Annotated in this window: 98 protein-coding genes and 3 tRNA genes (2 of these 101 cut by a window edge); 53 read left to right on the top strand and 48 right to left on the bottom strand. The window is 34.0% G+C overall.

From position 1 onward, the window contains the following. Positions 1 to 643, top strand: partial view of an SDR family NAD(P)-dependent oxidoreductase gene (locus DR980_RS06115; protein ID WP_113634367.1) — the 3' portion only. The gene continues 905 nt to the left of window position 1, outside the view; the window shows 643 of its 1548 coding nt (coding positions 906-1548); its start codon lies off the left edge, out of view; it ends in the stop codon at positions 641 to 643. A 170-nt stretch (positions 644 to 813) separates the two neighbouring features. On the opposite strand, the gene DR980_RS06110 is transcribed toward DR980_RS06115, so the two are convergent. From DR980_RS06110 to DR980_RS06095, 4 genes are all read right to left on the bottom strand, one after another. Further along, the gene (locus tag DR980_RS06110; RefSeq protein WP_167400542.1) at positions 814 to 1266 is read right to left on the bottom strand and encodes a Gmad2 immunoglobulin-like domain-containing protein; all 453 of its coding nucleotides are present in this window, start codon (positions 1264 to 1266) and stop codon (positions 814 to 816) included. Between the two features lie 125 nt (positions 1267 to 1391). Then, positions 1392 to 1682 carry a hypothetical protein gene (locus DR980_RS06105; RefSeq protein WP_113634365.1) on the bottom strand — a complete coding sequence of 97 codons (291 nt, stop codon included), beginning with the start codon at positions 1680 to 1682 and terminating at the stop codon, positions 1392 to 1394. Between the two features lie 172 nt (positions 1683 to 1854). Beyond that, positions 1855 to 3717: an ABC-F family ATP-binding cassette domain-containing protein gene (locus tag DR980_RS06100; protein ID WP_113634364.1), complete on the bottom strand. Its 1863-nt coding sequence runs from the start codon at positions 3715 to 3717 to the stop codon at positions 1855 to 1857. Between the two features lie 83 nt (positions 3718 to 3800). Beyond that, complete coding sequence (locus DR980_RS06095; protein WP_244199262.1) at positions 3801 to 4766, bottom strand: T9SS C-terminal target domain-containing protein; 966 nt, start codon at positions 4764 to 4766, stop codon at positions 3801 to 3803. Positions 4767 to 5060: 294 nt separating this feature from the next. Between DR980_RS06095 and DR980_RS06090 the strand changes: the two genes are divergently transcribed. From DR980_RS06090 to ftsY, 12 genes are all read left to right on the top strand, one after another. Next, positions 5061 to 5306: a hypothetical protein gene (locus DR980_RS06090; protein WP_113634363.1), complete on the top strand. Its 246-nt coding sequence runs from the start codon at positions 5061 to 5063 to the stop codon at positions 5304 to 5306. Continuing rightward, positions 5303 to 5593: a type II toxin-antitoxin system RelE/ParE family toxin gene (locus DR980_RS06085; protein WP_113634362.1), complete on the top strand. Its 291-nt coding sequence runs from the start codon at positions 5303 to 5305 to the stop codon at positions 5591 to 5593. Before DR980_RS06090 ends, DR980_RS06085 begins: the two co-directional genes overlap by 4 nt. A gap of 3 nt (positions 5594 to 5596) precedes the next feature. Then, complete coding sequence (locus tag DR980_RS06080; protein ID WP_113634361.1) at positions 5597 to 6760, top strand: glycosyltransferase family 2 protein; 1164 nt, start codon at positions 5597 to 5599, stop codon at positions 6758 to 6760. 84 nt (positions 6761 to 6844) lie between these two features. Further along, positions 6845 to 8146, top strand: a complete 1302-nt coding sequence (locus DR980_RS06075) for a dihydrolipoamide acetyltransferase family protein (RefSeq protein WP_113634360.1) — start codon at positions 6845 to 6847, stop codon at positions 8144 to 8146. Between the two features lie 145 nt (positions 8147 to 8291). Beyond that, positions 8292 to 9068, top strand: coding sequence for a 3'-5' exonuclease (locus DR980_RS06070; RefSeq protein ID WP_113634359.1), 777 nt, complete (start codon positions 8292 to 8294; stop codon positions 9066 to 9068). 43 nt (positions 9069 to 9111) lie between these two features. Continuing rightward, positions 9112 to 9723, top strand: coding sequence for a fumarylacetoacetate hydrolase family protein (locus DR980_RS06065; protein ID WP_113634358.1), 612 nt, complete (start codon positions 9112 to 9114; stop codon positions 9721 to 9723). Beyond that, the gene (locus DR980_RS06060) at positions 9723 to 10067 is read left to right on the top strand and encodes an Hpt domain-containing protein (protein ID WP_113634357.1); all 345 of its coding nucleotides are present in this window, start codon (positions 9723 to 9725) and stop codon (positions 10065 to 10067) included. The genes DR980_RS06065 and DR980_RS06060 overlap by 1 nt, the downstream gene beginning before the upstream one ends. 217 nt (positions 10068 to 10284) lie before the next feature. Beyond that, positions 10285 to 11538, top strand: coding sequence for a CinA family nicotinamide mononucleotide deamidase-related protein (locus tag DR980_RS06055; RefSeq protein ID WP_113634356.1), 1254 nt, complete (start codon positions 10285 to 10287; stop codon positions 11536 to 11538). 72 nt (positions 11539 to 11610) lie between these two features. Next, positions 11611 to 11847, top strand: coding sequence for a 50S ribosomal protein L28 (gene rpmB / locus DR980_RS06050; RefSeq protein WP_024980263.1), 237 nt, complete (start codon positions 11611 to 11613; stop codon positions 11845 to 11847). A 27-nt stretch (positions 11848 to 11874) separates the two neighbouring features. Continuing rightward, positions 11875 to 12057 (top strand): 50S ribosomal protein L33, encoded by a 183-nt coding sequence (gene rpmG / locus DR980_RS06045; protein ID WP_007805817.1) that lies wholly within the window; start codon positions 11875 to 11877, stop codon positions 12055 to 12057. 76 nt (positions 12058 to 12133) lie between these two features. Continuing rightward, positions 12134 to 12286, top strand: a complete 153-nt coding sequence (locus DR980_RS06040; protein ID WP_072987107.1) for a DUF4295 domain-containing protein — start codon at positions 12134 to 12136, stop codon at positions 12284 to 12286. Positions 12287 to 12413: 127 nt separating this feature from the next. Beyond that, the gene (gene ftsY / locus DR980_RS06035; protein WP_113634355.1) at positions 12414 to 13367 is read left to right on the top strand and encodes a signal recognition particle-docking protein FtsY; all 954 of its coding nucleotides are present in this window, start codon (positions 12414 to 12416) and stop codon (positions 13365 to 13367) included. 187 nt (positions 13368 to 13554) lie between these two features. Here the strand turns inward: ftsY and DR980_RS06030 are convergent, their stop codons facing one another. Beyond that, positions 13555 to 14631 (bottom strand): serine hydrolase domain-containing protein, encoded by a 1077-nt coding sequence (locus DR980_RS06030; RefSeq protein WP_113634354.1) that lies wholly within the window; start codon positions 14629 to 14631, stop codon positions 13555 to 13557. 238 nt (positions 14632 to 14869) lie between these two features. Here DR980_RS06030 and DR980_RS06025 point away from each other — a divergent pair, with 238 nt between their 5' ends. Both DR980_RS06025 and DR980_RS06020 read left to right on the top strand, forming a co-directional pair. Continuing rightward, positions 14870 to 15310 carry a hypothetical protein gene (locus tag DR980_RS06025; RefSeq protein ID WP_113634353.1) on the top strand — a complete coding sequence of 147 codons (441 nt, stop codon included), beginning with the start codon at positions 14870 to 14872 and terminating at the stop codon, positions 15308 to 15310. Beyond that, complete coding sequence (locus DR980_RS06020) at positions 15291 to 15587, top strand: DUF721 domain-containing protein (protein WP_073355171.1); 297 nt, start codon at positions 15291 to 15293, stop codon at positions 15585 to 15587. Before DR980_RS06025 ends, DR980_RS06020 begins: the two co-directional genes overlap by 20 nt. Before the next feature lie 190 nt (positions 15588 to 15777). On the opposite strand, the gene DR980_RS06015 is transcribed toward DR980_RS06020, so the two are convergent. Next, complete coding sequence (locus DR980_RS06015; protein ID WP_113634352.1) at positions 15778 to 16197, bottom strand: nucleoside-diphosphate kinase; 420 nt, start codon at positions 16195 to 16197, stop codon at positions 15778 to 15780. 85 nt (positions 16198 to 16282) lie between these two features. Further along, positions 16283 to 17881, bottom strand: coding sequence for a bacillithiol biosynthesis cysteine-adding enzyme BshC (bshC, locus tag DR980_RS06010; RefSeq protein ID WP_113634351.1), 1599 nt, complete (start codon positions 17879 to 17881; stop codon positions 16283 to 16285). 103 nt (positions 17882 to 17984) lie between these two features. Between bshC and DR980_RS06005 the strand changes: the two genes are divergently transcribed. Continuing rightward, entirely contained in the window at positions 17985 to 19268 is a 1284-nt protein-coding gene (locus tag DR980_RS06005; RefSeq protein WP_113634350.1) for an MFS transporter, read from the top strand. A gap of 7 nt (positions 19269 to 19275) precedes the next feature. Here the strand turns inward: DR980_RS06005 and DR980_RS06000 are convergent, their stop codons facing one another. Both DR980_RS06000 and DR980_RS05995 read right to left on the bottom strand, forming a co-directional pair. Beyond that, positions 19276 to 23322 carry a DUF7948 domain-containing protein gene (locus tag DR980_RS06000; protein ID WP_113634349.1) on the bottom strand — a complete coding sequence of 1349 codons (4047 nt, stop codon included), beginning with the start codon at positions 23320 to 23322 and terminating at the stop codon, positions 19276 to 19278. Positions 23323 to 23359: 37 nt separating this feature from the next. Next, complete coding sequence (locus tag DR980_RS05995; protein WP_113634348.1) at positions 23360 to 29215, bottom strand: T9SS type B sorting domain-containing protein; 5856 nt, start codon at positions 29213 to 29215, stop codon at positions 23360 to 23362. A gap of 167 nt (positions 29216 to 29382) precedes the next feature. Here DR980_RS05995 and DR980_RS05990 point away from each other — a divergent pair, with 167 nt between their 5' ends. The 6 genes from DR980_RS05990 to DR980_RS05965 all read left to right on the top strand — a co-directional run bounded on the left by DR980_RS05990 (position 29383) and on the right by DR980_RS05965 (position 39331). Beyond that, the gene (locus tag DR980_RS05990) at positions 29383 to 31584 is read left to right on the top strand and encodes a B12-binding domain-containing radical SAM protein (protein ID WP_113634347.1); all 2202 of its coding nucleotides are present in this window, start codon (positions 29383 to 29385) and stop codon (positions 31582 to 31584) included. Between the two features lie 101 nt (positions 31585 to 31685). Then, on the top strand, positions 31686 to 32171 hold the full coding sequence (locus DR980_RS05985) for an acetyl-CoA carboxylase biotin carboxyl carrier protein subunit (protein ID WP_113634346.1): 486 nt from the start codon (positions 31686 to 31688) through the stop codon (positions 32169 to 32171). A 90-nt stretch (positions 32172 to 32261) separates the two neighbouring features. Continuing rightward, entirely contained in the window at positions 32262 to 33701 is a 1440-nt protein-coding gene (gene accC, locus DR980_RS05980) for an acetyl-CoA carboxylase biotin carboxylase subunit (protein WP_113634345.1), read from the top strand. A 50-nt stretch (positions 33702 to 33751) separates the two neighbouring features. After that, positions 33752 to 35293, top strand: coding sequence for an acyl-CoA carboxylase subunit beta (locus tag DR980_RS05975; protein ID WP_113634344.1), 1542 nt, complete (start codon positions 33752 to 33754; stop codon positions 35291 to 35293). A 426-nt stretch (positions 35294 to 35719) separates the two neighbouring features. Next, positions 35720 to 37831 carry a response regulator gene (locus DR980_RS05970; RefSeq protein WP_113634343.1) on the top strand — a complete coding sequence of 704 codons (2112 nt, stop codon included), beginning with the start codon at positions 35720 to 35722 and terminating at the stop codon, positions 37829 to 37831. A 147-nt stretch (positions 37832 to 37978) separates the two neighbouring features. Then, positions 37979 to 39331, top strand: a complete 1353-nt coding sequence (locus DR980_RS05965) for an NAD-dependent succinate-semialdehyde dehydrogenase (protein ID WP_113634342.1) — start codon at positions 37979 to 37981, stop codon at positions 39329 to 39331. Between the two features lie 183 nt (positions 39332 to 39514). On the opposite strand, the gene DR980_RS05960 is transcribed toward DR980_RS05965, so the two are convergent. Both DR980_RS05960 and DR980_RS05955 read right to left on the bottom strand, forming a co-directional pair. After that, positions 39515 to 40042, bottom strand: a complete 528-nt coding sequence (locus DR980_RS05960) for a hypothetical protein (RefSeq protein ID WP_113634341.1) — start codon at positions 40040 to 40042, stop codon at positions 39515 to 39517. A 33-nt stretch (positions 40043 to 40075) separates the two neighbouring features. Further along, positions 40076 to 40381 carry a hypothetical protein gene (locus DR980_RS05955; protein WP_146779220.1) on the bottom strand — a complete coding sequence of 102 codons (306 nt, stop codon included), beginning with the start codon at positions 40379 to 40381 and terminating at the stop codon, positions 40076 to 40078. Positions 40382 to 40992: 611 nt separating this feature from the next. Here DR980_RS05955 and DR980_RS05950 point away from each other — a divergent pair. Continuing rightward, entirely contained in the window at positions 40993 to 42042 is a 1050-nt protein-coding gene (locus DR980_RS05950) for an outer membrane beta-barrel protein (RefSeq protein WP_113634339.1), read from the top strand. Positions 42043 to 42240: 198 nt separating this feature from the next. On the opposite strand, the gene DR980_RS05945 is transcribed toward DR980_RS05950, so the two are convergent. The 5 genes from DR980_RS05945 to DR980_RS05925 all read right to left on the bottom strand — a co-directional run bounded on the left by DR980_RS05945 (position 42241) and on the right by DR980_RS05925 (position 47922). Continuing rightward, positions 42241 to 43143: an N-acetylmuramoyl-L-alanine amidase gene (locus tag DR980_RS05945; RefSeq protein ID WP_113634338.1), complete on the bottom strand. Its 903-nt coding sequence runs from the start codon at positions 43141 to 43143 to the stop codon at positions 42241 to 42243. A 33-nt stretch (positions 43144 to 43176) separates the two neighbouring features. Then, positions 43177 to 43641 (bottom strand): hypothetical protein, encoded by a 465-nt coding sequence (locus DR980_RS05940; RefSeq protein ID WP_113634337.1) that lies wholly within the window; start codon positions 43639 to 43641, stop codon positions 43177 to 43179. Between the two features lie 40 nt (positions 43642 to 43681). Continuing rightward, complete coding sequence (gene rimO / locus DR980_RS05935; protein WP_113634336.1) at positions 43682 to 44995, bottom strand: 30S ribosomal protein S12 methylthiotransferase RimO; 1314 nt, start codon at positions 44993 to 44995, stop codon at positions 43682 to 43684. A gap of 278 nt (positions 44996 to 45273) precedes the next feature. Further along, entirely contained in the window at positions 45274 to 46854 is a 1581-nt protein-coding gene (locus tag DR980_RS05930; RefSeq protein WP_113634335.1) for an OmpP1/FadL family transporter, read from the bottom strand. 45 nt (positions 46855 to 46899) lie between these two features. Continuing rightward, the gene (locus tag DR980_RS05925) at positions 46900 to 47922 is read right to left on the bottom strand and encodes a hypothetical protein (protein WP_113634334.1); all 1023 of its coding nucleotides are present in this window, start codon (positions 47920 to 47922) and stop codon (positions 46900 to 46902) included. 100 nt (positions 47923 to 48022) lie between these two features. Between DR980_RS05925 and proS the strand changes: the two genes are divergently transcribed. The 5 genes from proS to rpsT all read left to right on the top strand — a co-directional run bounded on the left by proS (position 48023) and on the right by rpsT (position 50293). Then, positions 48023 to 49501: a proline--tRNA ligase gene (gene proS / locus DR980_RS05920; protein ID WP_113634333.1), complete on the top strand. Its 1479-nt coding sequence runs from the start codon at positions 48023 to 48025 to the stop codon at positions 49499 to 49501. Between the two features lie 78 nt (positions 49502 to 49579). Continuing rightward, a tRNA-Glu gene (locus tag DR980_RS05915) sits at positions 49580 to 49651 on the top strand. A gap of 47 nt (positions 49652 to 49698) precedes the next feature. Then, a tRNA-Glu gene (locus DR980_RS05910) sits at positions 49699 to 49770 on the top strand. A gap of 41 nt (positions 49771 to 49811) precedes the next feature. Next, positions 49812 to 49883: transfer RNA gene (locus DR980_RS05905), tRNA-Glu, on the top strand. 158 nt (positions 49884 to 50041) lie between these two features. Then, positions 50042 to 50293, top strand: coding sequence for a 30S ribosomal protein S20 (gene rpsT / locus DR980_RS05900; protein ID WP_113634332.1), 252 nt, complete (start codon positions 50042 to 50044; stop codon positions 50291 to 50293). 68 nt (positions 50294 to 50361) lie between these two features. On the opposite strand, the gene DR980_RS05895 is transcribed toward rpsT, so the two are convergent. Together DR980_RS05895 and DR980_RS05890 are read right to left on the bottom strand one after the other, a co-directional pair. After that, entirely contained in the window at positions 50362 to 50775 is a 414-nt protein-coding gene (locus DR980_RS05895; protein ID WP_317047921.1) for a response regulator, read from the bottom strand. Next, on the bottom strand, positions 50772 to 52487 hold the full coding sequence (locus tag DR980_RS05890) for a PAS domain-containing sensor histidine kinase (RefSeq protein ID WP_113634330.1): 1716 nt from the start codon (positions 52485 to 52487) through the stop codon (positions 50772 to 50774). Before DR980_RS05890 ends, DR980_RS05895 begins: the two co-directional genes overlap by 4 nt. A 172-nt stretch (positions 52488 to 52659) precedes the next feature. On the opposite strand from DR980_RS05890, the gene typA reads away from it, so the two are divergent. Further along, positions 52660 to 54456: a translational GTPase TypA gene (gene typA, locus DR980_RS05885; protein ID WP_113634329.1), complete on the top strand. Its 1797-nt coding sequence runs from the start codon at positions 52660 to 52662 to the stop codon at positions 54454 to 54456. Positions 54457 to 54685: 229 nt separating this feature from the next. Here the strand turns inward: typA and DR980_RS05880 are convergent, their stop codons facing one another. The 6 genes from DR980_RS05880 to DR980_RS05855 all read right to left on the bottom strand — a co-directional run bounded on the left by DR980_RS05880 (position 54686) and on the right by DR980_RS05855 (position 65581). Beyond that, entirely contained in the window at positions 54686 to 59146 is a 4461-nt protein-coding gene (locus DR980_RS05880; protein WP_113634328.1) for a T9SS type B sorting domain-containing protein, read from the bottom strand. A 24-nt stretch (positions 59147 to 59170) separates the two neighbouring features. Then, positions 59171 to 61495 (bottom strand): T9SS type B sorting domain-containing protein, encoded by a 2325-nt coding sequence (locus DR980_RS05875; RefSeq protein ID WP_113634327.1) that lies wholly within the window; start codon positions 61493 to 61495, stop codon positions 59171 to 59173. A gap of 15 nt (positions 61496 to 61510) precedes the next feature. Continuing rightward, positions 61511 to 62347, bottom strand: coding sequence for an ABC transporter permease (locus DR980_RS05870; protein ID WP_113634326.1), 837 nt, complete (start codon positions 62345 to 62347; stop codon positions 61511 to 61513). A 50-nt stretch (positions 62348 to 62397) separates the two neighbouring features. Continuing rightward, positions 62398 to 63294: an ABC transporter ATP-binding protein gene (locus DR980_RS05865; protein ID WP_113634430.1), complete on the bottom strand. Its 897-nt coding sequence runs from the start codon at positions 63292 to 63294 to the stop codon at positions 62398 to 62400. Between the two features lie 66 nt (positions 63295 to 63360). Beyond that, entirely contained in the window at positions 63361 to 63762 is a 402-nt protein-coding gene (locus DR980_RS05860) for a response regulator (protein WP_113634325.1), read from the bottom strand. Beyond that, positions 63752 to 65581 carry a sensor histidine kinase gene (locus DR980_RS05855; RefSeq protein WP_113634324.1) on the bottom strand — a complete coding sequence of 610 codons (1830 nt, stop codon included), beginning with the start codon at positions 65579 to 65581 and terminating at the stop codon, positions 63752 to 63754. Before DR980_RS05855 ends, DR980_RS05860 begins: the two co-directional genes overlap by 11 nt. A 394-nt stretch (positions 65582 to 65975) precedes the next feature. Between DR980_RS05855 and DR980_RS05850 the strand changes: the two genes are divergently transcribed. Both DR980_RS05850 and DR980_RS05845 read left to right on the top strand, forming a co-directional pair. Beyond that, on the top strand, positions 65976 to 67040 hold the full coding sequence (locus DR980_RS05850) for a hypothetical protein (RefSeq protein WP_113634323.1): 1065 nt from the start codon (positions 65976 to 65978) through the stop codon (positions 67038 to 67040). 51 nt (positions 67041 to 67091) lie between these two features. Continuing rightward, complete coding sequence (locus tag DR980_RS05845) at positions 67092 to 67967, top strand: SdiA-regulated domain-containing protein (RefSeq protein WP_113634322.1); 876 nt, start codon at positions 67092 to 67094, stop codon at positions 67965 to 67967. Here DR980_RS05845 and DR980_RS05840 read toward each other — a convergent pair. After that, complete coding sequence (locus DR980_RS05840; protein WP_113634321.1) at positions 67950 to 71684, bottom strand: metallophosphoesterase; 3735 nt, start codon at positions 71682 to 71684, stop codon at positions 67950 to 67952. The two genes, DR980_RS05845 and DR980_RS05840, sit on opposite strands and share 18 nt — an antisense overlap. A 25-nt stretch (positions 71685 to 71709) precedes the next feature. On the opposite strand from DR980_RS05840, the gene DR980_RS05835 reads away from it, so the two are divergent. Continuing rightward, positions 71710 to 72888: a Pycsar system effector family protein gene (locus tag DR980_RS05835; RefSeq protein ID WP_113634429.1), complete on the top strand. Its 1179-nt coding sequence runs from the start codon at positions 71710 to 71712 to the stop codon at positions 72886 to 72888. Between the two features lie 2 nt (positions 72889 to 72890). On the opposite strand, the gene DR980_RS05830 is transcribed toward DR980_RS05835, so the two are convergent. The 10 genes from DR980_RS05830 to DR980_RS05785 all read right to left on the bottom strand — a co-directional run bounded on the left by DR980_RS05830 (position 72891) and on the right by DR980_RS05785 (position 81611). After that, the gene (locus DR980_RS05830; RefSeq protein WP_113634320.1) at positions 72891 to 75254 is read right to left on the bottom strand and encodes a GAF domain-containing protein; all 2364 of its coding nucleotides are present in this window, start codon (positions 75252 to 75254) and stop codon (positions 72891 to 72893) included. A gap of 165 nt (positions 75255 to 75419) precedes the next feature. Next, on the bottom strand, positions 75420 to 76478 hold the full coding sequence (locus DR980_RS05825) for a nucleoid-associated protein (protein ID WP_091166825.1): 1059 nt from the start codon (positions 76476 to 76478) through the stop codon (positions 75420 to 75422). A gap of 39 nt (positions 76479 to 76517) precedes the next feature. Beyond that, complete coding sequence (locus DR980_RS05820; protein WP_113634319.1) at positions 76518 to 76877, bottom strand: four helix bundle protein; 360 nt, start codon at positions 76875 to 76877, stop codon at positions 76518 to 76520. Between the two features lie 58 nt (positions 76878 to 76935). Next, positions 76936 to 77475: an IS1096 element passenger TnpR family protein gene (locus DR980_RS05815; protein ID WP_113634318.1), complete on the bottom strand. Its 540-nt coding sequence runs from the start codon at positions 77473 to 77475 to the stop codon at positions 76936 to 76938. A gap of 189 nt (positions 77476 to 77664) precedes the next feature. After that, the gene (locus tag DR980_RS05810; protein WP_113634317.1) at positions 77665 to 78273 is read right to left on the bottom strand and encodes an HPP family protein; all 609 of its coding nucleotides are present in this window, start codon (positions 78271 to 78273) and stop codon (positions 77665 to 77667) included. A 6-nt stretch (positions 78274 to 78279) separates the two neighbouring features. Beyond that, the gene (locus tag DR980_RS05805) at positions 78280 to 79560 is read right to left on the bottom strand and encodes a chloride channel protein (protein ID WP_113634316.1); all 1281 of its coding nucleotides are present in this window, start codon (positions 79558 to 79560) and stop codon (positions 78280 to 78282) included. Between the two features lie 128 nt (positions 79561 to 79688). Next, positions 79689 to 80078 (bottom strand): SMU1112c/YaeR family gloxylase I-like metalloprotein, encoded by a 390-nt coding sequence (gene gloA2, locus DR980_RS05800; RefSeq protein ID WP_113634315.1) that lies wholly within the window; start codon positions 80076 to 80078, stop codon positions 79689 to 79691. Between the two features lie 48 nt (positions 80079 to 80126). Then, entirely contained in the window at positions 80127 to 80522 is a 396-nt protein-coding gene (locus DR980_RS05795) for a hypothetical protein (protein ID WP_113634314.1), read from the bottom strand. A gap of 71 nt (positions 80523 to 80593) precedes the next feature. Beyond that, positions 80594 to 81151: a sugar O-acetyltransferase gene (locus tag DR980_RS05790; protein ID WP_113634313.1), complete on the bottom strand. Its 558-nt coding sequence runs from the start codon at positions 81149 to 81151 to the stop codon at positions 80594 to 80596. Position 81152: 1 nt separating this feature from the next. After that, positions 81153 to 81611, bottom strand: a complete 459-nt coding sequence (locus DR980_RS05785; protein WP_113634312.1) for a YciI family protein — start codon at positions 81609 to 81611, stop codon at positions 81153 to 81155. A gap of 180 nt (positions 81612 to 81791) precedes the next feature. Between DR980_RS05785 and DR980_RS05780 the strand changes: the two genes are divergently transcribed. The 6 genes from DR980_RS05780 to DR980_RS05755 all read left to right on the top strand — a co-directional run bounded on the left by DR980_RS05780 (position 81792) and on the right by DR980_RS05755 (position 87831). Further along, positions 81792 to 83996: a TonB-dependent receptor gene (locus DR980_RS05780; RefSeq protein ID WP_113634311.1), complete on the top strand. Its 2205-nt coding sequence runs from the start codon at positions 81792 to 81794 to the stop codon at positions 83994 to 83996. A 229-nt stretch (positions 83997 to 84225) separates the two neighbouring features. Beyond that, positions 84226 to 84846 (top strand): hypothetical protein, encoded by a 621-nt coding sequence (locus tag DR980_RS05775; protein WP_113634310.1) that lies wholly within the window; start codon positions 84226 to 84228, stop codon positions 84844 to 84846. A gap of 64 nt (positions 84847 to 84910) precedes the next feature. Continuing rightward, on the top strand, positions 84911 to 86245 hold the full coding sequence (locus DR980_RS05770) for a histidine kinase (protein WP_113634309.1): 1335 nt from the start codon (positions 84911 to 84913) through the stop codon (positions 86243 to 86245). Positions 86246 to 86287: 42 nt separating this feature from the next. After that, positions 86288 to 86593, top strand: coding sequence for a 2TM domain-containing protein (locus DR980_RS05765; RefSeq protein ID WP_113634308.1), 306 nt, complete (start codon positions 86288 to 86290; stop codon positions 86591 to 86593). 66 nt (positions 86594 to 86659) lie between these two features. After that, complete coding sequence (locus tag DR980_RS05760; protein ID WP_113634428.1) at positions 86660 to 86995, top strand: 2TM domain-containing protein; 336 nt, start codon at positions 86660 to 86662, stop codon at positions 86993 to 86995. Positions 86996 to 87063: 68 nt separating this feature from the next. Further along, positions 87064 to 87831 carry a LytR/AlgR family response regulator transcription factor gene (locus tag DR980_RS05755; RefSeq protein ID WP_113634307.1) on the top strand — a complete coding sequence of 256 codons (768 nt, stop codon included), beginning with the start codon at positions 87064 to 87066 and terminating at the stop codon, positions 87829 to 87831. Between the two features lie 106 nt (positions 87832 to 87937). Here DR980_RS05755 and DR980_RS05750 read toward each other — a convergent pair whose 3' ends face one another. From DR980_RS05750 to DR980_RS05720, 7 genes are all read right to left on the bottom strand, one after another. Further along, the gene (locus DR980_RS05750) at positions 87938 to 88120 is read right to left on the bottom strand and encodes a CsbD family protein (protein WP_091258074.1); all 183 of its coding nucleotides are present in this window, start codon (positions 88118 to 88120) and stop codon (positions 87938 to 87940) included. A gap of 237 nt (positions 88121 to 88357) precedes the next feature. Beyond that, on the bottom strand, positions 88358 to 89131 hold the full coding sequence (locus DR980_RS05745) for a CDP-alcohol phosphatidyltransferase family protein (protein ID WP_113634306.1): 774 nt from the start codon (positions 89129 to 89131) through the stop codon (positions 88358 to 88360). A gap of 63 nt (positions 89132 to 89194) precedes the next feature. Continuing rightward, the gene (locus DR980_RS05740; protein WP_113634305.1) at positions 89195 to 90217 is read right to left on the bottom strand and encodes a COX15/CtaA family protein; all 1023 of its coding nucleotides are present in this window, start codon (positions 90215 to 90217) and stop codon (positions 89195 to 89197) included. A 51-nt stretch (positions 90218 to 90268) separates the two neighbouring features. After that, the gene (locus DR980_RS05735; protein ID WP_113634304.1) at positions 90269 to 91690 is read right to left on the bottom strand and encodes a CCA tRNA nucleotidyltransferase; all 1422 of its coding nucleotides are present in this window, start codon (positions 91688 to 91690) and stop codon (positions 90269 to 90271) included. A gap of 24 nt (positions 91691 to 91714) precedes the next feature. Further along, positions 91715 to 92098 carry a GxxExxY protein gene (locus tag DR980_RS05730; RefSeq protein WP_113634303.1) on the bottom strand — a complete coding sequence of 128 codons (384 nt, stop codon included), beginning with the start codon at positions 92096 to 92098 and terminating at the stop codon, positions 91715 to 91717. A 37-nt stretch (positions 92099 to 92135) separates the two neighbouring features. Then, on the bottom strand, positions 92136 to 92705 hold the full coding sequence (locus tag DR980_RS05725) for an L-threonylcarbamoyladenylate synthase (protein ID WP_113634302.1): 570 nt from the start codon (positions 92703 to 92705) through the stop codon (positions 92136 to 92138). Then, entirely contained in the window at positions 92692 to 93804 is a 1113-nt protein-coding gene (locus DR980_RS05720) for a glycosyltransferase family 4 protein (RefSeq protein ID WP_113634301.1), read from the bottom strand. The genes DR980_RS05725 and DR980_RS05720 overlap by 14 nt, the downstream gene beginning before the upstream one ends. Before the next feature lie 222 nt (positions 93805 to 94026). On the opposite strand from DR980_RS05720, the gene DR980_RS05715 reads away from it, so the two are divergent. Continuing rightward, entirely contained in the window at positions 94027 to 94788 is a 762-nt protein-coding gene (locus DR980_RS05715) for a lipopolysaccharide kinase InaA family protein (RefSeq protein ID WP_113634300.1), read from the top strand. Here the strand turns inward: DR980_RS05715 and DR980_RS05710 are convergent. The 4 genes from DR980_RS05710 to DR980_RS05695 all read right to left on the bottom strand — a co-directional run bounded on the left by DR980_RS05710 (position 94771) and on the right by DR980_RS05695 (position 98544). Continuing rightward, entirely contained in the window at positions 94771 to 95562 is a 792-nt protein-coding gene (locus DR980_RS05710; protein ID WP_113634299.1) for a glycosyltransferase family 2 protein, read from the bottom strand. The genes DR980_RS05715 and DR980_RS05710 overlap by 18 nt on opposite strands. Before the next feature lie 64 nt (positions 95563 to 95626). After that, complete coding sequence (locus DR980_RS05705; RefSeq protein ID WP_244199261.1) at positions 95627 to 96691, bottom strand: glycosyltransferase family 9 protein; 1065 nt, start codon at positions 96689 to 96691, stop codon at positions 95627 to 95629. 19 nt (positions 96692 to 96710) lie between these two features. Further along, a complete protein-coding gene (locus DR980_RS05700; protein ID WP_113634298.1) occupies positions 96711 to 97691 on the bottom strand; it encodes a glycosyltransferase family 2 protein in 981 nt (326 codons plus the stop codon). A 37-nt stretch (positions 97692 to 97728) separates the two neighbouring features. Further along, complete coding sequence (locus tag DR980_RS05695; protein WP_113634297.1) at positions 97729 to 98544, bottom strand: 2,3,4,5-tetrahydropyridine-2,6-dicarboxylate N-succinyltransferase; 816 nt, start codon at positions 98542 to 98544, stop codon at positions 97729 to 97731. A gap of 168 nt (positions 98545 to 98712) precedes the next feature. On the opposite strand from DR980_RS05695, the gene DR980_RS05690 reads away from it, so the two are divergent. The 4 genes from DR980_RS05690 (at position 98713) to DR980_RS05675 (ending at position 101290) form a co-directional block, all read left to right on the top strand. Next, positions 98713 to 98946: a hypothetical protein gene (locus DR980_RS05690; RefSeq protein ID WP_113634296.1), complete on the top strand. Its 234-nt coding sequence runs from the start codon at positions 98713 to 98715 to the stop codon at positions 98944 to 98946. After that, on the top strand, positions 98936 to 99217 hold the full coding sequence (locus tag DR980_RS05685) for a type II toxin-antitoxin system RelE/ParE family toxin (protein WP_113634295.1): 282 nt from the start codon (positions 98936 to 98938) through the stop codon (positions 99215 to 99217). The genes DR980_RS05690 and DR980_RS05685 overlap by 11 nt, the downstream gene beginning before the upstream one ends. A gap of 41 nt (positions 99218 to 99258) precedes the next feature. Beyond that, positions 99259 to 99675, top strand: coding sequence for a Holliday junction resolvase RuvX (gene ruvX, locus DR980_RS05680; RefSeq protein WP_113634294.1), 417 nt, complete (start codon positions 99259 to 99261; stop codon positions 99673 to 99675). 118 nt (positions 99676 to 99793) lie between these two features. Next, positions 99794 to 101290 (top strand): malate:quinone oxidoreductase, encoded by a 1497-nt coding sequence (locus DR980_RS05675; protein WP_113634293.1) that lies wholly within the window; start codon positions 99794 to 99796, stop codon positions 101288 to 101290. A gap of 63 nt (positions 101291 to 101353) precedes the next feature. Here DR980_RS05675 and DR980_RS05670 read toward each other — a convergent pair whose 3' ends face one another. Then, positions 101354 to 103567: an FUSC family protein gene (locus tag DR980_RS05670; RefSeq protein WP_113634292.1), complete on the bottom strand. Its 2214-nt coding sequence runs from the start codon at positions 103565 to 103567 to the stop codon at positions 101354 to 101356. Between the two features lie 193 nt (positions 103568 to 103760). Here DR980_RS05670 and def point away from each other — a divergent pair, with 193 nt between their 5' ends. From def to DR980_RS05650, 4 genes are all read left to right on the top strand, one after another. Further along, complete coding sequence (gene def, locus DR980_RS05665) at positions 103761 to 104348, top strand: peptide deformylase (RefSeq protein ID WP_113634291.1); 588 nt, start codon at positions 103761 to 103763, stop codon at positions 104346 to 104348. Positions 104349 to 104434: 86 nt separating this feature from the next. After that, positions 104435 to 104923 (top strand): DUF5606 family protein, encoded by a 489-nt coding sequence (locus DR980_RS05660; protein ID WP_113634290.1) that lies wholly within the window; start codon positions 104435 to 104437, stop codon positions 104921 to 104923. 80 nt (positions 104924 to 105003) lie between these two features. Next, on the top strand, positions 105004 to 105777 hold the full coding sequence (mazG, locus tag DR980_RS05655; RefSeq protein ID WP_113634289.1) for a nucleoside triphosphate pyrophosphohydrolase: 774 nt from the start codon (positions 105004 to 105006) through the stop codon (positions 105775 to 105777). A gap of 84 nt (positions 105778 to 105861) precedes the next feature. Beyond that, complete coding sequence (locus DR980_RS05650) at positions 105862 to 107310, top strand: APC family permease (protein ID WP_113634288.1); 1449 nt, start codon at positions 105862 to 105864, stop codon at positions 107308 to 107310. 11 nt (positions 107311 to 107321) lie between these two features. Here the strand turns inward: DR980_RS05650 and DR980_RS05645 are convergent, their stop codons facing one another. Further along, positions 107322 to 108002, bottom strand: coding sequence for a Crp/Fnr family transcriptional regulator (locus DR980_RS05645; RefSeq protein ID WP_113634287.1), 681 nt, complete (start codon positions 108000 to 108002; stop codon positions 107322 to 107324). 109 nt (positions 108003 to 108111) lie between these two features. Here DR980_RS05645 and DR980_RS05640 point away from each other — a divergent pair, with 109 nt between their 5' ends. From DR980_RS05640 to ccoG, 6 genes are all read left to right on the top strand, one after another. Continuing rightward, entirely contained in the window at positions 108112 to 110517 is a 2406-nt protein-coding gene (locus DR980_RS05640) for a heavy metal translocating P-type ATPase (RefSeq protein WP_113634426.1), read from the top strand. A 114-nt stretch (positions 110518 to 110631) separates the two neighbouring features. After that, entirely contained in the window at positions 110632 to 110823 is a 192-nt protein-coding gene (gene ccoS, locus DR980_RS05635; RefSeq protein ID WP_113634286.1) for a cbb3-type cytochrome oxidase assembly protein CcoS, read from the top strand. A gap of 49 nt (positions 110824 to 110872) precedes the next feature. Then, complete coding sequence (ccoN, locus tag DR980_RS05630; RefSeq protein ID WP_113634285.1) at positions 110873 to 113062, top strand: cytochrome-c oxidase, cbb3-type subunit I; 2190 nt, start codon at positions 110873 to 110875, stop codon at positions 113060 to 113062. A gap of 5 nt (positions 113063 to 113067) precedes the next feature. Beyond that, positions 113068 to 113238 carry a CcoQ/FixQ family Cbb3-type cytochrome c oxidase assembly chaperone gene (locus DR980_RS05625; protein ID WP_113634284.1) on the top strand — a complete coding sequence of 57 codons (171 nt, stop codon included), beginning with the start codon at positions 113068 to 113070 and terminating at the stop codon, positions 113236 to 113238. Positions 113239 to 113265: 27 nt separating this feature from the next. Then, positions 113266 to 114165 (top strand): cbb3-type cytochrome c oxidase N-terminal domain-containing protein, encoded by a 900-nt coding sequence (locus DR980_RS05620; RefSeq protein ID WP_113634283.1) that lies wholly within the window; start codon positions 113266 to 113268, stop codon positions 114163 to 114165. Positions 114166 to 114231: 66 nt separating this feature from the next. Further along, positions 114232 to 115343, top strand: partial view of a cytochrome c oxidase accessory protein CcoG gene (ccoG, locus tag DR980_RS05615; protein ID WP_113634282.1) — the 5' portion only. 307 nt of this gene lie beyond the right edge of the window; only the first 1112 of its 1419 coding nucleotides appear in the window; it begins with the start codon at positions 114232 to 114234; its stop codon lies beyond the right edge, outside the window.

Raw genomic sequence — 115343 nt, 5'->3', positions numbered from 1 at the left:
GCCGGTGACTTGGCACGGACCAGAACCTGGAATTGGGTTGCGGGCTTCCGCCAAATTATCCCAGATTCCGTATTCGTTTGATAATGCTTTGGTGGCGAATGAAGTTTTCCCAGAAGGAGAACTTGATGCCGATTTGCAACAAGTTGATTTGCGAAAAACCAACAGCTGGCGTTTGCGATTGGGACAAATTGAAACCACAGAAATGATTGAAGTGCAGTTGGTGAATTCCGTAGCACCTTTTGTATTGTGCAACCGCCTTTCGGAAGTGATGAAGAAAGACAACACCGGAAAAAAACACATCATCAATGTATCAGCAATGGAAGGGAAATTTCATCGCTTTTTCAAAGAAGACCGTCATCCGCATACCAATATGGCCAAAGCTGCCTTGAATATGCTAACGCACACATCCTCTGGAACCTTGGCAAAAGACGGCATTTTTATGAATGCTGTTGATACGGGTTGGGTAACCGACGAAGATCCTGCAGAATTAGCTAAAAGAAAACAGGAAGAAGAAGATTTTCAGCCGCCATTAGATATTGTGGATGGAGCAGCACGAGTGATGGATCCGTTGTTTGACGGAATCAATACAGGAAAGCATTGGTGCGGAAAGTTTTTAAAAGATTACAATCCGATTCCTTGGTAGAAATCCCCCTAACCCCCGAAGGTGGAATTAAAAATAGTCACAGAATAAAACAACCACAACAGAATTGGATTTTGTTGTGGTTTTTTATCACTACTATTGCGGGCACATAGTCAAAGACATTTACTTAGCTCAACCAAGAACTATTGCAAGCTTTTAAGAGCGGGCTAAACTTAAAATAGAACAATTGGTAGTTCATGTTGACGGCTACCATCTTTAGCGCTTGATTCAAATAAAACAAGGGTTAATTTAGAATTCTCTCTTTTTTTCTCAACAGTAATTGTAAAGTCAAAGTTGCCCCAGTCGGGCGCTCCCGCATCAGTTGTCTGAAAGCCCGTCTTTAATTCGTCGTGTCCGTCTTCAATAATCCAGTTGAAATTTGCCTCAAAGATTTGCCCTTTTCCGCGTACTCGAAATTTATTTTCGTCTATACGTTCCACAGTTACTTCTTTGAAACGTGTATTAGAATATTGCTTAGGCAAAAGAATTTCTGGCTTTTCAGCCTTTACTATTTTGGTCGCTTCAGGAATCGTTACTAAAGTGTCATTCACAATAGTAGTGCGCTGATTTTCCTTCTTATTGCATGCGAATAATAATATTATCGATAATAAAATTGTCCATTTCATAATTATATTTTTTATTTTTTTGCTCATTGTTATGGGCGCAAAGTCAGAGAAGTTTGAGTAGCATATCAAGAATTATTGTATACTTCGAAGAGCGGGATTATAAATGCGCAATCACGGTTTAGAGTCTACAATCCGGCGAACTCTGTCCCGAAAAGGCCGACTGCAAGTTCTATCCAAATAAGGAGAAGCGCTACCATAATAACTCCACAAAGAATTATTCGATGATTGGTTTTTTTTATCTTTCTCATGACAAACTCACAGACAAGGCCAGTGCCGAGCAATAAGACAGCAGCAACCACAAAATCGGACAGGGTCCAGTTTACTTCATTTGTGAACTGTATTGCTACTAAAGGGATTAGCAATAAAAAAACTACTGTGAGAATGATGCCAATACCTCTTTTGTTTTCCATAATCATAATTTGCAGTTTTATATATTAATTTGGTTGTGCATAATCCGAAAGTGAAACTTTCAATCGTTTAAGTTACAAAAATAAACCCACAACAAAATCAAAATTTTGTTGTGGGTCTAATCCTGAATATTATTAATGTTTGTTACTGCAAACTGCGACTGAACACTGAATACTAATTCTATCCTTCTATCTTTGCTGAAAGCTCAAACCAGCGTTCTTCTTTCTCTTCAATTTTATTGATGATGTTTCTCAGTTCGTTAGCTTTCTTTTCAATGTCAGCCTCTGCAATTTTCCCATCTGAGAATAATTGCTCAATAGCTACTTTCTGAATCTCTAAATCCTTGATTTCTCGTTCTGTTTTCTGGAATTCTTTTTGCTCGTTGAACGTCAGGTTTCCAGTTGGATTGTTTTGTTTCCAGTCTTTCTTTTCCGCTTTGTTTTCTTCTTTTTGAGCCACATCAGTACTGTCTTCGTAAGCTCTAAAATCAGAATAGTTTCCAGGGAAATCTTCCACCACACCATCACCTCTAAAAATAAATAAGTGATCCACAATTTTATCCATAAAATACCTGTCGTGAGAAACCACTAAAAGGCAACCCGGATAATCCAAAAGGAAGCTTTCTAAAACATTAAGCGTTACAATATCTAAATCATTGGTTGGCTCATCCAGAATCAAGAAATTCGGATTCTGAATCAAAACGGTACACAAGTACAAACGTTTCAATTCTCCACCACTCAATCGGTCCACAAAATCATATTGTTTTTTAGAATCAAATAAGAAACGCTCTAACAATTGCGAAGCCGAAATCAATTTTCCTTTCATCAACGGAATGAATTCTCCGTATTCCTTAATTACATCAATTACGCGCTGACCCGGTTTTGGGTTGATTCCGCTTTGTGTGTAGTAACCCACTTTTATTGTTTCACCAATCACTACTTTTCCACCATCAAGTGGCAAAGTTCCGGTCAATAAATTCAAGAAAGTCGATTTTCCTGTTCCGTTTTTTCCAATGATTCCAATACGTTCACCACGTTGAAAATCAAAACTGAAATTATCCATGATCACATGATCCTTGAATTTCTTGGAAATTTTGTGAAGCTCGATAATCTTGCTTCCCATGCGTTCCATATTAATTTCAAGCTCTACTTTATTTTCGCGACGGCGACTTTGTGCTTTTTCCTTGATTTCATAAAAATCATCCTGACGCGATTTCGATTTGGTCGTTCTAGCTTTCGGCTGACGGCGCATCCATTCCAGTTCTTTCACAAAAAGATTCTGTGCTTTATCCACACTCGAATTTTCGGATGCGATGCGTTCCTCTTTTTTCTCTAAATAATAGGAGTAATTTCCTTTGTATTGGTATAATTTTCCGTTGTCCAGTTCGATGATTTCATTACAAACACGCTCCAAGAAGAAACGGTCGTGCGTCACCATAAACAACGTAATATTTTCTTTAGCAAAATAGCTTTCCAGCCATTCAATCATCTCTAAATCCAAATGATTCGTAGGTTCATCCAGAATTAATAAATCAGGACGATTAATCAAAATGATAGCAAGTGACAATCTTTTTTTCTGTCCACCTGAAAGATTTTTCACTTTCAATTTGAAATTTTCCAATTTCAGTTTGAATAAAATTTGCTTATACTGCGTTTCAAAATCCCATGCATTGTGCTGATCCATTCCGTCAAAAGCTTTTTGGTAGGCTTCTTCGTCTTCCGGATTTTCTAATGCTTTTTCATAGGCTTCAATCACTTTCAGCGTTTCATTATCCGACGCGAAAATGCTTTCTTCAATCGTTAACTCCTCCTTCAAGTTATTATTTTGCGAAAGGAAAGCCATTTTGATGCCTTTTCTCAATACAACTTGTCCGGTATCCGATTCTTCAAGACCATTAATGATACTCATAATAGTCGTTTTTCCAGAACCATTTTTGGCTATGAAGGCAATTTTTTGATCTTTATTAATTCCAAACGAGATGTCTTTAAACAACGTACGTTCACCAAAAGATTTCGAGATATTTTCTACAGAAAGGTAATTCACAAGGCTAAATTTTTTGCAAAAGTAAGCTATTAAATACCGATTTGCCAATAGTTTAGTTGAATCTAAGGTATCATTAACAATTTTTATTTCAGATAATTACCTAGAAACGCACTTAAATCAAAGTGATGCAACTTTTGGGAGACCGTAATAATTGGTTTTCTGGAGAAATTTTCATTGGTTAAATAATAGTGAAGTCCATCCTGAGTAGTGATGCCTTCCACCTGATGCAAAGGCATGGAAATATTGATTTTTCTCTTATTTCCAGAAAAGAAAACGGAACCACTATAATCGTAAAACAGATACATAAAAGGTGATAAAAACCTGCTGTAGGCAGCCAAAACTAGCAGCTTTTTTCCGGGTAGAAACGTTGCTGAGGTTACTAATCCATCCACGTTGTAGGATTCTTTGAGTTGAGCAATATGTTTTCCGGGGATCTTCGGAATTTGATATACGCTGGTTTTTCTCTCTTTCCATTGTTTTGTAAACAAGTAAATATTTTCTCCCGAAACAATAAATGCCTCACAATCAAAATTCGTTGCATTCACTTTATTGTTCTTGAAATCCTTTTGATTGGAATACGAAAACGAAAGGGTATCAATTTTTTGTTTCTCTGTGTTAAGCGATTTTTTTTCAATTCTTAAAATCTGCAAATCTTTCCTGTTTCCAGTACGATTGTTTCCAAAATCGCCAATATAAAAATAGTCGTTGTCTTGCGAAATTTCCTCCCAGTCGGTATTGGTGACATTTTTTAGCTGGATTTTATTTTGAATGACACCTTTTGCATTCATGCCATAAAGAACCGTTTCCGTATTGTCATTACTAGTCCATAACAGCGAATCACTATGTATTAAGCTGGACGTTTCTTTTAAAAGCGCATTCAGCTTAACGGAATATTTTGGTTTTATTTTTACCGAAACATACGCACAACTTCCGTCATTAATAGTTGCGGCAGGATTGTAATTTTTAGAAAGTGGATCGGTGCAACCTGAAATTTGAGCTTGTGAAGTACAAATGGTAAACAAGAGGACTAATAAGAATATCTTTTTCAATGAATTATTTCTTGGGATTCGTGATTAGTCGGCAAAAGTACTGAATTCTTAACGTAAAAATCAGAATTTAAATTGTTATGAGAGTTCGAGTTACCTTTATTTGCCGATTGCGTTTGCGCTTTCGTTTGTGATCTTTGTTAGTTCTTCTCAAAGTATTTTTACGGTAAACTAAGTTGACTCAGCACGCATGAAAACATAAGTTTACTGAGGTAATTGAGGCTAAGGTGTAGGAAGTGTTTGTGTTTTTAATATTCTGAAAAAAACGTATATTTGAGTGGTTGAAAAATTTGTATTATGAAAACGGAGACTTTAAAAATCAATATCACACAAAGAATCTTAAATATTAATGACAATAAGATTCTTAGCAAAATAGCAAAACTTCTTGATGAAGAGAACGTTATTGGTTATGACGCAGAAGGAAATCCTATTTCTGAAAAAGAATATGCTAAAGATATTCATGAGGCTCTGCATCAATTGAGCGAAGGGAATTTAGAAACCTACTCAAGTGAAGAAGTCAGAAAAAAAATTCTAGGTCAATGAAGGTTCTTTGGAATAAAAAAGCATCAAATGAATTAGAAGCTATTTATAAGTACATTAAAAAAGAAAGTCCTCAAAATGCTATTTTAGTATTTAATGAAATTTATGATTTGGCAAATTCTCTGCCGAATTTTCCCTATAAATTTCCGGTTGAACCAATAATTAATATAGAAAAAGTTAGATTTGCAGCCATTTGGAGTTTTAAAATTGTTTACTCAATAGAGAAAGAAAGTATTGTGATTTTAAGAGTTTTCAATACGAAACAAAATCCCAAAAAATTAAAAAAATAAGCTTTGCAATTATCTGTCATCATTCTCAATTACAACGTTCGCTATTTTCTGGAGCAATGTGTTTTAAGTGTTGAAAACGCTTTAAAAACCATTGACGGAGAAATAATTGTAATTGATAATAATTCTTCTGACTACAGTTGTGCCATGATGAAGCAACGTTTTCCAAACGTCAAACTCATTCAAAACAATGAAAATTTAGGTTTCCCAAAAGGGAATAACATTGGCGTAGCCCAAGCGCAAGGAGAATATATTTGCATTCTGAATCCAGATACGGTTGTCGCCGAAGATACGTTTACAAAAGTATTGGCTTTCGCCCAAAAACAATCGGATTTAGGGGTCTTGGGTTGTAAACTCATTGATGGAGCCGGGAATTTTCTACCAGAAAGCAAACGTGGTATTCCAACGCCTTGGGTCGCATTTACAAAGGTTACGGGTTTGTATAAAATAGTTCCAAAATTTAGAATATTCGGTAAATATTATGCGCAGCATTTAAACGAAAATCAAACTGGAAAAGTAGACATTCTCGTTGGTGCTTTTATGTTCTTAAAAAGGGATTTGTATCTTGAAGTTGGCGGATTTGACGAAGATTGTTTCATGTATTCCGATGATATCGATTTGTCATATCGCATTTTGCAAAAAGGAAAATCCAATTTTTATTTCCATGAAACGACCGTAATTCACTATAAAGGAGAAAGTACCGTTAAGGACGAAACGTATATGAAGCGGTTTCAGGAAGCAATGAATTTCTTTTACAAAAAGCATTTTCGTGTTTCCGCGTTATTCTCGATTTTTATGAAGGCTGGAATCGTGTTTTTTTCTTTGGTAAAAATGTTTCAAGGGAAATCTGTAATAAAAACAGTTCCAAAATCATATCTGCTGTACTCGACGAACGAAAAATTAGCAGAAAAACTGCGTCTTGTTTTGCAAAATAAAGTCCGGTTTCACGATTTAAAAACAGAAAAAATGGTAATTTCGTCTTCTGTTAAAAACAAAAAAGCAGTGGAAATTATTTTAGATAACGAATTCATTTCTTTTCAAGAATGTATCGCAATTCTCGAATCGTCAAGGAATAAAGGGATTACCTTTAAAATTATACCTAAAACCGCTAATTTTTTAATAGGAAGTAACAATAGTAACGAGAGAGGTGAGATTATAAAAATAGAGTAAAAAATTACATTTAATGTAATTTATATTTGAAATATTTAGTAATTTCGCAAACTGAAAATCAATATCACCTTTTAGGTTAACAATATGGCAAGATTTGAATTAAAACTTCCAAAAATGGGAGAAAGCGTTGCGGAAGCAACCATTACAAACTGGTTAAAAGAAGTTGGAGACAAAATTGAAGCGGACGAAGCCGTACTTGAAATTGCTACTGATAAAGTAGACAGTGAAGTGCCAAGTGAAGTTTCGGGGATTTTAGTGGAACAATTGTTCAGTAAAGATGATTTGGTTCAGGTTGGTCAGACCATCGCAATTATTGAAACTGAAGGTGGAGAATTGGTGTCAATTGTAAAAGAAGCAGTTGCTCCTGAGGTTATTGCTGAAGTGGTAAAAACAGTGGATGCTGCCAAAGAAAGTGTTGCGGCTCCGGTAGATTTCTCTGATTCTGAAAAATTTTTATCGCCTTTAGTTAAAAATATTGCTAAAGAAGAAGGAGTTTCTGTAGCTGAATTAGCATCAATTTCAGGAACAGGAAAAGAAGGAAGAGTAACTAAAAATGATATTTTAGACTACGTAAAAAATAGAGCAAGCCAACCTGTAGTTGCGGCTCCGGTGGCAGCAGTTCAAAAACCAGTGGCAGCTCCAGTTGTACAAAAAGCGGCTCCGGTATCTGTAAGTGGTGGTGATGAAATTATTGAAATGGATAGAATGCGCAAGCTAATTGCGGGTTACATGGTCGCTTCAGTACAAACTTCGGCTCACGTACAATCATTTATTGAAGTCGATGTGACGAATATTGTGAAATGGAGAGAGAAAAATAAAAATACTTTCGAAAAAAGAGAAGGTGAAAAATTGACGTATACGCCAATTTTCATGGAAGCGGTTGCGAAAGCGCTGAAAGATTATCCTGGAATGAACATTTCTGTTGATGGGGATTATATAATCAAAAAGAAAAATATCAACCTTGGAATGGCGGCTTCGTTACCAAATGGAAATTTGATTGTTCCCGTTATTAAAAACGCGGATCAATTGAATTTAGTAGGAATGGCCAAAGCGGTAAACGATTTAGGTGGTCGCGCAAAAGCGGGGAAACTAAAACCGGATGACACGCAAGGCGGAACCTATACGGTTACCAATGTAGGGACTTTTGGAAGTGTTTTTGGTACGCCAATTTTAAATCAGCCGCAAGTGGGAATTTTAGCCCTTGGAGCAATCCGTAAAATGCCGGCCGTAATTGAAACTCCAGAAGGAGATTTTATTGGGATTCGTCAGAAAATGTTCTTGTCGCACAGCTATGACCATAGAGTTGTTGATGGCGCGTTAGGAGGCAGTTTTGTAAAAAGAGTCGCTGAATACTTAGAAGCTTTTGATGTAAACAGAGATGTTTAAAATTATATAATTACAATATAAACCCGATTGATTTTCAAAAATCAATCGGGTTTTCTTTTTTTGAGGTTTTATGGAACTTTAAACGTTGAACTTTAAACGAAATTAAACCCAAATTTCTATATTTGTATCCACACAAAATATAAAAATGGAACTTAAACTCAATAAACCAATTTGCTTTTTCGATCTTGAAACCACAGGAATTGACATCGGTAAAGATAGAATTGTAGAAATCTCAATATTCAAAGTTTTTCCAAACGGAAACAAAGAAAGCAAAACCTGGTTGGTGAATCCTACGATTCCAATTCCCGCTCAAACTACTGCTGTTCATGGCATAACCGATGAAAAAGTAGCAAATGAACCTACTTTTAATGAATTAGCGACGCAAGTTTACAATATGATTAAGGACAGTGATTTGGCTGGATTTAATTCGGATCGTTTTGATATTCCGTTATTGGCCGAAGAAATGTTACGTGCCGGCGTAGATTTTGATATGAAAAACAGAGTTTCAGTTGATGTGCAAACTGTTTTTCATAAAATGGAAGAGCGAACTTTAAGCGCGGCACATAAGTTTTACTGCGGAAAAACGCTTGAAAATGCACATTCTGCAGAAGCTGATACGATGGCGACTTATGAAATTTTGAAAGCGCAACTGGACCGTTATCCGGAACTGGAAAACGACATGAAATCATTATCAGAGTTTACAACTCGAAAAAAAATAGCTGATTTTGCAGGAATGATTGCTTTTGACAAAGACAATGAAGAAATTTTTACTTTTGGAAAGCATAAAGGAGTGAAGGTGGACAAAATTCTGGAAACAGAACCTGGTTATTTCAGTTGGATTCAAAACGCTGATTTTCCGTTGTATACCAAGAAAGTTTTGACGGCCATTAAACTTCGAAAGCTGAATAATAAATTAAGCTAATTTTTGAATCTTTCAATCATTAAATTTTTGAATTAATTAAGAAATGAAAATAATCTGCATCGGTAGAAATTATACCAATCACATAGAGGAATTGCATAACGAAAGACCAACGGAACCTGTGGTTTTCATGAAACCGGATTCGGCTGTATTGTTGAAACAACATCCGTTTGTAATCCCGGAATTCTCGGAAGATGTACACCACGAAATTGAGATTATTGTCAAGATAAGCAAAGTGGGTAAATACATTGAGCCTAAATTTGCGCATAAATATTATGACGAAATTAGTGTCGGAATCGATTTTACCGCTCGTGATTTACAAGATAAATTAAAAGCAAAAGGGCTGCCTTGGGAAAAAGCAAAAGCATTTGACGGCTCGGCGGTTATAGGTGAATTTTTGCCAAAAAATCAATTTAGTTCACTAGAAAATATTACTTTTGAATTAACCAACAATAATAAGACGGTTCAAATAAGTAATTCTAGTTTTATGCTGTGGAAAATTGACGAGCTTATTTCGTATGTTTCTCAGTTTTTTACGTTAAAAATTGGCGATATTATTTTTACCGGAACCCCAGAAGGTGTCGCTGCGGTAAAGCCGGATGACGTTTTAGAAGGATTTTTAGAAGGACAACAACTATTTAGAATACAAGTAAAATAATGGCTATAAATTACAACCTTTCAAAAGTGTACGCACTTTCAGACAACGATCCGGAATTTGTAAATGAAATTCTGACTTTATTCGTTACCGAAGTTCCAGATGATTTGCTGCAAATCAAAGAAGGAATAAAAAAGAAAGACCACAAGCATGCTTATGCTTATGCACATAAGATAAAACCAACGCTTGATTTAATGGGATTAAATGTGGCTTTTGAAGAGATTCTTCAAGTCGAAGCATGGACCAAAGCCGAAGGTAAAAAGAAAGACATCAAAGAAACTTTTAAGAGCGTAAAAAACCAAGTTAACGACGCTATCAAAGAAATCAAAAAAGATTTCGATTTGTAATATTGTGGCGTGACCCGCTGAAAAAGTGGGTCGGGCTATCCGTTACAAACGAAGTTCACTGAACTCCTATGAAAATAATTGTTAGGTGAAGTAATCTCTCTCGTTAAAAAACGAGAGAGGATTTTCACTACTATCCCTCACGCAAAAAAAAACTGAATGTGCTATTTTACACACTTCTCTTTTAAAATTGCAATCCCATAAAAAATATCGCAAAAAAATGAAAGCAACCATAGTTACCATTGGTGACGAAATTTTAATAGGTCAAATTGTCGATACGAATTCTGGTTTTATTGCCAAATCATTAGATAAAATTGGTGTTGAAATCAACGAAATGATTTCGATTAGTGATGATAAAAAACACATTTTAGATACGTTTGCATCGCTTCAAAACAAAGTCGATTTGGTTATTATAACAGGTGGTTTAGGACCAACTAAAGATGATGTTACCAAGAAGACGTTCTGCGATTATTTTGAAGACGAGTTAGTGATTGATGAAGCAGTCGAAAAGCACGTAATTGAGCTTATAGAGCGCGTGATGAATAGAACGGCATCCCAAATTAATAAAGATCAGGCACTGGTTCCTTCAAAATGTACGGTACTTCACAATCAGGTGGGTACGGCGCCAGGAATGTGGATGAAAAAGGAAAATACTGTTTATATTTCACTTCCGGGAGTTCCTTATGAAATGAAATATTTGGTAGAAAATGAAATCATTCCAAAAGTTGTTCGAGAATACAAACGCCCTTACATTATCCATAAAACAATTCTGACGTATGGACAGGGCGAAAGTCTGGTGGCGGAACGAATTGAAGATTGGGAAAACAATCTTCCTGAATTCATAAAATTAGCTTATTTACCAAGTCCCGGGAGAGTTCGTTTACGGCTTTCAGCACGAGGTACCGATAAGGAAAAATTAGAAGCGGCTATTGATGAAAATGTAGCTTCTCTTGATGTACTTATTCATGACATAATTGTTGGTTTTGATGATGACGAAACGATTGAAGTAGTAGTTGGAAAAATGCTTACAAAGCAAAATAAAACCATTTCCACTGCCGAGAGTTGTACGGGAGGAAAGATTGCAGAAGTTTTAACATCCGTATCAGGAGCTTCGGGATATTTTAAAGGCAGTGTAGTTTCGTACGGAACCGAAGTAAAAATTAATGTTTTAGGAGTTCCCAAAAGTCTTATAGACGAATATTCTGTGGTGAGTAGAGAGGTAGTTTCGGCAATGGCTTTGAGCGTGCAAAAGATGATGAAAACGGATTATGCAATTGCGACAACGGGAAATGCCGGACCGACAAAAGGAGACTCAAACGCGGAAATAGGGACTGTTTTTATCGCATTGGCTACGCCAAATGAAATAATTGTTGAAGAATTTAATTTTGGGCAACCCCGTGAAAAAGTGATAGATAGAGCGGTAATTAAAAGTTTAGAACTATTACAGAAAGAAATTTTAAAAAATGTACGATAATATTGTTGGTTAATAGGTTTATTTTTCTTTTCTTTGCACCCTGATTTTGAATAACGATAAAAGATAAGTATAATGTCAAGAGTTTGTGACCTTACAGGTAAAAGAGCGATGGTAGGAAATAACGTTTCTCACGCTATGAACAAAACTAAGAGAAAATTTTCTGTAAACTTAGTTAAAAAGCGTTTTTATCTTCCAGAAGAAGATAGATGGATTACTCTAAGAGTAGCTGCATCTACGATAAAAACAATTAATAAAAATGGAATCGCTGCAGTTTTGAAAAAAGCGCAGTCAGAAGGATTTATTAAATAATCCCTTCCAAAATAAAAAAATAGCAAGATGGCAAAGAAAGGTAATAGAATCCAGGTAATTTTAGAATGTACTGAGCACAAGACTACTGGTGTTGCAGGAACTTCAAGATACATTACAACAAAGAACAAAAAAAATACACCAGACAGATTAGAGATTAAAAAATTTAATCCAATCTTGAAACGTGTAACTGTTCACAAAGAAATTAAGTAATAATTAGAGATTTTGATAAAAATCTCAAATGTTCTACATTTGAAAATTTTATTTAAATTTTAATAACATTTGAATCATGGCAAAGAAAACCGTAGCATCGTTACAAACAGCTTCTAAGAGATTGTCAAAAGCCATCAAAATGGTGAAATCTCCAAAAACAGGTGCATATACATTCGTAGAATCTATTATGACACCGGAATCAGTTGACGAATTCTTGAAAAAGAAATAATCAACATTCATATTATATAGAAAAGCTACTTTCATTCGGAAGTAGCTTTTTTATTTTCTATATTTACCGTTAGAAAACGTATTGGTTCTTTGGACTTAAATACTTCATTCTTAATACTATTTATACAATGAGTTTTTTCAAAAGAATATTTTCATCAGAGAAAAAAGAAACATTAGACAAAGGTCTTGAAAAATCAAAAACAAATTTCTTTTCGAAGTTAACCAAAGCAGTTGCCGGAAAGTCAAAAGTGGATGATGAGGTTTTAGATAATTTAGAGGAAATCCTAGTTGCCTCAGATGTTGGTGTAAATACAACATTAAAAATAATCACCAGAATCGAAAATCGTGTTGCTTCAGATAAATACTTAGGTATAGAGGAGCTTAATCAAATTCTTAGAGAAGAGATTGCTGCTTTATTATCAGAGACAAATACTGGAGAAGCCAGTGAATTTGTAATTCCAATTCAGACCAAACCTTATGTTTTGATGGTCGTTGGGGTAAACGGTGTCGGAAAAACTACTACCATTGGTAAATTAGCGTATCAATTTAAAAAACAAGGCTATAATGTGGTTCTTGGTGCAGCCGATACTTTTCGTGCCGCAGCCATAGATCAGTTGCAAATATGGGCGGATAGAGTAGGCGTTCCTATTGTTCGTCAAGAAATGGGAAGTGATCCGGCTTCGGTGGCTTTTGATACCTTGCAATCAGCTGTGGCGCAAAATGCCGATATTGTTATTATTGATACGGCAGGTCGTTTGCATAATAAGATTAATTTAATGAATGAATTGACCAAAGTAAAACGAGTAATGCAAAAAGTCGTTGGTGATGCACCACATGATGTATTATTAGTTTTGGACGGCTCAACCGGTCAGAATGCTTTTGAACAAGCGAAACAATTTACAGCGGCTACTGAAGTTACTTGTTTGGCTGTTACTAAGCTTGACGGAACTGCAAAAGGTGGTGTTGTCATTGGAATCTCCGATCAATTTCAAATTCCTGTAAAATATATAGGTGTAGGCGAAGGAATTGAAGATCTTCAGGTTTTTAATAAATATGAGTTTGTAGATAGTTTTTTTAAATAATAATTAGAATGGATTTCTCTTCATTAAAAAATACACCTCCGATGTATCTTTATTTAGTAAGCATCATTTCATTTATATTGGCAAATCTTGTCCGAGATAAAAGTCTTGGTTTTTATTATTTTTTATTGATAATGGGTTTGGTTTCCTTTGTTTTGGGTTTTATGAAAAGTTTGAAAAGCAAGTAGATTTATTGATATAATGCACTGATTTTTTGCCATAAAACTTCATCAAAATCGGATAAGGCAAACGTTGGATTGTCTGGATTTGCAACATCGCCCATTCGGATAACGACCATTTTTTTGCTTGGAATAATATAAATTTTTTGATCGTTTTTCCCTAATGCCATATACATATCGGCTGGTGCTGTTGGTATTAAACTACCGTTAAACAGGAGTTGGCTTTGTGGCAAATGATAATTTGATTTTCCGTTTAGCCACCATAAATAGCCGTATCCCAGATTTATATTTTGTGAAGTATTTGTAGCTTCATTTAAATAATTCTCATTCACTATCGTGTTACTTTCCCATTTTCCTTTGTTGTAGATTAACAAACCAAAGCGTGCCATGGAGCGAGTATTACTTCCATAAACAGAATTATTGCCTAATTGAAACCACGCGCCATCCATTCCTATTTTATCTTTCAATTTGGTATTGAAATAGGAATTCCAGGTTTGACCGCTGGCTTGCGCAATCACATCCTGTAATTTTACATATACATTATGATACGCCCAACGCGTTCCTGCATCGGCTTTGAATTTTAGGCTTGCTGGATCAACACCATCTGTACTGTCATCTAATCCGGAAGTCATGTTGAGTAGGTGTTTGTTTGTAATCAAGTTTTCTTTGGCTAAAGGCAAACTTGTCCAGCCGGTTCCTATGTATTGCGAAACTTTATTGTTGATGTTGATTAGGTTTTCTTGTTGTGCAATTCCTATTACAGTTGAAGTTAGCGTTTTTCCGGCACTTGCCCAATACCAAAAAGCATTAGCGTCATGACCATTGAAATAATTTTCCATTACGATTCTGCCGTTAACAAGAATGATGAAGGATTTTGAATTTTTGAGTTCTAAATAATCTAATAGCGGTTGAACAGCGGTTTGTTTCCAACCTAAACTTGCTATAGATTTTGTTTCCCAAGTTGTACCAGTTAAAGGTGGAAAATAGAGTGTTTCAGTTGTGGGATTAGGAGTTGGCTCAGGAGTGTCGGAACTGCAGCTACTACAAAATAATAATAAGATGAGCAGACTACAGATTATTTTTGACATTTTACTACTGATTTATTTCTAATTCCTTTAAGACCAAAAATATAGAAAATAGTTTAATGTGTTTCCACTATTTTTGTTTTCTTTGAATTTAATAAGAGTAACTTTGTAATTAGAGCAAACTTGATTTAACTCAAATTCCCTAGCCCTGATTGCAGCGTAAATCCTTTTTAGACGCTTTTTCAGCGGATAAAAAGATTGAAGCGAAAAGCAGGAAACAGCTCCTAAAAATAATAATTATATGAAAAAGACAGTTAGCATTCTATTTTTTGCATTCCTTTTTGTGGGGTGTCAGCAAAAGGTAAAGCCAGAAGACATTTCTAAAATAAATGGATATTGGGAAGTGGAGAAGGTTGTTTTTGATTCCATAAAGGATAAGGAATACGGGATGAATGAAGTGTATGATTATTTTGAAATAAAGAATAATAAAGGGATTCGGAAGAAAGTGATGCCGCAATTAGACGGAACTTTTTTAGTGAATGATACGTATGAAAACGTAACGGTTCGATTTGCGGATGACAAAGTTTTTTTAGACTATTCTACGCCTTACATGAAGTGGAGTGAGGAGTTAATTGCTGTGTCAGCGGAAGAATTAGTGCTGTTGAACAAGGAAAAAACAGAATATCATTACAAGAAAGCAACACCAATAAATTTACTGGGCGATGGCAAAACGACTAAATAATCAAAGTACGATAGGGGATGTTTTGAAACAGATTATCCAAGTGAATAAACTGCAACCCGGAATGGATCAAATTGACGTGAAAGATGCGTGGAAAAACCTAATGGGTAATGGCGTGAACAGCTATACGAATAATGTAGTTTTGAAAGGAAGTACGTTGTATGTAGAGTTGACTTCGTCTGTTTTGCGTGAAGAATTAAGTCACGGAAAGTCTAAAATTGTGGCTATGATTAATGAGGAATTAAGACGTGATGTGGTGAAAGATGTGGTTTTGCGTTAGACTTCTTAGATAGTTAGATTTTTAGAATAGATTAGATATTTTCGATTGTTAGATATTAAGATTTAAAAAAAAAAATGATATTTTAAAAGAGCTAAAAATTACATTAAAAGTAAAACCCGCTTCATTGAAGCGGGTTTTACTTTTAAAGAATCTAAGTAGTCTAAAAATCTGACTATCTAAGAAACTATAATTAGAACTGCTCTCTTCCAGCAAAATGGAAAGCACCTTCGATAGCTGCATTTTCATCGCTATCAGAACCATGAACTGCATTTTCTCCAATAGAAGTTGCGTATGCTTTGCGGATCGTTCCTTCAGCAGCTTCAGCTGGGTTTGTAGCACCAATTAAAGTTCTGAAATCTTCAACAGCATTATCTTTTTCTAAAATAGCAGCAACAATTGGTCCTCTTGACATGAATTCAACTAATTCACCGTAGAAAGGTCTTGCAGCGTGAACTTCGTAAAAAGCTTGTGCATCAGCAACAGTTAATTGTGTTAATTTCAAAGAAACGATTTTGAAACCTGCATTTGTAATCATTGCAAGTATGTTTCCGATGTGTCCGTTAGCAACAGCATCAGGCTTAATCATTGTAAATGTTCTATTAGTAGCCATCTTTTATTTTTTAAATTTTGTGCAAAAATAGTTTTTTTTTATTGATTATTTTTACAAATTAGGCATTCAAATAACGGTTATCTGATTAAAGTACAATAATATCAAATTTATTGTCCAATGGTTTGAGTTGTTTAACCAATGTTGGAATCAGATTTTCGCCGTATTCCAAATAAAATTCCGAAAAATTAGTTTGTCGTTCCTGTAAACTTTGGTTGGGGAATAACTCATTTTGTAACTCAGTGATGCGCTGTAAAATATCGCTTAACTTTCTTTTTTGTGCTTTCAGTAAGCGTTTCTCTAGATTTTCTAATCCTTTGGTTTGTTTTGCTTCCTGCGCTTTTACAGCTCCAATGAAGGCTTCATCTGTTTTATTTGCTACTTCATAAAGTGCACTAAATTGTTTTTGCAATTGGATTCTAAGATGCCTTAAATCGACTGGGAAATCTGATAATTCTTTGGTTTTAGTAGTTATTAAATGGGCTTGTTTTGAAAATAAATCGGCCCAATTCAAGTCTAATTTGTCTGCTTTTTTAACTTGCTTTTCAGTGGCTAATAGCACAGAGTTTCTAAGTAAAAGTATTGGAAAAGTTACTTTTGCAGCAGCAAAAAAGGATTTTAGCTCCAACCAATAGGCAATTTCTCCACCTCCGCCAATGTAGCAAAGATTAGGCAAAATCACTTCCTGATATAATGGACGCATAATCACGTTTGGACTGAATTTCTCTGGATGATTTTCTAATAATGTTAGAATTTCTGTTTCAGAAAACTCAATTTTAGTGTGATTTACTTTGTAGGTATCGTTTTCAAAGATGATACGTTCTCGTAAATCATCTTCGATATAAAATAAATTGATTTCACGAGGATTCACCTGAACTGTATACTCTTTTAATTTTTCAGCAGTTTCCAAAACTAATTTATGGGAGGATTGTTGTAGCAATTCTTCTTTTACAAAAGGGATAAAGTTGCGTTTTAAGTCAGCATTATCCGCATCCAAAATAACCAAACCATACGCGCCAAAAAGCGCATTAGCCAGAAATCTAGTAGCATCGGCTAAATTATTGTGATTGAGATAGGAATCTTCAAACAGTTTTTTTAGCGTATCTGCATTTGTACTGGAGCCTAATTCCAAAGTATATACTTCAAGAAATTCATATAAACCTTCAGTAGACAAGCGGCCAACAGGACCTGTACTTTCTTTGTTCCAACGGAATTTTTTGCCTTTAAAGTTGAAATAATTGATTTCTTCAAAATCATGATCTTCAGTCGCCATCCAGTAAATGGGTACAAAATTATAGGTTGGATATTTCGCTTTTAATTCGGTTGTCAAATTAATAGTTGAAATGATTTTATACAAAAAATATAAAGGTCCGCTGAACAAATTTAACTGATGTCCTGTTGTAACAGTAAATGTATTTGGGTTATTTAAAGCGGCAATATTTTGTTTGGTCAAAACCGATGTTTCAACTTTTGAATATTGTTTTTCTAATGTGGAAACTAATATTTGTCTTTTATGAGTACCGTTCTCATTGAAGTTTGCTTGCTTTTCTTGGATTTGTGCCTCAAAGTTCTCAAGTGTTGGAAATCGGTTGTATAAGGATTGTAAGTTTGTTTTTTTTTCTAAATAATCATTCATCAAAGAAGAGAAATATCCTGAATTCTGATAGCTGATACAGTCGGTTGGCATAATAAAGTTTTATATGTTGCTAAATTACCAATAATAATTGGAACTATAATATTTGTTACTTTCGAAAAATAGTGTCATTTTTATCAAAAAAATTAACAATTTTATGAAAGATAATTTAAAGCATTCAAATAAAAACTCCTTAAAACATGTTCTTTTTGGCAGTTTAATTGGCACAACTATAGAATTTTTTGATTTTTATATTTATGCAAATGCTGCAGTTTTAGTTTTTCCTCAATTGTTTTTTCCTTCAAATGATAGTACTAATTCCGTTTTGTTATCCTTAGCGACATTTTCAATAGCTTTTCTTTCCAGACCTTTAGGTTCTGCGGTCTTTGGTCATTATGGTGATAAAATTGGACGTAAAACCACTTTAGTAATTGCGTTATTAACAATGGGGATTTCAACAGTTTGTATTGGTTTTTTACCAAGTTATGCCAGTATTGGAATTACAGCTCCTTTATTATTAATGTTATGTCGCTTTGGTCAAGGAGTTGGTTTAGGTGGCGAATGGGGAGGAGCGGTATTACTGGCTATCGAAAATGCTCCACCTAATAAGCGAGCTTGGTACGGAATGTTTCCGCAACTGGGAGCACCAATAGGTTTATTGCTTTCGGGTGGTACTTTCTTGATTTTGACAGATACAATGACTTCCGAAGATTTTCTTGATTATGGATGGAGGATTCCTTTTATAGCGAGTTCATTATTGGTTGTTGTAGGTTTTTATATCCGATTAAAGATTACCGAAACTCCTGCTTTCGAAAACGCTAAAAAAGAGAAAGAAGAAGTTAATATCCCATTTTTTACTTTACTGAAATTTTATAAAAACCAACTAATTTTTGGCACATTTGCAGCGATTACTACTTTCTTGGTTTTTTATCTCATGACGGTTTTTACACTTAGCTGGGCAACTTCTGATTTGGGTTATTCCAAAAGAGATTTTCTATTGATGCAATTGTTTTCGGTATTGTTTTTTGCACTTTTCATTCCTGTTTCAGCTTTAATTGCGGATCGTATTGGCAGAAGAAAAATGCTTATTTACGCAACAATTGCTATTGCTATTTTTGGTTTTACATTTTCTTTTTTCTTGAATTCCGGCAATACAGTTCTTGTGACTTTATTTTTATGTGTTGGAATGGCTTTGATGGGATTCACATACGGTCCTTTAGGAACTTTTTTATCTGAACTGTTTCCTACAACGGTTCGTTATTCAGGAACTTCTTTAGCATTTAACTTGGCAGGAATCATTGGAGCTGCTTTTGCTCCTATGATTGCAATTTGGTTAGCAACTCAGTATAGTTTGACTTATGTTGGGTTTTATTTGAGTACGGCAGCCTGTATTTCTCTATTTTCATTGTTGATGGTCAGCAAAAAAGAACATAAATTTTGATAATTTTTTATCGTTTCAAACTAAAATGTCCTTTGTATTCATTTCCATCTGTTCTTGTTGCGATAAACCAATAATCATCTGCTGGAAGGGCATATCCATTCATGGTTCCGTTCCAATTGTTATTTTGGATTAATTCTTTGATTAATTTTCCATAACGATCAAATATTTTTACAGTCAAGTTAGTTTCTAGTTCTGAAAATTTAATATTCCAATTGTCATTATAACCGTCTCCATTTGGCGTGAAATATTTAGGATACATTAATAAAAAGACTTCATCTGTGGCGGTTCCGCAACCATTTTTGTCTCTGACATGTACGGTATATTCGCCACTAAACAATGCCGAAAATTGATTGCTGTCCTGAAAATGCGTACCATCAATTGAATATTCGAAATCACCTTCACCTGATGCAAAAACGGTGATTATATTCTCATTATCAGTCCAGTCTTTAGTTTCAATAGCTGTAATTGTTGCAATGTTTGATTTTCGTACTTCAAAATTCTTAGTACTCGAACATGAAATTGTACTGTAATTAGTAGTAACGGTAACAGAATAAATTCCTGGATTTGCAACAACTATCGTAGATGTCGCTGCACCTGTTGACCATAAATAAGAATCGAAACCTGAACCGGCACTAATCGTGATTGTATTGTTTTCACAAATGGGAACAACATCTGGAATTGTTATTTTTGGTTTTGATAAAAGGGTTAGTTTTAATTCAACAATGGCATAACAAGGCGTATTTGAGTTGATGCGAACGTAAATTTTGTTCTCACCTAAAGCTAATTTGTAATTTGAAAAATTAGTTATTTGATTACCTGTCAATTGATTTTCTGCACCTAAAAAAGTCGAATAATAAGAAAAACTATATCCTGAAGTATTTGAAATCAGCTTCGAATTATAGTCTGATAAATTCACTTTCTCGGTGCCGTCATTCAAATCGTCACAAAATAATTCTTCATAATTATTTGCAGGCAAAGTGTTTATAAGTGAAATGGTAATAGCAAGTTTATTAAGACTTTCGCAGTTGTTTTCTGTTTGCGAAGCATAATAAGTCACGCCGTCTTGTAAAGGAGTTGAATTGGACAAAAGAATTCCGGCTGAATTATAACATTTTATCTGATTACCCGAAATTACAATGTTTTCTAGAGTTGGATTTTGACTGGAACACAACGTTTGATTTGTATTTCCTGTTGGAGCAGGAGTATTTTGGATATTTATTAGGACAGGAATTCTTTCACTTTCGCAGCCACTAATGGTTTGCGATGCGTAATAAGTGGTTCCGTTTTGTAGTGGAGTTGTGTTTGATAAAAGAGTTCTATTGGTTAAAGCAGTATACCATTTTATGTTTTGACCCGTAATTGCAATGTTACTAATTGTTGCATTTTGTTGAATGCAAAAATTTTGTGGCGAAGTTGAAATTGGTACCGGCTGATTACTAATTGTTATGGTTTGGTTTTGTGTTGATGTATTTCCGTTTCCATCATTATAATTCCAAACCACAGTATAGGTTCCGGGAAGGTTATACGATAGTGCATTAGTAGTTGTTGCTGTAATCGCTCCTGCACAACTATCGGTCGCTGTTGGTATTGTAGTAATTACAGTATTACAATCACCGCTAATTATAGGAAGTGAAGTAAGATTAGGAATTGGCGATTCAACATCACCAAAAATTACATCAATTATTTTTGTATCGTCGCAACCGCCAGTTCCGGTAATCAAACATGAATATTGACCGCTATTTAGAGCTGTTGCATTAGGGATTGTTGGATTTTGTTCCATTGATGTGAATCCGTTTGGTCCAGTCCAAGCATAATTTGTTCCGCCAGATGCTTTTAGTTCTATGGTATTTCCAATACAAATTGGGGAATTGGAAGAGATTTCAGGAGAAGAAAGACAATCTTGAAATTTGGCTAAATATATATTATATAGCCCACCTAATGAATTTAGCATGTAATTTTCTTGATGTGCTCCCGGAGTTGAAATTCCTGTAGTACTGTTTGTATTACCTACTAAATAAATGTTATCCAACTGATCCAACGACATTTTATTATTAACATCCGCAGCTCCATTATTTCCTTCATTACCATTTCCTCCATAATAAGTACCCCATTCTCTTTGTCCGATTTCATTTAACTTTATTAGATAGGCATCCTGTCTCTGAATACTGGAAGAATATGATCCAGCAGTCGCTATACCTGTTACCTGATCTGTACAACCTGTAATGAAAATTTTATTATTTGAATTGACCTTTAAATCCTGTATTACTTCTCCGAAATAAGTACCCCAAACTAAACTTTGTGTAGTAACATTAAATTTGGAAATATAACTGCTGAAATCTAAATTTAGGGGTAAATTTATGAAATTTTCATTAAAAGTTCCAGCACTTTTCAAGTTATCATGGCTATTTGTAATCCCTGTAAAATATAATAAGTTGTTATTTATTTTTGATTTTGTAATGGTTGCACTAGTATTTCCACTAAAATAAGTACCCCAAACTCTTTGACCATCTAAAGTAAATTTAGCGATCATCCCAGAAGCAAAGCCAACCATATTTGGTTGATAAGAATTAGAAGTCGATATACCATTAGTACTGCAGGTATTTCCAGTTACATATAAAAATCCATCATCAGAAATATTTGACGAAAAAATTTGATCCCCATCAGTTCCTCCAAAATAAGTACCCCAAACTCTAATTCCCTGAGTAGTAAATTTAGCAATGAAACCATCATCATCAAGATAACCTGGTGCATGAGAAGGTTGATGTGTATTACTTGTGGCAATGTTTCCATAGCTACCTGTAACACCAACCAAATAGACATTGTTGTCACTGTCAAAACTGATGTCATTTCCTTTATCGGCTGAAATACCTCCATAATAAGTTCCCCATTCTCTTATTCCGGATGAATTTAGTTTCACTAAAAAGGCATCGTCATATTCAGCATGTAGTGGCTGATGTGAACCGGGAGTTGATACATTTGTTTCTCCCCAAGTTTTCCCAGTGAAATATAGATTTTCATTAGAATCTACTTTAATAGTTGATGGAGTAGTGGAGTAATAGACTCCCCAAATTCTTGTTCCATTTGAATCGAATTTAGCTATAAATCCATTAGTATAATAATATGGTACTGGAAAAGATCCTGATGTAGCTATATTTGTTGTGCTTGATGTATAGCCTGAAATATAAACATTATTATTTTTATCATTACATATGTCAGTTGAGTATTCACTATTGTTACCAGCATAATAAGTTCCCCAAAGTCTCACCGGTACTGGGTCTATAATTACGGTTTTGTCAGAAATAGAATATTTGGTTTCAAATCCATAAATATTATTTTTTATTTTTTTGTAACCAATAGTAATTCCCTTTTTCTCTTTCCCGTCTTCTGTCCAACTAGCGGGCAGGGTTTCTTCCATTTTACCAAAACGAACATTCATTTGGATCTTGTTATTAATTAACTCCGTTTTGGCCCCATTAAATTTCATTTGGATATCCGAAATTTTACCGTTTGGATGCACCACAAAATTATATTCCACGGTTTTCAAAGAGTCTTTTGGAATTGAAAAAACTACATCAATATTAGGGTAAATATTTTTATACGTAATTTGTTGGTACTGATGTACGTTAATAACACCTTCGGGTTTACTCGGGATATTGTAATAATTGTCGTAATCTTCAGAAGCTTCTGTTGTAACTAATTCTACGTTGGGATTAGAATTAATAAAATCGATATCTATTCTATGAAATACATATTCTAAAGTGTAATCTGGTATATTTTCTTTATTGTAATCTAAAGGAGAAAAGCTTCTTTTTTCTTCTATCGAATGTCTTATAGGATGTTTTTTGATCTCATAAATATCATAAGAAAATCCATTTTTCTTTAACTGTACATTTAGTCCATTTGAATTTAACAGGTACTTTACAGCTGGATTCGCTTTTCCTTTTTGGTCAATAATCTGGCCTTTATTTTCTTTAAAACCGATCGATTGATTTTTATTTTGAGCTAATAATGGTGTAATTAACAATAAAAATAATAGCAGTAATTTTTCTTTCATCTGTGCTGTTTAATCAGTTTTTGCTGGGTTATAATTGCTACCGCTTTAGACTAAAATGTCCTTTATATTCTTTGCCATCAGCTCTATTTATTACAAACCAATAATCATCGGAAGGAAGTTCATATCCATTCAAGGTGCCGTTCCAATCGTTATTTTGGATTAATTCTGTGATTAATTTTCCATAACGGTCAAATATTTTCACAGTCAAGTTGGTTTCCAAATCTGAAAATTTAATATTCCAAGTATCATTAAAACCATCACCGTTTGGGGTAAAGTATTTAGGGTACATCAATAAAAAGACTTCATCTGTGGCGGTTCCGCAACCATTTTTGTCTCTGACATGTACGGTATATTCGCCACTATACAATCCCGAAAATTGATTGCTGTCCTGAAAATGAATCCCGTCAATTGAATATTCAAAATCACCTGTGCCAGATGCAAAAACGGTAATTGTATTCTGATTGTCGGTCCAATCTTGTGTTTCTACAGAAGTAATGTTGGCAATGTTTGATTTTCGTACTTCAAAATTCTTGGTACTCGAACATGAAATTGTACTGTAATTAGTAGTAACGGTAACGGAATAATTTCCTGGATTTGCAACAAGTATCGAATATGTCGTTGCGCCTGTTGACCACAAATAAGAGTCGAAACCTAAACCAGCATCAATAGTAATGGAATTGTTTTCACAAATGGGTACAACATCAGGAATTGTAATAATTGGTTTCGATACAAGAGTTAGTTTTAATTCAACAATGGCATAACAAGGAGTATTTGAATTGATACGGACATAGATTTTGTTGTCGCCTAAAAATAATTTGTAATTTGAAAAATTAGTTATTTGATTACCTGTCAATTGATTTTCTGCACTTAAAAAAGTCGAATAATAAGAAAAAGTATATCCTGAAGTATTTGGAATTAAATTAGAATCGTAAACTGATAAATTCACTTTCTCGGATCCGTCATTCAAATCATCACAAAATAATTCTTCATAATTATTTGCGGGTAAAGTGTTTATTAGAGAAATAGTAACAGCTAGTTTATTAGGGCTTTCGCAATTGTTTTCTGTTTGCGAAGCATAATAGGTCACGCCGTCTTGCAAAGAAGTTGAATTGGACAAAAGAACGTTGGCTGAATTATACCATTTTATCGCATTTCCTGAAATTACAATGTTTTCTAGAGTTGGATTTTGACTGGAACACAATGTTTGATTTGTATTTCCTGCTGGAGCAGGCGTGTTTTGAATGTTTATTAGGACAGGAATTCTTTCACTTTCGCAGCCATTAATGGTTTGCGATGCGTAATAAGTGGTTCCGTTTTGTAGTGGAGTTGTGTTTGATAAAAGAGTTCCATTAGTTAAAGCATTATACCATTTTATATTTTGACCCTTAATTGCAATACTACTAATTGTTGCATTTTGTTGAATGCAAAAGGTCTGGGGAGTATTAATTGTTGGTTTCAGTATCGAATTGATAAAAGAGATTATGGTAGCTTTGATTGCATCGGAAATACATCCATTAGTATTTTTGATTTTGATAAAATATTCTCCTGAATTTAAAAAAGTTGAAACTGCTAAAGTATTCCATGTGATACCATTATCAAAACTATATTCAGATGCTACAGTATTAATTGTAATTTTCCCTTTAGAATTATTACAATTTGGTTGAGTAATAGTATAGGTTGGGATAGTAGGAAAGTCCGTAGGTAAATTTATTTGAATACTAACTGATTCTGATTCACAGCCTGCAGAATTCTTAATCTTAATCTTATATGGTCCGGAAGGTAAATAAGTAGCAGTAGCATTTGTTGTCCAACTTAATCCATTATCAAAACTATAAGCAAAGGCAACTGTTGTAATACTAATTGAACCAAAGGGATTCGCACAACTTATTGGTTGAGAAATGACATAATTTGGTGTTTCTACTGCATCAAGAGCTGGATTGATAGTTACTTTAACAGATGGAGATGGGCATCCGATAGAACTATTTTTAATTTTAATAAAATAGTCACCTGGATCTAAATCTGTAGCAGTAGGGCTAGATGACCATGTAAGTCCGTCATCAAAACTATATTGATTAGCATTAGTATTTACAGATATTTTTCCTTTGGACGAAGTACAGCTACTAGGCTGTTGGATTGAAATAATAGGTTTTTGAGCAGGCGGATTTACATTGTAAAGATAGACTGAACTGTAATTTGATTCGCATCCTAAATTGTTTTTTATTTTTAAATCATAAGATCCTGGTTGCAAATTATTAAAAGTTCCACTAGTATACCAAGTGATTCCGTTATCAATACTGTATTGAGCTGTAATTGTAGTTATGCTTATGGTGCCTAAAGATTGACAATTTGGCTGTGTTATAGAGTATAAAGGTGCATTTAGGAAAAATGGTGGAACATAAATGTTGATAGGATAGGATTCGCATCCTAGTTCATTTTTAATAATAACTGCGTAAATACCTGCCTCTAAATTTTGTGCTATAGGATTTGTACTCCAAGTAGCACCATTATCAAAACTATAAAATGCTGACGGAGTGGTTATTGAAATACTTCCTCCTGTTCCGCAAATAGGATTTGTTTTTGTATAGCTTGGATTTGGTAAATAATAATGATATAATGTTTCTACTCTGGACCAAGATTCACAGCCTAAGTTGTTTTTTACTTTAATTAAATAATTTCCAGCCGATAAATTTGTAGCAGTATTGTATTGACTCCAAGTCATACCTCCATCAAAACTATATTGATCAAACATAGGATCTACTGTTATAGTTCCTCTGTTTCCAGATTCGCAAGTAGGTTGAGTAACTTGAATATTAAATCCCGTTAAATACTCCTCGGTGAAATGAACTGAATTAAGAGTTTCCGAGATACAACCAAATTCATTTTTAATTTTAGGATAATAAAAACCATTAGGTAGATTAGTAGCTTTAGGGTTTGTCCCCCAAGTTTCTCCCCCATCAAAGCTGTAAAATGTTGCCGGTGTGGTAATTGTAATAGTTCCTCCTTTACCACAAGATGGATTAGTAACGATAAAATCAGCCTCTTTTATTTTAAAAGGCATTATTTCGGTAATTAGATTTCCTGACTCGCATCCTGCAGCATTTTTAATTTTTAGTTGATACTTAAATCCTACTGGAAGATTTAAAGCTGTAGGGTTAGTGCTCCAACTTAAACCACCATCAAAACTATATAAGGCGGCTGATGTCGTAATGGTAATACTTCCTGTAGCGTTGCTATCACAAGTTGTTGGTTGCACTATTGTATAAGCCATATTATCAAGGAAATTTGGGTTAAGAACAAATCCATTCGCTGCACTTATACAGCCTGATTTGTTTTTAATCCTAATAAAGCCACTTACGGCACCATTTGGATATTTAATGAGATTTGGATCTGTACTCCATGTTGCTCCATCATCAAAACTATAAAATTCAGCAGGAGTAGTTATGGTAACAATTCCTGGAGTAGTGCAAGTAGGTTGTGTAGCGACAAATTCAGGAGCTTCTAGAAAATAAGTATTATTTATAGTAGCGGCAGTAAAATTTGATTCACAACCTAAAGAATTTTTTATTTTTAAGAAGTAAGTTCCAAAATCTAAACCAGACTTTGTTGAGTTTGTACTCCACGTTACTCCTCCATCAAAGCTGTAAGATACAGCAGGAGTTGTAATCGAGATACTCCATTTTGATTCCGTTTCGCAATTTGGATCAATTATTTTAAATGTCAGATCATCAAGATAAAAAGGAGGTAAATAGGCATATTCAACATCGGATTCACAGCCTATTTCATTTTTAATTTTTATATTATAATAACCCGAAGCTAAATTAGATGCCGTTGGATTTGTTGTCCATGTTTCACCATTGTTAAAGCTATAAAAAGCTGCAGCAGAAGTTATGGTAATGCTACCATTTGTAGCACATGATGCCTCTACTAGGGTGAATGTAGGTTTAGGTAAATAAAAATTAATTTTAACTTCAGAAACAAGAGATTCGCAACCCAATGCGTTTTGTGTTTTTAAGAAATAATTGCCAGGTTTTAAATTTGAAAAAATGGGTGTTTCCTGCCACGTTTTTCCGTTATCAATACTGTATTTGTTTGAGGGTTTTAAAAAAGAAATAATTCCGGTTTCACTACATGTAATTGGTTGATTAACTTTGAATTCAGGGTAAGAATTCACATACTCATTAAAATAAATTTGATATATATGAGGTTTAGATACACATCCATTTTCGTTTTTAATTCTAACATTATAATAACCATTAGGTAAATTAGATGCAGTTGAACTAGTTGTCCAAGTTTCTCCATTGTCAAAACTATATTCGGATGCGGGTGTGGTAATGTTAATAGTTCCCCCTTCGTTGCAGGTAGGCTGCGATATAGTATAAGCTGGAGATTCAATATAGAACGGAAAGAGAAAGACACTTTGTGCAAAAGATTCGCATCCGCTACTATTTCTTATTTTTAGTAAATAATTTCCTGAAGCTAAATTTGTTTTGATAGCATTATTTTGCCAAGTGGTTCCATTATCAAAACTAAACTGCGATGCTGAGGTGGTTATAGTGATAGTTCCTCCTGAATTACAAGTTGGTTGAATAGTTGAAAATGCTGGTCTGTCTAGTAAGATTGGGGGATCAATTGTTACAATTGTAGGTGTAGAAATACAACCAGAACTGGTTCTTGTTTGAATATAATATTTTCCGTATTCTTTTGTGACAAAGTTGGCATCTGTTTGCCATACCAAATCTTTTGTAACATAATTGTCATCTGAAAGGAAAGCCAAACCTTTATCAAAACTATATTCTATTCCCGGTTCATTAACTTTAATATAACCATTTGTATCTTGACAAGAAGGTTGAACTACTGTTACAGAAGGATTGGGAATTGAATTGTTTACAGTTAATTTTGAGCTTATGAAACATTCATTTCCATACGTAACTTTTACAGTATATTCCCCCAAATTTGTTTTAAGTGAAGGAATTGAATAAGATTTATTAGTTCCTCTGTTTATCGCTATCCCGTTTAAATACCATTGAAAAGTTGTTCCTAAATTCAGGGTTTTATTCAGGTTAGCAGTCAATGTTAAATCATTATTACAGAAATTTCCACTCTGGATAATAGTAACACCAAAATTTTCAGAAGTATTTAATCTTAAATTATCATATAAGAAAGAAGGCTCATAATCAGTGTTAAATGATGGAGGTAATGTTTTCTCTGGTCCTATCATTATTGCGTTAATCTCAATATTTGGGATAAAACTAATTGTTATTTCTCCCCAAACAGTTTGTGGTTGGTATAAAACTTTTCCAATTTCAACCCAGGATTGGTCAAATGAACTTGGATCTGAATTGGTATATAATGGTAAATTATCTTTTTTGTTACATCCATAAAGTGTTACATAAGTAGGCGCTAAAAAATTAAAATCAAAACGTTTACTTAAGTTATTTGTTTCGATACCCATTAATGTAGCAATATTCAGTGTTAACTGATAATTTACTCCAGTAACCAATGGAGCTGATAATTTAGTAGCGATATATTCTTTTTTATTGTTTTTATATACAGCTCTCACAATTCCTTTACCGTCTGGGAAATTTTCAAGATTTTTCGTATAAATAGTATTAAAAACATTGCAGTCTTTGTTTATGTAGTCTGGAGATGGGATTGTTCCTTTTGTCCAATGATTGATTGTCAGAATGTCATCAAAACCTTGAGGACAAATTGTTTTTTCTTCAAAAGAAGGATTCGGAAGTAGTGAAGTTATTACAGAGTTATTGCAAATACAATCACTATCATTTAAGTCAATTTTTCCGTCACCATCATCGTCAATACCATTGTCACAATTTTCTTGTGCAGAGCAGAAAGCAGAAAATAATAAAAAAAGGAAGAGTAATTTTAGATTCATTTGTTTAATTTAAACAACCGTAAATGTAATTAAATATCTACAGATTACATAAAAACTAAAAAATGCATTATTTTATATTTGAATCTAAAGAATAAATAAAAATGTAGCCTTTTACTTTTGTGAAAAGAATAGAATTATCCCTTATTTTTGCACCAAACTTATTTCTTTTGAAAACCAAACTATTCCTCATCACGCCTCCTTTTACCCAACTGAATACACCGTATCCAGCAACTGCATATATTAAAGGGTTTCTGAATACTAAAAATATTGAGTCTGTTCAGGCGGATTTGGGTATTGAAGTAATTTTGAAATTGTTTTCAAAAGAAGGACTTGAAAATTTGTTTAAAGTCGCAAGTTTAAAGTTTAACGTTGGAGAAGTCTCAGATAATTCGAAACGTATTTACGCTTTGCAAGATGAATACCTTAAAACTATAGATCCTGTCATTGCTTTTTTACAAGGGAAAAATCCAACATTGGCACTTCAAATTTGTCAGGAAGATTTCTTGCCGGAAGCGTCTCGGTTTGCACAATTAGAAGAATTAGATTGGGCTTTTGGAACTATGGGAACACAGGATAAAGCGAAGCATTTAGCGACTTTGTATCTCGAAGATATCTCTGATTTTATTGTGGAATGTGTCGATGCTAATTTTGGTTTTAGCCGCTATGCAGAACGTTTAGGAAGATCGGCAAATTCTTTTGACGAATTGTATGAAGCCCTGCAACAAGAGCCAACGTACATTGATACCGTTCTTCTTTCTATTTTAAAAGAGAGAATCGAAACCATTCAACCCACATTATTCTTGATTTCAGTTCCGTTTCCAGGGAATTTATATTCAGCTTTTCGTTCCGCACAATGGGTCAAAAAGCATTATCCGAATATAAATATTTCAATGGGTGGCGGTTTCCCAAATACGGAACTGCGTTCGCTTTCGGATGCTCGCGTTTTTGAGTTTTTCGATTTTATTACTTTGGATGATGGCGAAGCACCAATTGAAGAATTGATAAATGCTGTCACTTCGAGCGCAGTCGAGAAGCTATATAAAAGAACTTTTCTGTTGGAAGACGGAAAAGTCGTTTACAAAAATAATTCCCTAAAACACGATTACAAACAATCGCAAGTGGGAACTCCCGATTATTCGGATTTACTTTTGGATAAATATATTTCGGTTATCGAAATTGTGAATCCAATGCACCGAATGTGGAGCGATGGACGCTGGAACAAACTCACCATGGCACACGGTTGCTACTGGGGGAAATGTACTTTTTGCGATATTTCTTTAGACTATATTAAAGTATATGAGCCTGTTGCAGCCAATTTATTGTGTGATAGAATGGAAGAAATGATTGCCCAAACAGGAGAGAACGGATTTCATTTTGTAGATGAAGCGGCTCCTCCAGCTTTGATGCGCGCTTTGGCTCTCGAAATCCTTCGCAGGAAATTAGCAGTGACGTGGTGGACAAACATTCGATTCGAAAAAAGTTTTACCAAAGATTTATGTTTGCTTCTAAAAGCTTCAGGTTGTATTGCGGTCTCTGGTGGTCTCGAAGTGGCCTCGGATCGATTATTAAAACTAATTGACAAAGGCGTAACGGTAGAACAAGTGGCGAAAGTCACCCGAAATTTCACCGAAGCAGGCGTTATGGTTCATGCGTATTTAATGTACGGATATCCCACACAAACTATTCAGGAAACGGTGGACAGTCTCGAAATGGTACGTCAATTATTTGAAGTTGGAGTGTTGCAATCCGGATTTTGGCATCAGTTTGCGATGACTGCGCACAGTCCAGTAGGCTTGTATCCGGAGAAATTTGGTGTAGTGAAAGAAACCGAAGCGATAGGAACTTTCGCCAATAACGATATCAATTATACGGATGCAACAGGAATCGATCATGATAAATTCAGTTTTGGACTCAAGAAATCCTTGTTCAATTTCATGCACGGAATCTGTTTTGATTATGAACTGCAGGATTGGTTCGAGTTTAAAATTCCAAAGACTAAAATCTCCCCTGATTTTATATTTGACGCTTTACAGGAAGAGGAGGATTTCAACATCAAGCCTACAGCCAAAATCGTTTGGTTAGGCGGAAAACCATTTGTGGAACATTTTACCAAATCCAAAAAAGGAAATTCCTGGGAAATGATGACTTTGACTTTTCATGATAAAAAAGAAAGTTTCAATATTCAAACGAATAAAAAGGAAGGAGAATGGTTGGTTGAAATGCTGCTGAAAATTTCTGTTTTGAATGTTAAAATTTATAATTATCAAGAAGTTAAAGCTGATTTCGAATCAAATTTGGAAGACTTTGAATTGTTTTGGTACTCAAAGCCAATTAAAACCCTTAGAGAGTTTGGATTATTAGTCTTGTAAATTTATTTCATATAACTATATCTATTTAGCATAAAACTTTTATTTTTCGATTACGAAAACGTTTTCTTTTACTTATTTTTACGATTCTAAAATAGAAACAAATGAGTATTGGTTATAAAGTTAATGTAAACGACACTTTTCAGTTTGATTTGGAAAAGGAAAGTGTTTCACAACTGGATGCAGTGCGTGTGGAAACGAATAAATTCCATGTTCTACACGAAAACACTCCTTATCAAGCGGAAATTATCACTTCTGATTTTCTTCAAAAAAACTACACCGTCAAGGTAAATAACAACACCTACACCGTTGCCATTTCAAATCCTTTGGATATTTTGATTAAGGAAATGGGGTTCGAAACGGGACTTACCAAACAAGTCAATTTTATCAAAGCACCTATGCCCGGATTGATTCTGGAAATCAGTGTTGTGGTAGGACAAACTGTAAAAGAGAATGACAACCTGATTATTCTTGGAGCCATGAAAATGGAAAACAGTTTCCTTTCGCCCCGCGATGGCGTTATTAAAACCATTTCGGTTGCGATGGGAGATGCTGTTGATAAAGGACAGTTGTTAATTGAATTCGAGTAGAGATAAAAGATACAAGATAAAAAGAACCAAGAATTTATATTTCTTTGCTCTTGCAGCGAAGCGGTCTTTATTCTTTTAGTCTTATTAAATATGAAAAAAATATTAGTTGCCAATAGAGGGGAAATCGCTATCAGGGTGATGAAAACCGCACAAAAAATGGGCATTAAAACCGTAGCAGTGTATTCAACTGCCGATAGAAATGCACCGCACGTAAAATTTGCTGATGAAGCCGTTTGGATTGGAGAAGCACCTTCAAGTGAATCCTATTTATTAGGAAGTAAAATTATAAAGGTTGCCAAATCCTTAAACGTAGATGCCATTCATCCAGGTTATGGATTTCTGAGTGAAAATGCAGATTTTGCTGAAGAAGCCGAAAAAAATAACATCATTTTTATTGGTCCAAAGTCGAAAGCAATAAAAATCATGGGAAGTAAACTAGCGGCAAAAGATGCCGTTAAGCAATACAATATTCCCATGGTTCCCGGTTTTGACGAAGCCATTACGGATGTCGAAAAAGCAAAAGTGATTGCCAAGGAAGTTGGCTTTCCTATACTGATTAAAGCATCTGCCGGTGGTGGAGGAAAAGGAATGCGTGTGGTAGAAAGCGAAGCTGATTTCGAATCTCAAATGGATCGCGCTATTAGTGAAGCGATTGCTGCTTTTGGAGATGGTTCTGTTTTTATCGAAAAATATGTGGGTTCACCAAGACATATCGAAATCCAAGTTATGGCAGACAGTCACGGTAATGTACTGTATTTATTCGAAAGAGAATGCAGCATCCAGCGTCGTCACCAAAAAGTGATTGAAGAAGCACCTTCTTCGGTTTTAACACCGGAATTACGTAAAAAAATGGGAGAAGCAGCCGTTTTGGTTGCGAAATCCTGTGATTATTTAGGAGCTGGAACGGTCGAGTTTTTATTGGACGAAAATAATAATTTCTATTTTCTGGAGATGAATACGCGTTTGCAGGTGGAACATCCAGTTACGGAATGGATTACCGATACCGATTTGGTCGAACTCCAAATCAGAGTGGCCAGAGGTGAAGAATTGGCAATTAAACAAGAAGATTTGAAAATTAAAGGACACGCGATGGAATTGCGTGTGTATGCTGAAGATCCGATGAATGATTTCTTGCCGAGTGTAGGGCATTTGGATGTGTATCAATTACCTGTTGGTGAAGGAATTCGTGTGGATAATGGTTTTGAGCAAGGGATGGATATTCCCATTTATTACGATCCAATGTTAGCCAAATTAATCACTTATGGCGAAACCCGTGAAGAAGCGATTCAAATTATGATAAAGGCTATTGAAGACTATCGTGTGGAAGGTGTGCAGACAACATTGCCTTTTGGGAAATTTGTTTTTGAACATGAGGCGTTTCGTTCCGGAAAATTTGACACGCATTTTGTAAAGAATTACTACAGTGCCGAAATGTTAAAAAATCAAATAGCGCAAGAAGCCGAAATTGCTGCGAAGGTCGCTTTGAAACAGTATTTTGAAGATCAAAAAATCGTACGCTTACTACATTAGAATAATGATTTTAAAAAAATTAGCGAATTAGCGGTTAAAAAAAGAATAGTATGAAAGACAAAATAGATACATTAAATCATAAAATTGCCGAAGCGCATTTGGGTGGAGGTAAAAATAGAATAGCAAAACAACATTCGAATAAAAAACTAACCGCAAGAGAGCGTGTCAATTATTTGATGGATGAAGGTTCTTTTGAAGAAATTGGGATGTTGGTAACGCACCGAACGTCTGATTTTGGAATGGAAAAAGAACTGTATTACGGGGATGGAGTCATTACTGGATATGGAACCATAAATGGGCGATTGGTTTATATTTTTGCTCAGGATTTTACGGTTTTTGGAGGTTCTTTATCTGAAACCCATGCTGAGAAAATCTGTAAAGTTATGGATATGGCCGTCAAAATGGGAGCGCCCATGATTGGACTGAATGATTCTGGTGGAGCACGTATTCAGGAAGGAGTTCGTTCTTTGGGTGGTTATGCCGATATTTTTTATAGAAACGTACAAGCTAGCGGTGTGATTCCGCAAATCTCTGCTATTATGGGACCCTGCGCCGGTGGAGCCGTGTATTCTCCAGCCATGACTGATTTTACCATGATGGTTGAAGATACCAGTTATATGTTCGTTACAGGTCCGAATGTGGTGAAAACAGTAACCAATGAAACCGTGACTTCGGAGGAATTGGGTGGAGCAAGTTCGCATTCTACTAAATCTGGTGTGGCACATATTACTTCTACCAATGATGTGGAATGTCTTGAAGATTTGAAGCGCTTGTTGAGTTATTTGCCACAGAGTAACAAAGAAAAAGCACATAATTTACCTTATGAACTTAATGACGAAGTTCGTACCAAATTAGCAACTATCATTCCAGATAATCCCAATAAACCGTATGATATGCATGAGGTGATTGGTGGAATAATTGACGAGGATTCCTTTTATGAAATTCATAAAAATTATGCAGAAAACATCTTGGTGGGTTTTGCTCGATTGGGAGGAAAAAGCATCGGAATTATAGCCAACCAACCGATGATTTTAGCGGGCTGTCTTGATGTGAACAGTTCGAAAAAAGCGGCAAGATTTACCCGTTTTTGCGATTGTTTTAATATTCCGTTATTAGTTTTGGTGGATGTACCGGGTTTTTTACCTGGAACCGATCAAGAGTGGAACGGAATTATCGTTCACGGTGCAAAATTGTTGTATGCTTTAAGTGAGGCAACCGTGCCGAGAGTAACTGTAATTACTCGTAAAGCGTATGGTGGAGCGTATGATGTAATGAATTCGAAACACATTGGTGCCGACATGAATTTTGCTTGGCCAACTGCCGAAATTGCCGTGATGGGAGCCAAAGGAGCCTCAGAAATTATCTTTAAAAAAGAAATTAGCGAAGCCGAAGATCATGAAGCAAAACTCTTAGAAAAGGAAGCGGAATACGCTGATTTGTTTGCGAATCCATACACTGCAGCACAACGTGGTTTTGTAGATGAGGTAATCTTGCCGCAAGACACTAGACGCAAATTGATAAAAGCTTTTAGTATGCTCGAAAATAAAGAGAGTATTACTCCTAATAGAAAACACGGAAATATTCCTTTGTAATTATTAGATAGAATTAAGATTTTAAAATTTGAATTACCCCAAAAAGTTAGTTACTCTTTGGGGTTTTTTATGGAAAAAAATTTTAAGACGCTGTTTATTTTTTGATGTAAGAATTTCCAATTCTAGATTTTGTAATAATTTGAATTTGCAATGCTGGTTCAGAGGAAAAAAAGGTAAAATAAATAAGTAGATAAAACATCAATGGGATCTAGGAGATAAATTCACAATTAAAATACAGATTGATTTAAGCTTTGAGTTAAATTAGTTGATAAATAGCTCATAAATGTGATAAACTGCATTAGTTTAATCGGTTGGGTTTTTTTTTGAATAAAAAAAGCTTACCTTGCGCCAGCTAAAAAAAAGTGATATATCTTACAAAACAATGCATAAGATTTTTTGATTACTTTTTTTATTTGTCTAATTATTATGAACAGATTATTTAATTTAAATACGTATTTCAAATTACTTTTGTTGATTGCTTCAACAACTGTTTTCTTTTTTCTACTATACACTTCACTGTATCTATATACGCTTAAGGAAGAAGAACGCTTCTATAAAACTACCTATGATCAGTATGATAATGAGGTAAAATCATTGTTCAGACTTAACTCTAAAACGCCAACAGCCACAATTATCGATGTTACATTTTGGGATGAATTAGTCAATTTTACTAAAACAAAAGATGAAAAATGGTACAATGATTTCATAGTAAGTGAATTTGAATCCTATGAAATGGATTATATCGGAATTTATGATTTAGATAAAAAAATAATAAATAAAACTACATCGAACAGGATTAAAAGTTTTGATTTTATTCCAAAAGAGATGATGAGCGTACTCTATGAATCTAAACTTAAAAGGTTTTATGTAAAAATTCCTGAAGGTATCGTTGAGGTTTTTGCCGCGACTATTCATCCTTCAAGAGATCCAAAAAAGCGTAAAACAAAACCTTCAGGCTATTTTTTTATGGCCAGACTTTTAGATAAAACTTTTTCGTCTTCTTTAGGAAATATAAGCAGTTCCAAAGTTAATTTGACTGATGCAGATTATGTGGCGAATCCCGAAGAAGATTTTGTTGTAGTAGCTTTGGATTTAAAAGATTGGAGAAATGAAGTAGTAAGCAAATTACTTTTTAAAAGACCCTTTAATTTAAATTACAGCAAAACAAAAGAAATTCTTTTTATAGTTGTGGTGGCCTCGATAATAAACATGCTTATTTTCATTTATTACACTAAAAAATGGGTTTATAATCCTTTAAAGTTAGTCAAGAATATCTTGGAAACCGGAAATGTTAAGTCGATAAATAGTTTAAGAAAATCCAAAGGAGAGTTTGGTTACATTGGAAATCTTTTTGAAGAAAATAATAACCAAAGGAAGCAATTAGAGATTGCCAAGCAAAAAGCTGAAGAAAGTGATACGTTAAAATCATCATTCTTAGCTAATTTATCGCATGAAATCAGAACTCCTATGAATGCCATCATGGGTTTTAGTGATTTATTGAATGATGATAAGCTGACAGAAAATGAGAAATCCGAATATTTAAAAATCATCAGAAATAGCGGAAATAGTTTAGTTTCAATAATTGAGGATTTAATTGAAATGTCCAGAATTGATGCAAAGCAAATTACGCCAAACTATAAAGGCTTAGATTTAGAAAAATGTATGGCCGATTTGCATAAGTCTATAAAAATCACCATTCCTAAAGAAAAAGAAATTGAGTTTTTTATAGTTGAAAGTGCAGATAAAATTCAGAAGAATATCTTAACTGACGAAACAAAACTGAAACAGATTATTGTAAATTTAATAACTAACGCAGTAAAATTTACCGAAAAAGGTTTCGTGTCTTTTGGATATAAAATAAACAGAGAAGAAGGAGTTGTAACCTTTACGATTCAAGATTCCGGGTTAGGAATTAGCGAAGATTATTCGAAAGTTATCTTTGATAGATTCAGAAGAATTGAAGATAATGCTACTAACGAAATGACAGGATTAGGTCTTGGTTTGTCTATCACTAAGGCTTATGTTGAAATGTTGGGCGGAGAAATAGGCGTACAATCTACAATGGGAATTGGATCTGTTTTTACATTTACAATACCGTTACAGTATGATGAAGCTGCAGTAGAAAGTTTGCCAAGGAAGAAAATATCCTTTTCTGGAAATTATGAGAATGAAACTATTTTAATTGCGGAAGATGACAATATCAATTTCTTGCTGTTAAAGAAAATTATTGAATCAAAAAACCATACCGTTTTACGCGCATTTAATGGTCAGGAAGCCGTAAATATATGTGCTGAAAACCCAGATATTAGTTTGGTTTTTATGGATATAAAAATGCCGGTTTTAAACGGTTTTGAAGCATTTGAACAGATAAAAGTATTCAAACCGGAACTTCCCGTTATTGCTCAGACTGCTTATTCCTCCTTTGAAGACAGAGAGCGAATCATGCAATTTGGTTTTATGGACTATATTACAAAACCATTGGATAAAGAAAAAATATTCGAATTATTGGATACTATTTTTATGGAAATTAATCCCTAAATTTTGAATATAAAGTACTCAGATTTCCATTTGAGTAGTTGTCTTTTTCTGTTAACCTTTTCTTCTGAATCAATTAGAAAATCTGCTTCCAAATTGATTTCCTATCTTCTAAACCTGCATTCACAAAGAATTTAAAATATAAATGACATGATATTTAAATCGATAAATCCATTTTCACAAGAAGTGATTGCGGAGCATGAAGTATTAACTAATTCGCAATTGAATCAAAAATTGCAATTATCCGAAAGTGCTTTCAAGATTTGGAAAAATACTTCTTTTCAAGAAAGAGCTGACAAGATGCGTAAACTGGCTAATATTCTCCGTGAAAACAAGGAGAAATTAGGATTGCTGATTACAAATGAAATGGGTAAGATCATCTCCGAAAGCATCGCAGAGGTCGAAAAATCAGCAGCAAATTGTGATTTTTATTCGGAGCATGCAGCAGAAATGTTGAAAGACGAGTATTACGATACGTCTTTCAAAAGTATGTCGGTTTATGATCCTATGGGAGCTGTTTTTGCTATTATGCCTTGGAATTATCCTTTCTGGCAAGTATTGCGTTATGCTGCTCCGGCAATTATGGCGGGTAATGTGACACTTTTAAAGCATGCACCAAATGTTATTGGTTGCGCTAAAGCAATAGAAAGTGTTTTTTTAGAAGCTGGCTTTCCCGAAGGTGTTTTCCAAGAAATTTCTATTGATATTCCTCAAGTAGAAAGTGTCATCGCTTCAAATATCGTTTGTGGGATCACATTGACAGGAAGTGAAATGGCAGGGTCATCTGTGGCTTCTTTGGCAGGAAAGCACATTAAGAAATCTGTTATGGAATTAGGCGGTTCAGATGCTTTTATAGTTTTGAATGATGCTGATCTTGAAAAAGCCGCAACAGTTGCAACGCAATCTAGGATGTTGAACGCAGGTCAGGCTTGTATTTGTGCCAAACGTTTTATTGTTACTGAAAAAGTTGCGGATGAATTCGTTGCTCTTTTTACGCAAAAAGTACAATTGCTGCAACAAGGAAATCCATTACAGAATGGAATTCAAATGGGGCCATTAGCCCGATTGGACTTAGCAGAAAAATTGGAAGGTCAATTGGCAAAATCACTTCAACAAGGAGCGAAACTACTAGTAGGCGGAGAGCGGGAGAATTGTAATTTCCAACCCACATTAATTGATTTTGTGGATTCGAATAATGTTGCGTTTCAGGAAGAAACTTTTGGACCGTTAGCTACTATCATTAGAGCGAAGGATGCAAATGATGCAGTTGCTATTGCTAATAATCACAGATATGGTTTGGCTGCGGCAATCTGGACCGAAGACCGTGAAAATGCGTATCAACTGGCGCGGGAAATTGAAGCGGGAAATGTATTCGTAAATTCTTTGGTACGTTCAGATTCCAGAATTCCTTTTGGAGGAATAAAAAAATCAGGTTATGGCAGAGAATTAGGCGCAATAGGAATCAAGGAATTTATGAATATGAAATCCTTAGTTATCGAATAACGATTATCACTAACTGGCACAATATTATTTTAATACACATTTGGTATAGAATGTTTGTATTTAGGATGTTAAATAAAGAATCGAGAACAGCATTTGTAATTGTAACAAATATGTTCTCGATTTTTCATTGAATTTATTACTAATTAATACAAGTTTCCAGAGGGTATCAGTTGCTTTGTTCTACTAATAGGTATATACTGCCGCTTTTAAATCTTTCGGATTATTGGAAAGAATTACAATAAATGGCGATCCTTTTAGTGCTGCATTCTGTTTCAATCGTTTTTCACCGTTATCTGAAAACGATACAGGAGATTCTCCTTTAATTCCACCGTAAAAACTTGTGATTATTCCAGATTCTTTCAATCCTTCAGTTTGATGTTTTTCTAGCACAACAACCTTTTTATAATCAGATTTTCCATTCAGCTGAATTTTTTCTGATAGGATTGCTGAAGCAGTTTTTGATTTTTCATTCAGCTGTGACACGGCATATTGACTGATTGTTTTTTCTTCAGCACTTTGCGGTAAAGTGTAGTAAACTATATTATTTTCTTTTTTAATAAAGTTTACATCCATCGTTTCGCCATTATGTTTGACTATTTGATGTGTTTGAGCAAGTAAAGAAGTAGTAAATAAAAATGTGAACGCTATAAATAAATTTTTCATGTGTGTATAATTAGGAGTTTCTATGTCTCCATTTTTGGATTGGGACATAGATTAATAATGTTTTTTAGTAAAAAAATGGGTTTAAGCTTGTTCTGGTGGTGGAGTCAGATTCTGTAAAATAAACTCTTTAATTTGAAACGAATCAAGAGAATTGATCTTTCTACTCTCAAAAGAATCGTATTCAAAACAATTTATAATTTCTATTGTAGCAAGAAAGAGTGTTTTAGATTTACTCTCTAATGTGTTTTCTTCTGCATTTTTTTCGGTTTGTTCGTATAAATCTCTATTCTGCTCATTTGAAAGCATAGACAATTTCTCGCTTATCCAAAAGGAGGAAAAAGCGACAAATAATAGCAAAACGGAAAACTTAATTAGTAATCGAATCATGTTATAAATTTAATGAAAAAGGATTTTTTATGCTATTAAAATTTTCATAAAAAATAGAGAAATAAGCCTGTAGCAAAACTGACGGAATCACAGTTTAATTATTGACTTAATTAGTTTAAATTTTGGTGAAATTGAATCAATTTATGAAATCTCAATCTAATGTTTTTATATAAATATCGTTTTTGTGTTTTTAATTAATAAAACAATACACCCCTATTTTTAATGGGTATATTGTTTTATTTTATTTAAATATTTGGCGTATTCGTGTATATTTTGATTAAACTTGATAATTTTTTATAAAAAATTAGGGTATTTTTTTAAAATCATGATTATTGAATTTTTAAAATTGTTCTTTATAAATATGGAATATCCATTTTTTTTTGTTCATTTTTCGTTATTGATAATTCTTCTTAAATCAAGGTAAAAAAGTTGTAAATAGTAATTTTAGTGAAATAAAAGTTAATAAATTCGCCTCAGATAAAAGGATAATTTAGAGCTAAAAAGGTGTAAAAAAACATGTTTTTCTTAAAATCCCGAGTTCTGAATTTCATAATAGTATTAACCAAAACCAAAAAATTACCAACTAGATTACTAACTAAAACCAACTAAAGATGAAAAACCAATTAGCAGCCATAGCATTATTGCTAACTACAACATTAACATTTGCACAAGAAACAACACCGGCACCTGCAACTACTTTTGCGGGATCAGCAGATGCTTATTACAAATATGATTTTTCCGGAATAGACAATAGCTTAACCAGTTTTACAAATTCTCATAACTCATTTGAATTGGGAATGGCTTCCATTGAAGCTTCTCATAAAATGGGGAAAGCTTCTGTTTTTGTTGATTTGGGTTTTGGTAGCAGAGCCGCTCAATTTACGTATAATGACGATTCTACTACTTTTATGATTAAGCAATTGAATTTTACTTATGAGTTCTCAGACAAATTCAAAGTAACTGCAGGAAGTTTTGGAACACACATTGGATATGAATTATTGGATGCAGTAGATAATAAGAACTACAGTATGTCTTATGCGTTTACTTATGGACCATTTTTTAATACGGGTGTTAAAGCTCAGTATACTTCAGGAAAGATGAGTTTTATGGCTGGAGTTTCAAACCCAACCGATTTCAAAACAACTATTGAGGCTGGTTCTTCTCAGAAAACTTTCATTGGGCAAGTTGCCTTTTTAGGAGATACAGGAAGTGCTTATTTTAATGTGACTTCAGGTAGCAGCAACCCATCTTCTGATGAAAATAAAACGCAGTTTGACTTCGTTGGAACAAAAAAACTGAGTGATGTCTTTTCATTAGGATTTAATGGAACGTACGCAATGACTAACAATGATTTTGATAGTACCTTAGATGGAGAATGGTTCTCTTTGGTTGGATACGCAAATTTAGCATTGAAAGAATCATTGAGTCTGGCTTACAGATTAGAATATTTGGATGCTAAAGAAGCTACAGCGGGTCTTGGTGTACTAGCAGGAACAAGTGTGGTAGGGAATACTTTATCATTAAATTATAAAGTAGGAAACCTAACTATTATTCCGGAGTTTCGTGTAGATACAGCATCTCAAGATATCTTTTCAAATAGTGATGCAGCACCAAAAGGTGTTACCGCTTATGCTTTATTAGCAACAACTTATTCTTTCTAATTCCTCGATAATATATTTTTTTTTTTTTTTGCTGCCAAGATATTATAAAATATTTTGGCAGTTTTTTTTATTAAGTTTTCCCTATTGAAACAAACTACGTATTGTAGAGACTAGAGTTTCATGTGACTTTATTGCAAAAGAAAACGGTTTTTTGAAAGATTCAAAAAACCGTTTTTTATAGTTTGATTGTACTACTAGTTATTGTTTTTTATAAATAGAATAAATAGTGTTTATTGTTTTTTCATCTAAAAGATCGTTGACTTCAGTTTGAATAAAATGCAGTTTGAAAGCCATAATTGCCGCTGGTAAATTTTTTGTATCATATCCTATGATTCGCAATCCTTGTTCTACATTAAAATCAGTAGGAGCTGTTTCTAAATATTCATCGGGCCAAATTCCAAATCCTTTCTCAGCTAGGATTTTCCATGGAAATAATGCACTAGGGTCTTTTTTTCTGGTTGGTGCAATATCCGCGTGACCAATGATATTTTGTGCTGGTATATTATAATCCTTTTTCAGTTTAGTCAAAAGCGCCAATAAACTATTGATTTGCGCTTCAGAAAATAACTCAGTTCCGTTATTATCCAGTTCGATTCCTATTGATGTGGAATTAATGTCAGTATTTTTTCCCCAAGAACCATTTCCTGCATGCCACGCTCTGAGATAATCATTCAACATTTGAACCACTTTACCGTCGTCTGAAATGACATAATGAGAGCTAACTTGAGCTTCTATTTTTGTAAACGTTTTTATAGTTTGTTGTAATGAATCTTGCGCAGTATGGTGGATAATGATAAAATTGGGTTTTCTTAAATTAAAATTTACAGTTCCAATCCATTCCGTATTAATGCCATTTTCTAGTGGTGTTGAACCCATTTTAAAAATTGTGTCTTTATACGTGTGTAATTGTTTAGTATATAAAGTATCAACATTTAGTACTACTTTAGGGATCACCGGTAATGGTTGAGATTCCTTATTAGAAATAGTTTCTTTGAGCGTTTTTAGTTTAGAGTCGTAGATTTTCTCGCTCTTTTTGTAAGGATTCGTGGAGCATGAAGTGATGACAACAGCAAAAATTAAGTAGTAAAAAATTTTTCTCATATTGGGAATTAATTTTTGTGTTTAACAAAAAAATTATTGTTTAGCTTTCTTTTTAGCTTTCGATTTTTTTGGATTTTTTGCTTCTTCATTCATTGCAATATATTTTTCCTTCTGGTCCTTATTAAGCAATTCCATTATTTTTCTGTCTGTGACTTCTGATAGCGCTTGGATGTTTTTTATTTTATCTTCTTGGCTAACTTCTGCTTTTATAAGCATACCTTGTGTTTTTATACTCTCCACCAGAATATTGGATATAGCAATTTCCTGAAGTGCATCAAGAGAGAGTTCCGGTTTTATCTTTTCTATAATTTTTCCAACGGTGACTTCAACAGGAATTTCTTTTGGTTTGTCTATAGCTCTGGTTTGATCCATTCCGCTATTCATTCTACGATTACTTCCATATCCATTTCCATATCCGCCATTCCCGTATTGTGCGGAAATAGTATTTGTTGATAACAGTACAAATGCGAAAATTAGTAAAGATTGAATTAGTTTCATAAATAGCGTTTTAAAATGATTTTAAAAATCGTCCCCAAAATTATGCTGGTTCTCCGTACAAATCGAATTCTGTTGCTTCAATGATTTTTATCATTACAAACTCACCCGTTTTTACGTAATGTTTGGTTGCGTCAATTAGTACTTCATTGTCAACATCAGGACTGTCAAATTCAGTTCTTCCTACAAAATGTCCACCTTCTTTTCTGTCGATGATGCATTTAAATGTTTGTCCAACTTTTTCTTGGTTCAAATCCCAAGAAATTTGGGATTGTAATTCCATGATTTCATTAGCACGCTCTTGTTTTACAGTGTCAGGAACATCATCTTCCAGTAAATATGCATGCGTATTTTCTTCGTGAGAATAAGCAAAACAACCCATTCTGTCAAATTTCATTTCTTGAACAAAATCTTTCAGTATGTTGAAATCCTCTTGTGTTTCTCCTGGATATCCCACGATCAACGTAGTACGAATCGCCATTCCTGGAACTGCCGCACGGAAGTCTTTCAATAATTTTGTTGTTTTTTCTTGAGTCGTTCCACGGCGCATTGATTTCAATACTGAATCAGCAATGTGTTGCAACGGAATATCAATATAATTGCAAATTTTTGGTTCGCGTTTCATGATTTCCAATACTTCCATTGGGAAACCGGTAGGGAAGGCGTAATGCAGACGAATCCATTCGATTCCTTCCACTTTTACTAGTGCTTCCAATAATTCTCCAAGAGCTCTTTTTTTATATAGATCTAAACCATAATAGGTCAAATCCTGAGCAATTAAAATTAATTCTTTTACGCCATTTTTGGCTAAACCTTCTGATTCTTTCACCAATTTTTCAATGGTTTGCGAAACGTTTTTTCCGCGCATCAATGGAATTGCGCAAAAGCTACACGGTCTGTCACAACCTTCAGAAATTTTTAAATACGCATAATTTTTTGGAGTAGTAGTTAAACGTTCTCCCAATAATTCATGTTTGTAATCGGCACCCAATGCTTTTAATAGTTGTGGCAACTCTGTAGTTCCAAAAAACTGGTCTACATTAGGAATTTCCTTTTCTAAATCCGGGCGGTAACGTTCTGAAAGACATCCGGTAACAAACACTTTGTCAACCAGACCTCTTTCTTTCTTGTCAGCATATTCAAGAATCATATTCACTGATTCTGCTTTAGCATTATCAATGAATCCGCAGGTATTTATAACAATAATATTGCCTTCTTCGGCTTCTGGAGCTTCATGTTGTACGTCTTTACCACTGGCGCGAAGCTGGCCCATAAGCACTTCACTATCATACACATTTTTCGAACACCCAAGAGTGATTACGTTAATTTTATTTTTCTTTAAAGACTTAGTTCTCATAACAGTATAATCCCGATATTTTGGGAATTTTGCAAAATTACAATTTTTTATTCAAACTTTCCCGATACTTTTCGGTATTGTTTAGGCTTCCTGCCGATGTTTTTTTGGAGCTATTCCTGCTATACGCTACAAACAAAGTTCACTGAACTCCCATAAAAATGACTGCTAGGTGAAGTAATCTCCCGAAAAAAATCGGGAGGATTTTCACTTCTATCAGGGCTAAAAAAAATCCGTTTCATAATCACGAAACGGATTCTAAATTTTATTTTTTGGTAAAATTACAATTCAAACAAAAGGGATACAGACACTGTATTATTAATAGCATCTACACTTGCTCCGTCCGTAAATCCTTGATTGAAAAATCCTTGTTGAGAATTTCTTTTAGCATAAGAATACGCTAAATCTACTTTGGTTGAACCAAAACTATATCCTAAACCAGCTGAATATCCAGTCAAATCTCCTATTGTCACTCCATTTTTGTATGGACTTTGCTCATAACGATATCCTGCTCTTAAGCTCAAGGCTTCTATTTTGTATTCAGCGCCTATTCTTAATTCTCCAGTAGTGTCTAATATTGAATTGATATCACTATTTAATCCGGTAAAATAAGAGTCGTTTTCAGGTTTGAATTTAGTGTTGCTATAGTCTTTAAGAGCATAATCAACACTGATTAATCCAGATTTTCCAAAAACGTAAGCAAAGCTTCCGGTTAACTTGCTTGGAGTTTGTAATGTATAGGCTTCATAAATATTGACAACCTGCGGATCTACTGCATCTGCTGGTAATTCTCCGCCAGTATTAGCACTTACGGCAACAAGACTTTGTGATAATTCATCCGTCAATTTATACCAAGTTGAAGATTCATATGCTAATCCAAAACGAACTTCATTAGTCAATTTTGCAATGGCTCCCACTTGGAACGAGAATCCAGTTCCGTAAGTGTTTAAGTCATTATTGAATTGTAATCTTGAAACGGTGTAATTATTAGTTAATGGCGCATTATTGTCTTCGTAAAAACTGGACGATTTTTGATAATCAGTAAAATGCGAATTTAAGTTTAATCCAATGTATAATTTGTCTTTGTAAGAGGTTGCTGCATTAAAAGAAAGTTTACCGTTGTATCCTGTGCTGTAAACAGAGTTTTCCTGATAATAATTTCCGCCTGAAGGAGCATTTGAGGTATAGGTAGAATTGTTATTGTTTTCATCAATTGCATCTATAACAAAGGCTTGATATCCTAAAAATGCTTGCTGTGCATCAAAACCGCTTAGTCTAGGAAATTGACTATTAGGTAAATTACTTCCTAAAAACGAGTATAAATCAGATATGGATTCTCCAGGTTCTCTATTGACAAACTGTTGCGGAACGGGCGCTCCATTATTTCCGTTATTGGCATAACTTAAAAAATAATTGGCTACAGAATTGTTTGGGTTTGTTCCTGCTGCAAATAATCCATTATCAAAATTGTTGGTATTTTCATAATTTATACCCATTGAAACTTTTGTCCAATTGTTATTTGTATTTCTGTTGTTGAACACAAAAATAGCTCCGGCTTGGTTCAAATCGAAAGAATTGGTTTTCTCGGATGAGTTAGTCCCAAAGTAATTCGAATTATTTTTAATGTCGTTATTACTTAGAGTAATCGCCATTTGGTTATTAGTAAAAATAGCTGAACCGGCAGGATTAACATTAATAGAAGATAAATCACCACCAAGTGCACCAAATGCGCCACTCATTGCTCTAAAGCGGGCGGTTCCGTTCAAATTATCTTGCGAATAACGCATCGCATCAGAGATTTCTTGTGATTGCGCAACACTTGCTGTCAAGCCTAATGCTAATAAAAATATATATTTTTTCATGTATTTCGAAGGTTTTAATGTGTTATATAAGTAAAACGAATCGGATTATCCTCTTCCGCCTCTTCCGCCACCGCCAGTCGATCTTCCGCCTCCACCGCCACCAGAATTACTAGATCTTGAACTGCTGTTTGAGCTTGGACTGTATGATCTGGAATTGCTATCATTTCTGGTAGCAGGAGTGTAAGACCTTGTAGGAGTATTACTTTCATTTCGAGCATTGGTAGTATTACCTCTTCTGCCTGGATTATAATTAGAATTGTTTTGTGATTGTACTTGATTTCTAGAAAAAGTTGGACTTGTTCTGTTCAATCGACCTGCTGAACCTCTACCAAAATCAGTGCTGTTATTTCCTCTATAGTCTGAGTTTACAGCTCTTCTGTTAATTGTAGTGCTTTGTGTTCTATTATAATTTCCAGAATTTCGATTGCTATTTACTGAATTTGCGTACGAAGAACCTCTGCGACCTGGATTGTGTGAGTACGCTCTATTGTTGTAATAATTTGAATAACCCCAGTTGTTTCCATACCAGTTATTCCATCCCCAATTGTTACCGTAATAATTATTCCATCCCCAGTTATTCCATCCGAAACCAATGTTGTTTCCCCAGCCAAAACCGCCGTTCCAACCCCAATTGTTTCCGTACCAGTTGTTCATTCCCCAACCGAAACCACCATTCCATCCCCAGTTGTTACCATACCAATTGTTCATACCCCATCCAGTATCATAAACGTTTATGCTCACGGTTTGAGGATTACTGCCCCATCCGGGATAGTTGTTGTAGTCTAGGCTGTCGTTTTCTATATTATAATCATTGTAGTTGTCTACATCTGTAAAAATTTCTACAGGTTGATTGTTGTTTTGCAAAGACCCAAAGTAATCTTTGTATTGATTATTTGGATCGTTTTGTGTCTCTACTTCTACAGCTCTTCTTGGAGCGTTACCATAAATTCCATCGGAATCATAGTAAGAACTGTTTTGGTAAGAGCCACAAGATGTCAACAAGATGCTCAAAAATCCAACGAAGTAATATATTGTTGGGTTTCGGAAGGAAAGAGTACTAGTTTTCATATATATGGAGTTTTTATTGTTGCACATTACAAAAATAGTTAGTTTTGCTGAACTATTTATTTAAAAATATTAATGCAAAATTTGTGCCAAACTATTCAATATGAGTAAGAACTTAACTACAAGAGCAGAAGATTATTCAAAATGGTATAATGAGTTGGTTGTCAAGGCCGATTTAGCCGAAAATTCAGCAGTTAGAGGATGTATGGTTATCAAACCGTACGGATATGCAATATGGGAAAAAATGCAAGCTGAATTGGATCGAATGTTTAAAGAAACTGGTCATCAAAATGCCTATTTTCCTTTATTTGTTCCAAAAAGCATGTTTGAGGCAGAGGAGAAAAATGCTGAAGGATTTGCAAAAGAATGTGCCGTTGTTACTCATTATCGTTTAAAAAATGATCCTGATAGACCTGGGAAACTTATGGTTGATCCTAATGCAAAATTAGAAGAAGAATTAATTGTTCGTCCTACTAGTGAAGCTATTATTTGGTCTACATACAAAGGATGGGTTCAGTCATACAGAGATTTACCTTTGTTAATTAATCAATGGGCTAATGTGGTCCGTTGGGAAATGAGAACCAGATTGTTTTTGCGTACCGCAGAATTTTTGTGGCAAGAAGGACATACTGCGCATGCAACCAAAGCGGAGGCTGTGGAAGAATCAGAAAAAATGATGAATGTATATGCTGATTTTGCCCAAAATTTTATGGCGATTCCAGTTATAAAAGGAATAAAAACTGAAACAGAACGTTTTGCGGGGGCAGAAGAAACCTACTGTATCGAAGCGTTGATGCAAGATGGTAAAGCTTTGCAAGCGGGAACTTCACATTTCCTAGGACAGAATTTTGCTAAAGCTTTTGATGTTAAATTTGCAAATGCCGAAGGAAAGCAAGAATATGTTTGGGGGACTTCTTGGGGTGTTTCAACTCGTTTGATGGGTGCATTAGTAATGACGCATTCAGATGATCAGGGATTGGTTTTGCCTCCTAGTTTAGCACCTATTCAAGTCGTGATTGTGCCTATTTATAAATCAGATGAGCAATTAGAAGTCATAAGTACTGAGGTAAATGTTTTGACTGCTGCTTTGCGAAAAATGAATATCTCTGTAAAATTTGATAACAGAACTACTCAAAAACCAGGTTTTAAATTTGCGGAGTGGGAATTAAAAGGAGTGCCGGTACGAATTGCTGTAGGTCCCAAAGATTTAGAAAATGGAACTTTTGAGGTGGCAAGAAGAGATACCCTGACTAAAGAAGTTGTTTCTAAAGATGGAATCGAAACTTACATTAGCGATTTGCTTGAGAAAATTCAAAAAGAATTATTCGAAAAAGCATTAAATTATAGAAATACGCATATTACTGAAGTAAATAGTTTTGAAGAGTTTAAAGAGGTTATAGATTCTAAAGGAGGTTTTGTATCAGCGCATTGGGATGGAACAGCTGCCACAGAAGAGAAGATTAAAGAGTTGACTAAAGCTACTATTAGATGTATTCCTTTGGATAGAGTAGAAGAGGCGGGAAGCTGCGTTTTCACTGGGGAAATCTCCATTGGAAGAGTGCTGTTTGCAAAGGCGTATTAAAAAATAATAATTTTTTTTGCATGTACTATTGTACGTTTCAAAAATAGTTGTATTTTTGCATCCGCATTAGAGAAGCAGGGCCCGTTCGTCTATCGGTTAGGACGCATGGTTTTCATCCATGTAAGAGCGGTTCGATTCCGCTACGGGCTACTATTTTTATTGCATATTAAAGTTTTCCTGAACTTAGAAGGAATAATGGCCCGTTCGTCTATCGGTTAGGACGCATGGTTTTCATCCATGTAAGAGCGGTTCGATTCCGCTACGGGCTACAATTTCAATGTTTTAGATTGATAAAAACTTAGGGGATAATGGTCCGTTCGTCTAGGGGTTAGGACGCCAAGATTTCGTCTTGGTAACAGGGGTTCGATTCCCTTACGGACTACGATTAGTTGTAAATAAGTTTTGTAAAACAGAGGTTGGTGTCTCCAATCGTTGTTTTATTAGTTAAAACCAAAGTGATTGATTAACAATTGTGGGAGGTTTTTCTTTTTTAACTAATAAATTATAACAATTATTACAATTAAAAAAAAATAAAGTAAAATGGCAAATCATAAATCAGCTCTAAAAAGAATTAGAAGTAACGAAAAGAGAAGAGTATTAAACAGATACCAACACAAGACTACTCGTAATGCTATTAAAGCGTTAAGAATAGCAACTGATAAAACTGATGCTACATCTAAATTATCAAGTGTAATTTCTATGATTGATAAATTAGCTAAGAAAAATATCATTCATGATAATAAAGCTTCTAATTTAAAATCTAAATTAACGAAACTTGTTGCTAAATTGTAATTAAAACAATTTGTTATATATAAAAAAAGCTCTCATTTATGAGAGCTTTTTTTATGTCTTGTATTTTTTTATTTTAATTTATTCTTCAGATATTCAAGCATCGATTGACTGATAGGCTTTGATAAAAAGTCAATTACCATTGGGTATTGTTTCGATTTTTCGAGGTCTTCGGGATCAATTGTAGAGGAAAGAACGACTACTTTTATAGTGTTGAATTCTGAAAATTCTTCGCTATTGAAATAATCCAGAAATTCCCAACCTCCCATTACAGGCATGTTTAAATCTAAAAAGATTAATTGTGGTTGTGGAATTTGCTTGTTTTTGTTATTTGTATATTTAATAGTGTTGAAGTAGCTAAGGGCTTCTTCGCCATTTTGTGATGTGATTATTTCATTTGAAAATGAGGATTTTGCAATTACTTTTTTACAAAGCATCAGTGTTATAGGGTCGTCATCAATACATAGAATTTGATCTAACATCATTGTTTGTTTTTAAATGTTAATGTAAATGTAGTCCCTTTGTTGACTTCGCTTTCAATGTCTATTGTTCCTCCCATAGTTTCAACTTGTGATTTTACTAGGTATAAACCTAGTCCTTTGCTGTCCGGATAATTATGGAAACGCTGGTATAGTCCGAAAACTTTATCTTTATTTCGTGCTAAGTCGATTCCTATTCCGTTGTCTTTAAAAATTAAAACAGCAGTATCATCAATTTCTTCGGTGGTTATGGTTATCTTCAGTTTTCTGTTTTCTGATTTGTATTTGATAGAATTTGTCAATAGATTCAATAATATGCTCTCAATATAAGCTTTGTTGGTGTTTATTATAGAAACTTTTTCAAAATTGAGTTTGATGATGGGTTTGTACAATTCAATTTGGAAGTTAAGTTGACTAAAAACATTTTCGAAAATCTCTTTTATCAGTACCGCTTCTTTTTTAATTGAGGGGTTATCTTTTATAATAATCACTTTGACAAGATCGTTAATAGTGTCGTTTAGTTGATGCGTAGATTTATTAAAACCGCTTAATATTTCTTTTAACTCTTGGTCTTCAATAGTGATGTCTTCAATTAAGTTTAAAAGACCGGTCAGATTTGATAATGGCGCTCTAAGGTTGTGTGAAGTAATGTAAGAAAATTGCTTTAAATCTTTATTGTTTTGGGTTAGTTCTCTTATAAGTTGTTCTTTTTCCTTTTCTTGCTTTTTTTCTTCGGTAATGTCTCTTTGAATGGAAATCCAGTGGGAAAGCTCATTGTCAGCATTGTAAATTGGTATCATAGAAAGGCGTACCCAGTATTCGTCTTTATTTTTGGTATAGCTGATGGTTTCTATCAGGCATTCTTCTTTGTTTTTTATTGCTTTCAATAATTTTTCAAGCTCACTAACATCTGAGTTTGGACTGTTGAAAAGATCTGGGGATTTTCCAATAATTTCATCAGATTCATATCCTGACATGATGGAAAAAGCGGGGTTTACATAAATGATATTTGGGATTTTTGCGTCAATAGAATCAGCTTCTGTAATGATAATGGAGTCTTTGGATTGAGTAATCACCGTCTCTAATAATTTAAGTCTCTGTTCTTCCTCTTTTTGTTTGGTAATATCTTGTATGGCTCCAATCATTCGGATTGCTTTACCATTTTCATCTTTCAAAAGGAAACCTCTGTCTAAGACATATTTATAAGAGTTGTCAGAACATCTGAAACGGTATTGATCTTGCCATTTTTCCGTTTTTTGTTCGATGAAGGAGTATAATTTAATAGACATTTTGATACTGTCTTCAGGATGGATTTTATCAAACCACCATGTTGAATTTTCACCCACTTCTTCTTGTTTGTAGCCAAAAATATTCTCAATTCCTTTGTTCCAAGAAAAGTTGTCATCTTCTATTTTCCAGTCCCAAATGGTGTCACTTGTTGCCTTTGCTACAATATCATATTTTTCATTTGACTGCTTAATTTCGTTATTCGAATTTTTAATTTTTTCAAATGTCGCTATGTTTCGGTTGTCGTTTTTCGAGAGGATAAGTTTGAAGATTATTCCGGTAAAGAATATAAATAATATATCCCTAGTAAAGGTATAAAATGGAAGTTTTTCATTAGAAATATATTGTAGTAATAATTTATGACTAACAATAGCTACAAACATTGAAATAAGAATGTAGATGATGATTACTTGATTGGTTTTGCTTTTCATTACTCAAATATAAATAATTATTGCCGAATTATTAAACATGAATGATAACTTATTTTTTAGGTTTTTTTTAAGGTCTGTTTTTGTGTCTAATAGGTTAACAATATGTAAACTATTGGATAAATATTTTTTATATCAAAATAAAGTGTACCTTTGCACCCATTAAAAATCACAGATGGAATCTATTAGAAACATTGCAATTATTGCCCACGTCGATCACGGTAAAACAACTTTGGTTGATAAAATTATGTATCACTGTCAGTTATTTCGTGACAACGAAAACACAGGTGACTTAATCCTTGATAACAACGACTTAGAGCGTGAAAGAGGTATCACTATTACTTCAAAGAATGTTTCTGTAGTATACAAAGGAACAAAAATCAACATTATCGATACTCCTGGTCACGCCGATTTTGGTGGTGAAGTAGAGCGTGTATTGAACATGGCTGATGGAGTTTGTCTACTAGTAGATGCTTTTGAAGGACCTATGCCTCAAACTCGTTTTGTTCTTCAAAAAGCTATTGACTTAGGTCTTAAACCTTGCGTTGTAATCAATAAAGTTGATAAAGAAAACTGTACTCCTGAAGAAGTGCATGAAAAAGTTTTTGACTTAATGTTTGAATTAGGCGCTGAAGAGTGGCAATTGGATTTTCCAACTGTTTACGGTTCTGCTAAAAATAACTGGATGTCTGACCATTGGGAAAACGTAACGGATAATGTGGAAGCATTGTTGGATATGGTTATAGAAAATGTACCAGCTCCTAAAGTTTCTGAAGGAACACCACAAATGTTGATTACATCATTAGATTTCTCAGCATTTACAGGTCGTATCGCTATCGGTCGTCTTGAAAGAGGTATTTTGAATGAAGGTATGCCAATCTCATTAGTAAAAAGAGATGGTACAATAATGAAATCTAGAATTAAAGAACTTCATACTTTTGAAGGACTTGGTCGTAAAAAAGTGCAACAAGTAATTGCAGGAGATATTTGTGCAATTATTGGTGTTGAAGGATTTGAAATTGGAGATACTATCGCTGATTTTGAAAACCCAGAAGCATTGAAAACAATTGATATTGACGAGCCTACTATGAGTATGTTGTTTACAATTAATGACTCTCCTTTCTTTGGTAAAGAGGGTAAATTTGTAACTTCTCGTCATATTAGAGACCGTTTGACAAAAGAATTAGAGAAAAACTTAGCAATGAAATTGGGTGAAACTGATTCAGCTGATAAGTTTATGGTTTTTGGTCGTGGTGTACTTCACTTATCTGTTCTTATTGAAACAATGAGAAGAGAAGGTTATGAATTGCAAATCGGTCAACCACAAGTTATCATCAAAGAAATTGACGGTAAAAAATGTGAGCCAATTGAAGAATTGACAATCGATTTACCAGAATCACTTTCGGGTAGAGCGGTTGAGTTCGTTACTATGCGTAAAGGTGAAATGCTAAGTATGGAAACTAAAGGGGAACGTATGATTGTAAAATTTAATATTCCATCACGTGGAATTATTGGATTGCGTAATCAATTGCTTACCGCAACAGCTGGTGAGGCTATTATGGCACACCGTTTCATCGGATACGAACCTTACAAAGGAGAAATTGCCGGACGTAACAAAGGTTCATTGATTTCTATGGAAAAAGGAAAAGCTATTCCTTATTCTATCGATAAATTACAAGATCGTGGTAAGTTTTTTGTTGAACCAAATGCTGAAATTTACGAAGGTCAGGTAATTGGAGAAAACTCTCGTGGTGATGATATGTGTGTAAACGTAACAAAAGAGAAAAAACAATCTAACGTTCGTTCATCAGGAAATGACGAGAAAGCAAGAATTATTCCTCCAATTATTTTCTCACTTGAAGAAGCTTTAGAATACATTCAAAAAGATGAATATGTTGAGGTAACTCCAAAATCTATTCGTTTGAGAAAAATCTATTTGACAGAAACTGATAGAAAAAGATTTAAAATCTAATTCTATTTTTTATAAAATTGTAAGCCATTCGTTTATTCGAATGGCTTTTTTTATGACTTTGATAATTGTAATTGTTGAAATTAGATTTCTTTATTACTATGGATTTGCATGAGGGATAGGAACTAGCTACCGAAGTAGCGTGGATAGCCGGACAGCATAAAGGGAAAGGGCTACTCATTACAACAATGAATAGCCCTTTCCCTTTATGGTGGCATGCCCTAAAACTTAATTATCTTTTTAAACTAAAATGCCCTTTAGCTTCTCTTCCGTCTTCTAATTTGATGGTGAACCAATAATCATCAGAAGGTAAAGGCTGTCCTGTAAAAGTACCGTCCCAACCTTGACTGGAGGTCGTAATTTGTTTTAGCAATTTGCCGTAACGGTCATAAATATAGATGGTAGAATTTGCATTAAAATTTGCGTTTACTCCTTTTACATTCCAATAATCATTTTGGCCGTCTCCGTTTGGAGTGAAAAATTTAGGGATTCCAATAACAGCTATAGTTTGGCTCACCGTTCCACAACCATTTTTGTCATTAATGTATACTTCATGAATTCCAGCAGCTATATTGTCAAAGAAATTAGAATCTTGAAAAGGTCCTGAAGGAGCATCAAGACTGTATTCGTATTGTCCTTGTCCAGTAACATCTATGGTTATGGAGTTTACATCCGATAAATCGGTGATCGCAATATTCGTAATTTTTGCAATATCGGAAGCGGTTACTTTTATGGTTCTAATTCTGCTACAGCCGTCAAGCGAAATTACTTCTACAGTATAATTCCCTTCATGATTTACATCCAATGTTGGTTTAGTTTCATTCTCTAAAACAGCATTATCTTTAGTCCAGACATAAGTATAATCAGAAGTTGGTGAACCGTCTTGAAAACCTGCGTCTAATGTTACAAAAAAAGTGGGAAGGTTTGAACACACCAACTGATTTTCATCTAAATCTTCATTTGTATCAATATTTGGTTTTGGATTTATGGTTAATGTAACTCTTGGACTCAAACCATAACAAGCATTATCGGCGGTGCTTTCCACTCGAACCCATATTTTTTGTTGATTCGGATAGCCTTCATTTCTATAGTTTGAAGTATTTGTTATTGCATCATTTTCAGATAAAGCATCTTGCTCATTTTTGTAATATTGAATGGAGTAAGGTGTTGCGGTGGGAGGAAGAATAGCTATGATTTCTGTAGTGACGCTACTAAAATCAAAAGTAGCAATTCCGTCAGTATCATCATTAGCAATACCTAAATCATCACATGTAGATAAAGAACGACCGAATGAAGCTGGAATTTGAGTAGTAGATACAATCAAATCAATTGCGGCGGTGTTGTAGCAGCCATTTGAATTTGTAACACGTGTCCAAACCGACATATTTCCGGCAGTGGTATTTCTAAATGCGAAAGGATTGGAAATTAATTCCGTGGAATCTTCATTTTCAGCTCCAGCAAGTGAAGTGTAATAGGTAAATGTTTCTGGAGTTGCATTAGAAGAAATTTCATTGTTTTTGACCGTTAAATTAAAATCAGAGAATCCATCTGTATCATCATCACATTGTACAATTGAGATTCTATTGATTACTGGTTTAGTATAAATTATCAGAGTAGTCTCATTAGAAATCAAGCCACATGAATTCCCTGCTTTTTCTAATTTTACTCTGTATTTGTAATTATTCATTACATTAGTAACATTTATCAATCCTAATGTACTTGTTGTGGCATTTTGATAGTTTCCATAATTCAAGATGTCATTCCAGATTATTCCATCAATTGATAATTGCCATTGATAGGTATTTCCTCCATTGTCAGCAACAGTGATTGTGGTGTTTTCTAAGTCACAAGTGGGATTTGCCAACGGTTGAGAAGTGATTACTATTGGTGCGGCAATTATATAATTATTATTTGGGGTCGAGTAGCCTATGCCGCTGGTAACTTTGCCTTTTTGATTTACAGTTATTGGGCTGCTGCCTAATATTCCATCAGTATCACTATCCATTAAGCCGGCTTCTGTTACATCGAAACAGGAGTCATTGTCGCTATCCAGGTCAATATAATTTAAAGCTCCATCTGAATCGGTATCAGAAATAGTATAATTGATTTTTCCATTATCCGTAGCTGTTTCTAGTCCGTCAAAAAGTCCATTCACTCCAAAAATACTAGAAACGCCATCAATAATTCCATCTGTGTTGGAATCAACAGCATTATGACCTGATTCAACTAAATCATAAATACCATCATTATCACTGTCTAAATCAAGATGATCTGCAATTAAATCCCCATCGGTATCAATAGGTACAATTTCAGGTTCGAATGCATTATCCAAACCATTTTTGTTTCCATCTATTCCTGAAAAAACTTTAAATCCTTTTCCTTGCGCTTCAATGGTATCTGGAATACCATCATTGTCACTATCAATATCCAATAAATCGGGAATACCATCAGAATCTGAATCAAATGTTTGTGTATGGCTTATAGCAAAGATCGCTTTGTTAGCATTGGTTTCAGAAAGATTAGTATGAGTAAATGTTATTGAATTAGTAAGATAAGATGAAAATTGGAAACTTCCTGAACCAGGTATTAGTGGAGTGGTACTTTTTAGTCGGAATCGGATTTCAAAGGAAGAAAATTCAGTTACACCGCTTTCGTAAATTCCGTCATAGTTAGTATCTACCAATAACTGGTTTTGAGGATCTGTCAAAGTAATGGTTTTATCCGTTGGCACTTTTATTATAAAATCGCCTTCTGCATTTAGATATTCAGAAACATCAGTAATTTGGTTTGGACTATCCTGCGAAATGTAATTAATGTTGATACTCTCTGTTTTTGTAAGATTTAATGTATACGTTGTGAAATTTGTTATTCCAGCTAGTACTTCTGATACAAATCCGTACAATGGTTTACCGTTAATCGTTCCGCTTCCTGATGTAGTTGCATTGTAATTTGAGCTTGCAGTGGGATTTGACTGATTGAAGAGTGAAATATTCGCTTCCCGATTATTAGTTATTCCATCATTATCTAAATCAATATCAATGTTGTTATTTGTTCCGTCATTATCTGAATCTAATGGGCATTCGCTTACCGGAATCTTGTCTGAGAAAATAGGAACAGTATTTGGGCATCCTATAATGCTCCCTTGCACCTGGTAATAGCCAGCTTGTGTTGGTGTGAATGAATTTGAATTAGCGCCAACAATTATTTGGTCATTATAATACCACTGAAAAGTATCATAAGAAGATAGCGTACTTATTTTGAGGACAACATTTGGAATACAAGCTGAATTAGATACAGTAATTTTATCAGTAACAATTTCTGGTTTAGTGTCAAATCCGGAATAGTAACCACCATAAGTTGCAGCTCCATTTGTACCAAAATAAGAAACGTACACTTGTCTCGTGGATTTTACCGCAATATTTCCTGTCAAATTAAAAAGGGAATATCTTACATAATTGGTATTCCCTATTACGGGAATAGCAATTGAATTAATTGGACTATTATTTATTGTTACTGTAGCACCTGCCTCAGTAACAATATTCAATCCACCATCATATGATATATTGCCAATCGATTGAATGGCCGGAATGTAGTCAACTATATTTGGAGTCGCACAATTTAAAGGTGGAACAAAAAATAAATTTTGGTTGGCTGATGAAAAATCGCCACCGATACTTTGATAAGCTGATACGTTTTCAGAGGTTGAAACATATAAGTTTCCATCAATAAATTGGCTTCCATCGATGACAGTATATTGTCCTCTATTGATAGTGGCAAAAGGAGTTGTTGATCCGTTGATGAAAATTTTGGTGTTATCAAGATTTGCAATCAATAAAACTCTTTCTAATTCATCACTTCCTAATCCTTTTACAAAAATATATTCTTTTCCAGTTTTCTCTAAAGGTACAATTTGGTCAAAGCCCACATCTCTTCCAGCAGGATTTCCCTGTGCATTCACAATTGTGCTGTTGCTACCTGCAAAAGAACCAGAATTGACTACTATTGGTTTATCCGATTCCACTAAAGCTCCAATCATTTTTGAACTATTGGAAACCGTGTTGTTGTAGTTTTCAAGAGCTAGAATGTAACTTTCATTTTTGTTTAAAGTAATTTCTATTGGTCCAGAAATAATGGTTCCATTTGCTAATCTTGTCCCTGTTTCTATATTTGAAATAGTTATTTTTGTTCCGTTTTCTGTGGACAAAATAGAAGCAAAATTTAAAACACTGCTATCAAATACAGGATTTAACATTGCACCTAATCTGAAATTTTTACCTAATGCACTATTTCCTTTAGAGACTAATCCTCCTGCGTGATTATAGGAATTATTTTGAGAAGCAAAACCAGCATTTACCCTAACGCTTACATAAATTAGATCTTCGGCTTCAATTACAAAACCTTTATTTATAATAATTCCTAAGCTAGCCTTTGGAGTAAATAATTGTGTGTTTTGTCCTTGTCCTATAAAATAGATGTAAGGCGAATCTTTTTTTACAACTCCGGTAACAATAGAACCTCCGTTTGCCATAATCTTAAAATTCACATCAGTAGCACTAGGTGTGGAGATATATAAATAATGATCACCTGCTAAATTGGTAGAACAGGTTAATGGCGGGATATAATGTGTTTTGCTAAACTGCGAGAAACAACTTATGGAAAGAAGGATAAAGAGTGCGAGTAAAGTTTTTTTCATTTGCTAAAAATAGCAAAATTTATATTATCTTTTCAATGAAAAATGACCTTTTATTGTTCTGCCATTTTCCAAATTTAAATGAAACCAATAATCATCAGCAGGTAACGCAGAACCATTGAAAGTTCCGTTCCAACCATTAGATGAAACTGTTAATTGTTTCAGTAGCTTTCCGTAACGGTCAAATATGTACAAAGTTGATTTTGGTAGTGTATCTAAATTTTTAATTTTCCAAACATCATTGTATCCATCATTATTTGGTGTAAAATAACGAGGATAATCTAATACATAGGTTACAAAAGGAAGCGATAAACCACAACCATTTTTATCTCTGGCCAAGAGTAAATATTCTCCCGGAGCAACGTCTTCAAAAGTTGAATTATCTTGAAAAAAATCACCGTCAATTGAAAATTCGTAATCACCACTTCCCGTATATTCAATTGTAATTGAATTTCCATTTCTAGCAAAATCATTTACTTTTACTCCGGTAATTGTTGCAATTCCTGAAAGGGAAACAATAAATTTTTTAGTTTTTTGGCATCCATTTTCATTCGTTACTGTAACGTAATATATTCCCGGAGAATCAATTGTTATGCTGTTTGTTGTAGCTTCGGTACTCCATAAATAGCTCGAGAAACCTATGTCAACAACTAAGTCAATTGTGTAACCTTCACATAGTATTAAAGATTCGTCTTGAAAATTGGGCGGGTCAAAAGGGTTTACTTCAAGTACAATAGGTGGAATTGCATAGCAATCAGGACCATTTAAAATTTTAGCAAAAATCGTTTGCTGATTCGGAACCGTATTTTTAAAAAGAGTCGGTAACTCATTTTGTTCCACAACAGCATCATTGGTTTTCAAATAATATTTAACTACTAATCCTGGCGGTAATCCAGCTAAAACTTGAGGCGTGACTTGCGAATTTAAGTTAAATTGAGCCAATCCATCTTCGGAACCATCGGCATCACAAGTAGCAATAGGATTTTGTGGCGCTATTGCAATATTAGAAACAAGAAGCTTTATTTCTGCAAAATTTTCACATCCTAATGCATTGTTCACTCTTGCAAATACGGATTGATTGGTGCCGGTATTTGTGAAAGAACTGGCATTGGTAATTGGATTCAGTTTTGCTTTGGCATCAGCTAAAGAATTATAATAAACCACCGCACTTAAATTTGGTATGTTATTTTTTACAATTGCATCTACTTTAGTCAAATCAAATATGGTGAATCCATCCGCATCATCGTCACATTGTGAAAGAGTAGTGTCCATTAAATCGATTTCCGGAATATATTCGATTTTTATTTCCTCGGTCGCGATACAACTGGCGGTGAGCAACACCTCTACTTTATAAATTCCAGGGCTGGTAACGTTATAAGTGGGTGTAGTTTCGGGTAAAAGCACATTGTTTTTGTACCATCGATAGGTGTAATTTGAAGATAATTTAGGATCGATTGTAAAGCTTTCGCCAAAGCAAATTGCAGTATTTGTTGTCAACAGTCGATCAGGTCCTAAGTCAATTTTTGGCAAAAAACTACCTGCTTCAAGAAATACTGCTGAGTCATATAGATTATTCTGATCATCTGCAATCACTAATTTTATATGATACAGTTTACCTGCAATAACGTTAGTTTGGGCATTTAGAACGATTGTCTGAGCACTGTAATTTATTGGGCTGGTACTACCATTATATCCTCCAAAATAGTTTTCGTTTTCAGGAGGACATCCTGCTATGAATCCGTTGTCATTATTGTATCCAGAAATTAAGGGATGTACATTTGTTGAGGAGACCGGAATCGCAATGTTGGGTAAAACCGCTATATTTTGATAGGCTGCAGTACTTCCTTTTTCTTTGATTAAAAAAGCAAATCCATCTGAATATAGACAAGGGAAATTGGACTGATATTCATTAGATGCAAAGATATAATTGAAGCTAATGAAATTAGTCAAAGGCACAAAATCAAATTCAAGAACAGTCGCATTAAATGTTTGATTTAGATTTAATGCTTGTTCTAAATCAGAATCACCAGCCCAACGCGAGTCGCCACCACCTCTATTTGTTACAAATGGACCTTCGGAATTTTGACTGGTCCAGGTACTCAAAACAACTCCTTCTTTGAACGGAAAACTACTAGTAGCAGCATTAAAATAAGCATAACTTTTTTGACTTCCAGAATAATTATCGCCAGTTGCTGTTGGGTTCATAATGGTGGCACAGGAACTATTTACTAAAACATTTTCTATAAGTTTACTAGCCGTATACGTGTCGTTTACTGTAATAGATTGTGCAGTTGCATTACTGGAAATGCAACAAATGAAAAGATAAAATAGTATTGTTTTTACACCACTCATAGAGATGTAAAGATACTATAAATCTCTATTTTTCAGTAATCGATAGGAAAGGAAAATGAAAATCACTGTCCAGCATAAAACAATAATAATGGATGATAATTCTACATCATATTTTTTAATATTATCTAAGCCAATTTGTGTTCCCAAGTTTTTAACTACAGATAATCGGGAAAAAGGTTCAACAATTAAATTCGACATGGATTCTAAAGGGAAAAACTGCATAATTGAGGCTGCTGTTTTACTTTCAGGGAAAATTTTGAAAGTCAAAACTCCCTTGATAATCCCTTCAATAATATTCCAAACCAATAGAAATCCCAGCGCAAACGCAGAACGTTTGACCAATATTCCTAAAAATAAACAGAAAGAGAAAAATCCAACTAATTTGATGAAATAGGCCAGCAAGTATTCTAAATCCGAGAATACAATGCTAATTTCCGTGTACGAAGAAAAGCTAAATCCTAAAAGAAGCGACATTATAAAAATAAAAACGGTCGATACTGTTGCAAATAAAACTACGGTTAGAAACTTAGATTGAATAAATTCTTTCTTGCTCATACCATCAATTAAATTTTGTTTCAGCGTTCCATAACTGTATTCGTTTGCCATCATGGAAACTATTACAATTGCTAAAAACAATTTTAAAACGGCCGCAATATAAGTATTGAAATGCCAAATAAAAGGGAAATTGAATATTCCCATTTCCGCAAGATGAAATTTGAAAATACCTAAGTCAAATTTTATCGAGGCGATTAATGCAATGAAGGTTAAAAGGATAAAATAGGTCAAAGTCAAAACCCGGCTTGCTTTGTTTTTCCAGATTTTTTGAAGTTCTATTGAGAGAAGTCGTTTCATTATAAAATTGTGATTTAAGTTTTAAATGGTTGTGATTAGTAAGACCGCTGTTATTGATTTTTTGTCAATTCCAAAAATTGTTCTTCCAAGCTGTTTTTTCGCTTAACCAAGTGATTTAATATGATGTTTTTTTCAAAAAGAAATCGGTTTAATTCTTTTGCGTCTAAGTCGTCTTTTAAATAAACTAAAACCTTTCCTTCTTCATTCACAACCTTTTTTACGGCAGGATGTGTTTGTACCACTACTATTAAATTGTCAATATCATCAGCATGTATTTCAAAGAAACCTTCGTTTGCAGACATTCCGTCTACTAATCCGGTGTATAAAATCTCGCCTTTTCTTAAAACCAAAACATGCGTACACACTTTTTCTACTTCATCCAATAAATGAGAAGCCAGTAAAATTGTAGTTCCTTTGGCTGCAATTTGTTTGATAATATCTCTTATTTGATGAATTCCCTGAGGATCTAAACCATTTGTGGGTTCGTCGAGAATTAAAATTTCAGGATCATTCAATAGGGCTGAGGCTATGGCTAAGCGTTGTTTCATCCCTAGAGAAAAAGTACTGAATTTGCTGTTTTGACGATCTGTTAAACCTACTAATTCCAATTTTTCGTTGACTTTAGCATAGTTTATTCCTTTGATTTTACAAACCAGTTCCAAGTTTTCCTTAGCGGTCATGTAGGGATAAAAGTTGGGTCTTTCTATGATTGCTCCCACTTTTTTTAGGGCTTCATGAGTTTCCATTGTACCGCCAAACCAGCTGTATTCTCCAGAAGTTTTATTGACCACATTCAGAGCGATACCTAAAGTTGTTGATTTTCCGCTACCATTGGGCCCCAGAATTCCATACACATTGCCTTTATGAATATCGAAAGAAACGTTTTTTAGTGCTTGAAGTGCGCCATAACGTTTGTTGAGATTTTTGATAGAAAGTATCGTTTCCAATGGGTTCATCTTTTACAGTTTTATATAGGACGAACAAGAAAGGAATTTGTTACTATTTAATCGGAATTAGTTTATTTCTCCAATTAAGAGGCAGAGCGTATTTAATTTTTCGGCTGTTATGGGCTTCATAATGTACTGTTTAACAACGCTATATTTTTTTGCCATCTCAATATCAGCAGGGTCTATAGAAGAAGTCATGATGAAAATAGAGATTTCTTTTTTTAGGGATAATAAAATAAATTCATCTAAAAACTGCCATCCGTCCATGAAAGGCATATTCAAGTCCAGCAAAATGGCATCGGGTAAAAATCCATCTTCAAGGTCATTTTGTTTTAATTTATCAATCGCGTGTTGCGCGTTATAAAAGGATTGGATTTCCTCACAAAAATCATTTTTAGAAATGAGAATGCTCATTAGTTTCACGGTTAATTTATCATCATCAATGATATACGTCAATTTATTTTTCATTTAGATAAATTTTAAAATTAGAACCTTGACCTTCTTCACTTTCTACTTCAATTTTGCCATCCATAGCTTCCAGTTGGTTTTTGGTTATGAATAAACCAATCCCTTTTGCATCTTCATTACCGTGGAACGTTTTATACATTCCAAAAAGTTTATGACCGTTTTTTTCTAAATTTAATCCTAGACCATTGTCTCTAAAATTTATTACAATATAATTTTCAATAATTTCAAATCCTATTGTTAAGGTAGCATTTCGTCTTGGTGATTTGTATTTTATGGCATTTGTAAACAAATTTAGTAAAATACTGTCTAAGTATGCGGGAATTGCAGTAACAATTAAATCATCAGGAATGGTGTCAGTAATTTGTATTTTACTTTCTTTTATTGCTAAACGTAATGACTTTTTTGTTTTTTCGATTTCTTGCTTTAAACGAATTTCTTTCTTTTCAATATTTGTTTTTTGTTGAATAGTTATAATTTCGTTTAAATATTCAATGGTTTCCGATAGTTTTTCGGTTCCTTCTTTGAACAGGTCAAAATACGAAAGTTTCTCATGAACATCATCTGTATTTTCAATCACGTCAACAACCATAGAAAGGTTGCTGGTATGGGAACGGATGTTATGGGAAACAATGTGTGTGAAATTGTATAATTTGTTGTTTTGACTGCTTGTGACTTCTAAGAGTTTTTTTAATTCTAACTCTTTTTCAATTCTTGACGTAACATTTCGGCCTACACCAATGAAATTTATAAAGTTATTCTCGCTGTCAAATACTGTCGTAATATTCAACTCAAACCAGTATTTTTCTTTATTTTTAGTGTAATTGAGTATCGTGATTTTTATGCTTTCTTTATTTTCGATTGCTTTTTTCATCAATAAAGTAGCTTGTTCATCCGTTTCAGGACCTTTGGATAAATAGCCTGGTTTCTGTCCTATTACTTCTTCCATTTCTAAACCCGTAAGATCTAGATATGCTTGGTTTGCCCAAACCGCAACTCCTTTTGCATCTGCAATTACAATTGTATCTGTAGTTTCGGAAGCAGCAAGTGAAAGTAAATTCAATTTGTTTTCAACATTTTTTCTTTCACTGGTATCTCTGATATAACACACTAGATACGTGATATCTCCCACCTGAAATTTCTTTCCGGAGGCTATCTCGACAGGAATTGAATCTCCCCATTTAGTTTTTATATACGTTTCATTTACGGTATATTGATTCCTGGATAAATTATATCTAAGAAAATATCGTGCTTCCTGCCTGTGTTCCTCTGGAAAAAGTCTAGAATTGTGAAGACCTTTTAATTCAGAAATTTGATATCCGGTGAGTTCTTCGGATCTCGGATTGCAATCTGTAATAACCCCGTTAGAAGTGTCAATAATAAAAATAGCGTCATTAGCACTCGAAAATATAGACGAAAATTTTTCTACATTTAATTGAAGTTCATTAATTAAATTTTGCTCATTTGTGATATCTTGAAAAGTACCCAATAAATTGAAAGGTTTTCCATCAATAAATTCTACTTGACAAATGCATTCTACATATTTAATATTGTTTTTTGCCGTCGTTATTTCAAATTTGTCTTCAAATGAAATCCCTTCGCTGATTGCTTTTTCGACAAGTATTGCAATTCGCTCTCTATTTGGACCAGCAGTGTAAAAATTGATTCCACTACCGTAAACAGGCTCAAAATCATCGGAAACTTCCAGAATACACTTTGTAACCATATCCCAGAAAATGTGATTGGTTTCTAAATTCATTTTCCAAATACCAATCTTGGCTGATTGCGCAGCCTTGAAATAGAGTTCAAGTTTATCTGTCATTAGTAGGTTTTAAATATTTTAAGGCATTGGGGGCTTTCAAATATAAAACTAATATCTTCGGTGTCGGTTTTTTTAACATAAAAAGACTTCTTCACCAAGTCGAAACTAAAATTTATAAATAACTTACTAGAGATTTAACAATAAATCCATTTCTGTTTTTGTTTGAACTTTGAAATAGATTATTCAGTTTAGTTTTTCTGCAGGATGAAATGTTATTTCTATTATTTAATTGGTGAAAATTTGAAAGGATACTCTTTATGGAAGTTTAACTTTCTGTTTTTAAATTTTTGATCTGTTTTCTCTTTAAATTATTCAATTTGAAACGGGTATATATTTAGAAACTATTCCCATTCAGCAGGTTAATTTATTGTAATTTTGTATTAAATTTTTTCCAATGAGTGAGCCAATAATGCTTTTCAAAAAACCATCATATCCTATAAATGATTCCCTTTTGGAGTATTTAGAGCGTTTTGATCGGATATCTAAAGTTTCAATTTTTTACGATGATTTATTACGCTTTTCAGGGTCTGTAACGGTTTATGATAAAAACGATCAGGATACCTTATGGATTAGGGTTTATTACAATGAATTTGAAAGAGAAGAAATTGATTTGAATCTAAAAAAAATCTATTCGTTGTTACACTCGGATGGAAATTTGGGGATTATCAAATTCTTAAATGTGGATTCCATTGATTATTGCACTTTTGGGAATTCGAAACCATTCCGAATAAAAGTGAGAAATATTCTCAATGACAATTACACTCATTTTTACATCAAGAAAGCCGATGCTTCCCGAGTGTATGGCTTAGAACTGGAACACATTCTTTCGCCTGATAAAATCAACTTTTTAGTCTATAAAGACACTTTGATTGAAGAACATATTATGGGAATTCCCGGCGATGTGTTTATCAAAACCTTACTGGCTGATTGTACAGAAACCGAGAAATCTCAAATAGCCAAAGAATTTGTAAAGTTCAATGAACGCTGCATGATTCGATTATTAGGGGATATGCGTTCCTATAATTATGTGATTGTTCCCACGCATGATTTTGATCACGTCGTTTATAAAATACGTGCGATCGATTTTGACCAACAGTGTTATGAAGGAAATTTCAAAGTCTATCGTCCGCAGTTTTTTAAAGAGAATTACCCAATGGTAAAATTGGTCAAAGACAAACTTCAAAACAGTTCTATTGAACAATATAAAGATGAGGAAAGATCTGTATTGGCCAAAAGAATTCTTTCTGCTGAAAACAGAATAAACAGGTTGTTAGAAATTATGGGTGAAGATGAACTTGCGCCTGAATCTCATTTGAAACAATTGCAACTGGAATTGTACCGTTATACCAATGATTTGAATTTTAAAAAGGCTAAATCAATGGGGAATATTATGACTGCAGCATTCGAATTTATCACACGAAATTTCAAAGGAAATAAGGTATTCAAAAATAGAATTTAAAGTATTCTGGTATTTAATATTCAGTTTAGTATCAATTATCGTTTTAATAATATGAAAAAATATTGCTCTATTATCGTTGTTTTTTCTCTGTTTGCTTGTCAGCAAGAATCGGAATCCTTGACAACTCTCTATGCGTTGCCCAACAAATTAAAAGAAGTTTCAGGAATAATATACAGTCCTGAAACGGATTTACTTTGGACTTTGGAAGACCGTGGCAATGCCAATGCAATTTATGGATTAGACTCTAATGGCAAAATTGAGAGAACTATTACCATCGAAAACACAGAGAATATCGATTGGGAGGATATTACAAAAGATCAGGAAGGTAACTTATATATTGGTGATTTTGGTAATAATGATAATGAAAGACAAGATTTAAGCATTTATAAAATCGAAAAAAACGCTTTAACTTCTAAAGGTACAAATCCGGTTTATAAAGTTTCCTTTGCCTATCCGGAACAAAAAGATTTTCCACCTAAAAAATCCGAAATGTTTTATGATGTAGAGGGTTTTTTTGAGTTTAAAAATAATTTCTATCTCTTTACTAAAAACCGAAGCAAAGGATTTGATGGAACCGCATTTTTATATAAAATTCCAAATACACCCGGTTTTCATCAAGCGGTTTTAATGGGGGAATTCAAGACATGTGACGTGTATAATTCTTGTGCCATTACAAGTGCAACAATTAGCCCTGACGAGACTAAAGTTGCAATTTTAACTCATGATAAACTCTTTTTATTTGAAAATTTTCAAGGGGATAATTTTCTAAAGGGTACAAAAACAATATTAGAATTAGATCATTTTTCCCAAAAAGAAGCGGCTTGCTTCACCGACAATGATCGAATATTAATTGCCGATGAAAGAACCAAAAGTCTGGGAGGAAACGTTTACGATGTTTCCATAAAAATGTTAAAATCCAAATCCTAACCCAAAAGCTATTCGCGCTTCTTCACCTGCACTTTTAAAATAAGTCAGACGTGCCGTCAATGCATTCAGACCGTTAAGCCATAATCCGCCACCAAAAGATTGGTGCCATTTCTCTGAATTTTCGCCTTTTAACCAAACTCTCCCGTAGTCAAAACCTCCTAAAACTCCGAAAGACATTGGGATAATACTTCTTTTTATTTTGCCTAAATTCCAGCGTACGTCGCTACTTTGATAAAAGGATTTGTTTCCTAAAAAACGTTCGTTTCTAAATCCTCTTAAATCATAATCACCGCCTAAAGTGGCACCTTGATAAAAATCAAAATTGTTATTCAATACCATTTTTCCCCTCAGGATGGTGGCCAAAACTAATTTTCCGTTAGCATCAATTTTATGGTTAAAATTTAGTTTACTTTCTATGGCAGGGAAATTTCGTTTGGTGTCATCCAAATTCATTTTCCAAGTACCAGCAATCGAAAATCCCATTCCCATGGTTGGAAAGGAGGGAACATCGTAATTTTCAAAACTGTATTTTAAGGTTGCTCCGGCAAATTGTTGGTAATCAAAAACAGATGGACTTATATCTCCAGAAATGTCTACAAATCGATTCATGGTTTCTTCCACAGTGATTCTTTCAAAACTGGTTTGAAACTGGATGGCGCTTCCGTATTTGCCAACTCGTTTTATGGATGGCATCACTTTCAACATTTTGATACGAACGCGATTAAAATCCATTCCAAAAGTATCATCAGCATTCACCGTCTCATTTCCGTAACCAAAATAATTGATGGTAAAATTTGGACTGGTAAATCGACTTTCAAAATCTAAATTCCATTTGCCAAATAATTTTGGAAAATTAGCATTGTAAATCAGTTCATACCCTTTGGTGGCAAAGAAATAATTGGCTTTAAAACTGTGTTTTTGCGTATATGGATTTTGTTTAAAGTCATTGACAACATAACCACTGACAATTCCTAATTTGATACCGTCATCAGGATTAAAACCAATATTTGGAAGTGCTGAAAAGAAATTATATTTTGGTTTTTTATAATCATACAAACTCGTTTCATAGTCATCAGATAACAAAACTTTACTTTTAGAATCTAGATTATACGTATTGTTTTTTGATTTAAAATCATGGATTTTTATTTTTCTTCCATTTTCAACTACATACGAATCTTCGTTTTGTCCGCCAATTAGGCGTATTTTTATTCCCGAATTTGATGTGCCATTTACTTCAAAAATATCATCATCATCTAACCCATAAATCCATATTTTCTTTGTTTTTTTAGCGGTGAAATTTTTAGTGTACTGTAATTCGTCTGTCCCATTTTTCACACGATACACTTGGATTTCAAGTTTGTTTTTTTCTTTGTTCTGAATTATGAATTTATCTTTTTTATCTGTTCCAACAATCAAAACGGTGTGTTGCAATACTAAATAATATGTTGAAGCAGATTGATGCAATTCATTTCTTCTCAGTTTGAGTTTACGCTTGATGTCCTTGATTGTTTCGTCCTGAACTTCGTCTGGTAAATTTGTAAAAGCACCATCAATATCCGCATCTGAAAGGTTTTCCTGAATGTATTTTGCTTGTTTGATCCATTCATTTTCATCGGCACTTTTTATAAAGGCAAGATCTAACGGGTACGGTTCACGGTTCATCAATTTGACATTAGATATTTTCTCATTAAAAGGTTTCATGTGTCGTAATGCAACGTTTTTCATTAAAACAAATAGTAAAGCACCGTCATACTTTGTAAATGCTTGATCTCGGTCACGCGGAATTGGCTTGTAAATAATTTTCTTTCCTTCCTGATAGTCGCCCCAGCGCCATTGATCTTCATGTCTGTCCCAATCTCCTATGAGCATGTCAAACAATCTAGCTTTGATGTAGGCACTTTCATCAACAGAATATTTTTCGTCCTTGTGAAGGTTCTTCATTACGTCTTCCGTACTGATAATGGCTAGAGGATTGCCAAAACTAGTAACATTTATCTGGCTGTCCGTTGGTCGTTCTTCAACAAGGTACAATTCGTCACCAAAATTAGCATTGAAATTTTTCAACGCTTTGTGTTTTGGAATATAATACAGTTTCGGGTTGGTATGCGCCACACCAATTTTTGCGGCTAAATTCCCCACAGCAAAAGGAGTGTAAGGATGCGCGGTTGTATAAAAATCAGATAACAAATCGTCGGCATACGTGTTCTCAAATTCGTCTTGAATAAATTGGTTTTTAAATGCCACTGCTTGCAGGAAACGCGTGGTACTTTTTTTCATGGCACGCATCACATATTCTTTGCCGTTCTTATCTGTGAGTTGCAATGAATTTGACTGATGGCCACCACCGGAACGTTTGGGTTGCAGTCCGCCAAAAAGGGTGTCAATAGTAGTTGTTGCTGCTGCTATTGGCAGGCTGTAATATTTTCGGTAATGGTTCCCAAAGAAGAATCTGTAAAATCCTGATTTCTTAGTTTGTTTGTTCGTATAAATGCTTGAAGTAGTCGTTTTTGGAAATGTACTAGGGAAAACTTTGGTGTTATAATCGTCTTTTTCATCCAAGACCAATTGCTCGTAAATAAGTTTTTCTTTGTTATCTTCCTTACCAAAAAAAGAAACTTTTGCGGCTCCATTTTCATAAACAGCCAACGTTGCATATCCATTTCGACCATACGAAAAATCATTGGGGAAAATTGCTTTTGCAGCTTCTGATTTGGAACCCGCGCCACTGATAATTTGTTTGATATTGTCTTTTTCAATGTATTGCAAATTGTGGTCATGACCTGAAACTACAATAACATTATCTTGATTTTGCAATAGTGTTTTTACTCTTTTTATAAAAAGGGTGTATTGTTTGTTTTGAATGTCTTGCGGACTTACACCAGAGGTTTTTCGTAAAAAATTGGCAAAAGAACCTAAAACCGGAAGTGGAATTTTTTGTTCCAATGGAAAAAGTTGTTTCTCTACTGAAAATTGTCCTCCATGAGATCCATTACTCATTAATGGATGATGCAAAGCTAAAATGACTGTCTTTTCTTGGTTTTTAATTAGAAGATTTTCAAACTCGACAAAAAAAGCTTCTCGGGTTTTTATCGTGCAATCATCGTTTATAGTCGGACTGTTATCCCAATCTTCCAGAAACCATTGGCTGTCAATAGTAATTAAAACCAGATTTTTATTTATTTCTAAATCATCAATACCACAGCTTTTTCTGGGAAGGAATGACTTTTTATCGTTGAGGTATTCGGTTACAAATTTAGCCTGACGTTCTAATCCTTTTATGCCACTGTACCAATCATGATTTCCGGGAATGAAAATAGTTTGGCCTTTGAAATTTTTAGATAATTTTAGTTGATTTGTCAGTTTACTTTCGGCAATAATGCGTTCGTTCGTAAGTTCAGTATTGGGCAATCCTTTTGGATAAATATTATCTCCAAGAAATAAAAGAGTAGTATTTTCTGTTGCTTTTTTTAATCTATTTTCCAGATCTGCCAGTGTTTGTTTTGCTGTTTTTTCATTGGTGTTTCCGGCATCGCCAATTAAATAAAAAGTATGCGCAATTTTTGAACTGTCTGTTGCGTTCAGAGTAACTGGATTTTTGATGTTTTGTCCAAATTGTGCGTGATGCGTTGCACATGATTGCATCATTAATCCCGATAAGAATAATATAAAACCTGCTTTATTGAATGTAATAAAACAATTATCAGAAAATAATTTCATAATTTAGTAGTATAAAAATATGTCCATGAATCTAGTAGAACAGGCCAAAGACTTTGTTGAAAAATTGTTCAAAGATAAACTTTCTTCCTCATATACCTATCATAATCTAAAGCACACAACTGATGTAGTTTCCGCTGTTCATAAGCTCGTTGATTCTCAAAATATAGTGTCATCTGATAAAGAAATTTTGCTCGTTGCTGCATGGTTTCATGATGCAGGATACATTAACGGTTGCTGCAATCATGAAGAAAGTAGCGCTGCGATAGCGACAAATTTCTTAACTGAAAACAATCAATCGGCGGATTATATAGGGAAAGTGGCTGATTTAATTCGTTCTACAACGTATGGATATTTGCCAAAAACGCCTCTTGAAAAAATAATTAAGGATGCGGATTACTACCATCTTTCCACTGATGAATATACATCAAGCTGTAATGCGTTGCGAATAGAGTGGGAGAATTTAAACCAAAAAACATATTCTGATGCCGATTGGGTAGCTGAAAACATCGATTTTTTATCGAACAGACATCAATATTATACTGATTTTGCTTTGGAAAATTGGCAAGCATTAAAGGAGAAAAATATAAAAAGATTGCAGAAAAAAAGAAACAAAATGGAATTGAATACCAATAAAGAATTAGATAAGGAATTAAAAAAACGCGAAAAGGAGGAAAAGCCTGATCGTGCTATTGATACTTTGTTTCGGGTAACGTTGAACAATCACACCAGTTTAAGCGGTATTGCTGATAGTAAAGCTAATATCTTACTTTCGGTAAATGCTATTATAATTTCTATAGCGCTTTCTACTTTAATCCCAAAATTAGACAGTCCAAGGAATGCGCACTTGATGATTCCTACTTTTATCATGCTGATGTCCAGTGTAATTACTATTGTTTTTGCAATACTTTCGACACGACCAAAAGTGACTAAGGGGATTTTTACTCGTCAAGATATCGAAGACAAAAAAGTGAATTTACTTTTTTTTGGAAATTTTTATAAAATGGATCTGGCAGAATACCAATGGGCGATGAATGAAATGATGAAAGACAAGGAATACCTGTATAATTCAATGATTAAAGATTTGTATTTTTTAGGAGTAGTTCTCGAAAAAAAATACCGTTTATTACGAATTGCTTATAATTTTTTTATGATAGGAATTGTTTTATCCGTAATTGCTTTTGTGATTGCTTTCAAAATGGTGTAAGTCTAATTTAACTCATCCAACAAATCTTGGTACGAAAAGCTTTTTTGAGTTTCGTCTGTATTTTTATTGCTGACTTTTACACGAATGGCTCTAAGTCCTGAAACTCCTTGTAATTCCTCCACTTCAAATTGTTCTACGGTAGGTTCCAAAACATTTTTGAATTGTAAAAACTTGATGTAATTCAAATATTCGGTTTCTTCGTTATTGTGCGAATAAACAATCGTGATTTTTTCTTTCTCGGTAATCCGTTCTTTGGTTCCTTTGATATTGGCTTTATCAATGCGTTTTTTCACCACTTCATAGCGGGCATTGTACGTGCCATCCACATCAAAACGTTTTTCGTCCATTCTGAAGCGTATTGAAATGGGTGAACTAAAAACTAAAATCAATGAAGTTACATCGAGTTCATACGGTAAGGAATATTTCAATTGGTGATGTTCCAATTCCATTTCACATAAGGTTTGCAACTGCCACAACCTCAAATTATGCAGATACATGGTGTCAAAAGCTTTTGATGGAGCAATAGAAGATCCAATGTAAAGATTGTGTTCTACGCCATCCGTTTTGAAACGTTCGTAATAATGAGGATAAATATTTTGTGCTTCGGCTTGTTTTTTATCAAGAATTGAAGCTAATTTTTTATTGATAATCGACATGGCGTTATCGAATTTCTTTCTCGAATGATAAAACATTCCTGATTTTTCATCCAGACTTTCAAAATAATTTTTTTCCAAAATTTCTCCTGCAGAATCCGTTTTAGTATTTCTTAAAATGGGATGGATTTCATTTTCAATATAAAGCTGAATTTGTTGCTCCGTATCTGCTTTCAAAGGCGAATCTAGTTGTTTTAGTAGCGATTGCAGTTCGAACTTTCGTTGTTCCAATAAAACTAAATTCGTCTTTGTTTTTTGATTGTCAAAGATTTGGATAAGCGCATTCAACTGGTTTTTTAAATCCTCTTTTACGGTTTCATTTCGGTGATTTGAAGAACCTTTAATATCAATTTGTCCATATAAAGGATAAACTTCCTTGAAAACAATTTCTTTAAAAATGTAATCTCTAGTCTGTGTTTGAAAATATTTCTGTGCTTCTTTTCGGAATTTCCAATATACACTTGGGTGAATTGCCGTATATTCTCTTTGGATTATTGCCTCAATTTGGTTTTGCATATCCGTGTTGTATCGTTCCACCGTATCAATCAAATAAGGTAAAATCAAGTCCAATTTGCTGGCATTAATGCTGTTCAGCTCTCTCGGACTGGCTGAAACAAGCTCAACTACTCCTAGAAGCATTCCGTTTTTTATAATAGGCGCAAAAATACAACTGTGAATGTTTTGGTTTAATAAATGACTACCAAATATTTGGTTTCCGGGTTCGCGAGCAAATTTTTCTACATTAGAAATGGATAGGACTTTGTTGTTTTCCAATAAATTTTCAAAAGAACAACCCAACAGTGCGTTTTTGCAAGGTACTTCTTCTTCAGTTGAAAGAATAAAGCTGCTCAGACTAGTGTCATTCAACGTTGGTTTTACAAATTTATCTTCCTCTGCATTGTAAACAATTACGCCAACTCTTAAATCAGCTATTTTAAAAATGGAACGAAAAATGGATTCGAAATTTTCTTGTAGCGCTATTTGTTCTCTTTCCGGTTTCAAGAGATTACTTTTCAACTTAGAAATGGAACTTTCGGTAGTCGCATCAAAAAGAATAGCGATGCCAAAACCTTTTAGAATCCAGCTCTCAACCGGAAATTTCTCTTTCCATAAAGCAAGGTCATCATAATTATCCATCAACAAATCGATGTCGTCTTGTGATAATTTGGGTGATTTATCAGTGGCAATTATTTCTAAAAAATCAGCATTGTACAAAATACGATACTGATTCATGATTCCTTTTTTGTTAGGAATATCGTAAAATAAGGGTTTGTTGAAATCAATTTTCTGACCATAAAATTCATTCAAAATCAGTGTACAGCTCATCACGTAGAATTGATGTTCATCAAAGTCCCGAATCGCTATGTCAAATGATACACCTGCTTCATTTACTATTTTTTTGAAGCGTTCTGTATAATTAAAAGTAAAATTCTGAAACGGAATTGTTACAGCTTTGATTTCATTGTTCGTTAAAGCGGTCGGGAATAAATCAGCTAATAAGTATTGAATTAAAGTTTCCTTTTCTTGGAGTAAATCCAAATTTTCAATCCCTGTTCTAAATTCGGGAAAAGGTTCAATTTCTTTGAGTAATGCTTTAGCATAATTCGCTCGATAATCTACATTGGTAATCGCAATTTCCTCCAAGGCTTCTATGAGCTTATGAAATGAAATCATGGTTTTGAACGGACTTTCTTTAAAAAAAATTTGAGCCATTTTCTTTTGTTTTGGAGAAGCAAATTTACAAATAAACCAAATTTCAATGGTTGGTTTTTACGTTTATTTCGAAAAAAAATCTCCAACTACTTTCGTAATTGGAGATTGATATTTATGAGTAGCGTTTTTTTAACAGCGACTGAACACTGAACTAATTACTAGCTACTAACTTTTCTCTTCTTTGTTAAAATAAACTAAGTAATAATACATTTGTTTCTCTTCATCCCATCCTTTTTCTACATATTTTTCAGCACTTTCAGGGTTGATGAAATCCATTTTAATTTGGATGTGCGTATCTAAGTTAATAACGTTTTTGATTGATTTTCTAGCATCAGAAACCGCTGCATTCGCAATAGGAAAAGTAGTTACATCTTCAATGCTGTACTTTTCTCCTTTGTCCATTTTGTAGTTTTTAAACTCTGGAATAAGGTCTGGATTGTCTAATACTTCATTTAAAAATTCAGTTTCTTCAAATTCATCGTTTTTGGCAAAATAGTTTACCGAACGGTTCATAAACATCACTTCTTCTTTCTTGTCCTCGGCAGGGAAAACGACATCTTTCGCAAAGTTCTGACAGAATTTCAAATATTTTTTAGTGATAAAGTTTTCATCTTCAAAAGCATCCACAGATAAGAAATGCTCTAGCCAATATCTGGCATCATAGCGGTTACTGTCAACAGTTAGGATTTTGTATCCTTCTTCTTTTTTGTAATTAAAGATAATACAACCTTTGTCCAGCTTATTCAAACTGACACCTTGCTGCAAAATCATTTCTAAGTGCGTTGCTTTTTCTTCAAACTGCAAAAAATCCGCTTGAATCTCACTTTTGAAAATTCCTATAGCATCCACCACATTATTATCAATGCTCACGTTCGTTAAATACGTTACGTAAACTTCACCATTCTTAATGTGCGGATGGTTGGACTGCTCAAATAAGTGCGTAGTAATTTTTTTAGAAACGTCATGAATCGTACTTGGATTATCAAAAACTTCCGTTGCAAACTTGAACATATCATTGTAATCCAAATCAATTTCATGGGCAAACTGAAAATAGTTTTCTTCTTTCTCTCTAAAAGGTTTAAAGAAAAATTCTTTCATTAAAGGCACAATCTCATCATTCAGATTAAACGGTTGCTCCGATAAAAAAATGGCTTCGTTTCTACTTTTATTACCCACTCTGTGAATGGATAAATTTTCGATGTGTGTGTTATATAAGTTGATCATGTTTTTTTATAGGTTCAAAGGAGCAAAGATACTAAGGTTTTAAATTCGCTCTTTAATTTTTCGAGTGAATGAACTTAACATTCTTTCTATTTCTCTGCTTTCTCCGTATATTTTGTTAAATTGAATTTCGTTGGTATATTTTAAATTGAATGATATTTCAAGTTGTGTTTGCATTTCGAATAATGAAGCTATCGCAATATTCAAAAATTTCAAATAATCTTTGTTACCGTCTCTGCCATATCCTTCAGCAATATTACTTGGAATTGATATTGAACTTCTTCTGATTTGCGAAGTCAAACCGTAAATTTCTTCTTTTGGAAATGAATTTGTTAACTGGTAGATATCTGTAACTAAAATCATAGATTTTTGCCAAATTAATAAGTCTCTAAATGTACTCATACCTCTTTATTTTAAAAGCCTTTGAATCTTTGTTACTTTGAATCTTTGTATCTGAAAATTAATTCCAATTCTCCTCAAATCCATAATCTTCAAAACTGTCATCGCCCTCAAACATATCCAGATCATCTTCGTCTAAGCCATCTTCAAATTCAGCGTTGTAGTCATCGGCATTGTCAGATTCAAAGTTTTTTTCCATTGCTTCATCCGGCATTTCTCCATGAGAAAAAATAGTTTCAGGATATAAATTTCCAACAACTTGATCTTCTACAGCAGCAAGCTCTACAAGGAATGTCCACATATTTATGAAATCATAGACATATAAAATTTTGGTGTTTTGCTTGTCTAAAATATCGGATAATTGGTAATCACTCATGATTTTTTGTTCGCCTGGAACATCACCGGTATCAAAAAGTGAAATCTCCTCTTCTTGGTTCCAAGTTTCATCACAAGTATAAAAAGAAGCCACTTCCATTCCGTCAAAACCGAAGGAATTGAAAATTGCATTGTGCAAATCTTCTAAGGTATCGTCTTCAAGTATTGCAATGTCTCTAAAAACATCTTCTTCCGCGTCTAGAATCACTCTAAATTTATAAACCATAATCTTTGTTTTTATGAAAGGTCAAAGGTAAAATATAATTTTAGATTTAGATTTCAGATTTTCGATTTGTTGATAATATTTTTGCGTATGCGTTAGCAAGGAATCCATCAATATCGAAATATTTTCGAAGAAAAGGAAAACAGTAAATCTTGTTTTAGAACTAAATATGTACCCTCGAAGTTAAAGTTTTTAGTCGTTTGGTTTAATTTTAAAAACACTTGCGACTCTTTTTCGGAACTGATGGTATTTTTTATGAGTGGGATATTGTCTATTTGATGTCATGTTGTTAAAAACCAAAGCTACGGCTAGCAAAATAAGTACACCGCTTAAAACAGGAGAAAATACATACCAGTAGCCTAAATTTTTTATTTCGTTTGAGCCAGTTACCGCTATCAGTGCCGTTGCGCCGCCTGGAGGGTGTAATGTTTTAGTCATTTGCATAAAAACAATAGAGAGGGAAACAGCAAGTGGAGCGGTTAACCAAACTATATCAGGAACGAATTTATATACTGTAACCCCAATAATCGCAGAAATCAAGTGTCCTCCAATAAGATTTCTCGGCTGTGCCAATGGACTTTGGATTACACCATAAACCAATACGCTCGATGCTCCAAAGGAACCGATTAAATAAACCACATCAGATTCTGGCAGTGTTTGAGATTGTAAATAAGCGATTAATCCAATGCCTATAAAAGAACCGAGAAAAGCCCAGAAATGTTCTTTGAAATCAACCAAAGTTTCTTTGTACAGAATGTATTTGGTTTTGCGGTAACTCCTTTTTATTTTTTGAACTGCCATCGATAATTATTTTGCTAAACTTGGAGAATAGGAATATACTGTGAAAGGATAAATCATTTTAGCCGTATATTTTGAAATCAAACAAACTACTAGAATTGGAAGAAACAACGTGTAATCATTGGTTAAACCGCAAACCAAAAATAGTGCTGTAAAAGGCGCATGAATACTGGCACTTAAAACGGCTGCCATTCCTATTATGATGAAGTTTAGCGGAATTACATTGGCATTGAAATACGTGTTGAGAATCAATGCGAGCAATAATCCTAAAAAGGCACCAATAAACAAGCTTGGAGCAAAAACGCCACCATCTCCTCCAGAAGCTAAAGTGGCTGATGTTACAATAGGTTTCAAAACTAAAATCCCGATGAAAGTAAGTACCATTGAAACTGAAAGTACCATTCCATTTGGGTTAATAAAAATAGTTTTGATGGCATAATATCCTTCGCCATAAAGCTGTGGAAATATAAAAAGAGAAACGCTTAAAATTATAGATCCGAAGATGATTTTGAAATAAGGCACTTTTATTTTCGAAAATTGTTCTTTGAAAAATAACACGCAACGGGTTAAATAAACCGAATTTATTCCTGCAATAATCCCAAGAAGTACAAAGTAGGGAACAGCTCGTAAATGCCAAGTCATATTATGTACTGCAAATAAAGGTTTTTCGTCCAACAAATAAATAAGTCCAAAAGCGATTGAAACGGCTATCAAGTTTGTTAATACAAATGCTCGAGTTACTTTTCTGGAGATTACTTCGAGCGAAAATAAAACTCCGGCAATTGGGCTGCTGAATAATGCGGTAATTCCCGCCGCAACTCCCGCACAAATTAACTCGGTTTTGTATTGTCGGAATACATTTTGTTTCCTTTGTGCAACAGAACCAATCGTTGCCGAAGCGACAACTGTGGAAACTTCGATTCCAGTAGAGCCACCAAAAACGACTGTCAATAAGCCGTTAATAAAATGAGAAGGGATTTTATAACTGGGTAAATTCTTTGAATTGGAATTAGTGCTTTCAAAAACTTCTTTTATGCCTTTATTTTCCTTTTTCTTGAATAAATATTCGCGCAGAAAATAAATAATTGACAATCCAAAAACGGGAAAAACAACAAAGAATATTGGATTTACAATCGTTTGATGAAAAAAGATTTCTTCATAATATTCGGTTGTGTTTTTTAAAATAACGCCTAAAAAAGCAGATAGAAAACCAATTAATATGGATACAATAACTAGTTTTTGAACTTTAATGATGCGATAATTTTTTTTAATTTGTGTGGTATTGTTCATTTGAAAAATTAATTATCTGAGTATTACAAAATTAAAGAAACAAAATCGGAATCGAATTGAAAAAAGGGTTGAACTATTTTCTTTTGCGATTTAGATATTATTTTTACTTTTTTATAAACAAAAACGCCTTATTTTTCATAAAATTCAACCGGTAAGTTATCTGGATCTGCGATAAAGAAGAAGCTTTTCTGAGTAAATTCATCAATACGAATTGCTTCTGCAGTTATATTTTTATTCACTAAATAATCTCTTGTTTTTTGAATGTCATTCACTTCAAAAGCTAAATGACGCATACCAGCCGCTTCTGGAGTGGAAGGACGTTTTGGCGGGTTTGGAAATGAGAATAATTCAATCACATATTCTCCGTTAAGTGCCAAATCAAGTTTGTATGATTGTCTTTCTTGACGGTAGATTTCCTGAATTATTGTTAATCCGAGAACGCTTGTGTAGAACGTTTTTGATTTTTGATAATCGGAACAAATAATAGCGATATGATGAATCTTATTGAGTTGTAGCATTTGTATTTTAATTAAGAAAGCCTAATCGGTTGATTAGGCTTTAGTTTTTTATTTTTTTGCATCGGAACAAAGTCCCACAATTTCATGGAAAGTGTCGTGTAAATCAGTAATTGATTTCACAATTGCGGCATCAGTTCCATTAGATTTTACTAATTTGTGAAGCGCTTTACTTTTAAGTTGTAATCGTTCCGCTGAAGCTAAAATAGCGTCAGTTCTAAATTCTGTTGGAATATCTGATTTTAATAACATCGCTGCTTTGTTCATCATTTCTTCCGAACGTGCTTTTATTGGAGCCAAATTTCCTTCTTCTGCCGGATGGAAAGTTTGCGACATTACTTCGTGAAATTCTTTTATGGCAGGCCATTTATCAAAAGTGGATTGTGCCGAAACAGAGTTCGCGACAACGATAAGTGCCAAGACTAGAAATGTTTTGAGATGTTTCATTATGATTTGTTTAAGTTGTTATAACAAAGATAGGAAAATTTAGTTTTGAGAAATTGTAATTCCAATATTCATTATTCATTCAATTTCCGAATCACTTTTGCAGGATTTCCTACGGCCAAAGAATTGTCAGGAATGTCTTTTGTAACCACAGAGCCAGCACCAATTACACAACCATTTCCGATAGTGATTCCCGGACAAATAACTGAATTACCGCCAATCCAGCAATCATCGCCGATGGTTATAGGCAATGCATTTTCTAGTGTTTTTCTCAGTTCAGCATCCAGCGGATGAGTAGCGGTGTACAATTGAACGCCTGGAGCAAAAAACACATTGGAACCAATAGTGACTTTGGCGCAGTCCAAAACAACACAGTTTACATTGAAATAGACATTTTCGCCACAACTAATATTGTAGCCGTAATCACAAAAAAATGGAGGTTCAATATAAAGATTTGCTCCTGCATTAGGAATCAGTTCTTTCAGTATTTCTCTCGCTTTTTTGGTAACTCGATATTCAGTAACATTTAATCGGTGGAGTAAATTTTTAGATTTCCGTCTGTCTTTTACTAAAACAGAATCGCCTGCCAAATAATATTCTCCTGCAATCATTTTTTCTTTTTCAGTTATCATATTATATTTTAGTTTTAGCTATTTTATCATGAATTTTAAGTGTTTCCTGCAGTGCTGCGCTTCCGTACCAAAGTGTTAGTTCAGCTTCCAGAAGTTTCGATTGTACCGCTGGATCTGTTGCTACAAATGTTTTAGCTTCTTCTATACTACTGGCGTTAAAAATATAAATGCCTCTATAATTACGTTCGTTTTTCATGAAAGGACCTGCCACAACCAGTTTTCCTTCTTTGGCTAATTGATTGATATTAGCCATGTGACCCTCAAATAGTTTTTTAGTTTCTTCTTTAGTTGCAGTTGTATTGCTTCCTGTTTTTAATAGACAAAAAACATATTGCTTCATTCCGTAATCATCTGCATTCAGCGATTTTGCCAGCTTTTCATCAAATGCTGATTCCGTTTCTTGAGAAAATATCGCAGTACTAAAAGAGAACAATAAAAGGAATAAGATTAATTTTTTCATTTTTTCAGAATTTGATTTTACACAAATTTAAGGTTTTCATTAATAATATAAAAAATACGTGATTTTAAATTCGGAATGTATTGATTAAAACAACTCATCCTGTAATTTCAACAGTTCAGTATTAACTTTTTCCGATTCTGATTTTTGCTGTAGATATTTGCTTCATCAAAATCAAACATTATGAAACCATCATTTACGCATCATTCCAATCATTCTCAGAAAAGTCTTAAATCGATTTTTTCATTTGCCTTTCTGTTATTTAGTCTAGCTGTTTTTTCACAAAATACAATTTCTGGAAAGGTGGTCGATGAAAAAGGAAAACCCGTTTCTGGCGCTAATATTTTTATCGAAGGAACTTATGACGGCGCTTCCAGCAGTGAAACGGGTGATTTTAGTTTTACAACTACAACAACCGGAAATCAAACTTTGGTGGTGAGTTTCCTGATTTATGAAACTTCTAAAACAGTGATTGATGTGGCTACTTTTCAAAATAAAATCATCAAATTACGAGAAAGTGTTACATCGCTCGATGCGGTTGTTATTACGGCCGGAACATTAGAAGCCGGTGACAAAGCTAGAGTTTCAGTTTTGAAACCATTAGATATAGTAACTACTGCGGGTTCGGCGGGAAATATTATTGCGGCTTTGCAAACATTGCCGGGGACACAAACGGTAGGTGAGGACGGAAGATTATTTGTTCGTGGTGGCGAAGCCAATGAAACACAAACCTTTGTAGACGGAATTCGTGTCGCGCAACCGTATGGCGCAACCACAAATAATTTGCCAACACGAGGAAGGTTTTCTCCTTTTCTGTTCAGCGGAATTTCTTTTTCTACAGGTGGATATTCAGCGGAATACGGCGAAGCGTTATCCAGTGTTTTATTGTTGAATACACAAGATGAGCCAGACCAAAATAAAACTGAAATCTCTTTGATGACCGTTGGTTTAGGAATAGGAAATACCCAAAAATGGGCAAAAAGTTCGTTGAGCGTCAATGCGAATTATATCAATTTAGCGCCTTATCAAGCAGCAGTTCCTCAAAACGTCGATTGGAACAGTCCTTTTCAATCGTTGTCTGGAGAAACGGTGTATCGCTATAACTTCAATAATGGGATTTTGAAAGTGTACGCTGCTTTTGACTCTTCAAAATTTGATATTAATCAGGAAAGCATCAATTCAGCGGAGAAAATCAGAGTTGATTTGAATAACAATAATTTTTATTTGAATTCGTCTTACAAAGGCGTTTTTGGTAACAATTGGCAAATTACTTCTGGATTGAGTTATGGTTACAGCAACAACAAAATAAATTTAGATTCAGATAAAGTGGCGAATGATGAAAATGCGGCCCATTTGAAATTAAAATTAAGAAAAAGCTTTTCAGAAAGAGTTAAAATATCCTTTGGAGCGGATTATTTTGTGACCCAATTCAATGAAGATTTCAACGAAAATTCAGGTTCGGTTTTCACCAATGGGTATGATTCGAACATAGCAGCTATTTATACCGAAGCTGATATTTTCTTCTCTAAAAAATGGGCTGCAAAAGTTGGAATAAGGGCTTCAAATAATGATTTGCTAAACGAAACTGCTATCTCACCCCGAATTTCATTTGCGTATAAAATGGCCAAAAATAGTCAGTTTTCATTTGCGTATGGCGATTTTACCCAAACTCCAAATGCCGAATATATCAAGTATTCCAGTAATAATCAATTTGAAAGCGAAAAGGCATCACATTACATTTTGAATTTTCAGTACAATAAAAATGGTAAAACATTTCGTGCTGAAACCTATTATAAAGACTATCGCAATTTAGTGAAATTCGATACTGAAACAGCACGTTATAATTCGGTTTTTGATAATTCCGGTTCGGGTTACGCGAAAGGGTTGGATTTATTTTGGAGAGACGGAAAATCAATCAAAAACTTAGAATATTGGGTTTCCTATTCGTACATCGACACAGAGCGAAATTATAAAAATTTTAGTTCGCAAGTGACGCCAAGTTTTATTGCAGCTCACAGCTTATCAATCGTTACTAAATACTGGATAAACGACTGGAAATCACAAATAGGCTTCACGAATTCCTACAGTTCCGGGCGTCCCTACAACAATCCAAATGAAACGAAATTCATGAATGGAAAAACAAAATCGTACAACAGTTTGAGTTTCAATTGGGCGTATTTATTGAGTCAACAAAAGATTTTATATTTCTCAGTCTCCAATGTTTTAGGTTCTCAGAATGTATTTGGATACGAATACGCAAACAATTCGGACAATGCAGGCTTTTACAACAGAAAAGAAATTATTCCTACAGCCGATCGTTTTTTCTTTGTAGGATTCTTTTGGACCATCAGCAATGATAAAAAAGACAATCAGTTGAGGAATCTTTAAAAGAAGTCATAATATCTTAAAGTGAAAGGTCTAAAGTCCTTGTAAACGAAAACTCTTTAAACTTTATGACTTTCGACTTTACGAATTTCAACTTAATCACAATTCATCCTTCAAAATTGACAGTTCAGTATTTTTAAATTTTAAACCAATAGAAACCGAGATACTTTTGAAGTATAAATAACACAATGTTTCAATCATCAAAAAAATAACCATTTAAAACCAAGAAATCATGACAAAAGTTATCACCACAATCGTATTTTTTATCTGTAGTTTAGTATCTGCTCAAGGGCAATTTGAGCAAGGAATGGGAAAAGCCTTCCAGTTATGGGGCGAAGGAAAGAACACCGAAGCTTCGGATTTATTTGAAAGAATTGCCGCTGCAGAAAAAACAAGTTGGTTGCCTAATTATTACGTGGCATTGGTAAATACAACAACTGCTTTTAGAACAAAAGATAAAGATCAAATGAATTTATTACTTTCGAAAGCACAAAAATCATTGGATACAGAAATGGATAAGAATCCAAATAATGCCGAATTATTGGTGATGCAAGCGATGATTCATACGGCTTGGATTGCTTTTGATCCAATGACAAACGGACAAAAATTATCAGGAACCGTGATGGAATTGTACGGGAAAGCCCAAGCAATTGCTCCAGAAAATCCAAGAGTTGTTTTTGGTAAGGCCGAATTTGAAATTGGTGGAGCGCAATTTTGGGGAACTGATACCAAACCAATGTGTGCCCAAATTGAAAAAGCTATTGGACTTTTTGCTACTTTTAAACCGGAAACACCTTTTTCGCCAAAATGGGGATTGGACAGAGCTTTAGCAGCACAGAAAAATTGTAAATAGGAGAATTGGAAGAAAAAAGACAGAAACTTTTTCTGAATTGCATCAGAATAAATATCAAAATAAAATGAGCAGAATATACAAAGAACTTCAAAGAGCGATAAAATTGACACTTATTATTTTTGCTGTGATTCAATTAGTCAATGTGATAATGGGAAGTGAAATTTATTTTGGTAAAAGATTGTTAGTAAATTTTTTATTCACAATGATGTATACTTTTTCTTTATACGCTGCAAACATGTTTCTTTTTTGGAAATTAGACTCTTATTTTGAAGATAAATTTTCGGTAAAAAGACTAACACTGGGATTTATAGGTTCGTTTTTAGTTTCATTATTAGTGATTTTTTTAATGCACGTATTTGAAGTAGTCGTGTATAATAAAAATTCTTTTGATTATTTCTTGGCCAACGAAAAACCTTCAAGTTATTTAGGGTCAATAATCATCACTTTTTTTGTCACATTATCCATTTACACCATTTCATTTTACAAAGCGTATAATGAAAACAAAGTAAAAGAACAGAAAATTATTGCTGGTACAGCTAACGCCAAATTCGAGAGTTTAAAAAATCAAATTGATCCTCATTTCCTTTTTAATAGTTTGAACGTCTTAAGTTCCTTGATTGAAGAAAATCCGGAAAATGCACAACGATTTACGACTTCATTATCTAAGATTTACCGATATGTTTTAGAACAAAAAGATAAAGAACTGGTTTCGGTAGATGAAGAACTGGCTTTCGCCAAAACGTATATGAATTTATTAAAAATGCGTTTTGAAAACAGCTTGTTTTATGAAATGCCCACAACTGCAATTTCGGCTGAAGCCAAAGTCGTACCGCTTTCTTTACAGCTTTTATTGGAAAATACGGTGAAGCATAATGTGGTTAGTGAGCAAAGACCATTGCATATCCGGATTTACGTGGAAGGCGATTATCTGGCCGTTCAAAACGATTATCAAAAGAAAGAAGTTTTGCAGGAGCGTCAAGGTGTTGGTTTGCAAAACATAATCAACAGATATGGAATCATCACGAATAGAAAAGTCCTGATTGCTCAAAATGAACAAACATTTACGGTTAAAATACCTATTCTAACAAAACAAATAACTGTTATGGAAACAACTTTAAACACCAATGAAAATACCGCATATTACAGGGCCAAAAAAAGAGTGGATGAGCTGAAAGGTTTTTACGCAAACTTGATTTCTTACTGTTGTGTTATTCCGTTTTTGATTTATATCAATTTAACTTTTTCACCACATTTTCAATGGTTTTGGTTTTCTGCAGCCGGATGGGGATTTGGATTAACGATGCATGCTTTCAAAGTTTTTGGTTACAGTTCCAATTGGGAAGAGAGAAAAATTCAAGAAATTTTGCGTAAAGATCAGCAGAAACAAACTTGGAAATAGGAATTAAAACATTTTAAACATAGAAAATTTAAATAAAAAATCATGGAAAATACATATCAAAATGAAGAGCGCTATTTTGAAGCGAAAAAACAAGTGGAAGAAATTAAAGGTTTCTATGGGAACTTGACTGCCTATATTGTCTTTAATATTGCTTTGCTAATCATAAATTTAGTGACCTCTCCGGAACATTTATGGTTTTTTTGGCCAATGTTAGGATGGGGAATTGGAGTGATTTTTCATGGTATGAAAGTCTTTAACTATATGCCGTTTTTTGGTAAAGATTGGGAAGAACAAAAAATTAAGGAGTTTATGGAAAAAGAAAATAGGAGAAAAGATACTTGGTCGTAATACCTAATTTTTTCAGTACAATTGAATCGCTTTTTTAAACAGTAAATGTCACTTAATCAAATCAAAATGAAAAGAAATTATAATTACGGGTTTGGAGAATTTCAACCGGAAGATAAGTACGCTGCCGCCCAAAGGGAAGTGAAGCGATTGAAAGGTTTTTATACGCATTTAATAGTGTATATAGCCGTAAACATAATGATTGTATTCATTAATATTAGAGATTTAGATCCAGGAGAAAGCTATTTCAAATTAGAGAATTTCTTCACGGCATTCTTTTGGGGAATAGGGATTGTGGCGCACGGATTTTCTGTTTTCTTGCCCAATTGGATTTTTGGAAGAAACTGGGAAGAGAAAAAAATCAAGGAGTTGATGGAGAAAGAAAAAAGTGAAAAATGGGAGTAAAAATGAGTTTTCAGGATTCATTCGCAGGTTTCAGTTAAACAAATAACCAGATAAACGATTTTACATAAATGACCACAATAATTATAGAAGACGAAAAACCAGCTGCCAGATTACTGCAAAGAAAACTGGAAAAACTAGATATTGAAGTAGGAGTGATGCTGCATTCCGTGGAAGAAGCACTTGATTGGTTTTCTAAAAATGAGCATCCTGATTTGATTTTTCTGGACATTCAGTTATCAGATGGTTTGTCCTTTGAGATTTTTGAAAAGGTTGAAATTAAGAGCGCCGTAATTTTCACGACCGCTTATGATGAATATGCGCTTCGTGCTTTCAAATTGAACAGCATCGATTATCTTTTGAAACCTATTGATGAAGATGATCTCGAAGTTGCAGTTACTAAATTCAAGTCGCTTTTGCCAAAACAGGAATTACAAACACAAAGCCTTGGAATTGATTTTGAGCAAATCAAAAGGATGTTGACCAATCCGTTTGAGAAAAACTATAAAAAACGATTTACGGTAAAAATAGGACAACATTTGAAAGTGATTTCTATTGATGAAATCGAATGTTTTTTTAGCGAAAATAAAGGAACCTACATCCATACTTTTGACAATAGGAATTATTTAATCGAATGTACGTTGGAACTTTTAGAGCAGGAATTGGATCCTGCAGATTTCTTTCGAATCAGCAGAAAATTTATAATTCCATTGAAAGCAATCAAGGAAATCGTGTTGTACAGCAACTCCCGTTTGAAAGTTATTTTGCCATCTTTTAAAGAAGAGGATGTTATTGTAAGCAGAGAAAAAGTATCCGACTTTAAGACGTGGATTGGGTAGTTTTAAAACATAAAAAAACTGTTTCAAATGCGATTCAAAAAATCCTAAAAGGAAATTTTTGACTCTAACAATTGAAACAGTTTTAAGTACCTTTAGGATTTAGAAATTAATCAAATAATGATTTAATTTCTTTTTCTGTCTTGCCTAATTTTTGTTGTAATTTACCCCACATTTCATCTTCTTTTCCTTCTTCGTATAGCAAATCATCATCCGTCAAATCGGCAAATTTCTGTTTAAGTTTTCCTTTCAACTCATTCCAGTTTCCTTCAATCTCTTTTGAATTTGGCATAATATCTAAGTTTTAAATTACTATTTGTTCTTTACAAATTTGGTGATTTTAAGCTCTTTGATTGTTATACAATTCTGTGAATCTGTTGTATAATTCCTATAGATGGTATTGTCTAATATGTATTGAGGAGACTTATTAAATTGAAATAGATATTAAATTATAACTACAAGTATGTGTTTATAAAACAATGGTAGTGTGAAATTTGTGTTTTCGATATAGATGTTCTCTATGATGAATTTAGACCTTAAAAAACGACTTTCGAATACCAATTAGTACAAAAATCAATACCGTGAAGAGAATGAAAAAAGGGATGATATAATTGATTAAACCTGAGGGTAACATTACCGCTATAATCAATAACTGAAAGCCTAAACCGTAAATAGAAACCAAAGTCATAAACCAGTTAGGAAAGGTTTTTACTTTGTAGGCATCTTTATCGAGAAAGTGAATTATCTTGTCAAACGTTCCATAAACGATGGTGTAAATGCGAAACAAAATATCGACCGATTTTTGCGTTTCTCCTGGTAAAGCTCTGGGTGATTTGTACTCAAAAATTTTACTAGTTGTATCTCCGCCAACGGACTTATTTCGTAAAATCACATAATAATAATTGTATAAAGTTCCTTGTAATTGAATACCAATAAAGGCCAAAATAGTTAGCCAAAATGATGTTTTAGAGACATAACAAATCGTCATTAAAAACAGAAAATTCAGGATGATATCAAATACGCTGTCCAAGTATCTTCCGGTGTAAGAAGGTGTGTTTTTTAAGCGTGCCAGTTCGCCATCGGCAGCGTCGATTCCGGATTTTAGCAAGATGAAAAAACCAGCTAAAAAGTAGGATTCATCTAAAATATAGTAAATGGCTATCAGACCGGAAACGCCAAAAAGCAACGTAACATGTATGGGTGTAAAACGGGTATTTTTTAGTTGATTGGCGAGAAATTTTCCGAAAGTTCTTCCATAATCTGATAAATCTAAAAATTTATCTTGAGCGGCAAGTTTAGACATTTACGTTAATAAGCAAAGAAATGTGACAATATAGTCAGGCAATATTGGTATTGAATTATGATTTTATTTGGATAATCGATGCAAAGAAAATGTCATTGCTGTCAGTAAAAAGAAAGCCATTACTTGGTGTAACAATCCCAACCACAACGGAACACCGTATAGCAAAGTAAATACACCTAATGCAAATTGTAAAAATACAATAACCACCAAAGTCTTGATTCCTCTTTTCTGTAGCACGGTAAGCAAGTATTTACGGCTTGTAAAATACAACGCCAAAATAAGTCCAACTACCACATAAGCCATTGTACGATGAACAAATTGAACGCCGCTTTTTCCTTCAATTAGATTTAAAAATAAGGTGCTTTTCTCTATAAAAACACTGTCGTGAATGAATTGTCCGTCGCTCATCAAAGGCCAGTGATTGTGAATTAAACCTGCATTTAGACCTGCAACAAAACCACCATAAATGATTTGGATAACCAGAAATACTAATGCAACGCGTGCAAGATTACGCAAAGGAACTATTACTTGGGATCTGTTTGGGTAAATTAAATCCAAAGCAACCCAAAGTGTATAGGCAAATGTTATGAAAGCAAATGTGAGGTGTAAGGCCAATCTAAAATGACTTACATCCGGATTGTCAATTAGACCACTACGAACCATGAACCAGCCCAAAAATCCTTGAAAACCGCCCATGAAAAGCAAAACAACACATTTTTTAATGGTAGCAGTCGAAAGACGTTTCTTGAACAAAAAATAAACAAATGGGACTATAAATGCCAGACCAATTATTCTACCAATAAAACGGTGAAACCACTCCCAAAAATAGATAAATTTGTAATCGCTTAGCGTAAAATCATTGTGGATATTGATTTTTTGATATTCAGGAAATTTTTTATATTCTTCAAAGGCTTGTGACCATTTTTCTTCTGTCAAAGGTGGAAAAGTATCGGTAACTAAATGCCAGTCGGTCATTGATAAACCAGAATTAGTCAATCTGGTAATTCCTCCCACTAAAACCATCATAAACAATAATAAGCATCCTGATAACAACCAAATGATAACGTAATTATTCTCTTTTTTCATTGTTTGAAATTAATTTGTACAAAGATATTTGAAACGCAATTAAATGTTAATTCAACAAGCGTTAATCTTTAATCCGATTTTCGCGGCTCTTTTTAACATGAAATCATATGCTGCCTGATATTCATTAGGAATTTCTCCTTCTAAAATGGCTTCTTTTATGGCTTCTTTCAGCATTCCGATTTCTTTGGAAGGCTTTAGGTCAAAAATCTTCATGATTTCCTCTCCAGAAATTGGCGGTTGAAAATTACGAACCTGATCGCGCTCTTCTACTTCAACAATTTTCTTGCGCACGATTTCGAAATTATTATGGTATTTCTTGAATTTATTTGGGTTCTTGGTCGTAATATCGGCTTCGCACAACGTCATTAAATTCTCAACATCTTCGCCTGCGTCAAAAACCAAACGGCGCACCGCAGAATCCGTTACTGTATCTTGGGATAATACTATCGGACGGGAACTCATCATCACCATTTTTTGCACAAATTTCATTTTGTGATTCAATGGCATGTGCAAACGTTCAAATATCTTTTTAGCCATTTTTCCGCCCAGAAATTCATGTCCATGAAAGGTCCAACCTTGTTTTTTATTAAAACGTTTCGTTGGCGCTTTTCCAATATCATGCAACAATGCTGACCACCGCAGCCAAACGTCATCCGTATGCGGACAAATATTATCAACAACTTCCAGCGTGTGATAGAAATTATTTTTGTGTGTGTGACCTTCAATTTCTTCAACTTGATTCAGCGCAGTCAATTCTGGAAGAATAATATCTAAAAGTCCAGTTTTAAATAATAGCAAAAATCCTATGGAAGGTTTTTCAGTCGAAAGTATTTTATTCAATTCATCAACAATACGCTCTCCTGAAATGATTTTAATTCGCTCTGCGTTTTTTGTGATAGAGTTCAATGAATTTCCTTCAATATCAAAACCCAATTGGTTCGCAAAACGAATGCCTCGCAACATACGCAATGGATCATCAGAAAAAGTAATATCTGGATCCAAAGGTGTTCTGATTATTTTGTTTTTTAAATCTTCAAGACCATTAAAAGGATCGGATAATTCTCCAAAATTTTCAGCATTTAAAGATAAAGCCAAGGCATTTATGGTGAAATCGCGACGGTTTTGGTCGTCTTCTAACGTTCCGTTTTCTACGACAGGATTCCTACTTTCAAAATGATAGGATTCTTTTCTGGCGCCTACAAACTCAATTTCAGTATCTTCAAAACGCAGCATTGCTGTTCCGTAAGTTTTGAAAACTTGAACTTTTGGTTTATTAGGAAGTAATTGAGAAACTTTTAAAGCCAATTCGATTCCGCTGCCAACGGCAACAATATCTATGTCTTTTTTAAAGTCTCTGTTCAAAAGTAAATCTCTAACAAAACCACCAATCACATAACTTTCAACGTTAAGTTCTTGTGAAGCTTGAGAAATTACTTCGAAAATTTTATTATTTAAGGCTGTTTTGTAATTCATTTTTTATTACCGCAAATTCGCTAATTATTTTTTGGTATCAACGATACGTTTGTATTCTAAAGAGTTAAGGTTGAAATTAACTAAAATTGCAAGTTTGTTTCCAGAAATTTTCAAATAATTTAAACATTGATTGTAATGGCTATTGTTAAAACATTCAACAGTTTTTATCTCAAGAATTATTTTGTCATGAATAATAAAATCTGCGTAAAATTTATGTTTTAAAATTGAATTTTTATATTTAACGGTATATTCCTTCTCTCTTTCGTAAGGAATATTACTTTCGTTTAATTCAAATTCCAATGCATCTTTATAAACAATTTCAGAGAAACCTCTGCCAAGATTTTTGTGGACTTCATATAATAGTCCAACAATTTTATAACATTCTTCTTTGTAAATTAAATCATCCATTTTCAAATTGAATTAGTGAATTAGCGGTAAATAATAACTATTTCCGAATCACTTTTACCTGAGAATCGTTCGTCAATTTTATGATTGTCGAAGGTTTACCTGCGATTTTTTCGCGATGCAAATTTACAACATAGTCTACACCTTTTATAATTTCCGGACTAATATCTTTAAAGGCAATAGGAGTAGGCTGTCCGGAGATATTTGCAGATGTTGAAACCAATGGTTTTTTCATTTTTTCCATCAACTTAAAACAAAAAGGCTCTTTTACAATACGGATTCCCAATGAGTTGTCTCCTGAAACTAAATTTGGAGCTACATTTCTTGGTTTGTCTAAGATTATGGTCGTTGGTTTTTCGGATAAATCAATTATTTGCCAGGCTACTTCAGGAATGTCTTTAAAAACATTGTACATCATCTTTTCGCCATTCATCAAAACAATCATGCTTTGAGTTTCGGCTCTTTTTTTGAGTTTGTATATTTTGGCGACAGCCTCAGGATTTGTGGCATCACAACCTATTCCCCAAACGGTGTCCGTAGGATATAATATGATTCCACCTTCTTTTATGACTTCGTAGGCTCTATGTATTTCGTCGTTAATATTTTCCATTTAAAATAGTTTTATATTCTTGTAGCGTTTTTTGTGCCATAATCGATGTCGTATAATACTTCAACAGATTTTCTTTAGAAATAGCGACAAAATTAGCTATCATATTCTCATTATTAAATAAGTATTCAATTTTTTCGGACAGTATTTGAGGGCTTTGCTTTGGAGCTAAAAGTCCGTTAATTCCATCTTGGATTATTTCAGGTATTCCCCCAACATTTGTACTGATGACAGGGACTTCATGATAGAAACTTTCATAGATTACTTGTGGAATTCCTTCACTTTGTGAGGTTAATAATAATGCGTCGAATTGCGGAATGAAATTAGAAGCACTTGGCATGTAGCCAAGAAATAATAGGTTTTTTTCTAAATTTAAGCTTTTTACACTTTGCAATAAATCCTCAGTACGATCTGTATGACTTCCTATTTGGATGAAAATAAAATCAGTCCTTTTTTGTAAATTCACAATTATATTTACGGTCTCAATCAGAGTTTCAAAATTTTTGGCCCGGATGTGATTGCCTATAATTCCAATTATTTTTGTAGAAGGATCAATCCCAAATTTGTCTCTCAGTAGAAATGGTGTTTGAGAATTTTTAGTTCCAATATTAGTTCCGTGATAAATTGTAATTAATTTATCCTTATCAATGATGGATTCTTCTGTGATTCTTTTTGTTTCCTCCGAGACACATAAATACTTCTTAATTTTAGAATAATTGTATTTATAAAGAGTCAGCTTTTTATTTTTTATAGGAAAAGATGTTTTTTTGCTGAAAACAAAAGGTGGTAAACCAGCAAATTTATCAGCTACAATAGCCAGAACAATTGCGGATGGATCGTGCAGGTGAATGACATCAGGTTTGTATTTTCTATTCAGCTTAATTATTTTTAAGACAAAACGAAGATCCATATTAATAGACAAAGGTGCAGTTTCCGCGATGATATTAGTCTTTGATAAACGTTGATGAAAAAGTTCATCTTTTACACACAAAACGATGTTGGTGACTTCAGGATTTGATTGCGCCAATTCAAAACACAAGTTTTCAATATGATTTTCGCCGCCACCCCAACTTTTTACTGCAGATATGTGTAGAACTGTCATTATTTTTTTTTCATTTTAATGTTGGTTTTTCGATTTGATATCTTGTATTTATTTTAAAAAAAATACACTATTTTTCAAGAAATAGTTGGTCTAACTATGCTGTTTAATTTCGTTCAACGATGACGAATAATCAGTATTAGAGATAAAAATTCGGGTAAAATTACATTAAATATTTTAAGTCTTGAATTCAATACTTACTTTTGTCTTTCAATTCTGCTTTTTATGAAATATATCTTTAACCCTTCTTTTAAATCTTTTGAAAAACAAATTAGAAACTTTGTAAATAATTTTGATACAACAGGAATACTATTTGGTGACGGTCAAAGAAATAAGATTAAACTATTTGATTTAGAAGACAAGACCATTAATATCAAATCTTTTAAAATCCCTAATATTGTCAATCAAGTGGCTTATAAATATTTCAGAAAATCTAAAGCTAGACGTTCTTATGAATATGCGAATAAATTGCTTGAAAACGGAATAGGAACTCCTCAGCCTATTGCTTATGCCGAAAATTTCAAATTATCAGGGCTGGAAAAAAGTTTCTACATCAGTGAACATCTACAGGCAGAACTAACTTTTAGAGAATTAGTGCTGCAACCTGATTATCCCGATCACGAGAATGTTTTAAGACAATTTACCAGATTTACATTTGATTTACATCAAAAGGGAATCGAGTTTTTAGACCATTCGCCAGGAAATACATTAATCAAGAAAGAGGCTAACAACGCTTACAGTTTTTACTTGGTGGATTTAAACCGAATGAATTTTCATGATGTTATGGATTTTGATTCTCGTATGGAAAATTTCAACAGGCTTACGCCAAAAACAGAAATGCTGGCTATAATGAGTGATGAATATGCTAAACTTTACGACAAGAAATACGATGAAGTTTTTGCTAAAATGTGTTTTTATACCAGTGATTTTCAGACAAAATTTCACAGAAAAATTGCTCGAAAAAAGAAACTATTGTTTTGGCGATAGCGATCCTTCGGTATTCCAAAGTTGTTCCAATTCTTGATATCGAATATGAATTGAATTTGCGTTTAAATAACAAATAATCAAGCCTTTTTTTCCGTCAAGAAATCCTAATCGCACAATATAATTGAATAAAAAATTATAGGCAGGATGCAAAAAATGCAATATTATTGAAGGTTTTTGTCTCTTCAAAAATTTCTCCTGAGCCTTAAATTTTCCGTAGCTAATGGTTTTTGATTTGTATGCTTGAAAATTGGAATAGGAGTAATGAATGAGTTTGTTTTTTAGCAAACCTATTTTTCCACTGACTTTTAATTTTTCATGTACGAGCCTTTCTTTAGTGTAAGCTGCATGATTTTTATTGAAAAGTCTAAATATTTTATCATTTTGATTTCCACTGAAATATAGGACTTGGTCTTTGAACATAAAAGTTCTGTAAAAAAGAAAAGCCGAATATGTTTGATTAGTATTTACTGTGGATATGATTTCATTTTTTAATGCAGGAGTCAGTCTTTCATCAGCGTCCAGAAATAAAATCCAATCATTTTTTGCTTTTGAAATCGCAAAATTCCGTTGCGATGAGTAATTTTCAAATGTATTTTGAACGAAAGTGACTTTGTCAAATGATTTGCAAATAGCTTCTGTTTTATCCGTACTGAATGAATCGACAACAATAATTTCATCAGCAAAATCCAAATCATCCAAAAGTGACTTCATTTGATTTTCCTCGTTTAATGTGATTATTAAAACTGAAATGTTGGTGTTGTGATTGTTTATCATTAATTTTTGGATCTTCTACAAAAATATAGTTTTCGGATTAAATTCAATTTTTTACTTTGAAAGTTTATTTTAAATGTGTTTCTAAAAAAGTATTTAAGGCAGGATAAATTAATTCAGGAGTAAATTGATTGTAAAATGTAACGGTTTCTTTCTTTACGATTTTAGCGGTTTTGTTTTCAAATAAATCGGGTTTGAATTCATTTAAATGAAGTGAAACATGGTTAATTCCATCTTCAAATGTGGCCCAACCTTTTTTATCAATCCAAGGCGAAAAAATAATAAAAGACGGTTTTTCTAAAGCTTTTGCCATATTTATTGCGCCGCCATCATTACCAATTATCATATCACAATGGTTCATAATAGCAATAAACTCTCGGATGCTTTTGCCTAAAACGGAAAAATAAATCTTCTGTTTTGTAGTTTCTTTACAACTATCGTAAATTGTTTTAGCTTCCCCAATTTGCTTTGGAAAATAATTAAAAAGAATATTCACGTTGCCTTTATCTGCAATAAAATCAACTAATTGCGACATGTGTTCCAGTGGATAAGTTTTGTCTGGACTGCTGCCAATTATGCTAATCATAATTGTTTTTTTGGATTTGTCTATTCCGTGCGATTCAAAAAGTGAAGTAGCAAAATCATGTTCTTCTTTCGTAACATAAATACGTGGGAAAGTCTCTAATTCAATATCCAGATGTAAGGGATTTAAGAGCTCTAACCGTTGTTCGATGATTAAACCCAAATTAGTATTTGAGGTTTTTTTTCGTTTCACGGTATCCGTATAAAGAAATTCTCTTCCTTTTTTCCAATATGATATTTTTTGTTTAGCGCCCGAAAATAATACGACCAGCCAACTTTCTAATTTAGAATAAGCGTCAATGACAATGTCATATTTTTCTGCTCGAATGGATTTCAGTAACTTGAAATATTCCCATTTGTTTTTTTGATGTTTTTCCTGAAAAAGTATAAGATTATCAAAACTTGTATTTCCTTGTAAAACAGCAATTGTCGATTCGTAAACCATATAATCAATTTGCGCTTTTGGATACGCTTTTCGTAGATTGTCGCATAAAATGGAGCTTACTAAAACATCACCAATCATTTTTTGTTGAATTACAAGTATTTTCATTTGGAGAAAATTAGGGGAATTAAGCTTTTGTTTTCAAGTAATTCATTGCACGAGGACTAATCCAAGTTTGTTTTTGAAGCGCATTAAAATAGTAAACGGATAAGTTTTTAAGCATTAATCGATTCACCTTTAATTTTGGAATAAAAAACAAAAATAAACTTAAAACAGATAATAGTGTTTTCTCCAGAAGCACTCCTATAATTAATAAACTTTGTAAATAGATTTGAATTCCTGTTGAGAATTGATTGCTGATATAAACGTGTTTAGAAATAATCACTTCGGTTTTGGTCAATGCTTTTGTCTTGACGTTTAATCTGGATGCGCCGCCATGCTGATGGAAAATCGTTGCTTTTCTCGTTACGGCAACTTTTCCTCCAAGGTCAGAAACTTTTTTGCAAAGGTCAACATCTTCAAAATACAGCCAGTAATCTTCGTTCCAACCTTTAATTTTGTCAAACCAGTTTCTACTTATGAAAATAACTGCACCAGTAACCCAATCCGGATAAAATAAATCTGTTGTAGTGTTGAAACGTTTTTCTAGTTTGGCTTTATTCAGTTTTCTAAAAATGGCTCTTGAGATTCCAAAAAAGCGTCCTAACGCCGGAAATAAATTATTCTGTTTGTAAAAAACGTTGTTTTCATTTATTTGAAGACAAGATAAAATTCCAATTTCAGGATGTGAAACAGCAGTTTGCAAAAGCGTTTCTAAAGCTCCAAGAGTAAGTTTTGTATCTGGATTTAAAAAAAGGAAATGGTTTCCCGTAGCAATGGCCGCACCAAAGTTGCAACCATTTGAGAAACCATTATTACCAGTATTTTCTATAAGTGTAAACTTAGAATATTTTTGTTTGAAAACAGGAAATTGTCCGTCATTAGAAAAATTATCCACTATGATAACTTCAAATGAAAATGTTTTCGAACTAATGGAATCAATAGATTCTAAACACTCGTCTAAGGCTTTCCAACCTCTGTAATTGACTATAATTATTGAAATATCCAAGAGGTTTTTTGTATATAAATTTTAAAACAAAACTGAATTATACTGCTACGTCATATTCACGCAACGCATTATTCAAAGATGTTTTTAAATCAGTTGAAGGTTTGCGGGTTCCAATGATTAACGCACATGGAACTTGGAAATCACCTGCGGGAAATGATTTTGTATAACTTCCTGGAATAACAACAGAACGGGCAGGAACAAATCCTTTCATTTCAATAGGTGTTTCACCTGTAACGTCAATAATTTTTGTTGATGCAGTCAAACAAACATTGGCACCAAGAACGGCTTCTTTACCAACATGAACGCCCTCAACTACGATACAACGGGAACCAATAAAAGCACCGTCTTCAATGATTACCGGAGCCGCTTGCAACGGTTCTAAAACACCACCGATTCCAACACCACCGCTTAAGTGTACGTTTTTACCAATTTGAGCACAGCTTCCTACGGTTGCCCACGTGTCTACCATAGTTCCTTCGTCAACATAAGCACCAATATTTACGTAACTTGGCATCAAAATAACACCGCTTGAAATGTAAGCACCGTAACGTGCTACAGCATTAGGAACAACACGAATTCCTTTTTCAGCATAGCCTCTTTTCAATAACATTTTATCGTGGTATTCAAAAATTCCCGATTCCCATGTTTCCATTTTTTGAATAGGGAAGTACATAACCACCGCTTTCTTAACCCATTCATTTACTTGCCAACCTTCACCAACTGGCTCGGCAACACGCAATTTCCCGGTGTCTAATAATTCAATAACTTCTCTGATTGCATCAGTAGTTGTAGTTTCTTGTAACAAAGCACGGTTTTCCCAAGCTTGTTCTATAATCGGCTGTAATGGATTCATTTTTTGATAATTTTTGACAAAGATAAGATTTTTAGGCAAAAGCAAAAAAGCAAAATAGGTTGAAAATGTTACAGATTTAACTTCTTGTTTGATTGTCTTTTTCCAAGTAGTAAGATTTGGTTTTTACTTTATAAAAAGTTATATCTTTGTATATTAAACAAAAGGATTATGGAAACAATTAGATTAGAATTTGAACCAAAAATAAAAGCTAAAATACTGGAGTTATTGAGTTCGTTTTCATCTGATGAATTAAAAATTTTTCAGGAAGATCTTAATTTTGATGAAAATAAGAGAAAACTAGATGTTGCATATGCTAAACTTAAAAGCGGAAATGAAAAGTTGTATACAGTTGAAGAAGCTGATGCAATTTTAGATAAAATATTTTCTGAATATGACAGTTAATATTTCTAATGAATTTTTAAAATTATTGACAGAGCAGGTGCGCTATATTTACAAGGATAAACCAAGAGCAGCTTTAAAATTTAGAAAAGATTTACTTAAAAATATTAAAAAAGATCTAAAGCAACCTTTTCATTTTAAAAAATCAATTTATTTTGATGATGAAAATATAAGAGATTATGTTTTCAAAGGTTATACTTCTGTTTATGAAATTGATGTAATGCAAAATACCGTTTTTGTTTTCGGATTTATCAAATATAAAGATTCTCTTTAGTTTTTGTAAATCATCCTTTTTACCTTTGAAAAAAAATATAAATGCCAAGAATTCTCTCCATAGATTACGGTCAAAAACGAACTGGAATAGCCGTTACCGATGAAATGCAAATCATAGCTTCAGGGCTTACAACCATTCCATCTACAACCGCAATTGCTTTTTTGAAAGACTATTTTTCCAAAGAGAAAGTAGAAGCAGTTCTTATTGGTGAACCAAAACAAATGAATGGACAACCTTCCGAAAGTGCATCTATAATAAAAGGTTTTGTAACGCATTTTACGAATCATTTTCCAGAAATGAAAGTCATTCGGGTAGATGAGCGATTTACTTCAAAAATGGCTTTTCAATCCATGATTGACAGCGGTCTCAGCAAGAAACATCGTCAAAATAAGGCATTAATAGACGAAATTTCGGCAACTATAATGCTTCAGGATTATTTATCCAGTAAAAGATTTTAAAATCAAGACAAAAAACCAGTGTTTAGGCTGAAAAGGTTTGATAAATGTAACTTTTGAGTCAAAATTTATGCTTTTTTTTGCAATTATATAAATTATCTTTGCACTTTAAAATCTAGTTATGCCTGATACAACCATACGTACAAATAGTGAAGTAGTTCTTATAGGAGCTGGAATTATGAGCGCCACTCTTGGTCTAATCCTAAAAGAGTTGCAGCCGGATATCAAAATTGAAATTTACGAACGCTTAGATATTGCCGCCGCTGAAAGTTCTGATGCATGGAATAATGCCGGAACGGGACATTCTGCTTTTTGCGAGCTCAATTATACTCCTGAAAGTGAAGATGGAAGCATCAATCCTAAAAAAGCAATCGGTATTGCGGAGTCTTTTGAAGTTTCGCGACAGTTTTGGGCATATCTCGTTCAAGAAAATAAAGTACCATCACCGGAAAATTTTATAAAAAGCATTCCGCACCTGAGTTTTGTTTGGGGTGAAAAAAATGTGGAGTACCTAAAAAAGAGATATGAATCTTTACAGGTGAACCCTCTTTTTGAAGAAATGGTTTTCAGCACGGATTTTTCTGAGTTAAAAAAATGGATGCCTCTGGTTATGGAAGGCAGAAAGGAATCTGATAAAGTTGCCGCCACTTCAATGGCGATTGGAACCGATGTAAATTTTGGAGAATTAACCCGAAGTATTTTTGGTTATTTGACAAAATTAGAAGGCGTTACGATTCATTTTAACCATGAAGTTCAAAAATTAAAACAAAGAGACGATAAATCCTGGAGAATAAAAATTACTGATTTGGCTTCAGGCCAAAAGAAAAAAGCATACACTAAGTTTGTTTTCATTGGTGCTGGTGGCGGTTCTTTGCCATTATTAGAAAAAGCAGATGTTCCAGAGGGAAAAGGATACGGTGGTTTTCCTGTGAGCGGGCAATGGTTAAAATGTACCAATCCTGAAGTGATTGCAAAACATCAGGCCAAAGTATATGGTAAAGCTAGTGTTGGCGCACCACCAATGTCTGTTCCGCATATTGATTCCCGAATGATAAATGGTGAGAAAGCATTGCTTTTTGGCCCTTTTGCAGGTTTTTCAACTCGGTTCTTAAAAAATGGTTCCTATTCGGATTTGCCTTTATCGATAAAACCAGACAATATTATTCCTATGGTAGCTGCAGGTATCAAGAATATACCACTTACTAAATATTTAATTCAGCAAGTACGTCAGTCTCCTAAAGATAGAATAAACGCTTTAAGAGAATATGTTCCAGGAGCACGATCTAAAGACTGGGTTCTTGAACGAGCAGGACAACGCGTTCAAGTGATTAAGAAAGATGAAAAAGAAGGTGGGATTCTAGAGTTTGGTACCGAAGTGATTACTACTGCCGATGGTTCTTTATCTGTTTTGCTGGGCGCTTCGCCTGGTGCTTCAACCGCTGTTTCTATTATGGTTGATTTGATAGGAAGGTGTTTTAAAGATCAATTCGAAACGCCGGAATGGCAAGAGAAATTAAAAACGATGATTCCTTCTTTTGGTCAGAAATTAAATGATAATCCTGATTTATTAAAGGAAATCAGAAAAGAAACCGCTACGGTTTTAAAACTAAATAATTAGAATTTTATAAAAATAATAAAGGCGCTGGATTTTAGATTGTATCTAATTTCAGCGCCTTTTTCGCTAAGAATCTTTTAGTGTTTTTGTAGTTTTCAAAATATTTTCGGATAAATTAGTTAACCAGATTAATTGTTCAATTACCAATTGCGCTTCCTGCATTTTCAATTGAAACGCCTCTTCATCGATAGGAATTCCTTCTTTTAACTCCTTTTCCCGAATGTTTTTCAGCTCTGTAAAGCGCAACGCTAAATCTTCTTGCGGAAGGTTTTCTTTGAGTGCTACATTATTTTCTTTCAGGATTGCAATGGCATTGTCTAAGTTTTTAATGGCAGTATCAACGACTACATTAAACGCCTCAGAAGCAGTTGTGGTTTTGTGGGACTGAATATAAGTCCCTAATGAAGCCAAAGAAGACAGTAAAGAATGATTTAAAACGGTCAGTTTGTATACTTGTGGCATTTGCTTTTGCTTTGATTTAGGTTCTTGAACCATTCTTTGAAACGAAGCCATAAGATTCCCAATTTCGATAAAAGCATTTTTTCGTGCGAGACGATAGGAAGTAGAAATATTCCCTTTTTTATTGTAAAAAATAGAAATTTCTTTTAAATAATCTTGGTTTGCCTTAATTGCTTTTTCTAAATAGAGAGGAATATTCAAAAACTCCCAGGAAGGCCATAAAAAGTGATTCGCCAAGAAGGCTAAAGCGGCACCCACAACAGTGTCTAGGATTCGATATTGAACTAAATCACCAATATTAGGCGTAATTATTCCATAAATAAAAACGACATACATGGTGACAAAAATGGCGCTCACCTTATAATTAATTTGTGTAAAAGAGAATCCCAACAGCATACAAACAATAGAAAGAACACTGATTATGATGTTGTCTTTTACGATGAAAAGAATCCCAAAAGCAATTAAACCACCAATCACTGTACCAATTATTCGGTGAAAAGAACGTTCTTTTGTCAAACCATAACCCGGTCTCATAATTACAATTATGGTCAGTAATATCCAATATACATTATGGAACGGTAGAAATTTTCCAATAATAAAACCAAGCATTAAGGTTATTGTTAATCGCAAGGAATGCCTGAAAATAGTAGAAGAGAAACTCAGGTTTTGGGTCAAAGTGCTCAACGGATAATATTGTGGGGTCAGGAATTTTTCCAAATCGGTATCGATTCCTTTAAAATCGTGAGAATTAAAAGTAACTGTAAAAGCACGTTCAACAATTTTTATTTTTTCGACTTGTTTTTCAGCGTATTGCAGCATCGTCGTCAACATAAAAACACCTTCGGAAGCAGTAGTTTTTCCTAAATCATTTTCATAATCTGCAATGGCAAGTTGTAAGGCATTCAAATCGCCCAATAAAGTATGTTTAGAAATGTATTTCGTACTTTTTTTTACACTTTTAGATAATTGCTTCAAGCTAGCCGCCAGATTGTAAGCTAAATTTTGATACGTATGTAACACCTTTGGATGATCATCGAATTTTTGATGTAATTTATCATGGTCGAAAGCTGTGGATAACGCGAGTTCCAGAATTTCTACCAACGAAATAAAAACCAAAAGCATTTTACGGTTTTGATTGGAAGAACCGGAAGTGGTATGACTGCTGATCAATACTTCTCTAATATTTTGATGAATGGTATTCAGCTCAACTTGAAGGTGCAATTGTTTTTCAATGATTGATTTTCTATCAGCATTCAATGTCCACAAATCGCCACGCAGTTTCAAATATTTTGCGGTAAGCTTGATGCATTCCGCAATTTGTAACTCGACATAACGATGCGGTCTGATGTAATGAAAAATAAGCGAAATCAACAAGTAAAATAAACCACCTGCAAGAATTAATCCGGCATGAAGGAGCATTGCCCAACCGGTATTGATGCTTGCAAATGCTAATGAAACTGCGATAAGACCAGAGAAAGAAACCATGGTAGCGCGTTGCCCATAAACAGAAAGCATCGATATTAGGAAAATTAAAACCGCCAAAAATGGATAGAAAATCCAAGAATATGGAAATACAATATTAACGAGCAAATTGATGCCCGAAACCAAAAAAGCAGTTACCAGAACACCGTTAATTTTATGTTTGAGACTGCTTGGAATATCACTTGGATAGGTGAAAAAAGCTCCAAGAGCCATGGCAAAACCCATTTCAAATTTTCCCAAAAACGAAAATATTACAACGGGAATGACTGCCGCTATAGTAACTTTTATAGCATTGGTGAAATAAGTGCTGTCGGTAAATTTTCGGATTTTGTAAATCATATCATAGTATTGTTGCAAAGGTAAGATTTGTATGAATTATACAACCAATAAAGGAGGTGATTTGTTTTAAATTGTAAATATTAGCTAATATTTAACGGCAGATTATTCATTGTCTATTTTTTTACTATTTTTGCAAACTGAATGAAAAGGAAACATATTCCAGTTTCAGTAGAAAATACTTAATACAACACGAATGATTTTACCAATTATAGGATATGGCGATCCAGTTTTAAGAAAAACAGGAGAAGTTCTTTCACCGGAACATCCAAACTTGAAAGAAACGATAGCCAATATGTACGAGACCATGTATAATGCCTATGGTGTGGGTCTTGCTGCGCCACAAGTAGGGTTAGCGCTTCGTTTATTTGTAATCGACACCACTCCTTTTAGTGATGATGAAGAATTAGAAGATGCGGAACAAAAAGAATTAAAAGGATTCAAAAAAACTTTTATCAATGCAAAAATGATAAAAGAAGAAGGAGAAGAGTGGAGTTTTAATGAAGGATGCCTGAGTATTCCTGATGTTAGAGAGGATGTTTACAGAAATCCAACCATTACAATCGAATATTGCGAAGAGGATTTTGTAATGAAAACAGAAGTTTTTGACGGATTAATCGCCAGAGTGATCCAACATGAATACGATCATATTGAAGGAATATTATTTACCGATAAAATTTCATCATTAAAGAAACGATTGATTCAAAAGAAACTGAAAAACATCTTAGAAGGAAAAACATTCCAAGACTACCGCATGAAATTTTTTGCCAAAAAAGGAAGATAAAATAAATCTAAGGCTTTGCTTGGTACGATTTTTGGTTTTAAATGAAAAAATAATAAGTCAAATTCTTAATAATAATTACACAAAACATGAATTTAGAAAAAATATTAGCCATTTCTGGGAAACCAGGTTTATATGTATTGAAAGTGCAAACAAGAACTGGCTTTGTAGCAGAATCATTAGCAGACGGAAAAAAAATCACAGTGAACTTGAAAAGTAATGTGAGTTTATTGTCTGAAATTTCAATTTATACGTATGAAGGCGAAAAACCTTTAGCTGAGATTATGCAAAAAATTGCTGATAAAGAAAGCAAAGGTCCAGCACTTTCTCATAAAGAAGACAATGCTAAACTGACGGCTTATTTCAAAGAAATTTTATCGGATTATGATGAAGAAAGAGTGTATCCTTCTGATATCAAAAAAGTTTTAAACTGGTACAATATGCTTCAGGCAAAAGGATTAGTTACAGATGAAGTTCAAGATGCTGCTGTTACTGAAGAAGTTGCTGCAGTTGCAGAAGAAACTCCAGAAGCTGAAGTGAAAGCCCCTGCTAAAAAAGTAAAAGCTAAAAAAGAGTAATTTTACACTACAATAATATTTAATCCTGTTCAGCTATTTTCTGAACAGGATTTTTTTATTTTTACCAAAAACAATTTCTGATGAATTCAAGACAAAACCAACTGCAAGCTTTCGAAAGATTATTAGACATTATGGATGATTTGCGCGAAAAATGTCCTTGGGACAAAAAGCAAACCATGCAAACCCTGCGTCATCTTACCATTGAAGAAACCTATGAATTAGGCGATGCTATTTTAGATAATGATTTAAACGAAGTCAAAAAAGAATTGGGTGATTTGTTATTGCATATTGTTTTTTATTCCAAAATAGGGAGCGAAACCAACGATTTTGACATGGCTGATGTTTGCAATGAAATTTGTGAAAAGTTAATTCACCGCCATCCACATATTTATAGTGATGTTGTGGTTAAAGATGAAGAGGAGGTGAAACAAAATTGGGAAAAACTAAAACTGAAAGAAGGTAAAAAATCTGTTCTCGAAGGTGTTCCAAGAAGTTTACCCGCATTAGTTAAAGCAAGCCGAATTCAGGATAAAGTAAAAGGAGTTGGTTTTGATTGGGAAGAATCGCATCAGGTTTGGGATAAGGTTCAAGAGGAATTGGAAGAATTAAAAGTTGAGGTTGAAGCAGGTGATCAAGATAAAATTGAAGCTGAATTTGGAGATGTTTTATTTTCGATGATTAACTACGCCCGATTTCTGAATGTAAATCCTGAAGATGCTTTGGAACGAACTAATAAAAAATTTATCAAGCGATTTCAATATTTAGAAAGTAAAGCAGGAGAATTAGGAAAACCCCTAATGGACATGACTTTAGCTGAAATGGATATTTTTTGGGAAGAAGCGAAGAAGTTGTAGTGTTCAGTATTTAGTAATCAGTGCTCAGATTTCAGTCCCGATACTTCGGGATTAGTATCCAGTTTTAAATAATTAAATTATCCAATGTCAGAAAATAAAACCGAGTTAAAACGTTCTTTAGGATTAATAGATGCCACGAGTTTAGTAGCTGGTTCCATGATAGGATCCGGAATTTTCATTGTAACATCTGCCATGGCAAGGGATATTGGTTCTGCTGCCTGGTTATTGGTCATTTGGTTGGTAACGGGGTTAATCACTGTTGCTGCTGCGTTGAGTTATGGAGAATTGGCAGGAATGATGCCTAATGCAGGCGGTCAATTCGTTTATATACAACGCGCTTACGGAAGATTAGTTTCTTTCTTGTACGGCTGGACTGTTTTCACGGTAATTCAAACCGGAGTTATTGCTGCTATTGCGGTTACTTTCGCTAATTATGCCGCTATCTTTTTTCCTGTTTTAGATCAAACTCTTTTTACTGTTGGTACTGGTTTTATTTTTTCGCACCAAAAAGTATTGGCAATTTTTAGTATAATTCTGCTAACTTATATTAATACTAAAGGTGTTGAAAGCGGGAAAACGGTTCAATTGATTTTTACTTCGGCTAAACTAATTGCGCTTTTTGCATTGATTGTTTTAGGCTTGTATGTGGGTTTACAAACTGATGTTTTGTCTAATAATTTTGCAAATATGTGGGAAGCCAGTAAAACGGTAGTAAATCCTGACGGAACAATTACGGTTACAAAATTAGCAGGAATGGCTATTTTGGGTGCTGCAGGAGCAACGATTATCAATTCATTATTTTCCAGTGATGCATGGAATAATGTGACTTTCATCGCAGGAGAAATTAAAGAACCGAAAAAGAATATTCCTCGAAGTTTGTTTCTTGGAACCCTGATTGTGACTGTTATTTATGTTTTGGCTAATCTGGCTTACTTGGCTTTGTTGCCAATGCAAGGAACTCCAAATGCTGCTGATAGTTTGAGTAAAGGAATCATGTTTGCCAGCAACGACAGAGTAGGAGCGGCCGCAGCAAGTATCATAATGGGAAATGTAGGTGTATTTGTAATGGCTGCGTTAATCATGGTTTCCACTTTTGGATGCAATAGTGGTTTGATTCTTTCGGGAGGAAGATTATTTTTTGCCATGGCAAAAGATGGATTATTTTTTAAACAAGCTACAGAACTCAATAAAAATCAGGTTCCGGCGAAAGCATTGTGGGTGCAATGTATCTGGGCTTGTGTGCTTTGTATTTCGGGAAAATTTGGTGATTTATTAACATACGCAACTTTTGCATCATTGTTGTTTTATATCCTGACGATTCTGGGTGTTTTCATTCTTAGAAAAAAAGAACCCAATGCGGATAGGCCTTACAAAGCCTTTGGATATCCAGTTGTACCAGCCATTTATATTATAGTGACTTCGGCAATTTGCTTCACTTTATTGATTTATGATACTTTTAATACGGGATTAGGATTGTGTATTGTGGCGCTGGGAATTCCGGTATATTATTTTGTAATGAATAAGAAAGAGTAAAATGAATCTGGCTATTCTGCTAATTTTTTTAGCGCATTGATATCTTTTAAAACAATTTTTTTACCTGTCAATTCAATCAGACCTAATTTTTTAAAATCCGATAGCAACCGAATGCAACTTTCAGTGGCAGTGCCAATTATACTGGCTAATTCGTCTCTTGAAAGTTGTACTTTTAAAGAGCTATCCTCGTTTTTTCCAAAAGTGTCATTTAGATAAAGGAGCGTTTCGGCTAATCTTTCTTTGACTGTTTTTTGAGCCAAATTCACCATGTGATCATCGGCTTCTTTTAGATCACCGCAAATACTTTTCATCACATTCATTGAAAACTGGTTGTTCTTATCGAAATATCCCATCACTTCCGACTTTGGAATAAAACAAACCTGCATATCTTCAAGAGCTACGGCGCTCAAGTTGACCGGTTCATCACTAATCATTGAGCGTTGCCCCAGTAATTCTCCTTTAGTGACTAATTTCACAATATGGTCTTTGCCGTTTGCGCTCAATTTGGTCAGTTTGCACACACCATCTTTGATACAATAAATACCATTTACATTTTCTCCTTCTTCAAATATAACATCTCCTTTTTTAATGATATGGGATGTTTTACAGTCAGAAAGTTTTATTAATTCGTCTTTAGTTAAGGCTTTTAAAGAGCTAAATTCTCTGACGATACATTGTTCGCATTTGCTCATATTTTTCTTGATTTATTTGCATTACAAAACTAACTATTTAATATGACAAATATCATATTTTTAACTCATTCAATTGATGATCTTTGTTCTAGGTAAAATGAGCAAAGTTATGGACACACAAAACTGTTTCCATTGTGGTTTAGATATTATAAAAGAAGAAGAAATTATTTTTGATGCGAGAAATTTTTGTTGCAATGGTTGTAAAACCGTGTACGAAATTTTTAGCCTCAATGATTTGACTTGTTATTATGATTTTGAAAAATCCCCTGGAGCAACCCCGCAAGACATTAATGGTAAATATGATTTTTTAGACAATGAAAGTATTGTATCCAAACTTTTGGAATTTCAAGAAAATTCAACCGCAATTATTTCACTTAACATTCCTCATATTCATTGTAGCTCGTGTATTTGGATTTTGGAAAATCTACAACGTCTTCAAAAAGGAATAAGCACTTCGCAGGTTAATTTCCCTGAAAAAAGAGTCCGAATCACCTTCAATCCAGAAGTAGTTTCTATTAAAACGATTGTTTATTTGTTGAGTTCTATTGGTTATGAACCCTACATTAGTTTAGAAAACTATGAAACGGGGAGTAATGATGTGGATAGAAGTTTAACGTATAAATTAGGCGTTGCTTTCTTTTGTTTCGGAAATATCATGTTGCTTTCGTTTCCGGAATATTTTGAGGTAAAAGAATATTGGTTAGACCAATACCGTGGCTTTTTCCGTTGGTTGATTTTTGCGCTAGCATTACCGAGTTTCTTTTACTCGGCTAGTGGTTATTATGTTTCTGCGTACAAAAGTATCAAATCTAAAATGCTTAATATCGATATTCCTATCGCTTTAGGAATTGTGGTGATGTTTGTGCGAAGTACGTTTGATATTGTTATGGATTACGGTTCCGGTTTTTTTGACAGCTTAACAGGATTGATATTCTTTATGCTTTTGGGGAAAATGTTCCAAATCAAAACGTATAGTTTTTTGAGTTTCGAAAGAGATTTTAAGTCCTATTTTCCAATAGCGATTACCAAAATCAATTCGGATTTATCAGAGGAAAGTGTGGCAATTTACGAAGTTGAAAAAGGCGATCGATTACTCATCAGAAACCAAGAACTGATTCCCGTTGATGGGATTCTAATTTCTGAAAAGGCAGAAATCGATTATAGTTTTGTTACCGGAGAAGCAATTCCTATTACGAAACAATCTGGAGACAAAGTTTTTGCAGGAGGAAAACAAATAGGAAAAGTAATTGAAATGGAAGTTTTACATTCTGTTTCCCAAAGTTATCTGACGCAATTATGGAGCAATGATGTGTTCCAAAAAAATGTAGAGCAAAAACACAAAACGATTACCGATAGCATTAGCCGTTATTTTACACCTATTTTATTACTGATTGCTTTTGCAGGATTTGGCTATTGGATCTTTATAGATGCCAATACTGCCTTCAATGTGTTTACAGCAGTGCTTATCGTTGCTTGTCCTTGTGCTTTGGCATTGACGGCACCATTCACTTTTGGGAATGTATTGCGAATATTAGGAAAACAGAAATTCTATCTCAAAAATGCTTTGGTTATTGAACAATTAGCAAAAGTGGATACGATAGTTTTTGATAAAACAGGAACGATTACGACCAATAAAAAATCGAATATTTCTTATGAAGGAACCGTTCTTTCCGATGAGAATTTATTGCTGGTAAAGAATGTACTTCGCGCATCTAATCATCCGTTAAGCCGAATGCTATATGATTATTTGCCTATTCCAATTTTGCAAAGTAAATCAGGAAATGAAGCCAAAAAGGTAAAAGTAGATCATTTTGAAGAAATCACCGGAAAAGGAATTCAAGCCCAGATTTTTGGTCACCAAATCCAGATAGGTTCTGCCGATTTTGTTGAAAAAATCGAAGAAAAAAACGTTCAACAAACATCGGTTCATATTAAGATCAATACTGTTTATTACGGAAAATTCGTTTTTAACAATCAATACAGAGAAGGATTGGAAGCGCTTTTCAGGAACTTAAGCACTAACTATCAAATCAAGGTTTTATCAGGTGACAATGAAGGCGAACGCGCTATTCTTGAACAACTTTTGCCGAAAGGCACGGAATTGATTTTCAATCAGAAACCGGAACAGAAATTAGAATTTATTAAAAACTTACAGGAACAAGGCAAAAATGTGATGATGGTAGGCGATGGATTGAATGATGCCGGAGCTTTGGCACAAAGCAATGTAGGGATTTCAATTTCTGAAAATGTGAATGTTTTTTCACCGGCTTGTGACGCTATTTTGGATGCCAGCGAATTTCAAAAATTGAATTATTTCTTGAAGTTGTCTAAGAACTCTATTACCACCATCAAAATGAGTTTTGGACTTTCCTTATTGTACAATGTGGTTGGATTATCATTTGCTATAACCGGGAATTTATTGCCTTTGGTTGCAGCTATCATTATGCCGTTGAGTACAATAACCATTGTAAGTTTTGTAACAGTGATGAGTAGTTATTATGCTCGGAATAAATAGAATGGAGTACGATTTAGTTTTTTCTTCACATATATTTAACAAAAGTAATAAGTATGATAATTGTCATGTTTTACTTGGAAACGTAAAACTAACTTTGTTAACACAAATTAAGGTATGAGTGTCATTTATTTATTAATCTCCATCAGTATAATAGTCGCCATTGGTTTCTTTATTGCTTTTATACGGGCAGTAAAGACGGGTCAATATGACGATGATTATACTCCGTCAGTCAGAATGCTATTTGACGACGAGCTAATTCAGCCCAAAGTTGAGAAGTCAAACATCGAAAGCCAGGAGACTTTGTGATATTCAACAGTAATTTTTTAAATTTTTCAATCATTTAATTTTTTTATTTATGGAAATGCAGCAGTTTTATTATGATAACAAAATTGTAAAAAACTTCATTTACGCGACCATTGTTTTTGGAGTAGTAGGAATGTTAGTAGGACTTACATTGGCCTTTATGTTTCTTTTTCCAAATATTACCGATGGGATTTCGTGGTTGAGTTACGGTCGATTAAGACCTTTACACACCAATGCGGTTATTTTTGCCTTTGTAGGGAACGCAATGTTTGCGGGTATTTATTATTCATTGCAGCGCTTGTTGAAAGCCAGAATGTTCAGTGATTTTTTGAGTAATCTTAATTTCTGGGGCTGGCAATTAATAATCGTAGCGGCCGCTATTTCATTGCCACTTGGATACAGTACCTCTAAGGAATATGCCGAATTGGAATGGCCAATAGATATTGCGATTGCATTGATTTGGGTTGTTTTTGGTATCAATATGATTGGAACAATTTTAAAACGTAGAGAGCGCCATTTGTATGTTGCAATCTGGTTTTACTTGGCGACATTCGTAACGGTTGCGGTTTTGCATATTTTCAATAGTTTGGCGTTACCGGTTTCCGGAATGAAAAGTTATTCTGTTTACGCAGGGGTTCAAGATGCTTTGGTACAATGGTGGTACGGTCATAATGCGGTTGCGTTTTTCTTGACTACACCTTTTTTAGGATTGATGTATTATTTTGTTCCAAAAGCGGCAAATCGTCCGGTATATTCTTATAGATTGTCAATTGTTCACTTTTGGTCGTTGATTTTCATTTACATCTGGGCAGGACCGCACCATTTATTATATTCTGCTTTGCCTAACTGGGCGCAAAATTTAGGAGTTGCTTTCTCTATTATGTTGATTGCTCCATCTTGGGGTGGAATGATAAATGGATTATTAACCTTGAGAGGGGTTTGGGATAAAGTACGTGTGGAACCTGTTTTAAAATTCTTCGTAGTAGCAATTACCGGTTACGGAATGGCCACTTTTGAAGGCCCAATGTTATCCTTGAAAAATGTAAATGCTATTGCGCATTACACGGATTGGATTATTGCTCACGTTCACGTAGGTGCATTGGCTTGGAACGGATTCATGGCTTTTGGTATGATTTATTGGTTGGTTCCTAGAATGACTAAAAGTAGTTTGTACTCTCTTAAATTAGCTAATTTCCACTTTTGGATTGGTACTTTAGGAATCATATTATATACCATTCCAATGTATGTTGCGGGCTTTTTACAAGCATCTATGTGGAAACAATTTAATCCGGACGGAACTTTGACTTATGGTAATTTCCTGGAAACAGTAACTCAAATTATGCCAATGTATTGGATGAGAGCTATTGGTGGAACCCTTTATTTAATTGGAATGTTCACCTTAGTATACAATGTAATTCAGACGGTTCGATTAGGTTCTAAAATTGAAGACGAATTAGCAGAAGCTCCTGAGTTAGTAAAAATTAGTGCAGGTAGAGTAAAAGGAGAAAAATTTCACCCTTGGTTAGAAAGAAAACCTATTCAATTAACGATTTTGGCAACTGTTGCTATTTTAATTGGAGGTGTTATCCAAATTGTTCCTACAATTATGGTTAAATCTAATATTCCAACCATTGCCAGTGTCAAACCGTATTCTCCACTAGAATTAGAAGGACGTGATTTATACATCCGTGAAGGTTGTGTAGGATGTCACTCTCAGTCAGTTCGTCCTTTCCGTAGTGAAGTAGAACGTTATGGACCACAATCTAAAGCTGGTGAATTCGTTTACGACCATCCATTTCTTTGGGGATCAAAACGTACAGGCCCGGATTTATTAAGAGTTGGAGCAAAATATAATGACAATTGGCATTTTAACCACTTCTGGAATCCACAAAGTATATCTGCAGGATCTATTATGCCAGGTTACAAATGGCTTTTTGATAATAAACCGATGGATGTTTCTTTGACTCAAAAGAAAATGCAAGCTATGGTGACGCTTGGAGTTCCTTATACTGAAGCTCAAATTGCAAGCGGTTTAGATGATTTAAGAAAACAAGCTGTTGCAATTGAAGAAAGCCTGAAAAATGATCCTGACTTTGTGAAAAGTTATGACGAAAGCAAGAAAAAAGCCGAAGCCAGAGGAGAGAAATTTGTTCCAATGAACGAAAGAGAAATCGTTGCCTTAATTGCATACATGCAAAGACTGGGAACCGATATTAAAGTAAAAGATATTGCTAAAAAATAAAAGTCATGTTCGAACAAATAAAACATAATATGGAAACGATTGAAGGTGTGGCGATTTATCCCATCTTATCCTTATTGATTTTTTTCGTCTTTTTCGTAGGCCTTGGTTTATGGGTGTTCTCATATAAAAAAGAAACGATTAGTGAATTAAGTCAAATTCCATTGAGAGACAACTAAATAGTATAATTTTTTAAAATTTAGAAAATGAAAAAATTAATTCCAGCATACGTTAGGGTACCTGTTATTTTCTTCGCTGTATTTATGGCAATGGAATACTTCATAGACTCAGGAGACAGACCTGCTTTTATAAAATTCCCAATGGTTTCCGTATTCTTATTCGTGTTTCTTTTCCTTTTGATAGCAATAGAAATTACCGTGAGTGCAGTTGATAATATTACATATCAATTATTGACCGAGGAACAAAAAGCCCAATTAAATCTAGCAAGTGATTTGAGTTTCAAGGATAGTGAATGGTACAAGAAATTGATGACGAAATTGACTAAAACAGAGTCGTTGGATAATGAAGATCAGTTGTTATTGGACCACGATTACGACGGTATCAAAGAATTAGACAACAATTTGCCGCCATGGTGGGTGTACCTATTTTATGCTTGTATCATCTTTGGAGTTGTTTATATGGTGCGATTTGAAGTACTAGGTGCTGACAATCAGGAAATGGAGCTTAAGAAAGAAGTGGCTCAAGCCAAAATTGATATTGCAGAATACATGAAAACTGCACCAGACATGATGGATGAAAAAACAGTGACCTTACTTACAGATCCGGCGGATTTAGCAGCTGGAAAAGAAATTTTCACAACAAATTGTGCAGCCTGTCACAGAGCTGACGGTGGAGGACAAATTGGACCAAACCTTACGGATGACCAATGGATTTTAGGTGGCGGAATAAAAAATGTATTTCATACGCTGGTAAATGGTGGACGTGACGGAAAAGGAATGATTTCTTGGAAAGGTACATTGAAACCTAAAGAAATGCAGAAAGTTGCCAGTTATATTTTATCCTTAAAAGGAAGTAATCCACCTGATGCTAAAGCTCCGGAAGGTGAGGTTTGGGTAGAAGAAAATGTTACTGTTGCAGTTAAATAACAATTAGAAACACACGTTTTATTTAGCTTAATAATTATTTTGAACTTGTGTTTTAAATAAAAAAAAATGTCAAAATTACCAGACGAAGCGTTTAGAGATACCATTGGAACTATTGATGAAGAAGGAAATAGAAAATTCATTTTCCCCAAAAAACCTTCGGGAAAGTTCTATGATTACAGGAAATGGGTGAGTTATTTTTTACTGATTGTACTTGTTGCTAATCCTTTTTTGAAGATAAATGGGAATCAGTTCATGATGTTCAATATACTGGAGCGCCGATTTAATATATTCGGATTTCCTTTTTGGCCTCAGGATATTTATCTTTTCGTTCTTTTTATGATTATTGGCGTCGTTTTCGTCATTCTTTTTACCGTAATTTTTGGACGGATATTTTGTGGATGGATTTGTCCGCAGACCATTTTTTTAGAAATGGTTTTCCGCAGAATAGAATATTGGATTGAAGGCGATCGTGGTGCCCAAATTCGTTTGGAAAAACAAGAATGGAATGCAGAGAAGATCAGAAAGAAAGGCATAAAATGGACTATTTTCCTAATCATTTCTTTTTTCATTGCCAATGTGTTTCTAGCATATCTTATCAGTAGTGACAAGTTGCTTTTGATGATTGAAGAAGGGCCTGAAAACCATGTTAGTACTTTGGTTTCTTTATTCATCTTTACAGGAGTTTTCTATTTTATTTTTGCTTGGTTTAGAGAACAGGTTTGTATCATAGCTTGTCCTTACGGAAGATTGCAAGGCGTTTTATTAGATGATAAATCTATAAATGTTGCGTACGATTTTGTTCGTGGCGAAAAAGAAGCAGGCCGTGCTAAATTCAACAAGCAAGAAGACAGAGCGACTACTGGAAAAGGCGATTGCATCGATTGTAAACAATGTGTAAATGTTTGTCCAACCGGAATTGACATCCGTAACGGGACACAAATGGAATGCATTAATTGCACCGCTTGTATTGATGAATGCGACACGATTATGGATAGCGTTGGTTTGCCAAAGGGACTAATTCGATACGCTTCAGAAGATGAAATTGAGAAAAAAGTAAAGTTCAAGTTTACGCCTAGAATGAAAGGCTATTCAGCCGTATTGTTCATTTTGACAGGAATTTTAATTGGATTATTGTTCTTGCGTTCAGATGTTGAAGCGAGTATTTTAAGACTGCCAGG

It is taken from the genome of Flavobacterium psychrolimnae (assembly GCF_003312425.1).
Classification (GTDB): domain Bacteria; phylum Bacteroidota; class Bacteroidia; order Flavobacteriales; family Flavobacteriaceae; genus Flavobacterium; species Flavobacterium psychrolimnae.
This window is presented reverse-complemented; position numbering and strand designations above follow the sequence as displayed.

Excerpts from the sequence above, each read along its gene's own strand:
- DR980_RS06110 (WP_167400542.1), bottom strand. The coding sequence starts at position 1,266 with ATGAAATGGACAATTTTATTATCGATAATATTATTATTCGCATGCAAT.
- DR980_RS06105 (WP_113634365.1), bottom strand. The coding sequence starts at position 1,682 with ATGATTATGGAAAACAAAAGAGGTATTGGCATCATTCTCACAGTAGTT.
- DR980_RS06090 (WP_113634363.1), top strand. The coding sequence starts at position 5,061 with ATGAAAACGGAGACTTTAAAAATCAATATCACACAAAGAATCTTAAAT.
- DR980_RS06085 (WP_113634362.1), top strand. The coding sequence starts at position 5,303 with ATGAAGGTTCTTTGGAATAAAAAAGCATCAAATGAATTAGAAGCTATT.
- DR980_RS06075 (WP_113634360.1), top strand. The coding sequence starts at position 6,845 with ATGGCAAGATTTGAATTAAAACTTCCAAAAATGGGAGAAAGCGTTGCG.
- DR980_RS06070 (WP_113634359.1), top strand. The coding sequence starts at position 8,292 with ATGGAACTTAAACTCAATAAACCAATTTGCTTTTTCGATCTTGAAACC.
- DR980_RS06065 (WP_113634358.1), top strand. The coding sequence starts at position 9,112 with ATGAAAATAATCTGCATCGGTAGAAATTATACCAATCACATAGAGGAA.
- DR980_RS06060 (WP_113634357.1), top strand. The coding sequence starts at position 9,723 with ATGGCTATAAATTACAACCTTTCAAAAGTGTACGCACTTTCAGACAAC.
- DR980_RS06055 (WP_113634356.1), top strand. The coding sequence starts at position 10,285 with ATGAAAGCAACCATAGTTACCATTGGTGACGAAATTTTAATAGGTCAA.
- rpmB (WP_024980263.1), top strand. The coding sequence starts at position 11,611 with ATGTCAAGAGTTTGTGACCTTACAGGTAAAAGAGCGATGGTAGGAAAT.
- rpmG (WP_007805817.1), top strand. The coding sequence starts at position 11,875 with ATGGCAAAGAAAGGTAATAGAATCCAGGTAATTTTAGAATGTACTGAG.
- DR980_RS06040 (WP_072987107.1), top strand. The coding sequence starts at position 12,134 with ATGGCAAAGAAAACCGTAGCATCGTTACAAACAGCTTCTAAGAGATTG.
- ftsY (WP_113634355.1), top strand. The coding sequence starts at position 12,414 with ATGAGTTTTTTCAAAAGAATATTTTCATCAGAGAAAAAAGAAACATTA.
- DR980_RS06030 (WP_113634354.1), bottom strand. The coding sequence starts at position 14,631 with ATGTCAAAAATAATCTGTAGTCTGCTCATCTTATTATTATTTTGTAGT.
- DR980_RS06025 (WP_113634353.1), top strand. The coding sequence starts at position 14,870 with ATGAAAAAGACAGTTAGCATTCTATTTTTTGCATTCCTTTTTGTGGGG.
- DR980_RS06020 (WP_073355171.1), top strand. The coding sequence starts at position 15,291 with ATGGCAAAACGACTAAATAATCAAAGTACGATAGGGGATGTTTTGAAA.
- DR980_RS06015 (WP_113634352.1), bottom strand. The coding sequence starts at position 16,197 with ATGGCTACTAATAGAACATTTACAATGATTAAGCCTGATGCTGTTGCT.
- bshC (WP_113634351.1), bottom strand. The coding sequence starts at position 17,881 with ATGCCAACCGACTGTATCAGCTATCAGAATTCAGGATATTTCTCTTCT.
- DR980_RS06005 (WP_113634350.1), top strand. The coding sequence starts at position 17,985 with ATGAAAGATAATTTAAAGCATTCAAATAAAAACTCCTTAAAACATGTT.
- DR980_RS06000 (WP_113634349.1), bottom strand. The coding sequence starts at position 23,322 with ATGAAAGAAAAATTACTGCTATTATTTTTATTGTTAATTACACCATTA.
- DR980_RS05995 (WP_113634348.1), bottom strand. The coding sequence starts at position 29,215 with ATGAATCTAAAATTACTCTTCCTTTTTTTATTATTTTCTGCTTTCTGC.
- DR980_RS05985 (WP_113634346.1), top strand. The coding sequence starts at position 31,686 with ATGAGTATTGGTTATAAAGTTAATGTAAACGACACTTTTCAGTTTGAT.
- accC (WP_113634345.1), top strand. The coding sequence starts at position 32,262 with ATGAAAAAAATATTAGTTGCCAATAGAGGGGAAATCGCTATCAGGGTG.
- DR980_RS05975 (WP_113634344.1), top strand. The coding sequence starts at position 33,752 with ATGAAAGACAAAATAGATACATTAAATCATAAAATTGCCGAAGCGCAT.
- DR980_RS05970 (WP_113634343.1), top strand. The coding sequence starts at position 35,720 with ATGAACAGATTATTTAATTTAAATACGTATTTCAAATTACTTTTGTTG.
- DR980_RS05965 (WP_113634342.1), top strand. The coding sequence starts at position 37,979 with ATGATATTTAAATCGATAAATCCATTTTCACAAGAAGTGATTGCGGAG.
- DR980_RS05960 (WP_113634341.1), bottom strand. The coding sequence starts at position 40,042 with ATGTCCCAATCCAAAAATGGAGACATAGAAACTCCTAATTATACACAC.
- DR980_RS05955 (WP_146779220.1), bottom strand. The coding sequence starts at position 40,381 with ATGATTCGATTACTAATTAAGTTTTCCGTTTTGCTATTATTTGTCGCT.
- DR980_RS05950 (WP_113634339.1), top strand. The coding sequence starts at position 40,993 with ATGAAAAACCAATTAGCAGCCATAGCATTATTGCTAACTACAACATTA.
- DR980_RS05945 (WP_113634338.1), bottom strand. The coding sequence starts at position 43,143 with ATGAGAAAAATTTTTTACTACTTAATTTTTGCTGTTGTCATCACTTCA.
- DR980_RS05940 (WP_113634337.1), bottom strand. The coding sequence starts at position 43,641 with ATGAAACTAATTCAATCTTTACTAATTTTCGCATTTGTACTGTTATCA.
- rimO (WP_113634336.1), bottom strand. The coding sequence starts at position 44,995 with ATGAGAACTAAGTCTTTAAAGAAAAATAAAATTAACGTAATCACTCTT.
- DR980_RS05930 (WP_113634335.1), bottom strand. The coding sequence starts at position 46,854 with ATGAAAAAATATATATTTTTATTAGCATTAGGCTTGACAGCAAGTGTT.
- DR980_RS05925 (WP_113634334.1), bottom strand. The coding sequence starts at position 47,922 with ATGAAAACTAGTACTCTTTCCTTCCGAAACCCAACAATATATTACTTC.
- proS (WP_113634333.1), top strand. The coding sequence starts at position 48,023 with ATGAGTAAGAACTTAACTACAAGAGCAGAAGATTATTCAAAATGGTAT.
- rpsT (WP_113634332.1), top strand. The coding sequence starts at position 50,042 with ATGGCAAATCATAAATCAGCTCTAAAAAGAATTAGAAGTAACGAAAAG.
- DR980_RS05895 (WP_317047921.1), bottom strand. The coding sequence starts at position 50,775 with ATGATGTTAGATCAAATTCTATGTATTGATGACGACCCTATAACACTG.
- DR980_RS05890 (WP_113634330.1), bottom strand. The coding sequence starts at position 52,487 with ATGAAAAGCAAAACCAATCAAGTAATCATCATCTACATTCTTATTTCA.
- typA (WP_113634329.1), top strand. The coding sequence starts at position 52,660 with ATGGAATCTATTAGAAACATTGCAATTATTGCCCACGTCGATCACGGT.
- DR980_RS05880 (WP_113634328.1), bottom strand. The coding sequence starts at position 59,146 with ATGAAAAAAACTTTACTCGCACTCTTTATCCTTCTTTCCATAAGTTGT.
- DR980_RS05875 (WP_113634327.1), bottom strand. The coding sequence starts at position 61,495 with ATGAGTGGTGTAAAAACAATACTATTTTATCTTTTCATTTGTTGCATT.
- DR980_RS05870 (WP_113634326.1), bottom strand. The coding sequence starts at position 62,347 with ATGAAACGACTTCTCTCAATAGAACTTCAAAAAATCTGGAAAAACAAA.
- DR980_RS05860 (WP_113634325.1), bottom strand. The coding sequence starts at position 63,762 with ATGAAAAATAAATTGACGTATATCATTGATGATGATAAATTAACCGTG.
- DR980_RS05855 (WP_113634324.1), bottom strand. The coding sequence starts at position 65,581 with ATGACAGATAAACTTGAACTCTATTTCAAGGCTGCGCAATCAGCCAAG.
- DR980_RS05850 (WP_113634323.1), top strand. The coding sequence starts at position 65,976 with ATGAGTGAGCCAATAATGCTTTTCAAAAAACCATCATATCCTATAAAT.
- DR980_RS05845 (WP_113634322.1), top strand. The coding sequence starts at position 67,092 with ATGAAAAAATATTGCTCTATTATCGTTGTTTTTTCTCTGTTTGCTTGT.
- DR980_RS05840 (WP_113634321.1), bottom strand. The coding sequence starts at position 71,684 with ATGAAATTATTTTCTGATAATTGTTTTATTACATTCAATAAAGCAGGT.
- DR980_RS05835 (WP_113634429.1), top strand. The coding sequence starts at position 71,710 with ATGAATCTAGTAGAACAGGCCAAAGACTTTGTTGAAAAATTGTTCAAA.
- DR980_RS05830 (WP_113634320.1), bottom strand. The coding sequence starts at position 75,254 with ATGGCTCAAATTTTTTTTAAAGAAAGTCCGTTCAAAACCATGATTTCA.
- DR980_RS05825 (WP_091166825.1), bottom strand. The coding sequence starts at position 76,478 with ATGATCAACTTATATAACACACACATCGAAAATTTATCCATTCACAGA.
- DR980_RS05820 (WP_113634319.1), bottom strand. The coding sequence starts at position 76,877 with ATGAGTACATTTAGAGACTTATTAATTTGGCAAAAATCTATGATTTTA.
- DR980_RS05815 (WP_113634318.1), bottom strand. The coding sequence starts at position 77,475 with ATGGTTTATAAATTTAGAGTGATTCTAGACGCGGAAGAAGATGTTTTT.
- DR980_RS05810 (WP_113634317.1), bottom strand. The coding sequence starts at position 78,273 with ATGGCAGTTCAAAAAATAAAAAGGAGTTACCGCAAAACCAAATACATT.
- DR980_RS05805 (WP_113634316.1), bottom strand. The coding sequence starts at position 79,560 with ATGAACAATACCACACAAATTAAAAAAAATTATCGCATCATTAAAGTT.
- gloA2 (WP_113634315.1), bottom strand. The coding sequence starts at position 80,078 with ATGCTACAACTCAATAAGATTCATCATATCGCTATTATTTGTTCCGAT.
- DR980_RS05795 (WP_113634314.1), bottom strand. The coding sequence starts at position 80,522 with ATGAAACATCTCAAAACATTTCTAGTCTTGGCACTTATCGTTGTCGCG.
- DR980_RS05790 (WP_113634313.1), bottom strand. The coding sequence starts at position 81,151 with ATGATAACTGAAAAAGAAAAAATGATTGCAGGAGAATATTATTTGGCA.
- DR980_RS05785 (WP_113634312.1), bottom strand. The coding sequence starts at position 81,611 with ATGAAAAAATTAATCTTATTCCTTTTATTGTTCTCTTTTAGTACTGCG.
- DR980_RS05780 (WP_113634311.1), top strand. The coding sequence starts at position 81,792 with ATGAAACCATCATTTACGCATCATTCCAATCATTCTCAGAAAAGTCTT.
- DR980_RS05775 (WP_113634310.1), top strand. The coding sequence starts at position 84,226 with ATGACAAAAGTTATCACCACAATCGTATTTTTTATCTGTAGTTTAGTA.
- DR980_RS05770 (WP_113634309.1), top strand. The coding sequence starts at position 84,911 with ATGAGCAGAATATACAAAGAACTTCAAAGAGCGATAAAATTGACACTT.
- DR980_RS05765 (WP_113634308.1), top strand. The coding sequence starts at position 86,288 with ATGGAAAATACATATCAAAATGAAGAGCGCTATTTTGAAGCGAAAAAA.
- DR980_RS05760 (WP_113634428.1), top strand. The coding sequence starts at position 86,660 with ATGAAAAGAAATTATAATTACGGGTTTGGAGAATTTCAACCGGAAGAT.
- DR980_RS05755 (WP_113634307.1), top strand. The coding sequence starts at position 87,064 with ATGACCACAATAATTATAGAAGACGAAAAACCAGCTGCCAGATTACTG.
- DR980_RS05750 (WP_091258074.1), bottom strand. The coding sequence starts at position 88,120 with ATGCCAAATTCAAAAGAGATTGAAGGAAACTGGAATGAGTTGAAAGGA.
- DR980_RS05745 (WP_113634306.1), bottom strand. The coding sequence starts at position 89,131 with ATGTCTAAACTTGCCGCTCAAGATAAATTTTTAGATTTATCAGATTAT.
- DR980_RS05740 (WP_113634305.1), bottom strand. The coding sequence starts at position 90,217 with ATGAAAAAAGAGAATAATTACGTTATCATTTGGTTGTTATCAGGATGC.
- DR980_RS05735 (WP_113634304.1), bottom strand. The coding sequence starts at position 91,690 with ATGAATTACAAAACAGCCTTAAATAATAAAATTTTCGAAGTAATTTCT.
- DR980_RS05730 (WP_113634303.1), bottom strand. The coding sequence starts at position 92,098 with ATGGATGATTTAATTTACAAAGAAGAATGTTATAAAATTGTTGGACTA.
- DR980_RS05725 (WP_113634302.1), bottom strand. The coding sequence starts at position 92,705 with ATGGAAAATATTAACGACGAAATACATAGAGCCTACGAAGTCATAAAA.
- DR980_RS05720 (WP_113634301.1), bottom strand. The coding sequence starts at position 93,804 with ATGACAGTTCTACACATATCTGCAGTAAAAAGTTGGGGTGGCGGCGAA.
- DR980_RS05715 (WP_113634300.1), top strand. The coding sequence starts at position 94,027 with ATGAAATATATCTTTAACCCTTCTTTTAAATCTTTTGAAAAACAAATT.
- DR980_RS05710 (WP_113634299.1), bottom strand. The coding sequence starts at position 95,562 with ATGATAAACAATCACAACACCAACATTTCAGTTTTAATAATCACATTA.
- DR980_RS05705 (WP_244199261.1), bottom strand. The coding sequence starts at position 96,691 with ATGAAAATACTTGTAATTCAACAAAAAATGATTGGTGATGTTTTAGTA.
- DR980_RS05695 (WP_113634297.1), bottom strand. The coding sequence starts at position 98,544 with ATGAATCCATTACAGCCGATTATAGAACAAGCTTGGGAAAACCGTGCT.
- DR980_RS05690 (WP_113634296.1), top strand. The coding sequence starts at position 98,713 with ATGGAAACAATTAGATTAGAATTTGAACCAAAAATAAAAGCTAAAATA.
- DR980_RS05685 (WP_113634295.1), top strand. The coding sequence starts at position 98,936 with ATGACAGTTAATATTTCTAATGAATTTTTAAAATTATTGACAGAGCAG.
- ruvX (WP_113634294.1), top strand. The coding sequence starts at position 99,259 with ATGCCAAGAATTCTCTCCATAGATTACGGTCAAAAACGAACTGGAATA.
- DR980_RS05675 (WP_113634293.1), top strand. The coding sequence starts at position 99,794 with ATGCCTGATACAACCATACGTACAAATAGTGAAGTAGTTCTTATAGGA.
- DR980_RS05670 (WP_113634292.1), bottom strand. The coding sequence starts at position 103,567 with ATGATTTACAAAATCCGAAAATTTACCGACAGCACTTATTTCACCAAT.
- def (WP_113634291.1), top strand. The coding sequence starts at position 103,761 with ATGATTTTACCAATTATAGGATATGGCGATCCAGTTTTAAGAAAAACA.
- DR980_RS05660 (WP_113634290.1), top strand. The coding sequence starts at position 104,435 with ATGAATTTAGAAAAAATATTAGCCATTTCTGGGAAACCAGGTTTATAT.
- mazG (WP_113634289.1), top strand. The coding sequence starts at position 105,004 with ATGAATTCAAGACAAAACCAACTGCAAGCTTTCGAAAGATTATTAGAC.
- DR980_RS05650 (WP_113634288.1), top strand. The coding sequence starts at position 105,862 with ATGTCAGAAAATAAAACCGAGTTAAAACGTTCTTTAGGATTAATAGAT.
- DR980_RS05645 (WP_113634287.1), bottom strand. The coding sequence starts at position 108,002 with ATGAGCAAATGCGAACAATGTATCGTCAGAGAATTTAGCTCTTTAAAA.
- DR980_RS05640 (WP_113634426.1), top strand. The coding sequence starts at position 108,112 with ATGGACACACAAAACTGTTTCCATTGTGGTTTAGATATTATAAAAGAA.
- ccoS (WP_113634286.1), top strand. The coding sequence starts at position 110,632 with ATGAGTGTCATTTATTTATTAATCTCCATCAGTATAATAGTCGCCATT.
- ccoN (WP_113634285.1), top strand. The coding sequence starts at position 110,873 with ATGGAAATGCAGCAGTTTTATTATGATAACAAAATTGTAAAAAACTTC.
- DR980_RS05625 (WP_113634284.1), top strand. The coding sequence starts at position 113,068 with ATGTTCGAACAAATAAAACATAATATGGAAACGATTGAAGGTGTGGCG.
- DR980_RS05620 (WP_113634283.1), top strand. The coding sequence starts at position 113,266 with ATGAAAAAATTAATTCCAGCATACGTTAGGGTACCTGTTATTTTCTTC.